Origin of the sequence: Streptomyces sp. NPDC013457, from assembly GCF_043089925.1 — a bacterium.
Taxonomy (GTDB): domain Bacteria; phylum Actinomycetota; class Actinomycetes; order Streptomycetales; family Streptomycetaceae; genus Streptomyces.
Genome location: NZ_JBICBL010000001.1, coordinates 1112700 through 1224304, shown reverse-complemented (window position 1 = coordinate 1224304; position 111605 = coordinate 1112700). Strand labels below are relative to the sequence as shown.

Sequence of the window (111605 nt, the reverse complement as noted above, 5' to 3'; positions counted from 1 at the left end):
TGGGCCGACCTCGTGGCCGAGGCCGAGCGCGGGCTGCTCGACTTCGTCACGATCGACCCGCGGGGCCGCCTGGACGCGGTGCTCGTCGCCGCCCGGGTCGCACGGCAGACCCGGCACATCGGCCTGGTGCCGACGGTGGTCGCCACCCACACCGAGCCGTTCCACGTGGCCAGGGCGATCGCCACCCTCGACCACGTGAGCGGAGGTCGCGCGGGCCTGCGCGTCCAGGTGTCGGCGCGGCGGATCGAGGCGGCGCAGGTCGGCCGCCGTACGTTCTCCGGGCTGCGGGCCGTGGACCGCGACACCCCGGGGGGCCGGGTGCTGACGGGCGAGCTCTTCGACGAGGCCGCCCACCACGTGGAGGTCGTGCGCCGGACGTGGGACAGCGGGGCGGACGACGTGGAGGTACGGGACGTCCGCACCGGGAGCCCCGGCGGTCGCCGCCGACCCCACCATCTCGGCCTCGTGGGCAGGCGCTTCGGCGTGGTGGACGCGTCGGTCACGCCCCGGCCGCCGCAAGGACAGCCCGTCGTGAGCACGTCGGCCCACGGCGGTGTGGCGTACCGGCTCGTGGGCCGCGCCGCCGACATCGGGTACGTCACCCCGCGCGACACCGACCACGTGCGCGGCGCCGTCGCCGGGATACGTACGGCCCAGGCGGCGGCCGGGCGCGCGGCGGAGCCGCTGCACGTCTTCGGCGACCTTGTCGTGTTCCTGGACGGCGACCCCGAGGAGGCCGAGGACCGCAGGGCCCGCCTCGAAGGCGGCGCGGGTGAGGCGTACACCGGCGACGCCACGGTCTTCACGGGCACCCCCGGCCGACTGGCGGATCTGCTCCTGGAGTGGCGCGCGGCCGGCCTGACCGGCTTCCGGCTGCGCCCCGGGGAGGTCACCCACGACCTGGAGCGGGTCACCCGGGACCTGGTGCCGGAGCTCCAGCGCCGCGACGCCTTCCGGCGCGCCTACGAGGCGGACACGCTGCGCGGGCTGCTCGGGCTCGGCAGCCCCGCCGGCCGCCGTACCACCGCCCGACTCGCGGGAGCGGCACGAAGGTGAACGGCACAGCGCGGAGCCGATCGCCACCACAACGCCCTTCCAGGCAGAACCACTTGGCCCCAGGTCCCACGACCACGGGCCCACGACCACGGACCCGCGACCACGGGCCCGCGACCACGGGGCCCACTGCCACGGGCCCGCGACCCCAGGTTCCACGACCCCCAATTTCCACGACCCCAGGTTCCACGACCCCAGGCCACTCGACCTCGGGCCCTACGCCCCAGGCCTCACGACCCACGCCCCCAGGTCCCCAGGCCTCACGCCCCCAGGCCTCACGCCCCCACGCCCCCGAACCCTTCGACGCAGCCACCTCCGACCGACCGCTGAGGAGCACCCGACCATGTCCCGCATCCCGCTCGGGGTCCTCGACCTCGTCCCGATCTCGTCCGGCTCGACCGCGGCCGAGGCGCTCCGCAACACCGTCGACCTCGCGCAGCAGGCCGAGCGGTTCGGCTACAGCCGGTACTGGTTCGCCGAGCATCACCTCAACCCCGGCGTGGCCGGGGCCTCGCCGGCGGTCGTCCTGGCCCTGACCGCCTCGGCGACCTCCACGATCAGGATCGGATCGGGGGCCGTACAGCTCGGTCACCGCACCGCCCTGTCCACCGTCGAGGAGTTCGGGCTGATCGACGCCCTGCACCCCGGACGCCTGGACCTGGGCCTCGGCCGCTCGGGCGGCAGGCCCCCGGGACCGGCGCAGGAGCCCCGGCCGACCACCACGCCGGTCGTCGACGGGCGGACCCCCAACGGGCTCAGGATTCCTCCGCGGTTCTCCTTCGAGAACCTGGTCGGGTCGCCGCGCTTCCTCCTCCAGCACCAGCTGCTGCACCAGCCCGGTGCCCGCCCCCAGGAGTACGGCGAGCAGGTGGAGGACATCCTCGCGCTCCTGCGCGGCGACTACCGCTCGGCGGACGGACTCGAAGCGCACGCCGTCCCCGGTGAGGGCGCCGACGTGCAGGTGTGGATCCTCGGCAGCAGCGGCGGCCCGAGCGCCGACGTCGCGGGCCGCAACGGCCTGCGCTTCGCGACCAATTACCACGTCAGCCCGGCGACCGTACTGGAGGCCGCCGAAGGCTACCGCGCCGCTTTCCAGCCCTCCGACGGCCTGGAGAAGCCGTACGTCAGCGTCTCCGCGGACGTCGTGGTCGCCGAGGACGACGAGACCGCCCGCGAGCTGGCCACCGGCTACGGCCTGTGGGTCCGCAGCATCCGTACGGGAGAGGGCGCCATCCCCTTCCCGACCCCGGACGAAGCCCTCGACCACGCCTGGACGGAGGGGGACCTGGCGCTGGTCGCCGACCGTGTCGACACCCAGTTCACCGGCTCCCCGGGGCGGGTCGCCGACCAGCTCGAACAACTTCAGGAGGCGACAGGCGCGGACGAGCTGATCATCACCACCATCACCCACTCCCATGCCGACCGGGTCCGCTCCTACCGCCTGCTCGCGGAGGAGTGGCACCGCCGCTGAACGGGGCCGGATGCTGGTGGCGAGTCTTCAGCACGTCGCCTCCATGTACGCCGGAGCGGTGTCGGTGCCGCGCGTCGTCGCCGTGGCGACGAAGATGTCGCCTGCGGACACCGCCGTCCTGATGGGCGGCAGCCTGCTGATGGCGGGCATCGCCACCCTGCTCCGGACCCTTGGCATCGGCCGCTTCGTCGGCTCGCGCCCTCCCTCTCCGACGACTTCTACGGCGGCTTCCCCGAGTGGGCGCAGATCGTGCTCGGCTCCGGCGTCTCCACCGGCCGCATCGTCGCGGCACGCTGAACCTCGTCTTCAACCACCGTCGGATCAGGGCGGGTTCGGCCGCTCCGGCGGAGGCCGCACCGTCGGCGGCGCCGACGCACTGACGCGGTCGCCGTACCGAGGAGCGCCGCTCGCCCGGGGTCGGGGCGGGCGGTGCTCTCTCGTCGTACCCCTTGACGCTCCTCCGCAGCCCTTCGATACTGGCGGCCAAATCGATTTGGCCAAATCGATTTGGCTCTCCGTCCAGGGCCGGATCGCGGCTGAAATCCGAGCGTGCAACGACGCCCGAACGGAGCCCGAACGTGTCCCGTCCCCGCACGACCCCACCGCAACCCCAGACCCACCAGTTCCATGACCAGGAAAAGGACCAGGCCGGGGCTGATCCCCAGCCCCGAGCCCAGTCACCCGCCCAGGCCGAGCCCCGGCCCCATCCCGTCGACGAGTCCCGCCCCCTCGGCCGGATTCTGCTCTTCGGGATCCAGCACGTCCTCGTCATGGCCGCCACCCCCATCTCGGCGATCTTCCTGATGAGCGCGACCCTCCGCCTCGACCCCGGCCTGACCGTCAATCTGCTCTCCGCGGCCTTCGTGCTCTCCGGAGTGGGATCGCTGATCCAGTCGCTCGGCCCCTGGAAGTTCGGCCCCCGGCTGCCGTTCGTGATGCTTCCGGGCGGCGCGCCGCTCATCCTCTTCCTCGCCATCGCCGAACAGCACGGGCTGCGCACGGCCACCGGCGCCGTGATCCTCACCGCCGCCTTCTACTTCGTCGTGCTGCCGGTCTTCTCGCGGCTGCTGGCGTTCTTCCCGGCCCTCGTCATCGGCACGATGATCGTCATCGTCGGCGTCAACCTGGTGAAGGTCGGAGCGGTCCTCGTCACCGGCCGGCCGGGCCAGCCCGGCTTCGCCGACCCGCTCAACCTCGGCCTCGGCATGGCCACCATCGGCTTCACCGTCGCCTTCTACCTGCTCTTCAGCGGCATCTTGCGCCAACTCGCCGTCATGCTCGGCCTCCTCGCCGGCACCGCTCTCGCCGCGGCTCTCGGCGCCGTCGACCTCGGCCGCGCCGCCGACGGCGGTCTGTTCACCCTGCCGGAGCTGATGCCCTTCGGCTCACCCCAGTTCAACCTCGTCGCCGCCCTGCCCCTGATGCTCTACAGCCTCGCCTCCATGGCGGAGGCCACGGGGCAGACGGTCATCAACGCCGAGGCCGTCGGCAAGGAGATCGACAAGCGCACCGACGTCCCCAAAACCGTCCGCGGCGACGCGCTCACCTCGCTCTTCGGCGGCTTCTTCGGGCTCCCGCTCATGGTCACCAGCGGCGAGAACATCGGGATCGTCCGTGTCACGGGGGTCCGCAGCCGTTACGTGACCGCCGCGGCCGGCGCCGTCCTCGTCGTCATCGGCTTCCTGGCGCCCGTGACCCGCGCGATCAGCGTCATCCCGTCCGCAGTCGTCGGCGGCACGGCGATGGTCGTGTTCGCCGTGATCACCGTGCTGGGCGTCCAGATGCTCGGCCGTTCCGACCTCGACAGGCACACGAGCACCTTCGTCTGCGCCGTCGCCCTGGCGCTCGGGCTGCTGCCGATCCTCGTCCCCGGTGTGTACGGCGGCTTCCCGCCCAACGTCCGCATCCTCCTCGAAAGCGGCGTCGCCGTCGGCGCGTTCGTGGCCGCCGTCCTCAACATCCTCTTCCACCACGTCCGGCCGAGCGTCACGGCCCGCATGACCCCCGCCACCCCGACCGCTCAAGCCCCGGAGAGCGGCACGGTCCCGGAGACCGGCACAGTCCCCGCGCCGACGTCGGCCCCGTCGACCACCACCGGCCCGACCACCACCGGCCCGACCGACACCCTCCCGACCACCGCCCACCCGAGCGACACCTTCCGTACGGAAAGCGACCGATGAACCCGCTCACGCGCGACCTCCTCCACGGCTCCGGCCACGGCCCCGGCCCGCTCCTCCTCGTACCGGACGCCGTCCTGCTGCCCGAAGGCCCGGCCGAGGGCCACGCGGCCGTCGTCGCCGACGGTGTCTTCCGGGCCGTGGGGCCCGTGGAGGAACTGGTACGCACGCACCCGCACCTCGACCCCGTGCGCCTCTCCGGCCACGTCCTCATGCCCGGCTTCGTCGACGCCCACCACCACCTCACCCAGAGCTTCGGCTCCGCGCTCGCCTTCGGCGAACCGTCGGAGATCTTCCGCCGGGTGTGGGTACCGCTCGAAGGCGCCCTCGACGAGGAATCGGCCTACGTGGCAGCGAAGTTGGCCGCGTACGAGGCCCTGCGCGGCGGGTTCACCACCGTCGCCGACGCCGGAACCCGCGCCGACGTCGACGTCGACGTGATCGCGTCCGCCGCCCGCGACGCCGGCATCCGCTGTGTGCTCGGGCTCGTCTGCAACGACGCCGACACCGAGAACCCGTCCGTCCTGGACGGTGCCGAGAAGCATCTCGCGCGCTACGACGGCGATCCGCTCGTCCACCCCTCCCTCGCCGTCTCCATCCCCGAGGCCGCCACCGAGAAGACCCTCCGCGGCACCGCGCGCCTCGCCGCCGAGTCCGGGGCCGTCGTCCAGATCCACGTCAACGAGCACCTCGCGGGCGTCGAGCGCTCTCTCGTACGACACGGACTGCGCCCCCTGGAGCACCTCCACCACATCGGTGCTCTGGGACCCCAGCTGCTCGCCGCGCACGCCACCCTCCTCACCCCGCGCGAGCTCACCCTGCTCGCCGACACCGGTACGGCGGTCAGCTACAACCCCGTCGCCAGCGCCTGGAAGGGCAACGCCGTCGCTCCCGCCACCGCCATGGCCGAACGCGGCGTCCGCTTCGGACTCGGCACGGACGGCACGCGGGGCGACGGCTTCCGCCTCGCCGAAGCGGCCGAGTTCGCCCAGCGGCTCGCGTACGGCCTGGTCACCGGCGACTCGTCCTGCGGCGCCGGCTGGACCTGGCTGGAGCACGCCACGCGCCGGGGCGCCGACGCCGTCGGGCTCGGCGCGCGGACCGGCGCGATCGCCGAGGGCCTCGCCGCCGACTTCCTCCTCGTCGACGTCACCAACCCCGAGCTCGCGCTCTCCTGGGACCTGCCCTGGGAGCTGGTACGGCGCGGCAACCGAGACCAGATCAGCGCCGTGTTCGTCGAGGGCCGCCTGCGCCTGTGGTGCGGCCGGCCCGTCGACTGGGACGGCCCCGCCCTCGTGAGCCGGGCGGCCGAACTGGCCCGCGCCGCCGTGGGAAAGGCCGCCATCACCCGCGTACACCCCACCTCCACGACGGCACGGGAACGGAGCACCGCGCGGTGAGCGCGGAGACCCTGGCGGTGCTCGCCGTCACCGTCGCCGTAGCCGCGTTCGTCCAGGGCGGCAGCGGGCTCGGCTTCGCCCTGATCGTCGCTCCGGTGGCGGGCATCCTCGACCCCGGGCTCCTCCCGGTGTTCGTCCTGGCGTCGATGATCCCGCTCAACGCGTACGTCGTCTGGCGCGAGCGGGCCTCGCTCGACCTGCGCGGCGCGCGCTGGATCACGGGCGCGCGGCTCGCCGCCACCCCCGGCGGACTGGCGCTGCTCTGGCTGATCCCGGACCGGAGCCTCGGCCTCTTCGTGGGCGTCGCCACCGTGCTCGCCGCCGTGGCCAGCCTGGCCACGCCCGCGTTCACCCCCGGCAGGGCCGCCTACGTGGGCGCGGGTGCGGTGACCGGTCTGACGGAGACCGCGACGGGGGTCGGCGGTCCGCCGCTGGCGCTGGTCTACCAGCACCGGCCGCCGGCCGAGCTGCGCTCCACCGTTGCCGCCTGCTTCCTCGTGGGTGAAGTCGCCTCGCTGACCCTGCTGTTCGCGACGGGGGAGGGGGACCCCGCCGACCTCGCGCGGGCGACGGCGATGCTGCCCGCGATCGCGGCAGGGGCGTGGCTGAGCAAGCTGGTGCACCACCGCCTGGACGCACGGCGGATGCGACTCTTCGTGCTGGTCTTCGCCCTGGTCTCGGGGGTGGTCCTCATGCTCGGTATCTGAGCCGTCGCCCGCACCGCCCTTCGAGTCGTCGCCCGCTCCGCCCTCACGTGTTCCGCAGCGACGAGGCCCGGGCGATCACCCGCGGCTCAGGCACCGTCGCCGCCCCCGCCGTCCCAGCTGTCCCAGTCGTCCCCGCCGCTCCGGTCGAGTCGCCGCGCAGCCGGGCGAGGAGCAGCTCGACGGCCTCCGCCGCCGCCCGGTCCAGGTGCAGATCGACGGCGGTCAGGGGCGGTTCGCAGGTGCGGGCGCGCAGACCGTCGTACCGGGTGACGACCATGACGTCGTCCGGGATGGCGCGCCCGCTGTCCCGGACCGCCCGCACCGCGCCCACCGCGAAGGCGTCCACCAGCGCGCAGACCGCGTCGATCCCGGGATGCTCGGCGAGCAGGGCCGCGCACCGGTCGTACCCGGCCTGTTCGCCGCCCGACTCGGGCGCCGTCGCCACGATCGGCGCCCAGCCCTCCTCCTCGGCGACCCGTGTGAAGGCGGCGCGGGCGTCGACCGCCGAGTGCCGCGAGCCGGCGCCGACGATCAGGGCGGGCTGCCGCGCACCCTGCTCGCGCAGATGGGCCAGGAGCAGTTCGGCGACGAGCCCGCCGCGCAGATCGACGTACGGCACGTCCTGGTCGGGGGAGACCGGCCTGCCGAGCGCCACGTACGGCAGTCCGCGCTCCTTCAGGGTCGCCACCGCCACGTCGTCCACGTCGGGCTCCACGACGATCGCCCCGTCGATGTCGACGGAGTAGAGGGCGGAACCGGACTGCACGGGAGGGACGAGCACGAGCGCGTAGTCGTGGACGAGGGCGCTCTCGGCGGCGGCCGCCGCGACCTCCATGTAGAAGCCGAGCCGGGACGGGCCTCCGGCCACCGCGAACGGCATGGACGAGGCGAGCGCGATGGCCTTGGCCTCGCCCCGTCTCAGCCTCTGCGCCCGCAGGTTCGGCCGGTAACCGAGCTCCGCGGCGACCTGCTTGATGCGCTCCCGGGTCCGCGGGTCGACCTTGCCGATCCCGTTGAGGGCGTGCGAGACCGTCGTACGCGACACCCCGGCGACCCGCGCGACGTCGGCGATCGTCGGCGGCCTCGGACCGGCACCGGAAGGGGGCATGTGCGGATGCGCTCCTCGCGTGATGAGGACGGGTGACCCCACCATCTTCGCCGAACGGCGATCATCGGGGGAGTGGCGGGGGCTACCGGCCTCCCTGCGCGAGGATGCGCCGGAGCCAGCGGAGGCGGGCCTCGCCCGCGTCCCGGCTGAGCGCCGCGTCCGGCGCCCAGCTGTCGAATCCGTGGAAGGCGCCCGGCCACACGTGCAGTTCGGCCCGGCCCCCGGCGCGCCAGATCGCGTCGGCGTAGGCCACGGCCTCGTCCCTGAAGGTCTCGGTCGAGCCGACGTCGATGTAGGCGGGCGGCAGCCCGGACAGATCCGTGGCGCGGGCGGGCGCCGCGTACGGCGGAACGTCGGCGGTGCCGTACAGCTCGCCGAGCAGCGCCTGCCACCCGGTGGCGTTCGAGGTCCGGTCCCAGGTGTCGACGCCGGCCATCTGGCGGCTGGAGAACGTGCCGCCACGGTCGTCGAGCATCGGCGACTGCAGCAGCTGCCCGATCGGCCGGGGCCCGCCCCGGTCGCGGTTGAGCAGGGCGAGCGCGGCGGCGAGCCCGCCTCCGGCGCTCTTGCCCCCGACGAGGAGACGGTCCGGGTCGACGCCCAGCTCGGCCGCGTGCTCGGCCACCCACACGAAGCCGGCGTAGCAGTCCTCCACCGGTCCGGGGTACGGCGTCCGCGGTGCCAGCCGGTACTCCACGGAGATGACGGCCAGCTCCAGCGTGACCGCCCACGAGTCCAGCACCCCCGGGAACACGGACGGGGCGTTGCCCATGACCATTCCGCCGCCGTGCATGTAGTACAGCAGGGGCAGCGGTCTCGTGACCCCGGCGGGCCGTGCGCTCACGAGCGTGACCTCCGGTCCGCCCGGCGGCCCCGGGACGCGCAGCTCCTCCACCTCGAAGCGGCCGTCGGCCCGGAGTTCCGAGGCCGTCGGCCTGGGCCGCGTCGCGACGTCCCGTTCCTGCGCGGCGGCGAGGTCCTCCGGAGTGAGAGGGGCGTACGCACCTTCCCCCAAAGCCGCCAGCACCGCACTCAGTTCGGGGTCGAACGGGGGAGCTCCCGCCTCGGGGCGCTCTGGTGTGAGGTCCATACGGCGCAGTCAATCACCTGGTGCCGTCGTCCACCGGCTCCAGCGTCTCCCGCGGCGGGGCGTCGCCGGAGTCGGCGAGGACCGGCCTCGACGCCGGACGCCCGCGGAGCCGGCCGGTGAGGTACGTGGCGACGGGCTCGGTGTAGCGGGCGGTGAGCGGACCGAGGACGACCAGGACGAGGACGTACGCGGTCGCGAGGGGGCCGAGGCCCGGCTCGATGCCCGCGGTCACCGCGAGACCGGCGATGACGATGGAGAACTCGCCCCGCGCGACCAGGGTCCCGCCGGCCCGCCAGCGGCCCTTCACCGAGATCCCGGCCCGCCGTGCGGCCCAGTAGCCGGTGGCGATCTTCGTCGCCGCCGTGACCAGGGCCAGGGCGAGCGCGGGCAGGATCACCGGCGGGATGCTCGCCGGGTCGGTGTGCAGACCGAAGAAGACGAAGAACACCGCCGCGAACAGGTCCCGCAGCGGGCTGAGCAGGTTGTGCGCTCCCTCCGCCACCTCCTCGGAGAGGGCGATGCCGACGAGGAAGGCGCCGACGGCGGCGGAGACCTGGAGCTGCTGGGCGATCCCGGCGACCAGCAGGGTCAGTCCGAGGACGACGAGGAGGAGCTTCTCGGGGTCGTCGCTGGAGACGAACCGCGAGATGACCCGTCCGAAACGGACGGCGAGGAAGAGGACCGTACCGGCGACACCGAGGGCGATGGCGAGGGTGAGGCTTCCGGCGGCGAAACTCACCCCGGCGAGCAGGGCGGTGAGGATCGGCAGGTAGACGGCCATGGCCAGGTCCTCCAGGACCAGGATGCTCAGCACGGCCGGGGTCTCCCGGTTGCCGAGGCGGCCCAGATCGCCCATGACCTTGGCGATGACCCCGGAGGACGAGATCCAGGTGACGCCCGCGAGCACGACGGCGGCGACCGGGCCCCACCCGAGGAGGAGGGCCGTCCCCGCGCCCGGCAGGGCGTTGAGCGCGAAGTCCACCAGGCCCGCCGGGTACTGCGTCTTGAGGTTGGTGACCAGATCGCTGGCGGTGTACTCGAGTCCCAGCATCAGGAGCAGGAGGATCACACCGATCTCGGCGCCGATCGCGACGAACTCCTCGCTGGTGCCGAGCGGCAGCAGGCCGCCTTCGCCGAAGGCGAGGCCGGCCAGGAGGTAGAGGGGTATCGGGGAGAACCGGAAGCGTCCGGCGAACCGGCCCAGGAGACCGAGCGCGAGAATGATCGCGCCGAACTCGATCAGGAAGACGGCGGAGGAGTGCACGGCGTTCACTCCTGGCCGAGGATCGCGGCGGCCGCCTCGACACCCTCGCGGGTGCCGATCACGATGAGCGTGTCCCCGCCCGCGAGACGGAAGTCCGGCGCGGGGGAGGGGATCGCACCGGCCCGGCGCAGGACGGCGACGACGGACGCCCCGGTCTCGGTGCGCATCCGGGTCTCGCCCAGGACGCGCCCGTTCCACTGGGAGTGCGCCGACAGTTCTATTCGCTCGGCGACCAGCCCCAGATCCGTGGTGGAGAGCAGATTGGGACTGTGGTGGGACGGCATCAGCGCGTCGATCAGCGCCTCCGCCTCCCCGGCGGTCAGCCTGGCCGAGAGCGCGCACTCGTCCGGGTCGTCCCTGCGGTAGGCGTTCAGCGTCCGGCTGCCGTCGCGGTGGGCGATGACCGAAAGTCGACGGTGTTCGCGGGTGGTGAGGTCGTAGCGGACCCCGATTCCGGGGAGCGGGGTGTTGCTCATTCGGGGAACGGGCATGGAAGATCTCCCTTTCTGTTCGCATTCGCCGGAAATGGGAGCGAACACGATCCGCCTCCGGAAGTCACCTTATCGACACGGGGGTTCCGCCCGATCCGGTCGCGAAGAGAGCGCCGTGGGCGCCCAGTTGCGCGAGCGGGGCCCCGGACGAACCGGCATGCCGCGTACCTCCCGACGGGGTGCATCATTCCTCAGGGCCCCGACGGAGGGGCGGTGCGTGAAGGAGGCGCTGCATGATCGAATGGATGCGGATCCGCTCCCGTACGCGCCCTGTCCCGGACCCGGCCGCGACCTCCTCGATCTGGGCCGTGTCGGCGGTCCTGGCCTTCGGCCTGGTCATCGCCTTCAACTTCCTCGACGGACACGGGGACCCGATTCTCGACCTCGTGGCGCTCTCCGTCGCCGTGGCCGCCGTCAGCACGGGAGCGCGGCTCGCCGCCGCCCCGGGCACCGCCCTGCTCTGCTGGCTCATCCTGAACGTCTTCGCCACCGCTCCCGTCGGGCAGCTCACCTGGGAGGCCGCCTACGACCTCGGGCGCATGGCCTGCCTCCTCATCGCGGCGAGCACCGGGACCGTCATCGCCCGGCTCGTCCACGCCCGCGCGGCGCATCGCCGGCTGACCCCGTGGACGGGCCCGCCCGGCCCGTGACGGCCGGTTCCGGTGTCCGGTCCCGTCCGGCCCCCTGACGGCCGGCCCCGGTGTCCGGTCCCGTCCGGCCCCCTGACGGCCGGCCCCGGTGTCCGATCCTGTCCGGCCGGTTCCGGTGTCCGGTCCCGGCCAAGTCGCCCCGGCCGGTCCGCTGGCTTCCGGGCCCGGCTCCACCGTCCGGGACCCCCGGGCCCGTCGACACCCCGGGCCCGGCTTCACGGTCCCGTCCTGGGCGTCCCCGCCGTCCGTCGACAGCCCGTGCCCGGCTTCACCGCCCCGTCCCTGCGAGCCCCCCGCCCCTGGTCGTCCGGGGCAGCCGTGGGCCGCCCGGTAGAATCGCCGGTCGTGACGGCGCACCGAACCGTCCCCGCCGAGTCCGACTTCCCGCTGGAGAGAGCGTGCGCGAGCCACTGACGCCGACCGCCGCCCTCTGCCCGCCGTGACGCTCCGCCCCGGGATCTGAGCCGTCCGGCCTCTCCGCCACGCCGGCTCCGTACCCCCTCACCGACTTCCGGTCCGCCACGCGCGGCCCGACCGCGGGGGTGCCCCGGCATTTCCGCGTCCCCCCGCACGTCACGCACGTTCCGCCCCCGTCGCGCGGGCGTGCCCGAGCACGACAGGTGTCTGTTCCCTTGTCCTCATCCGCTGTGTCCCCGGCCAGGTGGTCGCGCGCCCTGCGTCCGGCATGGCTGACCGACCCGAAGGTCTGGCGTACGGAGGTGCTGGCCGGTCTTGTCGTCGGCCTCGCGCTCATCCCCGAGGCGATCGCCTTCTCGATCATCGCCGGCGTCGACCCGGCCATCGGCCTCTTCGCCTCCTTCACGATGGCCGTGACCATCGCGATCTTCGGCGGCCGCAGGGCGATGATCTCCGCGGCGACCGGAGCCGTCGCGCTCGTCATCGCCCCGCTCAACCGCGAGCACGGCCTCGGCTACCTGATCGCCGCCGTCATCCTCGCCGGGGTGTTCCAGGTGGTCCTCGGCCTGCTCGGTGTGGCGAAGCTGATGCGGTTCATCCCGCGTTCGGTGATGGTCGGCTTCGTCAACTCGCTCTCCATCCTGGTCTTCATGGCCCAGGTGCCCGAGCTGCGTGACGTGCCCTGGGCCGTCTACCCGCTCGTCGCCGCCGGTCTGCTCATGATGGTGTTCTTCCCGAAGATCACGAAGGTGGTCCCGGCCCCGCTCGTCTCCATCGCCGTCCTGACGGCCGTCACGATCGCCGCCGGGATCGCCGTGCCGACCGTCGGCGACAAGGGAGCCCTGCCGTCCTCGCTGCCGGTCCCGGGCCTGCCCGACGTGCCGTTCACGACGGACACCCTCGTCCTCGTCGCTCCGTACGCCTTCGCCATGGCACTCGTCGGCCTGATGGAGTCGCTGATGACGGCCAAGCTCGTCGACGACATCACCGACACCCACTCCAGCAAGAAGCGCGAGTCGATCGGCCAGGGCATCGCCAACATCGTCACCGGCTTCTTCGGCGGCATGGGCGGCTGCGCCATGATCGGCCAGACGATGGTCAACGTGAAGGTCTCGGGCGCCCGTACCCGGCTCTCCACGTTCCTCGCCGGTGTGTTCCTGATGGTGCTGTGCATCGTCTTCGGCCCGGTCGTCTCCGACATCCCCATGGCGGCGCTGGTGGCCGTCATGATCATGGTCTGCTTCGCGACCTTCGACTGGCACTCCGTCGCGCCGAAGACCCTCCGGCGGATGCCGCTCGGGGAGATCGCCGTCATGGTGATCACCGGGGTGTGCGTCGTCGTCACCCACAACCTCGCCGTCGGAGTGGTCGCCGGCTCGGTCACCGCGATGGTGATCTTCGCCAGGCGGGTGGCCCACCACGCCGACGTCACCGCCGTGAAGGACCCCGACGGCACGACGGTGGTCTACCGGGTGGCGGGAGAGCTGTTCTTCGCCTCCGCCAACGAACTCGTCGGGCGCTTCGACTACGCCGGCGACCCGGACAGGATCGTCGTCGACCTCTCCGCGGCCCACGTCTGGGACGCCTCGTCCGTCGCCGTCCTCGACACGGTCGAGGCGAAGTACGCACAGCGGGGCAAGACCGTGGAGATCACGGGCCTGAACGCCCCGAGCGCGGACCTCCACAACCGACTGACCGGCGAACTCGCCGGCCACTGACACGCGGACCGGGTCCGGGGCGTTCAGGCGTCGGGAAGCGTGGAAGGCGGCGCTCCCCCGGCGCCCCGGTCAGGCGGCGGGCTTTCCGGGCTGGTCGCGGGTGGTGCAGTGGATGCCGCCACCACCGGAGGCGATGGTGTCGATCCGCACCATGACGACGTCCCGGTCGGGGAACTGCTCCTGGAGAATGGCCTTGGCGCGCGCGTCGGCCTTCCGGTCGCCGAACCTGGGCATGAAGACCGAGTCGTGGGCGATGGAGAAGTCGGCGTAGGTGGAGACGAAGTCGTCGCCCTCGCCGGTGATCCTGTCGAGGTCGGGCTGCGGCAGGTCGACGATCTCGAAGCGCCGGCCCCGGGCGTCGGTCGCCTTGCCGAGCACGGAGCGGGCCTGGTCGGCCGAGCGGGACCGGGAGTCCGGGGGGAGTTCATCAGCGCCCACTTCGGCGACACCCGCGCGGACCAGGCGGCCCGGGCGACGCTGGCACGCCTCTACCCGGACCGTGTGATCGAGCAGCTGAACATCGACCGGCTCGGGGCGGGAGGCGGCAGCATCCACTGCGTCACCCAGCAGCAGCCGGTCGCGTAGCCCCGTGTCAGGTCAGGGTGCGACGGCGTAGACGATCAGGTTGTCCACGGGGTGGCCGGCCGCGTCGAACGCGCCGTCGCACGTGATCAGCCGCAGCGCGCGCTCGCGGGTGGTGCCGTAGACCTTCCTCGTCGGAAAGGCGTCCTTGTCGACGGTCTCGGTCCCGCTGACGGTGAAGCGGACGGTGCCGCCCCGGCTGTCGCGTACGTCGACGGTCGCGCCCTCGCGTATCCGCTTGAGGTCGTGGAAGACGGCCCGGCCGAAGCGGGTGTCGTTGTGGCCGATGATCACCGCGGCACCTGTCTCTCCCGGACGGGCGTTCCCGGTGTACCAGCCGGCCGTCATCCCCTTGTCAGGCGGGGGTACTTGGACCGTGCCGTCCTGGTTGAGGCCGAGCCCCATCAGCTCGCTGTCGATGCCGAGGGACGGGACGGACACGCGGACCGGGACGGCCTTGGTCGCGGTCGTCCGGGGCGGGTCCGTCGGCTCCCTGGGCCCGGCCTCGCGGTCGGGGGCGTGTGAGGCGGTCGCCGCCGGGGAAGCACTTCGGGCGTCGTCGGTCGCGCAGGCTCCCACGGTCGAGGTCAGGACGGCGCAGAGCAGCAGCGGCCGGACGAACGTCCGCCGGGCCGGTGCTCGTCGGCCGGTGGTGCGGGTCATGGGGGCTCCCGTGGCGCCGAGCCGTGGTGCCGCCGTCGCCGACGGCACCACGACGTGTCGGTCGTCAGTCGTTGCGGTGGGCGGCGCCCCGGCGGCGCAGTACGAGAGTGGCACCGGCGCCCGCGAGGAGCACCGCACCGACGGCCGCACCGGCGACGGCGGTGGCCGGGTTCCCGGCCTCCTGGCCGGCGGGGCGCTCACCGGCGGCGACACCGCCGCGCGGCGCCGCCACCTCACCGGGGGCGCGGTCCGCGACGGGGCGCGGCCGGCCGTCCGCGCGCTCACCTGCGGCGACACCGCCGCGCGGCGCCGCCACCTCGCCCGAGGTGCGGTCCGGGACGGGGCGCGGAGTGGCGGAGCCGGAGTCGCGGGGGGTCTCCGAGGCGCTCGCCGACGGGACGGCGCCCGGCTCCGACGGCGCCGCGGACGGCCTGTCGTCGGCGAACGCCGACGTCGAGGGCAGGAGCACCCCGCCGATCACGACGGTGGTGAAGGCTGCGGCGCGCAGACTGCGACGGCGCCGGGACGGGCTGCGGTGGGACGGCATGGCTGTGGCTCCCCTTCGGTACGGAAACGGCCGGCGCCCTCGCCTCGATCCGCTCGGGCGCCCGGTGACCGCCATGCTCACCGCAACATGTCAGAAAGCTGTCAGACGCCTGTGGCTTTGCCGTCAGACCTTCGCGGCGCGGCCCGCGTCCTCCCGCACACCCGGCGGAAGACGCAGCGTGAACGTCGAGCCGACGCCCTCCGTCGAGGCGGCGGTCGCCGAACCGCCGTGGGCCTCGGTGAGTTTGCGGACGATCGCCAGGCCCAGACCGCTGCCGCCGGTACGCCGGCTGCGTGACCTCTCCGCACGCCAGAACCGGTCGAACACGTACGGCAGATCGCCGGCTGCGATCCCCCTCCCCGTGTCGGTGACCTCCACGACGACCTCCGCCACCGCCCCGTCGCGCCCCCCACGCCCGGACTCGCCGCCCGCGCCGACCGCCCCGCCCGATCCGTACGCGCGCAGATCGACGCGACCGCCGCGCGGGGTGTGGCGGACCGCGTTCGAGACCAGGTTGCCGATGACCTGCCGCAGCCGTACGGGGTCCGCGGTCAGCGCGGGCGTCGGCTCGGGCACCTCGACGGCCAGGCTGACACCCGCGCGCTCGGCCTCCGCCTGGTGGGCGGCGGCGACCTGGCCGAGGAGCTCCGCCACGTCGACCGGCTCCCGGTGCAGCCGTAGCGCACCGGCGTCCGCCTGCGCGAGATCCTGCAGGTCGTCGATGATGTGCTGAAGCTGGACGGCCTCCTCCAGGAGCGAGGCGATCAGGGCCGGATCGGTGTCGGCCACCCCGTCCTGCGCGGCTTCCAGCCAGCCCCGGATGTTGCTCAGCGGCGTACGCAGCTCATGGGCGACGTCGCTGACCATCGCCTTGCGCTGGGCTTCGAGCCGGGCCCGATGTTCCGTCAGTTCGTTGAAGGCGGCGGCGAGTCGCCCGATCTCGTGGTCGGCGGGGACCGCGATGGGGGTGGCCTCGCCGCCCTCCTTCAACCGCTGGGCCGCGCCGGTCAGCGCACGCAGCGGGCGGGCCAGCCGGCGGCCCATGACGACCGAGACGCCGATGGTGAGCGCGAGGACGAGCGCCGCGGCGCCCGCGATACGGGCCGTGCTCGCGGCGGAGAGGTCGAAGCCGGGAACGCTGCCCTTGTCGGGATCGCCGATGAAGAGCAGCGCGGGCCGGGCGACGTACGAACTCAGCTGCTCCCGCCGTGCCGTGTTCACGCACGAGCCGATCGCCTCGTCGGCCGACCGGTCGATCGCGCTCGGCGCGGGAACCGGCATCGGCACCTCCGAAGGGGCGGCCGGCCGGCGTGGTCGGTCCTGCCAGGTCAGATCCGCGTTCAGGGCGACGGCCGGACGGTCCTGGCGGCTCAGGCAGGCGTTGGCGAGCTTGGTCAGGGCTTCGAGGGCCTTGGCCTCGGTCGCCGTGGGGGTGTCGAAACCGGTGGTGGAGCACTCGTCCGGCGCCAGGAGGCCGCTGGAGGCGGCGGAGCGGGTGATACGGGGGCGCCCTGACGGGCCGTCCGTCACGACTGCGTTCTCACCGAGCCGGTGCAGACAGGCCACCAGGCGGTCCGCTCTGGCGCGCAGCTCACGGCGTTCCGAAGACGGCAGCCGGAAGGGGCCGACGGCCCGCGCGTCGATCCGGTCGGTCGACGACGTGGCATCGCCCTGCCCCGCCTTCACGGCGCCGGAGAGCGCGCTGTCCACGGAGAGCGGATCGACGACGGCCGACGGCCGGGCGGGCAGCTGCGGTCCCGCGCCCCCGGCCGAGTCGGCGAGGGGCCCGCGGTCGTGGGTGGTGACGGCGATGCGGCGCCCGAACCGCGCCGCCAGTTCCTCCACCTCCCGGTCCACTCCGTCCCAACGGGGGTGGGTCGCCGCGTACCCGAGCAGCGCGTCGTAGATACGGGCGTCGTCGGCCAGGGCCTGGCCCTGCTCCTGCTTCAGCGCCCCCGAGGTGGTCTGGGAGGCCAGCCACGCCGTCGCCGCGACCGAGCACGCCGCGACCAGGGCGAAGACCCCGAGGAAGCGCCCGAGCAGACTCTTGCGCAGGGGCAGCCGTGCGCGCGCCCCGCGGTCACGACGACGCACGCGGTGCGCCCTTCGCGGGGTCGGTCAGCTTGTAGCCGACACCGAAGACGGTGAGCAGACGGGCCGGCGTGCGAGGCTCGGTCTCCAGCTTCCTGCGCAGGTTCATGATGTGCATGTCCACGGTGCGGTCGCTGACGTACCGGTCGAAGCCGTGCAGCTCCTCCAGGAGCCGCGGCCGTGTGAAGACCCGGTCGGGCTCGGCGGCCATGGCGGCGATGATCCGGAACTCACCGGGCGTGCACTCCACGGGCGAACCGCCGACGGTCACCTCGTGCCGGTCGGGGTCGACCCGCAGCGCGCCCACGGACAGCACCCGCCCGTCGTCGGCGACGGGCACCCCGGCCCGGCCGGTGCGGCGCAGCAGGGTCCGTACCCGCGCCATCAGCTCGCGCGGGCTGTACGGCTTGGTCATGTAGTCGTCCGCGCCGAGGTCGAGCCCGAGCAGCAGGTCGTCCTCGGTGGAGCGGGCCGTGAGCATCAGCACGGGCAGCTCCCTGGCCTCGCCGCGCAGCACCCGTACGACGTCGAGGCCGTCGGTGCGCGGCATCATCACGTCGAGGACCAGCAGGTCGGGCTCCCGCTCCCGGACCCGGTCCAACGCCGCCCGCCCGTCGGCCACGACGGTGACCGAGTGCCCTTCGCGTTCGAGATAGCGCCTGACCAGCTCGGCCTGCTTCTCGTCGTCCTCTGCAACCATCACGTCAGCGCACACGCGGCCGATCGTAGGCGATCCGTTCGGGGGCCCCGGCCGACGCCTAGCGGTCGGTCAGGGACAGTACGGGAGAGGTGTGGTCCTGCCGCCGGGCGCGCCCCGGCGTCGCGCCCGCGATCCCCACGCTCGGCGATCGCCGCGCATCGGGCCACAGCATCCTCGGCCTGGCGCTGTTCGACGGGGCGACCCTGCGCGCCGAGGCCGTCGGACGCTGCTGGTCGCAGGGCCGCCTGCTGGCCTGGCTGGCGGAGTCCCAGCGGCGGCCACCGAGGCGGTCCGGGCACCGCCTGACCGCCGATCGGCGGTATCAGGTGCGGCCGCGGCCTGAACACGCCTCGGTCGAGACGCGGTTCCCTACACTTGGTCATGCGCCTGACAGCGGGGGCGCTGTACCACTCCCACGAACGGACATACCCGAAGGGGGCGATCGGCGCATGACCAGGCCTGAGAGCGCGGGACACGACTACGACGTCGTCATCAGCGGAGCCAGCCTCGCCGGCAGCGCGGCGGCGACCCTGCTGGCCCGGCGCGGCGCCCGCGTCGCGCTGCTGGAACGCCGCTCGGACCCCGAGGCGTACAAGGTGCTGTGCACCCACTCCGTCACCGCCTGCGCCTACCCGGTACTGGACGAACTCGGCCTGGTCCCCGCCCTGGAGAAGGCGGGAGCCGTCCGCAACGAGGCCCGCTGGTACACCCGCTGGGGCTGGATCCGGCCGACGGCCGCGCCCGCGGGCCCCGAGCTGCCGTACGCGTACAACATCCGGCGCAGTGTCCTCGATCCGCTGATCAGGTCGAACGCCGCCGAGACCCCCGGCGTCGACCTGCTCCTCGGCCACCGCGTGACCGGGCTCGTCATGGAGGCCGGGCGGACCGTGGGGGTGCGCGCGACGACGACGGAGGGCGAGCGCGAGATCAGGGCCCGCCTCGTCGTGGGCGCCGACGGCAAGGACTCGGCCGTGGCGAAGTTCGCCGGCGTGCCCGAACGGGAGCACGAGAACGCGCGCTTCGGCTACCTCGCGCACTTCCGCGACCTTCCGCTGCACGACGGGATCGGTCAGACGTGGTTCCTCGAACCCGACATGGCGTACGCGTTCCCGAACGACGACGGGGTGACGGTCCTGGCCGTGCTCCCGGACAAGAAGCGGCTGCCGGCCTTCCGGGAGGACCTGGAGGGCAGCTTCCTCGACTTCGTACGAGCCCTGCCCGAGGCACCGCCCATCGACTCCGCCGAGCGTGTCTCGAAGTTCATCGGCCTGGTCGACTACCCGCTCCACAGCCGGAAGCCGACCGCGCCGGGCCTCGCGCTCATCGGCGACGCCGCCCTGACCGGCGATCCGCTGTGGGGCGTGGGATGCGGCTGGGCCCTGCAGTCCGCGCAGTGGCTGGCCGAGGCGGTCGCCCTGGCCGCCGCCGGCCGGGCGGACCTCGACAAGGCGCTCGCCGTGTACGCCCGTCGGCACGGACGCCGGCTCCGCGGTCACCAGTACCTCGGTGCCGACTTCGCCAGGGCCCGACCTTTCAACCCCGTGGAGCGGCTGATGTTCGCGGCGGCGGCGCGCGACGAGTCGGTGGCGCGGCACATGCACCTGTTCGCCAACCGCCTGATCGGCCCTCTGCGGTTCCTGAATCCCTTGGCGGTGGCCAAGGCCTCGGCCGTGAACATCAGGCACCGCAGGGCGGTCGGAGCGTCCGCACGCTGAGCTGCCCGGGCCGGAGCGGTGCGGCGCCCCCTCCGGCCCGGAGCCGACGACGACCGCTACAGATCGAGTTGGAACTCGTACGCCACGTGCGTCGGCAGGTAGCCGAGCCCGTCGTTGACGTGCCGCATGTACGGGTTGTTGTCGGCGGTGTCGGTGAGCAGGCCGCCGAGTCCGGGGTGGCGCTCGCGGGCTTGGAGGATCGCGGCGGCCTTCATCCAGCGGGCCAGGCCGTGGCCCCGGTGGCCGGGCAGGACGGCCGTGCCGTAGTGCTGGGCGTCCCCGGTTCCGCTGCCGGGGACCACGAGTTCGGTGAAGCCGACGACGGAACCGTCCGACCGGTCGACGGCGGCGACGGTGTGCAGGATCTCCCCGCGCGCCGCGACGGCCGCGGCCGCCGCCCGCATCCGTTCGGCGTCCCAGACCACCGTGCCGTAGTCGACGGCGCCCATCGGCATGTCGTCCATCGCCCGGCGCGACGCCACGTAGGTGTCGGCGAGCTCGTCCGGCACCATCCCTTCCCAGGCCGTCAACCGGTAGCCCGCGTGCGGGGCTTCGGCGATCGAGGTCAGGGCGGGGAGGTCCGCGTCGGCCAGGGCGAGCCGGGCGTACGTCAGGGTCAGGGCGACCCGGAACCCACGGGCAGCCAGGAAGGCCTGGCCGGAAGTGCCGTCCTCGGCCTGGGCGACGACGCTGCGCCGGCCGTCCGCACGGGCTGCCGCCACGGCCGCCGCGAGCAGTTGGGAGCCGGCCTGCCTGCGCCGCTCGGCAGGATGGATCTGAAGGTCGAGCTCGGCGAGATGACGCTGGCCCTCCCTGGTGAACAGGCGGAGGAAGGCGGACCCGACGGGTCGGCCGTCGGCCTCCGAGGCCAGCCAGGCCAGACGGCGGCTGGAGGAGGACTCTTCGGGGTCGGTCAGGGCGGTGATCCGGACGGACAAGCTGTCTCCGTGGCTGGGTTCGGTACGGCGTGGCTGTCCGGGAAGAGTACTGACGGCACGTCACCGCGGCGACGGCGGGGCTCACTCCTGGCTATGAGTTGCGGATCTGCCGTCGGGCGTCGCGGGTCCGGGTGCGGAACGTGCGGCGGTAGGTGTCCGGCGGGACGCCGACCGTCCGGGCGAAATGGCGGCGCAGGGTGGTGGCGGTACCCATGCCGGTCGCCGTCGCGATCGTGTCGACGGTGTCGTCGGTGGTCTCCAGCAACTCCTGCGCATGCCGGATGCGTTGCGTGAGCAGCCACTGCAGGGGAGTGGTGCCGGTGACCGCTTTGAAATGGCGGCCCAGGTGCCGCGAGCTCATCCCGGCCTGACGGGCCAGGTCCTCCACGGTGAGTGCCCGGTCGAGGCGCTGCAGCACCCAGGGGAGCAGGCCGGCCAGCGGGTGGTTGCCGGGGGCGGGTACGGGAGTGGTCACGAACTGGGCCTGGCCCCCGTCACGGTGCGGAGGGACGACCAGGCGCCGGGCGATCGTGTTGGCGACGGCCGAGCCGTGGTCGAGGCGTACCAGGTGCAGACACAGGTCCATGGCGGCGGCCTTGCCTGCGGAGGTGAGCACGCTGCCGTTGTCCACGTAGAGGACGTCGGGATCCACCGTGACCTGGGGGTGGCGTCTGATCAGCTCCTCGGTGTGCGCCCAGTGCGTGGTCGCGACCCGGTCGTCCAGGAGGCCGGCGGCGGCGAGGACGAAGGCGCCCGTGCACAGTGAGGCCACACGGGCGCCCGCCTCGTGGGCCGCTCGCACGGCGTCGACCAGCTCGGCCGGCGGGTCCTGGTCGACGTCGGCCCAGCCGGGGACGATCACGGTGTCGGCTCGCGTGAGGTGGTCGAGCCCGTGGTCGGGATCCAGCCGGAACCGGCCGACCCGGACGGCGCTCGGTCCGCAGAGCGCGACGTCGTACCAGGGGTCGACGATGTGGGTCAGATCGGCACCGAAGACCTCGATCGCCAGGGACAGTTCGAAGTGGAGCATGCCGTCGGTGAGGGCCAGGGCAACGGTGGTCACGTCCGGAAGTGTACGGGTCATGTCGTTCCAGACACTCGTGTGAAGGCCCGCTCCGCGCAAGGATCCTCATGACGGAGCGCGGCGGATCACACGGATCCGCGGCACGGCACTCGGCGCGGAGGAGCGGGTTCATGGGATCGGGGCAGCTGGTGGCGGTGTTCGGCGCGTACGGGCACACAGGTCGTTTCGTGGTGGCGGAGCTGGTGGAGCGGGGCTTCGTCCCCGTGCTGTCCGGCCGTGACACGGGCAGGCTCAAGACGCTGGCGGACGAGTCCGGTCTGGACGCACGCCCCGCGACGGTGGACGACCCGGAATCGCTCGACCGCGCGCTGGCCGGTACGGCCGCCGTCGTCAACTGCGCCGGGCCCTTCGCCTCGACGACCGCCCCCGTGATCGAGGCGGCCCTCCGGGCCGGCATCCCGTACCTGGACGTGGCCGCCGAGCTGGAGGCCAACATCGACACCTTCGCCCACTACGCCGACCGGGCGCGCGACGCCGGCGCGGTGGTCGTTCCCGCGATGGCCTTCTTCGGCGGCCTCGGCGACCTGCTCGCCACCGCCGCCATGAGCGACTGGAGCGAGGCCGACGAGGTGCACATCGCCTACGGCCTGAGCAGCTGGCACCCCACCGCGGGGACGCGGCTCTCGGGCGCGGTCTCCCGGGAGCGGCGCGGTGAGCGACGCCTGCGCTACACCGGCGGTCAGTGGGAGTACCGCACCGACGCCCCGCCCACCCTCACCTGGCCCTTCCCGCAGCCGATGGGCCCCCGGCCCGTGATCGGGGAGTTCACGATGGCCGACGTCGTGACCGTGCCCACCCACCTCTCCGTCCCGGAGGTCACGACCTACATGACGGCCAACGCCGTCCAGGACATCGCGGCCCCCGGCACACCGGCGCCGGCCGCCGCCGACGAGAGCGGGCGGTCCGACCAGACCTTCCTCGTCGACGCGGTCGTACGGCTCGGCGGCGCCGAGCGCCGCGCGGTGGCCCACGGACAGGACATCTACGCCGTCACGGCGCCCCTCGTCGTCGAAGCCCTCGAACGCGTGCTCACCGGCCGCACCCGCACCGTCGGCGTCGCCGCCGCGGGCGAGATCTTCGACGCCGCCGACTTCCTGCGCGCCCTCTCCCCGCACCTGGTGTTCGAACTGCACCCGTAGCGAAGCGACTTCGACCCGTCCGGCCCTGGCGCCCGACCGACGTGAACCGACCGGAGCGGACCCACGACCACGACCGGACAGGCGACCGCGGCGCCGCGCGTCAGGACCGGCCGGGGAGCTCCGCGTCGAGCGCGGGCACGGGGCGCGGGGTCCCGTCGGCATCGATCGCGACGAAGGTGAGGAGTCCGGTGGCGACCTCGGTGGTGGGGCCGGAGCTGTTCCAGCGCTCGGCCGTGACGCGGACGCCGACGGTCATGGACGTCCGGCCCGCGCGTTCCAGTCCGGCTTCCACGCTGAGCAGGTCCCCGGCCCGTACCGGCGCGAGGAAGGTCATCCGGTCGACGGACACGGTGACGGCGGGCCCGTCGGCATGCCGCCCGGCGGCGGCCGCGGCGGCGTCGTCGATGAGCTTCATCATCACGCCGCCGTGGATGGTGCCGTACAGATTGGTGTCGTGGTCGCTCATGATGTGAGCGAGGACCACCCGGGAGTCGTCCGGGGTCTTCGTACGGGCAGGGCTGGTGACGGTGCGATCGGCCACGTCAACTCTCCTTCGCGAGTCGCGGCAGGGCAGTTCCCCGCGCCGGGGACACGGCGCGCGGGCAGCCGGCAGGTCTTCGGACTCGCGGGCACGCCCTCCTCGCGGAGGACTCCTACTGACCGTCGCTTCCCAGGCCCGTCCCGGACCCAGTGCTCATGACGGCGGTCGTTCCCGCTCACCGCTGCGGGGCAGTCCCGGATTCCCACCGGGTTCCCTCTTACGACGCATCCCGCCTGGCGGACGGGGCGAACCAGCTGCCCGGCCAGCGTACGGCAGGGACGTCACGCCCTCCGGCGAGGGCGTGGCCCCAGGCCACGCCCCCTCCTCGGCGCGTCAGGTCAACTGCGCGGTCAGGCGCGGCGTGCGCGGCGGCGCCGTGCGCCGGTCGCCGGTCTTCTCGAAGGCCGCGGCGAGGGCCAGCAGGGCGTTGTCGTCGTAGGCGCGGCCCGCGAAGGTCAGCCCGACGGGCATGCCGGTGTCCGTCATGGTGCCCATGGGCACGGTGACGGTCGGGATGCCGAGGTGGCGGGGGACCAGGTTGCCGTTGGCGACCCAGACGCCGTTGCGCCAGCCGAGGTCGGCGGACGCCGCGTCGACGTCCATGTCCGCGGGGCCCACGTCGGCCACCGCGGGGAAGACCACCGCGTCCAGGCCCAGTCCGTCCATCCACAGCTCCAGGTCGACGCGGCGCGTCTCCTCCAGTCCGCGCAGCCCCTGCTCGAGGAGCGGCATGTCGGCGAGGGACGCGTACGGGCGCTCGCGCACGAAGCGGGGGTAGTCGCCGATCGTGTCGTCGAAGCCGTCGTACCGGTCGGGCAGTTCGCCCTCCTGCTTGGGCCAGATGCGGTCGCCGTCGACGTCGGCCAGGGTGGAGAGCGCCGGGTCGCCGTTGGCGCGCAGGAAGTCGTCCCAGGCCCAGGCGGACAGGTCCTCGATCTCGAAGGTGAGGTACTCGCGGCTGACCAGTCCGCGGGTGAGCAGCGAGGGCGCCCCGGGGCGGTCGGACTCGTAGTGGGACACCACGGGGAAGTCGACCTCGACGACCTCGGCGCCGGCGGCCTCGAGGTCGCGGCGGGCGGCTTCCCACAGGGTGATCACCGAGGGGCGGGTGTCGATGCGCTGTCCGGTCTGGCCGCCGATGCCTCCGTCGGGGTTCGTTCCGGCGTCGGGGTCGGCGTTGATGTACATCCGGGGCACGCCGACCCGCTTGCCGGCGAGCGCGTCGCATGCGGCCCGGGCGTCGGCGGGGGTGAGGGCCGGGTAGGAGGCGGGGCGTATCTGGGACGGCGAGGGCAGTGCCACCCACGGCTGTGCGCGCCACAGGTCCCCGCGGGTGTGCGGGTCGTCGGCGACGACGACGTCGAGCACCTCGAGCAGGTCGGCCATGGTGCGGGTGTGCGGGACCACGACGTCCATGGTCGGCACGAGCGGCCAGTTGCCACGGACCGAGATCACGCCGCGGCTGGGGGTGTAGGCGCACAGCGCGTTGTTGGAGGCGGGGGCACGGCCCGAGGACCAGGTCTCCTCGCCGAGGCCGAACGCGCCGAAGGAGGCCGCCGTCGCCGTGCCGGAGCCGTTGGAGGAGCCGGAGCCGTAGGCGCTGGTGAGCCAGTCGGCGCTGTACGGGCTCTCCGCGCGGCCGTACACGCCGCGCTGCATCCCGCCGTTCGCCATCGGCGGCATGTTGGTCAGGCCGATCAGGATCGCGCCGCCGGCGCGCAGGCGCTCGATGGCGAAGGCGTCGTGCTGGGCGACGAGGTGCTCGAACGCCGGGGAGCCGGACGCGGCCGTGAGCCCCTCGGCGAGGTAGCTGTCCTTGGCGGTGTACGGGATGCCGTCCAGCGGGCCCAGGGTCTCGCCGCGCGCGCGGCGGGCGTCGGAGGCCTCCGCCTCCGCCCGGGCGCGCGGGTTCATCACGACCATCGCGTTCAGAGCGGTGGCCGTACCGGGCCGGTCGTACGCGTCGATCCGCGCGAGGTAGGCGTCGAGCAGTCCGACCGCGGTCGTCTCGCCCTTCTCCAGCGCTGCGCGCAGGTCGGCGATACAGGTCTCCACGACATCGAATCCGCGCGGCATGTGGATCTCTCCCGGGTGGTGAGCAGGGCAGGTGGGCCGCTGGCCGTCAGGGCGGCCAGGTACAGCCGGCCGTCACACTCCCCATCACATTGACTAGATTTTCAGTCTAGACTAACAGTCTAGATTTTCGGAACCTAGACTTGGGGCCTGGATTTCGGAACCGAAAGCGAGCTCATGCCAACGTCAGAGACCGGACCCGGGCTGCCCGACCGCCTCCTCCGGCCGCGAGGCGTGACCGGGCCGACGGGCACCAGGACCGGCGCGGCCTCGCGGCCCGAGGCCCGGGTCCCGATCGAGAGGAAACGTCAGTCCAGCGGGGACGAGGCGCGGGGGAGGGCCATGCAGGCCGCCATCAGCGTCATCGCCGAGAAGGGCACGGCGGCCCTGCGGATGTCCGACATCGCCGAGCGGGCCGGCATGAGCACCGGGCACATCCTCTACCACTTCGGCAAGAAGGACCGGCTCCTGCTCGAAGTCCTCGCCTGGAGTCAGGCGGACCTCTGGACCCGGTTCCAGCAGGCCACCGACCAGGCCGCGTCTCCCGCCGAGAAGCTGGACCTCTTCGTCCGCTTCTACCTGCCCGGCCACCAGGGCGACGAACGCTACGCGCTGTGGACGCAGGTACTGGCCCAGCGCCACGACGAAGCGGGCCGACGCATCCTCACCGAGCTGCTGGACGGCTGGGACGAGCGCCTGGAGGCCATCCTCCGCGAGGGGCGGGACCTGGGACAGTTCGCCGACGTGGATCTCCCCGAGTTCACCATCCGGGCCGTGGCCATGCTGAGCGGGCTCGCCGAGGACGTGATGTTCGGCCGGTCCCGCTGGCAGCACACCTCGGCGCATGCGTTCGCCCTCGCCGCCCTCGAACGCGAACTGCGTCCTGCCCGTCAGGGCTGACGGCGGGGGAGCCGCTGGTCCACGCGCTTGCGGGCCCGGCGGGCGGCGACCTGCGTCGGGTGGTCAGCCGAGAGCCGAGCGGGATCCCTCGCCCTGGGCAGGCAGCAGGGCCCGGACCGCGCGTCGCGGTCCGGGCCCTGCCTCGTGCGGTGCCGCCCTGCAGCGGCGGTGCGTCAGCCCTGTGCGGCGTCGTCGCCCGCCTGCCCGGCGGCCGCCTCGGCTGCGCGGGCCTTCTCGCGCATCTTGCGTACCAGCTCCGCCTTCTTGTCCGCGGCGCCCTGGCGGTCGAGGTTGCGGTGCGGACCGTTGTTCTGCCGTTCGGCGCGGGACTGCCTCTTGCGCTGGCCGCCGCCCTGGCCCACGGGGTTGTTGATGTTCTTGCTGTCGGTCACGGGTTCTCCCGGGGGTGATGTGAGTGATCTACGGATTCATCGGTGGGGCGCGCCGACGTCGGAGTGTCGCCGGCCGGGGCCCGTCCGGCTCTCGGTCGGCGACCGTTGGGTCGATCAAGGGTTTCGAGGTGCGGTCTACAGCCAGTCCTTCTTCTTGAAGACCACGTACAGGCTCGTGCAGACCACCGCCATCAGCACCACCGCGAACGGATACCCGCCCGCCCAGTGCAGCTCCGGCATGTTGTCGAAGTTCATGCCGTAGATCGTTCCCACCAGCGTGGGGGCGAAGAGGATGGCGGCCCACGAGGAGATCTTCTTGATCTCCTCGTTCTGCTCGAAGCCCGCCTCCGCCAACGCCCGCATCTCCGCGTTCTGCTGCTGTGTCACCAGCGTCGCGTTCACCGTCAGGATCTCCGTCAGGGCCTGGCGGAAGCCGTCCACGCGTTCGCTGGTGTGGGTGACGTGGTCGGCCACGTCACGGAGGTAGCGCTGGAGTTCCTCGTCCGTGCCGTACTTGGCGAAGCCCGCCATCAGGCCGTGCAGCATGCTCACCAGCGGGCGGGTCGCGCGCTGGAACTCGACCATCTCCCGCGAGAGTTCGTAGATGCGGCGCGAGACCGCCGGGTCGCCGCCGAAGACCTCGGTCTCGATCTCGTCGATGTCGTTCTGGACCCCCGCCACCACCGGCGCGTAGCCGTCCACGACCGCGTCGAGGATCGCGTACAGGACCGCCTCCGGGCCCAGAGCCAGGAGGTCCGGGTCCTCCTCCATGCGGTGGCGGACGGCCGAGAGGTCCGGGGCGGCCCCGTGGCGGACCGTGATCACGAAGTCCCGGCCCACGAAGATGTGCAGCTCGCCGAAGTCGACCTCCTCCTGGGCGTCCAGGTAGCGGGCCGCGCGCAGCACCACGAAGAGCGTGTCTCCGTAGCGCTCCAGCTTCGGCCGCTGATGCGCCTCGAGCGCGTCCTCGACCGCCAGCTCATGGAGGTCGAACTCGCCCGCCAGCGAGTGCAGTTCGGCCTCCGTCGGGCGGTGCAGGCCGATCCACGCCATGCCGTCCGGGTGCTCGCGCAGCTGGCGGAACGTCTCGGCCAGCGTCGCGGGGGAGGCGACCTTGCGGCCGTCACGGTACAGAGTCGCCTGCACCACGCTCGGCTGGTCCGCCTGCTCGGAACCGGGTCGGGACGGCTGCGGCTCCGGGCGCTGCGCCGCCGGCGGTTCCGGCTGGCGGCGCCAGGCTGCGCGGGGGCGACGATCCGACATCGTGGGGTCCATCTCCGTATGCATGATCGGGGCCGGTGGCTCTCAGGAAGGATATACGGGGCGAATTCGAGCGGCTCGGCGGCGGTAGCCCGCGAGCGCCGAGCGGGACCTCGGTATTGCGGACCATGCCTGTCCGCAAGTCCGCGTAGCGTGCCCCTATGGCCTCCACCCCCACGAACCCGGTCCTCTCCACCCGTGCCCTGGGCCGTGCCACGCTGGCCCGCCAGCTCCTCCTGGAGCCCGCCGCACTGTCCGCCGAGAACGCCGTCTCCCACCTCCTCGGCCTCCAGGCGCAGAACACCAAGCCGCCGTACCACGCCCTCGCCGCCCGTCTCGCCGGCTTCCGGCCCGAGCACCTCTCCGACCTCATGGAGTCCCGCGCGGTCGCCCGGATCGTCACCATGCGCTCCACCATCCACACCCACACCGCCGACGACGTGCTCACGCTGCGGCCCCTCGTCCAGGCCGCCCGCGACCGCGAGCTGACCATGTTCCGCAAGGGCCTCGACGGCGTCGACCTCGACCGGCTCGCCACCCTCTCCCGCGAGCTCGTCGAGGAGGCGCCCCGTACACCCAAGGAGATCCGCGAGGCACTCCTCGTCCACTGGCCCGACGCCGACCCCCAGTCGCTCTCGGTCGCCGCCCGCTGCCTCCTGCCGCTCGTCCAGGTCACCCCGCGCGGACTCTGGCGCCGCAGCGGGCAGGTCCGCCTCACCACCGCCGAGAACTGGTTCGCCCGCCCCTCCGAACCCACCCCCGCCCCCGACGCGACCGTCCTGCGCTACCTCGCCGCCTTCGGACCCGCCTCCGTCAAGGACATGCAGACCTGGTGCGGCCTCACCCGCCTCCGCGACGCCTTCGAGCGCCTGCGCCCCCAGCTCCTCACCTTCCGGGACGAGCACGGCGTCGAGCTCTTCGACCTCCCCGACGCCCCCCGCCCCGACGCCGACACCCCGGCCCCGCCGCGCTTCCTCCCCGAGTACGACAACCTCCTCCTCTCCCACGCCGACCGGACGCGCTTCGTCTCCGCCGAGGCCAGGAGCCGCACCTGGAAGGGGAACCAGGCCTTCTCCGTGTTCCTCCTCGACGGCCTCGTCGCCGGGCTGTGGCGCCTGGAGGAGACCAAGGAGCGCACGACGACGACCATCCAGCCCTTCGGCCGTACGACCAAGGCCCAGCGAGCCGCCCTGACGGAGGAGGCCGAACGCATGGCGGGTACCGGAGTGGCGGGGGTGGAGGGCGTTCCGTTCGCGGTCGAGTTCGGTGTCGTGGACGCGTAGGCGTAGACGCCCCGGCGACCGTCGGTCGCTATGGCGGCAACCCCGCCGGGTGCCGAGGGCGCATAGTCGCCCCGACCACGATCAGCCGCTACGGCGGCAACCCCGCCGGGTGCCGAGGGCGCATAGACGCCCCGACCACGATCAGCCGCTACGGCAGCAGCCCCGCCCTCCTCGCCGCCACCACCGCCTCCAGGCGCGTGTGCGCCCCCAGCTTCCGCATCGTCGAGCGCAGATAGCCCTTCACCGTCTCCGCGCGCAGCCCCAGCCGCTCCGCCGCCACCGCGTTCGTCGCCCCCGTCGCCACCGCCGCGAGGACGTCCAGCTCGCGCGGCGTCAGCGACACGCCCGCCGGACGCTCCGGGCCCGCCGAGGCCGTCTCCAGGCGGCCGCACACCGCCAGGAGCCGGGCCCGCAGCTCCGGGTCCGTGATCCGCGGGGCCAGTTCGCGCAGCTCGCCGTGCGCCTGGCGGACCTCCTCCCACGACGACGGCGACGACGCCCCGCCCGGCCCGGGCCCCGGCCCGGCCTCCGGCCCGGGACCGGGCCTCGCGACGTGACCGCCGAGCCCGGGGCCCGCCGCCCGCTCCCGCAACTCGTCCCGTACCGCCAGCGCCTGCTCCACGTCCCTGGCCGCCGACACCGCCGCGTCGAGGACGCGCTCGCCCAGCGGCAGCGCGTCCCGCAGCGCGCCGTACAGCACTCCCCGCACCTTCCGCCGTACGACCACGGGCACGGCGATCACCGAGCGGAGCCCCTCCGCCGAGACCGGACCGTCGTACTCGTGCGTGATATGCCGCGCCGACGGATAGTCGACGACCGCGCAGGGCCGCGACAGCGCCAGGCACTTCCCGCCGAGCCCGCTGCCCGTCGAGATCGCGAGCCCCCGCAGGGCGGGCGTCAGGGCTCCGTTCAGCTCCGCGATCCGCAGCCGGCGGCCGTCGTGCAGCAGACCGCCGAAGACGACGGCGAGGCCGGTGGTACGGCGCATCCGCGCCAGCGCCGCCCGCAACTCCACCGATTCGATCCGCTCGGTCACGCGACCACTCCTTCACCCCCGAACGGGGGTAGTGAGACCTGGGTCACTGATTACACGATGTCCGTGACCGGAACCGCAACGAGGAGGACACATGACGGCCACCACCGCGACGGAGAGGTTCCGGGCAGCCCGCGACTTCCTGCTCCAGCATCGGGAGGACTACGAGACGGCGTACGAGGGCTTCGCCTGGCCCCGCCCCGACCGGTTCAACTGGGCCCTCGACTGGTTCGACGTCATCGCGGCGGGCAACGACAGGACCGCGCTGCACATCGTCGAGGAGGACGGCACCGAGACGCGGCTGAGCTTCGCGGAGATGTCCGTACGCTCCCACCGGGCCGCCAACTGGCTGCGCGCACAGGGCGTTCGGGCCGGGGACCGGATCATCGTCATGCTCGGCAACCAGGCCGAGCTGTGGGAGACCGCGCTCGCCGCGATGAAGCTGCGGGCCGTCGTCATCCCCGCCACACCGCTCCTCGGCCCCGCCGATCTGCGCGACCGCGTCGAACGCGGCCGGGCCCGGCATGTGATCGTGCGCGCCGAGGACACCGCCAAGTTCGACGACGTACCGGGGGAGTACACCCGGATCGTCGTCGGGGGCGAGCGCGCGGGCTGGGCTCCGTACGAGGGCGCGTACGACGAGTCCGGGAGCTTCGAACCCGAGGGTGTCACCCGCGCCGACGACCCGCTGATGCTGTACTTCACCTCCGGCACCACCGCTCGCCCCAAGCTGGTCGAGCACACCCACACCTCGTACCCCGTCGGCCATCTGGCCACCATGTACTGGATCGGCCTCAAGCCCGGCGACGTGCACCTGAACATCTCCTCGCCGGGCTGGGCCAAGCACGCCTGGTCCAATCTGTTCGCGCCGTGGAACGCCGAGGCGACCGTCTTCATCCACAACTACACGCGTTTCGACCCGGCCCGCCTCATGGCCGAGATGGAGCGGAACGGCGTCACCAGCTTCTGTGCTCCGCCGACCGTATGGCGCATGCTCATCCAGGCCGACCTCACGCAGCTCAGGCAGCCGCCGCGCGAGGTCGTCGCGGCCGGCGAGCCGCTCAACCCCGAGGTCATCGAGTCCGTGCGCCGGGCGTGGGGCGTCACGATCCGCGACGGCTTCGGTCAGACGGAGACCGCCGTCCAGGTCTCCAACAGCCCCGGCCAGCGCCTGAAGGAGGGCTCGATGGGGCGTCCGAGCCCCGGCTTCCGGGTCACGCTCGTCGACCCGGTGAGCGGGAAGGCGGACGTGGAGGAGGGCGAGATCTGCCTCGACCTGTCGAACGACCCGGTGGGCCTGATGACCGGGTACCACGGCGACCCCGAGCGCACGGCCGAGGCGATGGCGGGCGGCTACTACCGCACCGGTGACATCGGCTCCCGCGACGCCGAGGGGTACATCACCTATGTCGGGCGGGCCGACGACGTCTTCAAGGCCAGCGACTACAAGATCAGCCCCTTCGAGCTGGAGAGCGCGCTCCTGGAGCACGAGGCGGTGGCCGAGGCGGCCGTCGTCCCGGCCCCCGATCCGCTGCGGCTCGCCGTCCCGAAGGCGTACGTCGTCCTCGCGGAGGGCTGGGAGCCGGGGGAGGAGACGGCACGGGCCCTCTTCGCCCACTCGCGCGCGGTGCTCGCCCCGTACAAGCGGCTGCGGCGCATCGAGTTCGCCGAGCTGCCGAAGACGGTCTCGGGGAAGATCCGCCGGATCGAGCTGCGCGAGCGTACGGCGAAGGGCGAGGGCACGGAGTACGCGGAAGGGGACCTCGCATGAGCCTCTCCTACGCGCACGGCGCGAGCCCCATCCCGCTCCTCGGCGACACGATCGGCGCGAACCTCGACCGGGCGGTCGCGACCTGGCCGGAGCGCGAGGCTCTCGTCGACGTGGCGACCGGACGCCGCTGGACGTACGCCCGGTTCGGCGCGGACGTCGAGCGGCTGGCGGACGCGCTGCTCGGCAGCGGGGTGGCCAAGGGCGACCGGGTGGGGATCTGGGCGGTGAACTGCGCCGAGTGGGTGCTCGTCCAGTACGCCACCGCCCGCATCGGCGCCGTCATGGTCACCATCAACCCCGCTTATCGCGCGCATGAGTTGGCGTACGTGCTCCGGCAGGCGGGGATCTCGATGCTCTTCGCCTCGCTCACACACAAGTCGAGCGACTACCGGGCGATGGTCGAGCAGGTCGAGGGCGACTGCCCGGAGCTGCGGGAGACCGTCTACTTCGGCGACGCCGGCTGGGACGACCTGCTCAGCCGTACGGCCGGAGAGCTGCGCCCGGCCGCGCTCTCCTGCGACGAACCCGTCAACATCCAGTACACCTCGGGCACGACGGGCTTCCCCAAGGGAGCGACCCTCTCCCACCACAACATCCTCAACAACGGCTACTTCGTGGGCGAGATGATCGCCTACTCGGAGCAGGACCGGATCTGCATCCCGGTGCCCTTCTACCACTGCTTCGGCATGGTGATGGGAAACCTGGCGGCGACCTCGCACGGCGCCTGCATGGTGATCCCCGCTCCGTCCTTCGACCCCGCGGCCACGCTCCGCGCGGTCCAGGAGGAGCGGTGCACCTCGCTGTACGGCGTGCCGACGATGTTCATCGCCGAGCTGGGCCTCCCCGACTTCGCCTCGTACGACCTCTCCTCCCTGCGCACGGGCATCATGGCGGGCTCGCCCTGTCCCGTGGAGGTGATGAAGCGGGTCGTCGCCGAGATGAACATGGCGGAGGTGTCCATCTGCTACGGCATGACGGAGACCTCGCCCGTCTCCACCCAGACGCGTCGCGACGACGACCTGGAGCGCCGGACGGGCACGGTCGGCCGCGTCCTGCCGCACGTGGAGGTGAAGATCGTCGATCCGGCCACCGGCCTCACCGTGGAGCGCGGGGAGGCGGGCGAGCTGTGCACCCGCGGCTACAGCGTGATGCTCGGCTACTGGAACGAGCCGGACAAGACCTCCGAGGCGATCGACCCGGGCCGCTGGATGCACACCGGCGACCTCGCGGTGATGCGCGAGGACGGCTACGTCCGGATCGCCGGCCGGATCAAGGACATGATCATCCGCGGCGGTGAGAACGTGTACCCCAGGGAGATCGAAGAGTTCCTCCACGGGTACGACAAGATCGCCGACGTCCAGGTCGTCGGTGTCCCCGACCCTCGCTACGGCGAGGAGATCCTGGCCTGCGTGATCCCGCGCGACCCCGCGGACCCGCCCAGCCTGGACGACATCGCCGCGTACTGCCGTGACCGGCTGGCGCACTACAAGATCCCGCGCCGGGTGGAGGTACTCGCCGAGTTCCCGATGACGGTGAGCGGGAAGGTGCGGAAGGTGGAGCTGCGGCAGCGGTACGGGTGAGGGCGGAGCCGCCGCGAGGGGCGCGCACCGGGCCGGAGGCGCCCCTGCGGCCTTCCCCCGGTGTCACGGGGAGGGTGCTCGCTCCGGCGCTCGCTCCGGGGCCGGCGCCCGCTGCGGCGGCGGGACGGCGTGGGACGCGGGCGCCGCCGCCAGCTCGCGGCGCATGCAGACCCGCGGCCAGGTCGCCAGACCGTGGGCGGCCTCGGCCAGCTGGATGGCGCGCAGGCCGGCGGTGAGTTCCGGGTCGGACTCGGCGAGCGGACGGAAGCCGAGACGGGTGTAGTACGGGGCGTTCCAGGGGACCTCGGTGAAGGTCGTCAGGGTCAGCGCCGTGAGACCCCACCCGGCCGCCTCCGCGGCGAGGTGCTCGATGAGGGCGCGCCCGATGCCCCGGCGGGCGGCGTCCGGGTGCACGGAGACCTGCTCGATGTGGGCGGCGCCGTCGACGGTGTCGGCCAGCAGGTAGGCGACCGGGTGGTCGGCCTCGTCGGTGGCCACCCAGGCGCGGCCGGCCAGGCGGTAGGCGTCCAGGACGTCCAGCGGCAGGGGCTCGTCGTCGGCGATGACCGCCATGCCCAGGGAACGGAAGGGTTCGCCCGCGGCGCGCTCGATGTCCTGGAGCAGCGGGAGTTCGGCCGGTGCGGCCGCTCTGATGCGCATACGACGAGTATGGCGCGCGACCTCAGTCCGAGCCCCCTCCTCCGCCGCCTCCGCCGGGCTCGCCGCCGGTGCCGCCGACCGTGTCCCCGCCGCCGAACCAGCTGCGGCCGGTCGCGTAGCCGTCCGAGCCGCCGCCCCGGCCGAGCAGCCCGCCGTCGCGGGAGAAACGGGGGAGGAACAGGGCGAGCGCGGGGTCACCGTAGAGGGCGACGTACAGCAGCACCAGGTTGCCGTCCGTCACCTCGCGCCGATGCGCGGGCAGCGGGTGCCGCTCGCGGAGCCCGGCGAGGAGCCGGCGGGCGGCGCGGGTCGTCGGCGGCAGGAAGAGCAGGGCGAGCGCGGCACCGGCCGGTACGGCTCCGAGGGTGAGCGCGAGCGCGAGCCCCGCGCCGGACGGCCCGGTGACGATCAGGCCCGCCATCACCGTGACCACCGCGCCCACGAGCAGCGTGCGCGCGACGAGCAGGCGCCCCTGCGGGCGGAGCAGCCCGTCCCGGCCCAGCTCGGCCCGTAGAGCGTCCACGGCCCGCCGGGCCCGCGGCTGCGAGGCCAGGACACGCAGCCCCAGGGCACGGCGCAGCGAACCGTGCACGCCCAGCTGCACGGGATCACGGGTGCGGCCGGGGCCGCCGTTGGCCCGAATCGTTCCCTTGCGGCCGGCCGCGACCGCCCCGCGCTGGTGCAGCGCGACGAGGGCCACGACGACCACGGCCCGCCGTCCGCCCCTGAGCAACGCCAGTGCCTGCGGGGCGAGTTCGGTCCGCTGCGGGCTGCGCGTTCGCAACAGGACGAGCGCGCAGAGCAGTTGTGCGCAGGACGCGCCGATGAACCACCACGTGTCCGCCCCCATGACGCAACACCCCCCGAGGGTGTTGTGCCCGGCGTAGGGTGATCATCACGCGTGAATGGCCGAAATCTGAGGTCAATTTGAGCAGAGGACCGGCTTCGGGGCTTCCCCCGCACGGGGGTGACTCGCGGGCCGCCGAGCGGCAGGCGCAGGGGAAGGGCGGGACACCCCCTAGGCGCCGGTGGTGATCAGTTCGTCGGCCGGGGTGTTGACGGGCTGGGGCGTGCCGGTGAGGTCCAGGACGAAGAGCGGTATGCCCAGCTCGTCGGCGCGGGACCGGGCTTCCGGGGTGTAGCCGGCGAGGGAGAAGAACACGCTCACGGCCGCGTTGCTGAGACCGTTGAGCCAGAGGCACTCGACGGCCCGCAGGGTGGCGGGGCGGGTGCTCGGGTCGACCTGGGCGACGAGCCCGGGGGCCCGGAGGTCGACGCCGGACGCGGACCGCTCCTCGGGCTGGACGACGTCCCGGAACCCCAGCCAGCGCAGATACCCGGCCGAGGTGGCGACCGCGTCCCGGGCCGTACGGATGGTCATCGGCCGGAACGACGGCCTCGGCGGGGCGGGGTGCGCGGCGGTGGGCGGCAGCGGGATGTGCGCGGGGTAGCGCTCGGCGAAGGAGCGGTGCCCGCTCGTTCCGGGTGTGGCGTGGGCGCGGCTCTCGGAGGGCCCGGCCGGCGGGTGCGGGTCGCCCCCGAGGCCGGCGTCCTCGCCGCCCGCGCGGCCCCGTGTCGTATGCCCGATCCCGCCGACGTCTCCGATCCCGCGGGTGCCGCCCGGGTCGCCGGTACCGCCCGTGCGGCTGCCGCCCGGGTCGCTGCCGGTACCGCCCGTGTCGCCTGTCGTGCTCCTCGGCGTGAACCAGCCGCCCGGCGCCGGTTCCGCGTCGCCGCGTGGCTCGGCGCCCGCCCCGTGACCCGCCCCGTGACCCGTCTCGTGATCGGTCCCGTGGCCCGTCTCGTGGTCCGTCTCGTGGTCGGTCTCCGTCCACCCGTCAAGCGCGGCCGCGTCCGTGGCCGGGCCCGCGCCCCGGCCGCGCGGCCAGGTGCTCGTGTCGGCGCCCGCGCCATGGCTCGTGGCGCCGCCCGTCGTCGTACCGGCCGTCGCGCCGGGTCCCAGGCCCGTACCGCCGCCCGCCCCGGGTCCGCCGTCCGGCGGACTCACGGGAACGCGCAGGACCGTGCCGCAGCTGCAGCCGAGCTCCGGGTGGGGCCATTCGTCCTCACGGCCGCAGGCGGCGCAGCGGACCGTGACCCACTCGTCCGTCCAGTTGCGGTGCGTGACCGGCTCGCCCGTCGCCCCCGTGAGCAGCGGCGGCACGACCGGGGTGCCGCACGCGCAGGGGAAGACGGGAGCCGCGTACGGCTGCGTACGGAGGCATTCCGGGCACCGCACCGGAACCGAGTCACCCACACCGAACCCCACGGCGAACCCCCTGTCTTCCCGACCCCATCGTCCACCAATCCGCCACGCGAGGGGAGTGAGTTCGGCCAACGTCCGACCCCACTCCCTTGACGACTCTCGACCCCCCGACCTACATTGCTTCCACATAGTAGAACAATACTTCCGCAATACGGAAACGAGCCCACGAGCCGGTGGCGCACCCGTTTCCGCCTGGCCGAAGCAGGAGCCCTCCATGCCTCGTATGACCGCCGCCGCAGCGGCCGTTGAGATCCTCAAGCGCGAAGGCGTCACCAACGCGTTCGGCGTGCCCGGCGCGGCGATCAACCCCTTCTACCGCGAGCTCAAGAACGTGGGCGGCATCGCCCACACCCTCGCCCGCCACGTCGAGGGCGCCTCCCACATGGCCGAGGGCTACACCCGCGCCAAGGCGGGCAACATCGGTGTCTGCATCGGTACCTCCGGCCCCGCCGGAACCGACATGATCACCGGCCTGTACTCCGCGATCGCGGACTCGATCCCGATCCTGTGCATCACCGGCCAGGCCCCGGTCTCGAAGCTCCACAAGGAGGACTTCCAGGCCGTCGACATCGCCACGATCGCCAAGCCCGTCACCAAGGCCGCCACCACGGTCCTGGAGGCCGCGCAGGTCCCCGGCGTCTTCCAGCAGGCGTTCCACCTGATGCGCTCCGGCCGTCCCGGCCCGGTCCTCATCGACCTGCCGATCGACGTCCAGCTGACCGAGATCGAGTTCGACCCGGAGACGTACGAGCCGCTGCCGGTCTACAGGCCGCAGGCCACCCGTGCGCAGGCCGAGAAGGCCCTGAACTTCCTCCTGGAGTCCGAGCGCCCGCTGATCGTCGCCGGTGGCGGCATCATCAACGCCGACGCCTCCGACCTGCTGGTCGAGTTCGCCGAGCTGACGAACATCCCCGTCATCTCCACCCTCATGGGCTGGGGCACCATCCCGGACGACCACGCGCTGGCCGCCGGCATGGTCGGCGTCCAGACCGCGCACCGCTACGGCAACGCCACGTTCCTGGAGTCGGACTTCGTCCTGGGCATCGGCAACCGCTGGGCCAACCGTCACACCGGTTACAACATGGAGGCCTACACCAAGGGCCGGAAGTTCGTCCACGTCGACATCGAGCCGACCCAGCTCGGCAAGATCTTCGCCCCGGACTACGGCATCGCCTCCGACGCCAAGGCCGCCCTGGAGCTCTTCGTCGCGATCGCCAAGGAGTGGAAGGCCGCGGGCAAGCTCCCCGACTTCTCCGCCTGGGCCGACTCCGCGCAGGAGCGCAAGGCCACCCTGCAGCGCCGTACGCACTTCGACAACATCCCGATGAAGCCGCAGCGCGTCTACGAGGAGATGAACAAGGCCTTCGGCCCGGACACGCGCTACGTCACCACCATCGGTCTCTCGCAGATCGCGGCCGCGCAGTTCCTGCACGTCTACAAGCCGCGCCACTGGATCAACTGCGGCCAGGCCGGCCCGCTCGGCTGGACCATCCCGGCCGCCATCGGTGCCGCCACCGCGGACCCGGAGACCCCGGTCGTCGCCCTCTCCGGCGACTACGACTTCCAGTTCATGATCGAGGAGCTGGCGGTCGCCGCCCAGCACAAGGTCCCCTACGTCCACGTCCTCGTGAACAACGCCTACCTGGGCCTGATCCGTCAGGCGCAGGGCGGTCTGGGGATCAACTTCGAGGTCAACCTCGAGTTCGAGAACATCAACACCCCGGAGATCGGCGTCTACGGCGTCGACCACGTGAAGGTCGCCGAGGGTCTGGGCGTCAAGGCGATCCGCGTCGAGGACCCGAGCAAGCTGGGCGAGGCGCTGGAGCAGGCCAAGAAGATGGCCGTCGAGTTCCAGGTCCCGGTCGTCGTCGAGGCGATCCTGGAGCGCATCACGAACATCGCGATGAGCAAGACGGTCGACATGAGCGACGTCACCGAGTTCGAGGAGCTCGCGACGGAGCCCGGCCACGCGCCGACCGCGATCAAGGCCCTCAAGGTCTGATCCGCCCCGTCACCGGACGGCCCCCGCCCCGAGAGCACCGGAGCGGGGGCCGCTCCGTGCGTCCTGCGCCCGGACCAGCGTCGCCCCGGCCTCCGTCCAGTCGTAGAGGACCGAGCGGCCCGCCCTTCTCCGCCGTACCAGCCGGGCGTCCAGCAGCACCTTCAGATGCCGCCCCACCGACCCCAGACCCTGTCCCGTCAGCGCCACCAACTGGCTCGTGGACAGAGGGGATTCCAGGCGTAGGAGCACCCCGGCCCGTGCGTTCCCGAGCAGTGCGCCGAGCGCCTCGGGCACGGCCGGGCCGTCGGTCCCTGCCAGGGCTCCGGCGCACGGGTAGACGATCGCGAACCGCTCCGTACCCTCCCAGGACACCCATCCCCGGCTCGGGGTGACCGGCACGAGGACCAGCTGCCCGCCCGCCACCGAACGCGGCGGGTAGTCACGGGAGTTGACCTGGAGACGGCCGTCACCCAGCCAGCGCGTCCGGCCCGGGTTCAGCTCGTCCAGGGCGGTCGCCCAGCCCTCCCGGGTCAGCCGCGCGGTGCGCGCCAGCACATCGGCCTCAAGGATCCGACGGCGCCGCGGCCAGGTCGGCAGGACCGTCTCCCGCCACACCCAGGTGAGCAACTCCGCCATCCGGTGCGGGAGATCGGTCGCCGAGGCCAGCGGCTCGGGGACCGGCCCGCCGAGCGACACCGCCAGGTCCGCCACGGCTGCCGCGGGCGGTGTCTCGCGTATACGGGACAGCTCCTCCTCGAAGCTCCGCTCGCCGTCGCCCACCGGTGTGGGGGTCACGAAGTCGGCGTTCCACGTGGTGCCGAGCGCGGCCGGGACCAGCAGAGCCTCGACCGGGTCGGCGGCCAACCGGGCCCGATAGGCGGGCAGATGGGCCTCCAGCCACGCCCGCTCGCCGGGATGGGCGGCCGACCTCAGATCCAGCGTCTGGAGCGCGGCGGTCGTCTCGGCCAGCGGCGAGAGCAGGAACCTGCTCCCCGCGAGCGCGTCCGCGTCGATCTGCCACCAGCCCATGCTCCGCCCCCACCCCTTGTTTCGCCCCCATGCGAAACAATAACGGCCCTCCCGCCGGCCCCCGCAGACTCCGCCGCATGCGCACCTACCGCGAGCTCTTCCGTATCCCCGAGTTCACCCCGCTCTTCCTCACCGGCTCCGTCCAGGTCGCCGCCCAGACGGTGGCCGGCCTCGGACTGGCCACGCTCGTCTACAGCCGGACCGGTTCCCCGCTCCTCTCCTCCCTCGCCCTCTTCGGGCCCGCGCTCGCCCAGCTTCTCGGCGCCGCCACGCTCCTCTCCGCCGCCGACCGGCTCCCACCGCGCGCCGCGCTCGCCGGGACGGCGCTCTTCCACGCCGTGGGCAGCGCGGCGACGGCCGTCCCGGGGCTGCCGGTCGCGGCGGTCTTCGCGATCCTGCTCGCGCAGGGCCTCGTCGGCTCCGTCGGCGGGGGTGTGCGGTACGGGCTCCTCGGCGAGGTCCTGCCCCGCGGGGGCTATCTGCTGGGACGCTCCGTGCTGAACATGGCGTCCGGCGCCTGCCAGATCGCCGGGTTCGCGGCCGGCGGCCTGCTCGTCGCCGTCCTCTCGCCGCACGGCACCGTCCTGACCGGGGCCGCCCTCTACCTCGCCGCGGCCCTCCTGGCCCGCCTCGGCCTCTCCCGGCGCGCCCCGCGTGCCGGCGGCCGGCCCTCGCCGGCCCAGACCTGGCGGAACAACCGACGGCTGTGGTCCTCGCGCGCCCGCCGTCGGGTGTACCTCGCGCTGTGGGTGCCCAACGGGCTGATCGTGGGCTGCGAGTCGCTCTTCGTGCCGTACGCCCCCGAGCGCGCCGGGCTGCTCTTCGCCTGCGGCGCGCTCGGGATGCTGGCGGGGGACACGATCGTGGGCCGGTTCGTCCCGAAGGGCCTCCGCGCCCGGCTCGCCGCCCCGCTCCAGGCGCTCCTCGCCGCTCCGTTCCTGTGCTTCGCGCTGGACCCGGGCCTGCCCTGGGCGCTCGCGGCCGTGACCGTCTCCGCGATCGGCTACGGCGCGAGCCTGCTGTACCAGGAGCGGTTGACGGCCCTCGTTCCGGACGAGCTGAGCGGTCACGCCCTCGGGCTGCACTCCTCGGGGATGCTCGCCCTCCAGGGGCTGAGCGCGGCGCTGGCCGGCGCCGTCGCCCAGTTCACCTCGCCGCGGACGGCGATGGTGGTGCTCGCCCTGGCCTCGCTCGCGGTCACGCTGACGCTCGTCCTCACCGAGGGGCCTTCGAGCGGACCACGACGGTCTCCTCGCAGGGCCCGTCAGCGAACAGCTTGAGCGCCTCCACCTCGTCCTTGTCGGCGCTCAGCTCCCAGCGCAGCTTGGTGCCCACCCACTCGGCGACGTAGCGGCAGTACTGGGTGGAGGCCGACGGCACCCAGTCGGCCGGGTCACGGCCCGCCTTGTCCTTCTGGCTGCGGGCGGTGACGGCGACGAGCGTGCCGGGCGCGCCCTGGTCGTTGGCGTACTTCTCACGCCGGGCCGCGGTCCAGGCCGAGGCGCCCGACTCCCAGGCCTCGTCGAGCGGGACGACATGGTCGACACGGAGCGCGGCGGGGTCGGTGACGGTCTGGCCGTCGTAGTACGAGGTCCACCTGCCGCCCGTCAGGACGCAGCCGGTGCCGGCCTTCGGGGCGTCGACGGCCTCCTCCAGGAGGACCTCCGCGCGGGTGTCGCAGCCGTCCGCCGGGTCGAGGCCGGCGTTCCAGTGCGGGAAGGCGGAGACCTTGTAGCCGGCGGGGTCCTCGGCGGCCTCGGTGAGGTCGGCGAGGGCGTCGGGGAAGAGGACGACGTTCGCCGAGAGCGCCGGGGAGGGGACGGCGAGCGGGGACAGGATGAGCGCCAGCGGGGCCAGGCCCCGCACCAAGTTCTTGATCATGTGCGACTGGATAGCGGCGGGGGAGGGCGCACGGAGGGCGAATCGCGGTGCGCTCGCCCGAGCGGGTGTGGATCTTCACCGCAGAAACGATGCGCTGGGCGCGGCCCCGGCAGGGACGCGAAAGAGCGCGGAACCAGGGACCGTAAACCTGGTTCCGCGCTCTCGTTGTGCCCGCCCGACGGTGCGAGGCTGGCGCGACAGGACGTTCGCGCCGCCGGGCGGAGTCTTGGGGGGAGGTGGGGCGTTGGGACCGCGGCGACGGCGACGGATGGACCGGGAACCCTTCCTTCAGGTCAAGAAGGGGCCTGGTCCGCCCTTACCACCGCACTGGCTCGTCGCCGCCGCGGTCCTCACGCTGTCCGTACCGCCGGCCACCCCTCATCCGGGCCGTCGGTCCGGACGGCGTACGGCATCTGACCTCCCGTCATCTGCCGTACGCGGTCTGGATGCCGCCGTGGATCAGTCCTCGCGCAGGGCGCGGACCGCCTCGGCCACGCGCTTGCCGTAGTCCGCGTCGGCGGCGGCGAAGTGCGCGATGTTCTTCTCGATGACGTCCTCGCGGGACACCTGGGACAGACCGCCGGCGATGTTGGCGATCAGACGGCCCTTCTCGGCCTCGGACATCAGGCGGTAGAGCTCGCCGGCCTGGAAGAAGTGGTCGTCCTTGGCGTGCTCGGGCGCCGCGTGGGTGCCGGTCCAGCCGTGGATCGCCAGCGGGGCGGCGAGCGCCTCGTCGGTCTGCGCGGGGCCGGAGTACGAGTTGGGCTCGTAGTTCTTGTCGTGGCGCGAGCCCTGGCGGGTGGCCATCAAGCCGTCGCGGCCGTAGTTGTCGGCGACGGTCGCCTTCGGGGCGTTCACCGGCAGCTGGGTGTGGTTGACACCGAGGCGGTAGCGGTGGGCGTCCGCGTAGGCGAAGAGGCGGCCCTGGAGCATCTTGTCCGGCGAGGGACCGATGCCCGGGACGAAGTTGTTCGGGGAGAACGCGGCCTGCTCGACCTCGGCGAAGACGTTGTCCGGGTTGCGGTCGAGGACCAGTCGGCCCACGCGCTGCAGCGGGTAGTCGGCGTGCGGCCACACCTTGGTGAGGTCGAACGGGTTGAAGCGGTACTCGGCGGCCTCGGCGGCCGGCATGACCTGGACGTACAGGGTCCACGAGGGGCTCACGCCGCGCTCGATGGCCTGCAGCAGGTCGGTCTGGTGCGAGTTCGCGTCCTTGCCGACGGTCTCGGCGGCCTGCTCGGCGGAGAGCGAGCGGATGCCCTGGTTCGTCTTGAAGTGGTACTTGACGAAGAAGGCCTCACCCTTCTCGTTCGTCCACTGGTACGTGTGCGAGCCGTAGCCGTTCATGTGACGGTACGAGGCGGGGATGCCGCGGTCGCCCATGAGCCAGGTGATCTGGTGCGTCGCCTCGGGGGAGTGCGCCCAGAAGTCCCAGACGTTGTCCGGCTCCTGCTTGCCCGTGAAGGGGTCGCGCTTCTGGGAGTGGATGAAGTCGGGGAACTTGATCGGGTCCTTGATGAAGAACACCGGGGTGTTGTTGCCGACGAGGTCGTAGTTGCCCTCTTCGGTGTAGAACTTCAGGGCGAAGCCGCGCGGGTCACGGACGGCGTCCGCGCCGCCGAGCGAGTCGGCCACGGTGGAGAAGCGGATGAACGTCTCGGTCCGCTTGCCGACCTCGGAGAGGAAGGCGGCCTTGGTGAAGCCGGTGACGTCGTCGGTGACCTCGAAGTACCCGTACGCGCCGGAGCCGCGGGCGTGGACCACGCGCTCCGGGATCCGCTCACGGTTGAAGCGCGCGAGCTTCTCCAGGAGGTGCTGGTCCTGGAGGAGGATGGGGCCACCGACGCCGGCGGTGGCGGAGTTCTGGTTGTCGGCGACGGGGGCGCCGGACTCGGTCGTAAGCACGCGCTTCGACATCGTGACCTTCCGTACGGGAGCTGCACTGGTGACGGTGTCAGGAGCGTAAGGAGCAGCTGAAGCGAACGTCAACAGTTTGTTGAAAACGAAGGAGGGTGTTCCGGGCGGCGGCGGCGCCTGGGCGCGACAGGACAGGTTGTCAGCGCCGCCGCCGACCGGAAGTCTGGGCCCCGTGTCCGGGGCGCGGGATCAGACCTGCTGGCCGGAGAGGCGCTCGACGGCGCGCAGCAGGGCCGAGTGGTCCAGGCCGCCGTCACCCTGCGCACGCAGGGAGGCGACGAGCTGGGCGACTACGGCGCCGACCGGGAGAGCGGCGCCGACGTTGCGGGCGGCGTCGGTGACGATGCCCATGTCCTTGTGGTGCAGGTCGATCCGGAAGCCGGGCTTGAAGTCCCGGTTCAGGAAGTTGTCCTTCTTGCGGGTCAGGACCGTGGAGCCGGCCAGACCGCCGTTGAGGACGTCCAGGGCGGCCTGGAGGTTCACGCCGGACTTCTCCAGGAAGACCACGGCCTCGGCGCACGCCTGGATGTTGACGGCGACGATGAGCTGGTTGGCCGCCTTCACGGTCTGGCCGGAGCCGTGCGGACCGCAGAGCACGATGACCTTGCCGAGGGCCTCCAGGATCGGCAGGGCCTCGTCGAAGTCGGCCTGCTCGCCGCCCACCATGATCGAGAGCACGGCCTCGATCGCGCCGGCCTCGCCGCCGGAGACAGGGGCGTCGATGACGCGGATGCCCTTCTCCTTGGCGTTCTTGGCCAGGTCCACGGAGGTCTGCGGGGTGATCGACGACATGTCGACGATCAGCGCGCCCGACTTGGCGTTCTCCAGGATGCCCTCGGGGCCGTAGGAGATGGCCTCGACCTGCGGGGAGGCGGGCACCATCGTGACGATGACGTCGGCGTCCTTGACGGCCTCGGCGATCGACGCGGCGACCGTGCCGCCGGCCGCGGCGAGGCGGTCCAGCTTGTCCTGCTCGAGGGTGTAGCCGGTGACGGAGTAGCCGGCCTTGATCAGGTTCTCGGACATGGGGGAGCCCATGATGCCGAGACCGATCCACGCGATCTTGGGGAGGTTGCTCATTGGGGTACCTCTCGGGGTTGTGCGATGTCAGAGGGAGCTGACGCCCGCGCCGTGGCGCCGGTCCGCGGCCGGCGAGGCCGGGCCGGAGCCACGAGGGGCTCGTGCGGACGGGGGTGTCGGCCCCCGTCCGGCGTCAGCGGGCCGCGCGGGCCTCGGCGGGGAGCCACGCGAAGGACGCGGCGGCGTCGGCGGCCTTGTACTCCAGGCCGACCCAGCCGTCGTAACCGGCCTTCTTGAGCTCGTCGAGCAGCTGCTCCAGGGGGAGCTCACCGGTGCCCGGCGCGCCGCGGCCCGGGTTGTCGGCGATCTGGACGTGGCCGGTCTTGTCGGCGTACTCCGCGATGACCTGGCTGACGTTCTCGCCGTTCATCGACAGGTGGTAGATGTCGAGGAGGAACTTGGCGTTGCCGAGCCCGGTGGCCGCGTTGACCTTGTCGACGACCTCGATGGCGGCGGGGGCGCTCACCAGCGGGTAGAGCGGCGACTCCGGCTTGTTCAGGGTCTCGACCAGCAGGATCGCGCCGATCCGGTCGGCCGCGCGGGCCGCCAGGACCAGGTTCTCCAGGGCGAGGGCGTCCTGGACCTGTGGGTCGACGCCCTCGACGCGGTTGCCGTAGAGCGCGTTGAGCGCCGTGCAGCCGACCGAGGCGGCGAAGTCGGCCGCCACCTCGATGTTGGCGCGGAAGCGGTCCGACTCCTCGCCGGGCACGGAGAGCGCGCCGCGGTCGGGACCCGGCAGCTGCCCGGCGTAGAAGTTGAGGCCCACCAGCTGGGTGCCGGCGTCGTCCAGAGCCTTCTTGAGAGCGTCGAGCTCACTCTGGGCGGGGGTGGCGGTGTCGATCCAGGGCCACCACAGCTCGACCGCCGTGAAGCCCGCCGCGGCGGCGGCCGCGGGGCGCTCCAGGAGCGGGAGTTCCGTGAAGAGGATCGACAGGTTCACATCGAAGCGCTGGTCCGTGTATCCCATGAGGGGCGGCGCTCCTTCCGTATTGCGGAAGTAACTTTCTGTCTGACGGAATGTTGCAAGGGGAGCCGCGCACTTGTCAAGAGGGTCCGGCAGCTCAGGGCTGCCGTCGGTGCCGTTCCGGCCAGTAGCGTGGGGCCATGGTGCGTTTGAGAGTGGAGTTCACGACCGAGCCGTTCGACCTGGACGAGGCGCCGGAGCACGCGGTCGTGGCCCGTGAGGTCATCCAGGCCGCCGACCTGGACGCGGTGGACGTCGGTCCGTTCGGCAACACCGCGGAAGGCGGCTCCGACGAGGTCCTGACCGCCGTCGACGCGCTGCTGCGCAAGTCCCTGGCGGCCGGCGCGACCCGCGTCTCCCTCCAGGTCAACGTGATCGGGGAGGAGTCGTGACCGAGCACCCCCTGGTGGCGGCGGTCAAGCCGCTGGTCGACGCGATGGGCGCCGAGATACTCGGTCCCGAGCAGGCCGGTGCCGACGACGTGGTGCTCGCCTGGGAGGGTGAGGACGTGATCGCCGTACGGCTTCCCCAGCTCTCGGACTCGCTGGACCACATCCTGGCGGCCATGGAGCGCCGGCACGGGATGCCGCTCGCCTCGCTCGACCGCAAGGCGAAGCAGGAGGCGGTCCGGATGCTGGAGGCGCGTGGCGCCTTCTCCGTACGTCATGGAGTGGAGACGGTGGCCGGGGCACTGGGTGTCAGCCGCTTCACCGTGTACAACTACCTGAACCGGGAGACCGCCCTGAACAGGGAAAAGGCCGCCGGGAACGGTTAGTTGATCATGCATGGCCGGAGGCCGTCGTCCAGATGTCGGGACGACGGCCTTTGTGTCACCGAGTTTTCAACAAAGTGTTGACGTGGTGTTGCGGGAGGGCGTTAGCTATCCGCAGCCCGTCCGACGCACAGCGAAAAACAGCCACGGAGGCTTCCCGTGACTTCAGGTACGACACCGGGTCTGACCCGGTTCAACACCTCGGCGGACAGCGACGCTGTCGCCGCGCTCCACGAGGTGTGCTCCAGCTCGGCGTGGGGGAGCAAGCTTCTCGCCCAGCGCCCGTACGCCACCGTCGAAGCCCTCTTCCTCGCCAGCGACGCCGCCATGGCCGAACTGACCGCGGAGGATCTGGCCGAGGCGATGGCGGGCCACCCGCCGATCGGTCGTCCGAAGGCAGGGGACCCGACCTCCTCCCGCGAGCAGAGCGGGATGGCCGGTGCCTCCGAGGAGCTCAAGGCCGAGATGCTCGAACTCAACCTGGCGTACCAGGACAGGTTCGGTCATGTCTTTCTGATCTGCGCGACCGGCAGGACCGGTGAGCAGATGCGTGACGCGGTCCGCGAGCGGATCGAGAACTCGCCCGAGCAGGAGCGGGAGATCGTCCGCACCGAACTGGGCAAGATCAACCGCATCAGGCTGACCCGTCTCGTAGAGCGCGCAGGGAACGAGGAAGAGAACGCATGAGCACCGACACCACGGCTTCGGTGTCCACCCACATCCTGGACACCAGCATCGGCCGCCCCGCCGAGGGCGTGGCCATCACGCTCGCGGCCCGCAGCGGCTCCGACGCGCAGTGGGTCCCGCTCGGTGGCTCCGCCACCGACGCGGACGGGCGCTGCAAGGACCTGCCGGCCCTGCCGGAGGGCACCACCCACGTACGTCTCGACTTCGAGACCGAGACGTACTTCTTCAACAAGAAGCAAGCCGAGGCGCAGCAGGACGCCCCCCGCGTAAGGGACAGCGGCGCGTTCTTCCCGGAAGTGACCATCACCTTCGCGGTGACTCCGGGCGAGCACTACCACGTACCGCTGCTGCTCAACCCGTTCGGCTACTCCGTTTACCGAGGGAGCTAGCAGACATGCCCACGATTCTCGGCCAGAACCAGTACGGCAAAGCAGAGAACCGCGTCGTCAAGATCACGCGGGATGGCGCCACCCACCACATCAAGGACCTGAACGTCTCCGTCGCCCTCTCCGGCGACCTCGACGACGTCCACCTCACGGGCTCCAACGCCCACTGCCTGCCCACCGACACGACCAAGAACACCGTGTACGCCTTCGCCAAGGAGTACGGGATCGAGTCGGCCGAGCAGTTCGGCATCCACCTGGCCCGCCACTTCGTGACGAGCCAGGAGCCGATCAAGCGGGCGCGCATCCGGATCGAGGAGTACTCGTGGGAGCGGATCGCCAGCTCCGACGCCAACTCCAAGTTCATCGGCTCGGACGAGGTGAACCACTCCTTCGCCCGCAAGGGCCAGGAGACCCGCGTCACCCAGATCACGTACGACGGTGAGAAGTGGGAGGTCATCTCCGGCCTCAAGGACCTCATCGTCATGAACTCCACCAACTCGGAGTTCTGGGGCTACATCAAGGACAAGTACACGACGCTCCAGGAGGCGTACGACCGCATCCTGGCCACGCAGGTGTCCGGTCGCTGGCGGTTCAACTGGACCGACGACGACCAGCGGATGCCCAACTGGGAGAAGTCCTACGCGCAGACCAGGCGCCACATGCTCGAGGCCTTCTCGGAGACGTACTCGTACTCGCTGCAGCAGACGCTCTACCAGATGGCCACGCGCATCATCAACCACCGTTCGGAGATCGACGAGGTCCGCTTCTCGCTCCCGAACAAGCACCACTTCCTGGTGGACCTGGAGCCCTTCGGGCTCAAGAACGACAACGAGGTCTACTACGCCGCCGACCGCCCCTACGGCCTCATCGAGGCCACGGTGCTGCGTGACGGAGCCACGGCGCAGATCCCGGTCGACATGACCAACCTCTAGGCGGCACCGCGTGGCCGCCCCCGCCCGCCCGCAGTCGGGCGGGGGCAGCCACCACCGGAGGGACGTACCCATGGCACAGCCCGCAACGGGGCCGGCACCTGCCGAAGGCCCTTGTTCCACCCCATCGGACACCTCGCAGGTCGGCTCGGCCCTCACTCCGCCGGTCGCCACGGCGGTCACTCCGCCCGCCGGCTCGGCGGTCACCTCGCCGGTCGTCACGGCGCTCACCGCGGCCGAGGTCCACCCGGTGGACGAGAAGCTCCCCGCCTCGCGGCTCGTTCCCGCCGCGCTCCAGCACATCGCCGCGATGTACGCGGGCGTGGTCACCCCTCCACTGATCATCGGTCAGGCGGTCGGCCTGGACGCCGCGGGAATGACCCGGCTCATCGCCGCGAGCCTGCTCATCGCCGGCTGCGCCACCGTCCTCCAGACCCTCGGGGCCGGCCGCTTCGCCGGAAACCGGCTCCCCTTCGTCAACGCCGCCTCCTCGGCCGGCATCGCCCCGATGCTCGCGATCGCCGAGACCAGCGCCCCCGGCCACCAACTCCCCGCCATCTACGGCGCGGTGATGGTCGCCGGAGTCTTCTGCCTCGCCGTCGGCCCCTTCTTCGGGCGCCTGCTCCGCTTCTTCCCGCCGCTCGTCACCGGCGTCGTGATCACCCTGATCGGCGTCACCCTGATGCCCGTGCCCGTGACCTGGGCCCAGGGCGGGAACAAGGAGGCCGCCGACTTCGGCGCCATGAAGTACCTGGCGCTCGCCGGATTCACGCTCGTCGTGATCCTGCTCTTCCAGCGCTTCGGCAAGGGCTTCGTCAAGCAGATCGCCCTGCTGCTCGGCCTCTTCATCGGCACCGTGGCGGCGATCCCGTTCGGGATGGCCGACTTCACCGCGCTGCGCGAGGCGCCCGTCGCCGCGCTGCCCGCCCCCTTCGCCTTCGGCGCACCGGAGTTCCAGCCCGCCGCGATCCTCTCCCTGTGCATCGTGATGCTGGTCCTGATGACCGAGTCCAGTGCCGGGATGCTCGCCCTCGGCGAGATCTGCGGGCGCAGGAGCGACGGAGGCACGATCACCCGGGGCCTGCGGACCGACGGCATCGCCACGCTCCTCGGCCCCGTCTTCGGCGGATTCCCCACCTCGGCCTTCGCCCAGAACGTCGGAGTGGTCTCCCTGACCCGGGTCCGCTCCCGCTACGTCGTCGCCGTCGCCGGTGGCGCCCTGCTCGTCCTCGGCGCCTTCCCGGTCCTCGGAGCGGTCGTGTCGATGGTCCCGATGCCCGTCCTCGGGGGTGCTGGCATCGTCCTCTTCGGCTCGATCGCCGTCTCCGGAATCCGTACCCTGTCGGAAGCCGGACTCGACGACAGCTCCAACATCATCCTGGTGGCCGTCGCGCTCGGAGCGGGCATCATCCCGCTCGCCGCGCCCGCCTTCTACGCCGACTTCCCGGCCTGGGCACAGACCGTGCTCGGCTCCGGCATCAGCGCCGGAGCGCTCGTCGCGGTCACGCTCAACCTGTTCTTCCACCATCTCGGCACCCGGACCCGTCACGCGGCTCCGGCACTCAAATCCTCCTAGGGTCCTGCCGTGCCCTCCCCCCACGACTCCTTCGTGGAGGGAACCCCAACCCCCGAGGAATGAAGGAAGCACCGCCATGGCAGCACCTTCGGCAGCAGTCGAGCGCATCGTCATCGAGAACTGTGCGATCGCGACCGTGGACGCCAACGACACCGAGTACGCCACCGGCCACCTCGTCGTCGCCGGCAACAAGATCGAGTCCATCGGCGCCGGCAAGGCGCCCGAGGGCCTGGAGAACGTGGTCCGCCGGATCGACGCCACCGGTCATCTGGTGACGCCCGGTCTGGTCAACACGCACCACCACTTCTACCAGTGGATCACCCGGGGCCTGGCCACCGACCACAACCTCTTCAACTGGCTGGTCGCGCTCTACCCGACCTGGGCCCGCATCGACGAGGCCATGGTCCGCGTCGCCGCCCAGGGTTCGCTGGCCATGATGGCCCGCGGCGGTGTCACCACCGCCATGGACCACCACTACGTCTACCCGAAGGGCTCCGGCGACCTGTCCGGCGCCATCATCGGTGCCGCCCAGGACATGGGCGTCCGCTTCACCCTCGCCCGCGGTTCGATGGACCGCAGCGAGAAGGACGGCGGCCTGCCGCCGGACTTCGCCGTCGAGACCACCGAGGGCGCCCTCGCGGCGACCGAGGAGACGGTGAAGAAGTACCACGACGCCTCCTTCGACGCGATGACCCAGGTCGCCGTCGCCCCCTGCTCCCCCTTCTCCATCTCCACCGAACTGCTCCGCGAGGGCGCCGCGCTCGGCCGCCGCCTCGGTGTGCGCATGCACACGCACGGCTCGGAGACCGTGGAGGAGGAGAAGTTCTGCCACGAGCTCTTCGGCATGGGCCCGACGGACTACTTCGAGTCCACCGGCTTCCTCGGCGAGGACGTGTGGATGGCGCACTGCGTCCACATGAACGACTCCGACATCGAGGCCTTCGCCCGTACGAAGACCGGTGTCGCCCACTGCCCGTCCTCCAACGCGCGCCTGGCCGCCGGCATCGCCCGGGTACCGGACATGCTGCGGGCCGGCGTCCCGGTCGGCCTCGGTGTCGACGGCACCGCCTCCAACGAGTCGGGCGAGCTCCACACCGAGCTGCGCAACGCGCTTCTCATCAACCGCCTCGGCGCCCACCGCGAGGCCGCGCTCAACGCCCGCCAGGCCCTGCGCCTCGGTACGTTCGGCGGAGCCCAGGTCCTCGGCCGCGCCGACTCGATCGGCTCGCTGGAGGCCGGCAAGCTCGCCGACTTCGTCCTCTGGAAGATCGACGGCCTCGGCCACTCCTCGATCGCCGACCCGGTCACCGCGATCGTGTTCGGCGCCGCGGCCCCGGTGACGGCCTCGTTCGTCAACGGCAAGCAGATCGTCGAGAACAACCGCCTGCTCTTCGCGGACGAAGAGGCGATCGCGCGCGACGCGCGTGCGGAGGCGCAGCGCCTGGCCCGGATCACGGCCCAGGGCTGACCTCCCCAAGGAGTCCGACCGAGGGGGACGGCCCTCGGTCGGTCGCCGCGGACCCGAGCGGGGTCCGTGGCCGGCCGGACGGGGGGTGCCCGTACGAAAAGAGGTACGGCACCCTCCGGACGGTCGACGTGTCCCCCCTCCCGGGGCACGACCGGGCGGTACCCCCACAGCCGCTCGACCGTATGTCCCCGCAGCACCCGAAGACCCCGTGGCACCCCGCCACATCCTCATGAGCCGCACACCGTGAGGCGCACGACTGCACCCCTTTGCACCACCTCCCTGACATCCGCGTCACCGCCGACGTGTAACCGACCGGAGGAACCGCCGTGGCCGCCAAGCCCAGGTTTCGCAATGATGCACACGACGCCAGCGCCGACACCGAAGACCAGAAGCATCCGGTCGACGAGACGTTGCCGCCCCTGAGAATGTTCACCAGCGGCCTCCAGCACGTGGCCGCCATGTACGCCGGGGTCGTGGCCCCGCCCCTGATCGTCGGCGCGGCCGTCGGACTCTCCGGCACCGAGCTGACCTTCCTCACCGGAGCCAGCCTCTTCACCGCGGGGCTCGCCACCTTCCTCCAGACGCTCGGCATCTGGAAGATCGGCGCCCGGCTGCCGTTCGTCAACGGCGTCACCTTCGCCGGTGTCGCGCCCATGCTGGCGATCGTCGACACCACGGACGACAAGGCCGACGCGCTCCCGATCATCTTCGGCGCGATCATCGTCGCCGGTGTGCTGGGCTTCATAGCCGCCCCGTACTTCTCCAAGCTCGTCCGCTTCTTCCCGCCGGTCGTCACCGGCACCGTGATCACCCTCATCGGTGTCTCGCTGCTGCCGGTCGCCTTCGGCTGGGCCCAAGGGCCCAACCCGACGGCGAAGGACTACGGTTCGACGACCTATCTCACGCTCGCCGCGATCACACTCGTGGTCGTCCTCGTCCTGCGCCGCTTCACCCGCGGCTTCCTGAAGCAGATCGCGGTCCTGGTCGGCCTGGTCATCGGCACGGTCATCGCGATCCCGTTCGGGGTGACGGACTTCAGCCCGGTGGCGGAGGCGTCCGTCGTCGGCTTCCCGTCGCCGTTCCACTTCGGCGCCCCGCAGTTCGCGGTCGCCGCGATCATCTCGATGTGCGTGGTCATGCTGGTCTCGATGACCGAGTCGACCGCCGACATGCTGGCGCTCGGTGAGATCGTCGAGCGGCCGGCCGACGAGAAGACCATCGCGGCCGGACTGCGCGCCGACACGCTCGGCTCGGCCATCAGCCCGTTCTTCAACGGCTTCATGTGCAGCGCCTTCGCCCAGAACATCGGGCTCGTGGCGATGACGAAGATCCGCAGCCGGTTCGTGGTCGCCTGTGGCGGCGGCTTCCTGGTCCTGATGGGCCTCTCGCCCGTCGCCGCCTCGCTGATCTCGGTCGTCCCGCGGCCGGTGCTCGGCGGCGCGGGCGTCGTCCTCTTCGGATCGGTCGCGGCGAGCGGTATCCAGACGCTGGTCAAGGCCGGTCTGGAGAAGGACAACAACGTGCTGATCGTCGCGGTCTCGCTGGCCGTCGGCATCATCCCGATCACGGAGCCGGAGTTCTACCACGCCTTCCCGGAGACGGCGAAGATCATCCTGGACTCGGGCATCTCGACCGGCTGTGTCGCGGCGGTCCTGCTGAACCTGGTCTTCAACCACCTGGGCAGGCGCGGCGACGAGGACACGGTCACCGCGCCCATGGAGCCGGGCGAGGAGATCTCCGAGACCCGCACGGCCAAGGCGGCGCACGTCCACTGAGCGCCTCCACCCCGCCCGACAAGCCGGTTCCCGCGTGTGACGCGGGGGCCGGCGTCGTGCGTGGGGCGGCCGGCTCCGGCCCCCGTTCGGAGGTGGCCCCCGCCGCCGAACTCGCCGTGCCGGCGGTCGTCCTCGTCAACCCCAACACCTCGGCGGCGACGACCGCGATGATGACGGGGATCGCCCGCCGGGCCCTCGGGCCGGCGGTCCGCGTCCGCGGGGTGACCGCGGCGCGCGGTCCCCGGATGCTCACGGACCCGGCCGCCCTGCGGGCCGCGGCCCCCGAGGTCGTGGCCGCCGGCCGCCGGGCCCTCGCCTCCGGCGACTGCGCGGCGCTGCTGGTGGCCGCGTTCGGCGACCCGGGCGTGGCGGAGCTGCGGGCCTTCGCCCCGGTCCCGGTCGTGGGCATCGGGGAGGCCGCGATCCTGGAGGCGTCCGCCGGGGGCACTCGCTTCGGCATCGCGACGACGACCCCGCGCCTGGCGGGTCCCATCGCCGACGCGGTGACGGCGCTGGGCCTCCGCGACCGCTTCACCGGCCTCCGCCTCACCGGAGGAGACCCCCACGCCCTGTCCGCCGACCCGGCCGCGCTCACCGAAGCCCTGGCCCGCGCGGTCCGTGAGTGCGTCGTACGGGACGGCGCCCGGGCCGTGGTCGTCGGCGGCGGCCCACTCGGCGAAGCCGCAGAGGCCCTGCGCCCCCGCTTCACCGTCCCGGTGATCGCCCCGATCCGAGCGGCCTGCCACCGCGTGACGAGGCTGCTGTAGGCAGGCGCGCCGGTTCCACGAGCCGCATGACGGGTTCTCGCCCGCCGCCCCGGCCCACGCTGCCGCGGCCGCCCCTGCGGCCGCGCGCAGTCGGGCGTTCGCGCCGGGCCGCCCCCTAGGGGGCGTCTCGCCGGTCATGCCGGGCTCGCGGGGTCTGGCACGCACTCCCCCGTAGCCCTTCGGGCACGGGAGGTGCCCCCACGCCGCGTGGTCGTCGGTCGCCGACGCTCCGCGCCGGCTCCCTCCTCCGCCTTGCGATCGCGCGCACCGGATCCCGCTCCCTGATCCGGCCTGATCGACGAGACGCCCTCAGGCCCCGACCGTCCTACTCCGGGCGTTCCGGGGTCCAGTCCGGCCGGCGGCCGCTCAGGCCCACCACGCGGTCGAGCAGGGGCGCGTCGTCCGGGACCGTGACGACAGGGCCGAAGAAGCCGTCCTCGGGCGGGGCGTCGTCCGCCGGGGTCAACAGCGCCTCGGACACGGCCAGATCCTCCGCCGCCACCTCGTACGGCTGGTCCGTCGCCCGCGCGAGGTCCCAGCCGTGGATCACCAGTTCGTTCAGCGCGACCTGCCCCATGACCGCCGCCGGCATCTCGACACCGCCCGCCTGGGTGTCGCCCTCCCACGCCCCCGGCTCGCGCCAGGCCGCCGCCAGCTCGTCCAGGGCCTTCGGCAGCGCCGTGCGCCAGTCCTCGGCCAGGACCGGGCGGACCGAGCCGGGCGGCGTCCCGGTCGTCTCCCCGACGTGCTTGCGGGCGGCGTCGCGGAAGGCCACGCTCAGCCCCGTGAGATGCGCGAGGATCTCCCGTACCGCGTACTCGGGACACGGCGTCGGGTCCCCGAGCCGCTCGTCGCCGATGCCCTCGGCGAGTCGTGCCACCCGCGCCGCGGCCGATCCCAGATCGATGTGCTCCATGTTCTCCATGCAGATGCAGACCGCCGGGGGCGCCGGAACTCATCGCTCGGTCCCGATGCGACGCCCGCACTCCTGCGCCAGCGCGGGATAGGCCGCCGCGATCGCCTCGTAGACCCTCCGCCGCAGGAGCCGTTCGGCCTCGGCCCGGCCCGTCGAGCCGTACAGCCCGTCGAGCAGGTACTCGTACCGCGACAGGGCGTGCCGGAGGTAGTTCACCTGCCACCGCACCAGCGCCCCGGCCCCCACCCCGCCGGGGCTGCGCGCCCCGAGGAGATGCCGGTGCCGCACCGCGCGCCGCTCCAGCTCCACCGCCGGAAGCCGGGGCACCTCGATCGGCTGTGCCCGGATCGCGGCGAGGACCGCGCGCCGCCGCCGCTCCGCCCCCGCCTCCGCCGCCGAGGAGCGGCTGCCCGAGACCGCCGCGCACCGGGTGAACTCCGGCGTCCTCTCCACCGCTTCCACCCGCGCCATCAGATACAGCCGCACGGGCGCGACGGACCACCGCCGCGGATCCCGTCCCTGCACATCGGGCGCGCCCAGCAGGTCGCGCACCATCGCGTCGCTCCAGCCCCGCCCGCGCAGCCCGGCCAGTGTCGTGTAGATCGTACGGTCCGTCATGATCCCCCCTCGTTCGGTCACTGAGAGTGACGAAGCCAGTGAAGCGCACCCCACTGACAACGACCCCTTGCCGGGCGCCTCCACGTCATGGGATACAGGTCTGGACCTTTTCGACGGACGGAGGCATTCCTGTGCAACGCCCGCTGGCCGCAAGCTTGTTGACCGTCGCCCTCCTCGCCGTGGCAGCCTGCTCCGGCGGCCCCGAGAAGGACACTCACGCCCCCGGCGCCCCCACCGGAGTCACCGCCTCCGCCGGCAGCGCGAGCACCGTCCACGTCATGTGGAGCGCGGCCGCCGACGACCGGGCCGTCACCGGGTACGAGGTCTACCGGCAGGGCCGCAAGGTCAAGGACCTCCCCGCGACGACCCTCATGACCGACATCGTGAACCTCACGCCCTCGACCCCGTACGCCTTCACCGTCCGCGCCCGCGACGCCGCCGGAAACCGCTCCCCCCACAGCGCGGCGGTCCCGGCCACCACGCTCGCCGCCACCGCCCGGGACCGCACCGCGCCCACCACGCCCCGGGCCCTGCGCGTGACCCCCGACGGCAGCCACGCGGCCACCCTGACCTGGACCGCTGCCCGCGACGACACCAAGGTCACCGCGTACGACGTCTACCAGGCCGACGCCCGTGTCCACACCGTCCCCGGCACGGCCACCACCGCCCGGCTCACCGGCCTGCGCCCCGGAACGGTCTACTCCTTCACGGTCCGCGCCCGCGACGCCGCCGAGAACTCCTCCCCGGACAGCGCCCCCGCCGACCTCACCACCGCCCCGGCCCCCGGAGCGGCCCCCAACACCGCCCCCACGGACCTGACGGCCAAGGCCGTGAAGGGCGAGATCACCCTGACCTGGACCCCGCCCCGCACCGGCGCCCCGGTCACGGAGCACCAGCTCTACCTGAACGAGGCCTTCGCCACCACGATCATCTGGGGCACCGACCCCCCGCCCGCCGAGGCCACCTACACCTTCACGGTCCCCACCACCCGGGGCACCCGCTACAGCGTCAAACTCCGCGCCCGCCTCCCCGACGGCACCTGGGGTGACTTCTCGGCCCAACGCACCGTTGTCGTCCCATGACGGCGCCGCCACGCGCCTCGTCGTCCGGCGCGTGCCGGAACTACCCTGGGAAAGGTGGCAGGGACCGTGCTCACCAACACCGGGCTCGACGCGTTCCTCGACGGAACACCGCAGCTCCGTGATCCATCGTCCGTACGCGCCGCCGACGCGGTGCTCGCGCTGCTGGCCCTGCGCGGGGCCGACCGGCGCAGCGGGCTGCCCGAGCCCAGCGTGGAGCTGGTGCGGCGGCTGCTCGTCGAGGACGCGCCGGCGTTCGTCTACGCGACGCCCGAGGAGCTGGCGGCCTACCCCGCCGTGCTCGTCGCGCTCACCGAACGGGTGCGGGAGGCCGGGCGGCTGAACGCCAAGCGGCAGGCGCGGATCGTGGCCGCCGTCGAGGACATCGTGCCCGACTTCGAACGGGCGATGACGGACCCCGCCAACTACACCTGGCAGCGCTGGTACGCCTCGCTGCTGCGGGCCGACGGCGCCGACCCCGGAGACCCCGCCGCCGTACGGGCCTGGCTCGCCGGACACGACGGGGTACGGCCGCCCGACGGGCTCAACCGGGCGGACCTGATGAACCGGAGCGACTTCGCGGACATGCTCCTCGCGGACGCCCTCACCGGGGCGTACGTACGGGAGGCGGAGCGGCCCTCACCCGCCGGGCCGCTGCTGACCGACGCGGACGTCTCGCACGGCGTGGCCGAACTCGGCGGCCGGCTGGTCGACCGGTGGACCGCCGCAGGGCTCGCGGGCGCGCTATCGGGCCCGTACGCCCATCTCGCCCCGGGCCCGGACGCCTTCCCGCATCTCGTCCTCGCCGACATGCTCCTGGACGAGCACCTGAACTACTACGGCGACTCCTCCATCCCGCTGCCGCCCCCGCCCATGGAGGCCCACGAGCCGCAGCGGTCCGTCGAGGCCGGCGCGGACCTGCTCGCCGCGGCCGTCGAGCAGATGAAAGGCGAGGACGGCGGTCTGTACGACGGCGAGGCCGCGCATCTGCTGTACGCGCTCTACCAGCGTGGCTCCTGCGCCGAGTCGGTGGCTCGCCGCGCCGCCGAGTTCGAGGACTGGCCGGTCGATCCCCGGCTGGAGGACGCGCCCGTCCTCGTACCGGCGACGGCCCCCGAGGAGTACCGGGTCCCGCCCGCCGACGAGCTCACCCGGCTCGTCGGATCGCCCGTCACCGACGAGGACCGGACCCGCCTCGAACCGGCCGCGCGCTCCATGGCGGATGCCGTCGACCGGCTGACCGGCACCGGCATGGTTTTCCGTACCGGTGACGCCTTCGGCCTCACCCCCTGGGGCGTCGAGGTCCTGCACTACCTGCTGCGGGTGCGCTGGGTCGCGGCGCCCGACGCCAAGGAGGCCGCGGCCTGGGACGCGCCGACCGTGATCGCCGCCGCCGAAGGCTGGTCGGCCTCCGCCGCCACCCGCGTCCTCGCCGAATGGCTGCACGCGCACGGCGACACCGTCGAGGCCTGGTCCGCGCTGATCGACGCCCTCGGCACCGTCAACGCGGGCACGTTCGAGGCGGCCTACACCCGCGCCCTGTTCGGCTTCCTCGACCCCGAAGCCGCCCCCGTCGAGGCGCTGCGCGAGGCCCTGGACGACCCGGTGATGGGTGCGTACGCCTGCGGGGTCCTGCGGGCCCGGGGCGAGCCGGCGGACGAGGCCCGCGTGCCGCTCTCCGCCCGCGCCGTGCTGATCCTGGACCGGCTCCACCGCCGCACCGCCGCCGGGCGGGCGCTCCTCGACTCCGCCGCCGAGGGCTGGCCGGGCGGCGTCGACGCCCTCGTCAAGGAGATGGCCGCCGCGGACCCGTACCGCGCGGAACGGACCCTCGGAGCGCTGGGCGTCGCGCTGCCCCGTACGCACGGACGGATCGGTATCGGTACCAGGAGGACGGGCGAGCGGGCGCGGCGTCGCGGTCGGCGCGGACGCCACGCCCGCTGATCCCCGTGGGGGGCTTGCGCGGCCGTCAGGAGACGGCCGTCAGGAGACGCCCGGACGGACGTCAGGAGACGGTCCTCAGGAGACGGCCGTCAGGTACATGCCGGAGGCGCCGGTCCCCGCCGTGTTGCGGCAGGAGAAGTTGCCGCTCGGCCGCGCGTGGATCAGCGCGAGACAGCGGCCGAGCGCCAACTGGCCGTAGTGGTTGGGGTGGACGTTCTCCTGGATCGGCCCCTGGGTCTCGTTCGGGTCGATCCACCTCGCCCACTCGCTCGTCGAGGCCGAGGCCGGCACCGTGGCGCTGACCAGCTTGCTGGTCTTCGCGCACACCTCACGCCCCTGCAGCATGTCGCGCAGATCCATGAACTGCACGCCCTTGCTCGCCGCGACGCCCTTCAGCCGCTGGGCGACCTGGGGGACCAGGGTGTCCCGTGCCCAGTCGGAGTCCAGGTTCCAGAAGGGGCAGCCGCCCGTGTTGGTGCGGCTCCAGCCGCTCTCCCCGTACCGGTTCTCCGACGCGCGGGGGATGGGGGAGGGATACGACTGGAGCACGATCCGATAGTCGGAGGCCGCGTAACCGGCGCCCGCCATGACCGCGCGGATCTCGTCGACGGACTTGCCGACGTTCGCCATCACCGTGTCGATCTTCGCGTCGACCTCGGCCTGCTGGTCGTCGTGGCAGTACGAGTACCAGACGATGTAGTCGGTCGCGCAGCTCCTGATGATGTCGGCGAAGCCCAGGTCGTTGCCGCCGATCGAGAGCACGATCGCCTCGACGTCGTGGGATCCGGCGACGGCAGCCAGCTGGTCGGCCTGCGGGGCCTCGCCCTTGTACGCGACGCCGCCGTTCGACGCGCGGAAGACGTTCCGGGTCGTCGCGCCCGAACAGGCCAGATTGATCAGGGCCGAGGCGATTCCGCCCGCGCTCTTCACCTCGGCAGAGTCGGACCGGTGGCAGCCGTTGGCCGCCGTCGCGCCGTACACCCGGGAGGGGTCGTAGGCGCTCCCCGTCCACGCCCGGTCGGTGCCGTTCCGGCTGCCGGTGGTGGTGAGGCTGTTGCCCTGCCAGCGCCCGGCCTCCCCGGAGATGTAGCTGTCGCCCATCGACACGACGGCGGTCGGGCCCGAGCCCTGGGCGGCGCCGGCGGGGGTCACTCCGGCGGCGAGCAGGCCGATCAGCGACACGGCGGCGGCGAGGGATCTTCGGACCGTGCGGTGGGGGGTTCTGGGCATGGCTGTGTTCTCCTGCGTCGGTGCAGAGGAGTGGGGGACAGCCGCCGGCCGGTGGCATGCGGAATCTGGCACGCCGTGGCTTGTTACCGCTAGGTAGGTGCGGGTCTCGGTTGCGTCACGTGCCCTGTGAAACACACCGGATCGAAAATCTCCGGAGCAGGGGATCGCCGAGCGGCGAATCTCCGGAGCGAGCACGGCTCCGCCCCTGGTGCTGTGCGTTCACCAGGGGCGGAGCCGTTGTTTTCCGCGGCTGTGCCGCGTGTTGTCCGGCCGCTGTGCGGGTCGGCCGAAGCGGGGGGACTCAGCCGATCAGCTGGTCGTACGCCGGGAGCGTCAGGAAGTCGGCGTAGTCGGCGTCGAGGGAGACGTGGAGCAGGAGGTCGTGCGCCTGCTGCCACTTTCCGGCCGCGAAGGCCTCCTCGCCGATCTCCTCGCGGATCGCGGCCAGTTCCTCCGCGGCGACCTGGCGGGCCAGCTCGGGGGTGGCCTTCACAGTCTTTCCGTCGTGCTCGAACACGACGCCGGCGTTGATCCACTGCCAGATCTGCGAGCGCGAGATCTCGGCCGTGGCCGCGTCCTCCATCAGGTTGAAGATGGCGACCGCGCCGAGGCCGCGGAGCCAGGCCTCGATGTAACGGGTGCCGACCTGGACGGCGTTGCGCAGGCCCTCGTACGTCGGCTTCGCGTCGAGCGAGTCGATCGCGATGAGGTCGCCCGGGGCCACCGAGACGTCCTCGCGCAGCCGGTCCTTCTGGTTCGGCCGGTCCCCGAGGACGGCGTCGAAGGAGGCCATGGCGATCGGGACCAGGTCCGGGTGGGCGACCCAGGAGCCGTCGAAGCCGTCGCCCGCCTCGCGGTCCTTGTCCGCCTTGACCTTCTCGAACGCGACCTTGTTGACCTCGGCGTCCTTGCGGGACGGAATGAAGGCCGCCATGCCGCCGATCGCGTGCGCGCCGCGCTTGTGGCAGGTGCGGACGAGGAGTTCGGTGTACGCCCGCATGAACGGGGCCGTCATCGTGACCGCGTTGCGGTCCGGGAGGACGAACTTCTGTCCGCCGTCACGGAAGTTCTTGACGATGGAGAAGAGGTAGTCCCAGCGGCCCGCGTTGAGGCCCGCCGCGTGGTCGCGGAGCTCGTAGAGGATCTCCTCCATCTCGTACGCGGCCGTGATCGTCTCGATCAGGACGGTGGCGCGGACGGTGCCCTGCGGGATGCCGACGTACTCCTGGGCGTAGACGAAGATGTCGTTCCAGAGGCGGGCCTCCAGGTGTGACTCCGTCTTCGGCAGGTAGAAGTACGGGCCCTTGCCGAGCTCGATGAGGCGCTTGGCGTTGTGGAAGAAGTACAGGCCGAAGTCGACGAGCGCGCCGGGGACCGGACGGCCCTCGAAGGTGAGGTGGCGTTCCTCCAGGTGCCAGCCGCGCGGCCGCATCACGACCGTGGCCAGCTCGCCGGCCGGCTTGAGGGCGTAGGACTTGCCCGACTTCGGGTCCGTGAAGTCGATGTTCCGCGCGTACGCGTCGATCAGGTTGACCTGACCCAGGATCACGTTCTCCCAGGTCGGGGCGGAGGCGTCCTCGAAGTCCGCGAGCCAGACCTTGGCACCCGAGTTCAGGGCGTTGATCGTCATCTTGCGGTCGGTCGGACCGGTGATCTCGACACGGCGGTCGTTCAGGGCCGCCGGGGCCGGCGCGACGCGCCACGAGTCGTCCGCGCGGATCGCGGCGGTCTCCGGCAGGAAGTCGAGGGTCGAGGTACGGGCGATCTCGGCGCGGCGCTCCGCCCGGCGGGCAAGGAGCTCGTCCCGGCGTGGCGTGAACCGCCGGTGCAGCTCAGCCACGAAGGCGAGGGCCGCGTCGGTCAGCACCTCCTCCTGCCTCGGCAGGGGCTCGGCTTCGACGACGGCCAGGGGGGACGGCGCTGGTGCGGACATGAACGGTCACTTCCTTCAGCGGACTTCACGGGCGGTGCCTTGCGGCCGCCGGGCGTCAGGGGTCGGCACGGAGTGCCGCAGGCGCCGAGATACGGCCGCGGAGCGCCGTCAGGAATCAGGCGCTTCTGAACAGTGGATACTAGTTTCCTCATGGTGGAAGTTCAATGGTTTGTTGATGTCGAGATTCTCCGGATCGACAGAACATGGCGCTCAGTGCCACACCCTTTACTCAAGGTGCGCCAGATCGGCCTCCGTGTCGATGTCGTAGGGCTCGGCCACATCCGAACAGTCCACCAGGGTGATCGCATCCCGGTGGGTCTTCAGGTAGTCGCGCGCTCCCTGGTCGCCGAGCGCCCCCGCCGCGATCCCGGCCCAGCGGTCCGCGCCGAACAGCACCGGATGGCCGCGCTTCCCGTCGTACGAGGCCGCCGCCAGCGAGTCGCGCGAGCCGTACGCCGACAGGACCCGTGACACCGCCTCCGCGCCGATCCCCGGCTGGTCGACCAGCGAGACGACCGCCGCGTCCACCGGCAGCGCCTCGGCGGACAGCGAGGCGAGCCCGGCCCGCAGCGACGACCCCATGCCCTCCGCCCACTCCGGGTTGTCGACCAGGACGCAGCCGGGCAGCTGGGCCCGCTCCCGTACGACCTCGGCCGAGGCGCCGAGGACGACGTGGATCACCTCGCAGCCGCCCTCGCGCAGCACCCGCACCGCGTGCTCGACCAGCGGGCGCCCGCGGTGGGTCAGGAGGGCCTTCGGGCGTCCGCCGAGCCGCCGCCCGCCGCCCGCGGCGAGGACCAGACCGGCCACGAGCGGCGGGGAATGCCGTGTGTTCGTCATGCTCACTGCATACCGCATGACACGGACGCCTGAATTGTGTCCGCACAGTGGCGCGCCGGGCGCGCGATGGCGTTAACTTGCTCGCGACTCCGGGCGCCCGACCACCGATCCACGGCTCGGGCCGGTGATCCCCCAGGGCACGAGGGGGGACGGCGGAGTCCGGCGCACAGTGGGGTGCGAGGGGGAGAGACTTGTTGCGTAGCGTTGGGCAGAGGCGTGTGACAACCGGCAGCGGCGTGGACCCGAGGGTGGTGGAGCTGCGTGCTGCCGTGTCCCGGCTCCGCCGCGAACTGGCGGGCCACCCGGCCGAGTTCACCGACCGGGGCATCGCCGAGGACGAGCTGGCCGCACTGGACGCGATGGCCGTCAGCGGAGTCCCCGAGGTCCGGCGGCTGCGCCGCTCCCTGCTCCTGATCGCCGGCTCGATCGGCTCGGTCAGCGCGCTGTCGAACGCACTGACGAGCGTCCGCCAGGCCGTCGAACTCTTCGGGGAGCCTCCGAGCGACCGGCCGTAGGTGTCGGTCGCCCCGATGCGTGGAGGCGCGCGGGTCGGCGGGCGGCGGGCGGCGGCTTGCGGGCCGGCTGAGACTGTCCCATAGTCCGAGGTATGGACGCGCGCGAGGCGGCGCTCCGCCAGGCGTACGACCATGCCGTCCGCTGGCTGGCCAGCCTGTCCGACCGCCCGGTCCCCGCCCGCGCTTCGGTCGACGAGATCGTACGCGCGCTCGGCACCGCACTGCCCGACGACCCCAGCCCGCCCGCCGACGTCGTCGACCTGCTGGCCGCGGCCTGCGAACCCGGGCTCACCGCCTTCCCCAGCGGCCGCTTCTACGGTTTCGTCGTCGGCGGTGGCGAACCGGCCGCGCTGGCCGCGGACTGGCTGGTCAGCGCCTGGGACCAGAACTGCGTGATGCGCACCGTCACCCCCGCGTACGCGGCGGCCGAGGAGATCGCGGGCGCCTGGCTGCTCGACCTGCTCGGGCTGCCCGACGGCAGCGCCGTCGGCTTCACCACGGGCGCCACGATGGCGAACTTCACCTGCCTGGCCGCCGCGCGCGACGAGGTGGTGCGGCGGGTCGGCGGCGACGTCGCCCGCGAAGGGCTCGCGGGCGGGCCGGCCGTCCGCGTCGTCGCGGGCGAGCACCGTCACATGGCCATCGACCTGGCCCTGCGCTACCTGGGCCTGGGGCGGCCCGAACTGGTGGCGGCGGACGATCAGGGACGCATGCGCCCCGAGGCCCTCCGGGACGCCCTGGCGGGCGGCGGGCGGACCCCCACCCTGGTGATCCTGCAGGCCGGGGACATCCACTCCGGGGCCTTCGACCCCTTCCCCGAGACGATCCGAGCCGCTCGCGAGGCGGACGCCTGGGTGCACGTCGACGGCGCCTTCGGCCTCTGGGCCGCCGCTGCACCGCCGTACGCGCAGCTGTCGGCCGGCTGCGAGCAGGCCGACTCCTGGGCGACCGACGCCCACAAGACCCTGAACGTCCCCTACGACTGCGGCCTCGCCATCGTCCGCGACCCGTCCGCACTCCGGGCGGCCATGGGCCTGCGGGGCGACTACCTCATCCAGCACGAGCTCGGCGACCCCATCGACAAGGTCCCCGAACTCTCCCGCCGCGGCAGGGCCTTCCCCGTGTGGGCGGCCCTCAGGTCCCTCGGCCGGTCGGGCGTGGCCGACCTCGTCGAGCGGCTCTGCCGGCACGCCACCGCCTTCGCCGACGGCATCGCCGGGATCGGCGGCGCCACCGTCCTCAACGACGTGGTGTTCACCCAGGTCTGCGCCGAGTTCGGTGACGACGACCGTACGGAGCGGGTGCTCGCCCGGCTCCTCGACGACGGCACGACGTGGATCAGCGGCTCCACCTGGCACGGCCGGCGCGTCATGCGCATCTCGGTCAGCAACTGGTCCACCACCGAGGACGACGTGGCGCGCGCGCTCGACGCGATCCGGCGCGCCGCCGACGGCTCCTGACGCCTGACGCCTGACGCCTGACGCCTGAGGCCTCAGGCGCGCGGGGCCGGCCGGCTACCGGCGGATCAGGCGGCGCGCCGTCGCCGTCGCCACCGCCGCCGTACGGGAGTCCACACCCAGCTTGGCGAAGATGTGCACCAGGTGGGACTTCACCGTCGCCTGGCTCAGGAACAGCGCCTTGCTGATCTGCTGGTTGGACAGTCCCTCGCCCACCAGCTGCAGCACCTCCAGCTCCCGCTTCGTCAGCGCCGCCGCCGGGGTCCGCATCCGGTCCATCAGCCGGTGCGCCACCGCCGGGGCCAGCGCCGACTGGCCGGCCGCCGCCGTCCGGACCGCCGCCGCCAGCTCCTCCGGCGGGGCGTCCTTCAGCAGATAGCCCGAGGCCCCCGCCTCGACCGCCGCCAGGATGTCCGCGTCCGTGTCGTACGTGGTGAGGACCAGCACCCTCGGCCCGCCGGTACGCGCCGTGATCGCCGCCGTGGCCTCCGAGCCGTGCATCCCGGGCCCGAACTGCAGGTCCATCAGGACCACGTCCACCCCGCCCGCCCCGGCCAGCTCCGTCGACAGCTCGACCGCGCGCTCGGCCGTCGCCGCCTCGCCGACCACGGCGAAGTCGGGCTCCGTGTCCAGCACGGCGCGCAGCCCGGCCCGTACCACCGGATGGTCGTCGGCGAGCAGGAGTCGGATCGTCATGTCGACACTCCAGTGGGAAGGGGGAGGGACACGGCGACGGCCGTGCCCTGACCGGGCGCGGACTCCACCGTGAACACCCCGCCCAGCGACTCCGCCCGCGAGCGCATCGCGGGCAACCCGAAGCCGCCCTCCGGTGAGGACGAGAGCAGCGCGGGGTCGAAGCCCTCGCCGTCGTCGACGACGTCCAGCGTCACCGAGGCGTCCATGTACGACAGCGTGACCTCCGCCCGGGCCGCCGAGGCGTGCCGCACCGTGTTCGCGAACGCCGACTGCGCGATCCGGAGCAGCGCCACCTCGTAGGGCGTCGGCAGCTCCACCGGCGTCCCGCTCACCGTGAAGCGCGCCCGCAGCGACCCCTCCGGGCCGGGGCCCGGCTCGCAGAGCCGCTCCAGGGCGGCGGCCAGTGAACCGTGCTCCAGGTCCGGCGGCGACAGCGCCCGTACGAAGCGCCGCGCCTCCGCCAGGTCGTCCTGTGCGGCCCGCCGCGCCGCCTCGATGTGCCCGGCCGCCGGCGAGCCCTCGGGCAGCGCCCGCTCGGCGGCCCGCAGCAGCAGCTGGATCGAGGAGAGCCCCTGCGCCAGCGTGTCGTGGATCTCCCGCGCCAGGCGCTCGCGCTCCGCCAGCGTTCCGGCGTGCCGCTCGGCCGCCGCCAGCTCCGCCCGGGTCGCGATCAGCTCCTCCACCATCCGCCTGCGCCGCTCGCTCTCCCGGTAGAGCGCCTGATAGCCGAGGACCGTCGCCACGGCCACCGCCCCGCCGAGCAGCGGCCCGATGAAGACCCCGGGATTGAGTGTCGCGCCATGGCGTACGTACGACAGGATCGCCGCGCCCGCGGTCAGGGCCACGGCCGGCAGCGCCCAGCGCACGGGCAGCAGGTGCAACTGGAGGAAGTAGAGCGGGAACGCCACCCACAGCCCGTCGGGCGTGGCCCAGAGAAGCCCCAGCCAGGACGCACAGAGGAGGGCCAGCCAGAGCGCCGCCGCACGCGGGGAGTCCCGTACGGCGGGAAGGACGGACCCGGTCGCGTAGACCGCGCCCGTCACCACTGCGAGCGCGACACCGGCGACGGAGTCCGCCCGGACGGCCGCGAGGGCCAGCAGCCCCGCCATCAGCAGATGCAGACAGAGGCGCAGCGCGCGCAGGGCGGGGGTGAGGGAACGCGGATCCATGATCTGTCCAGCGTAGGCGGGGGCAGACAATCCGGACTCAACCGAAAGTTTGATTGCGGAGCCATCCGTGGCGCGATGCCGCGAGGGGCCGGAGGCCGGAAGGCTGGGCCGCATGTTCGTGGCATGGAGAGACCTGAGATTCGCCAAGGGGCGATTCACCCTGATGGGCACGGTGATCGTGCTCATCACCCTGCTCGTCGGGCTGCTGTCCGGGCTGACCGCCGGACTCGCGCGCGAGAACATCTCGGCGATCACCGGCCTCCCGGCCGACCGGCTCGCCTTCGCCGCGCCGCCCGCCGGCCAGTCGGTCTCCTTCACCAACTCGACCGTGACCGAGAGCCAGTGGCGGCGGTGGGCGGAGCGGCCCGGCGTCGCGAGCGCGCGGCCGCTGGGCATCCGTACGCTCAACGGCGCCGCCGGGGACCGCACGGCCGCCGTCTCCGCGTTCGGCACGGAGCCGTCGGCGGGCCTGGCGCCGGAGAGCGGGCGGCTCGGGCCCGGCCGGGTCGTCCTCTCGGCCTCCGCGGCCGGGGAACTGGGCGTCGGCGTGGGCGGTGCCGTGCGCCTCGGCCCGCTGGAGGCCACGGTGGCGGCCGTCGCGGGCGACGCCTCGTACAGTCACACGCCCGTCGTCTGGACCTCTCTCGACGACTGGCAGAAGCTCGGGCACGACGGCACGACCCCGCAGGAGCAGGCGACGGTCGTCGCGCTGGACGTCGCGGACGACGCCGGCCTCGGAGCGGGTGACGCGGCGCTCGGCACCGAGTCGCGGACGATCGACGAGGCGCTCACCGCCATAGGGTCGTACCAGGCCGAGAACGGCTCGCTGCAGCTGATGCGCGGCTTCCTCTTCGCCATCTCGGCGCTCGTCATAGGGGCCTTCTTCACCGTCTGGACGATCCAGCGGAGCGGTGACGTCGCCGTGCTGAAGGCGCTCGGCGCCTCGACTCCGTACCTGCTGAGGGACGCGCTCGGGCAGGCCGTCCTGATGCTGACGGCGGGCACCCTGCTCGGCACCGCCCTGGCGGTAGGAGCGGGCGTGCTGATCAGCGGCGGGAACGTGCCCTTCGTGCTCGAACCGCTGACCGTGCTCGGGCCGGCGGCCGTGATCATCGTCCTCGGTGTCCTCGGCGCCGCCCTGTCCATCCGGCGGATCACCGCCGTCGACCCTCTGACCGCGCTCGGGAGCGCCCGATGACTCTGCTGCTGGACGACGTGACCCTGACGTACCCCGACGGCGACGGGCGCCTGACGGCTCTCGACGCGGTCTCCCTGGCGGTCCCGGCCGGCCGCGTGACGGCGGTCGTCGGACCCTCCGGTTCCGGCAAGTCCAGCCTGCTGGCGGTCGCCGCGACGCTCGTGACCCCGGACCGGGGACGGGTCGTCGTGGCCGGTACGGAGACGGGGGCGCTGGACCGGTCGGAGCGGGCGGCGCTGCGGCGGGAGCGGATCGGGATCGTGTTCCAGCAGCCGAACCTGCTGCCGTCGCTGACGGCCGTGGAGCAGCTGCAGGTGATGGCTCACCTGTCGGGAGCGAAGCCGCAGGCGGTACGGGAGCGGGCCCTGGCACTCCTGGACGCCGTCGGCCTGGCGGACCTGGCGGCCCGCCGTCCGCACCAGCTGTCCGGAGGGCAGCGGCAGCGGGTCAACATCGCACGGGCGCTGATGAACGAGCCGTCGGTGCTGCTGGTGGACGAGCCGACGAGCGCGCTGGACCACGAGCGGGGCGGGGCGGTGATGGACCTGCTGGTCGCGCTGACGCGGGAGCGGGGGACGGCGACGGTCCTGGTGACGCACGACGAGGGGCACGCGGGGCGAGCGGACGACGTGGTGCGGGTGGAGGACGGCCGCGTCTAGTTCCGCTGGGGCTGGGGTCCCCCCCGGACGGTCCTGGGGGAGGGCGGGCACAACCCGACGACGGGGGCCGCACGTGGGTACCGCGGGCACGCGAGCCCGGGCCCGGCAAGGGCGCCGTCCGTCGTGCCCGCCCGCCCCGGCGGAACGAATGCCCACAACGGGGCTTACGCCGTGCCGTTGCCTGCGGTGTTCGCGAGCGCCGTCGAGAGTTCCTGCGCCACCTCCTGGAGGATCGGCACGATCTTCTCCGTCGCCGCCTCCGTCACCCGTCCCGCCGGTCCCGAGATCGAGATCGCCGCCGCGGTCGGGGAGTCGGGGACCGAGACCGCGAGGCAGCGGACTCCTATCTCCTGCTCGTTGTCGTCGACCGCGTACCCCGCGTCCCGCACCACCGCGAGCGCGTCCAGGAAGCCCTCGGGCGTGGTGATCGTCTTCTCCGTCGCCGCCGGCATTCCCGTACGGGCCAGCAGCGCCCGTACCTCGTCCGCCGGCGTGTACGCCAGCAGCGCCTTGCCCACGCCCGTGGAGTGCGGCAGCACGCGCCTGCCGACCTCGGTGAACATGCGCATCGAGTGCTTGGACGGCACCTGCGCGACGTACACGATCTCGTCGCCGTCGAGCAGCGCCATGTTCGCGGTCTCGCCCGTCTCCTCGACGAGCCGCGCGAGGTACGGCCGGGCCCAGGTGCCGAGCAGCCGGGAGGCCGACTCGCCGAGGCGGATGAGACGGGGGCCGAGCGCGTACCGGCGGTTGGGCTGCTGGCGTACGTAGCCGCAGGCCACCAGCGTGCGCATCAGTCGGTGGATGGTCGGCAGCGGCAGTCCGCTGCTGGCGGAGAGCTCGCTCAGCCCGACCTCGCCCCCGGCGTCGGCCATCCGCTCCAGGAGATCGAAGGCACGCTCGAGGGACTGGACGCCACCGCTCGCGGCGGCGGGCTTGGCGGCGTCGGTGGTGCTGGCGCTGGACGTCGGCACGTCAAGGTCCTTTCGGGGCAGGCGGGCAAGGCAGCAGCCTACCGGGCCGTCCGGTCGGACACACGGTCCCGGTCCCGGTGTACGGGCCGGTCAGGGGGGTGTTTGTCCGGTGTCGGCGGCTGCCCGACGGCGTCCGCCTCCACCCAGCCTGTACGGAGCTACGTTCTACTGTACGAAATTCTCATTCCACTTCATGGAAACATCCAAGTGGGGTGCGGCGCGAGTCGGGGCGACGGGGTCATGCTGGAAGTGCACCCTTGACGCCATGTCGTCCCGAGTGAAGACTCCTTCAACAGTTCGTTGAAATTCTGCTGGAAAGGGGTACGGGTGGACGTCAACCTGGTACTGCGCTCGACTCGCGTCATCACCCCCGAGGGGACGCGGCCCGCGTCGATCGCCGTCTCCGGCGGGACCATCGCCGCGGTACTGCCGTACGACGCCGAGGTACCGGCCGGTGCCCGGCTGGAGGACGTCGGCGACGACGTCGTGCTCCCCGGGCTCGTCGACACCCACGTCCATGTGAACGACCCCGGCCGCACCGAGTGGGAGGGCTTCTGGACCGCCACCCGCGCCGCGGCCGCCGGTGGCATCACCACGCTCCTCGACATGCCGCTGAACTCGCTCCCGCCGACCACCACGGTCGACCACCTGCGCGTCAAGCAGGACGTCGCCCGCGCCAAGGCGCACATCGACGTCGGCTTCTGGGGCGGAGCGCTGCCCGACAACGTCAAGGACCTCCGCCCGCTGCACGACGCCGGTGTCTTCGGCTTCAAGTGCTTCCTGTCGCCCTCGGGCGTGGAGGAGTTCCCCGAGCTCGACCAGGAGCAGCTGGCGAACTCGCTCGCGGAGATCGCCGGCTTCGACGGCCTGATGATCGTGCACGCCGAGGACCCGCACCACCTGGCCGCGGCGCCGCAGAGGGCCGGCGGCAAGTACGCCGACTTCCTCGCCTCCAGGCCGCGCGACGCCGAGAACACGGCGATCCAGAACCTGGTCGACCAGGCCCGCCGGCTCAACGCCCGCGTCCACGTCCTGCACCTCTCCTCCTCCGACGCGCTTCCGCTGATCCGCGCGGCGAAGGCCGAGGGCGTCAAGATCACGGTCGAGTCCTGCCCGCACTTCCTCACGCTCACCGCCGAGGAGGTCCCGGACGGGGCGACCGAGTTCAAGTGCTGCCCGCCGATCCGCGAGGCCGCCAACCAGGACGCGCTGTGGGAGGGGCTCGCGGACGGGACGATCGACTGCATCGTCTCCGACCACTCGCCCTCCACCGCCGACCTCAAGACCCCGGACTTCGCCTCCGCCTGGGGCGGCATCTCCTCCCTCCAGCTCGGCCTGCCCGCCATCTGGACCGAGGCCCGCCGCCGCGGCCACGACCTGACCGACGTCGCCCGCTGGATGTCAGAGGGCCCCGCCCGGCTCGCCGGCCTGGAGCGCAAGGGCGCCATCGAGGCCGGCCGCGACGCCGACTTCGCCGTCCTCGACCCCGAGGCGACGTTCACCGTCGACCCGGCCGAGCTGGAGCACCGCAACCGGGTCACCGCCTACGCGGGCCGGACCCTGCACGGTGTCGTGACGTCCACCTGGCTGCGCGGAGAGCGCATCGCCGACCGCGGCACCCTGGCCGAACCCTCCGGCCGCCTCCTCGAAAGGACCAACTGAACCGTGACCGGCATACCCTCCTTCACCGGCGACGCCAGCCCCTTCGGCGGCGGTGACCCGTACGCCGACTACCGCACCGCGGACTTCCCGTTCACGCAGTACGCGGACCTGGCCGACCGCCGCCTCGGCGCCGGTGTGATCGCCGCCAACGACGAGTTCTTCGCCGAGCGCGAGAACATGCTCAAGCCCGAGGCCGCCGAGTTCGACCCCGAGCACTTCGGGCACAAGGGCAAGATCATGGACGGCTGGGAGACCCGCCGCCGCCGTGGCGTCTCGGCCCAGGAGCCCCACCCGACCGCCGAGGACCACGACTGGGCGCTCGTACGCCTCGGCGCCCCCGGCGTCGTCCGCGGCATCGTCGTCGACACCGCGCACTTCCGCGGCAACTACCCGCAGGCCGTCTCGGTCGAGGCCACGTCCGTCGCCGGCTCGCCGTCGCCCGAGGAGCTCCTCGCGGACGACGTGAAGTGGACGACCCTCGTCCCGCGCACCGCCATCGGCGGCCACGCCGCCAACGGCTTCGCCGTCGATGTCGAGCAGCGCTTCACCCACCTGCGCGTCAACCAGCACCCCGACGGCGGCATCGCACGCCTTCGCGTGTACGGAGAGGTCGCCCCGGACCCGCGCTGGCTCGGCGTCCTCGGCACCTTCGACCTCGCGGCGCTGGAGAACGGCGGCCAGGTCGAGGACGCCTCCGACCGCTTCTACTCCCCGGCGACCAACACCATCCAGCCGGGCCGCTCCCGCAAGATGGACGACGGCTGGGAGACGCGGCGCCGCCGCGACAAGGGCAACGACTGGATCCGATACAGCCTGGCCGCCGAGTCCGAGATCCGCGCCGTCGAGATCGACACCGCGTACCTCAAGGGCAACAGCGCGGGCTGGGCGGCGCTGTCCGTCGCCGCCGAGGGCTCCGAGGACTGGACCGAGATCCTGCCCCGGACGCGCCTCCAGCCCGACACCAACCACCGCTTCGTGCTGGACACGCCGGCGGTCGGCTCCCGGGTCCGGATCGACATCTACCCCGACGGCGGCATCTCCCGCCTCCGCCTCTTCGGTTCGCTCACCGAGGAGGGCGCGGCGCGCCTGACGGCACGCCACCAGGAACTGGGCGGGTAACGACACCCCGCCCGGCCCGCGAGGGCGCACCGGCCGACAGCACCGGCGCGCCCTCGCGAACCCCCTTGTCTTCTGGGCTCGGTTCTCCTCCGGGCGCCTGAGCCGGGCTCACGACCCCGACCGTGCTCGCCTCCCTCGTTCCCCGGGAGGCTCCGCGCGCTCGGAGTCGTTCCCCCGGCGCGCCCTTCGGCTCACTCGCCGGCTCCCGGGGGGCGCGGGCGTCTCCATCACCACGTACGAACTGGCGGGCCGCCCCGAGTACGGCAGCTACGTCTGAGGCCCGTGGAAAGGTGTAGCGACCACCCGTCTTCCCGGGTACGGTGATCGTCCCGCGTGCGAGCCGCCGAAGTCTCCACACCGTCCGACGTGTTGGAGCAGGCCCACGATGTCCTCGATCGCCGCCTCCGTACCCTTCCGCGCCCCGCGCCGCGCCTGGCTCACCGACCTTCCGGTCCTTCTCGTCGCCGTGGTCTGGGGCGCCAGCTACCTCGCGGCCAAGGGCATCACCACCACCCACACGGTCGTCGCCGTTCTCGTCCTGCGGTTCGCCGTCGTCCTGCCCGCCCTCGCCGTCGCCGGATGGCGGGGGCTGCGAGCCCTGGACGCGGCCCAGTGGCGGGGCGCGGGCCTCCTCGGGCTGATCCTCAGCGGAGTCTTCCTTCTGGAGACCTACGGCGTCGTCCACACCTCCGCCACCAACGCCGGCCTGATCATCAGCCTCACCATGATCCTCACGCCGCTCGCCGAGGCCGCCGTCACCGGAGTCCGGCCGCCCCGCGCCTTCCTGGGCGCCGCCGCGCTCTCCGTCGCCGGCGTGGTGCTCCTGACCCAGGGCGGCGGCTTCACCGCCCCGTCCCTCGGTGATCTGCTCATGCTCCTCGCCGCGCTCGCGCGGACCGCGCACGTCCTGGCGATGTCCCGGATAGGGTCCGTCCGGAGCGCCGACGCGCTCTCGCTCACGACCGTCCAACTCGGCTCCGCCGTCGCCGTCTTCGCCCTGCTCGCCACCCTCCCCGGCACCGGCGCGTCCCCCTGGTCCGTGGCGCTCGGCTTCGGCCCGCGCGAATGGGCCGGGCTGCTCTTCCTCTCCGTCTTCTGCACGCTCTTCGCCTTCTTCGTGCAGATGTGGGCCGTCCGCCGCACCTCCCCTTCCCGGGTCAGCCTTCTGCTCGGAACGGAACCGCTGTGGGCCGCCGCCGCGGGCATCGCGATCGCCGGCGACCGCCCCGGCGTCCTCGGCCTCGCGGGCGCCATCCTCGTTCTGGCCGGGACCAGTTGGGGCCGACGCGCGGCCGACGTGGGCGCCCGGTAGGTTCTTGCCCCATGCGCTCACTGCCGTACGACATAGAATTCCGGAGCCGCGCCCGGCGTACCCAGGGGTGGGGACTCGGGCTGCTGGCCCTCGCCGGACTGATGTGGATCTGGTTCGCGGTGCTGCTCTTCACGCCGTACTCGCCCGAGGAGTCCAACCACGAGTGCATGTCCCGCTTCAGCAGCGAGAACCTCCACAACGGATCCAGCGGCTGTGTGGCGGAACGCGACTGGCCCGAGTTGCTCGCCGTGCTCGGTGGATCGATCCCCTTCGCGGTGATCGGCGGCGTCCTCTACACCAGCGGCTCCGTCTCGCACCGGATGGCCGAGCACCTCGCCGAGGTCACCCGACTCAACGAGGCCTCCCGCTGACCCTCGTCACGTGCGGCGGGTCGTGTCCGCGATCATCACGATCACGAAGCCGACGACCGCGATCACGACGTTCGCGAACAGCGCCTTGTCCTCCAGGAACCACACGTTCTCCGTCAGGGCCCGGGTGAACCCCATGAACGGGAACCAGCCCGTCAGCTCGCGCACCACCCCCGCGATGCCGCCGACCAGCACCACACCGCCCACGAACTCCAGAATCTTCTTCATGGGACCGATCATGGTCCCGGGCGCCCGCCGCCCGCGTCGGTCCACGGGACAGAGTGGGTGCTACCGAAGTCTCGGACCGTGCGACTTTGGTAGCTTCCGGCCCTCAGTGACCGGCCGCGCGCCTCTGACGTGCGTACTTTGGTGCTTATGACACGTACGGACCCCAACGCCTGGCTGCTGCCCTCGGCCATGGCCGACCCCGCGGCCTCCGGTGAGCCCGGACGCAGGCCGCGGCGGACCGTACGGGACTGGGTCGTCGACAGCGTTCTCTTCCTCTGCGCCGCCTTCGTCGGGCTCCTCGCCGCCGAGACCAGCGACCAGTACAACAGCGAGGCCGTCGCCTTCGCCGACCAGCTCGTCGGCGCCGCGGCCTGCTGCGCCCTGTGGCTCCGCCGCCGGTGGCCGGTCGGCCTCGCCGTCGCGCTCTCCCTCGTCAGCGTCGTCGCGCCCGTCGCCGGGGGCGCCTTCCTCGTGAGCCTGTTCAGCGTCGCCGTCCGACGGCCCTTCCGCGAGATCGCCTGGATCGGCGCGCTGGCCGCCGCCTGCAACGTCGCCCAGGTCTTCGTACGCCCGGACCCCGCCACCGGGACCCTCCTCGGGATCGCCATCGGCCTCATCCTGATCCTGCTGATGACCGCCTGGGGCATGCTCGTACGCTCCCGGCGCCAGCTCGTCGAGGCCCTGCGCGAGCGCGCCCGGCGCGCCGAGGCCGAGGCGGAGCTGCGCGCCGAGCAGGCGCAGCGGCTCGCCCGCGAGGCCATCGCCCGCGAGATGCACGACGTGCTCGCCCACCGCCTCACCCTGCTCAGCGTGCACGCAGGAGCGCTGGAGTTCCGCCCCGGCGCCCCGCCCGAACAGGTCGCGCGCGCCGCGGGCGTCATCCGCGACAGCGCCCACGAGGCGCTCCAGGACCTCCGGCAGATCATCGGCGTGCTGCGCACCCCCGGCGAAGCCGCGGACGGCGACCGGCCCCAGCCCACGCTCGCCACCCTCGACGCGCTGGTCGCCGAGTCCCGCGAGGCCGGGGCGAAGGTCGTCCTCGACTCCACGATCGACGATCCGGACGCGGTCCCCGCCGCCACCGGCCGCACCGTCTACCGCATCGCCCAGGAGGGCCTCACCAACGCCCGCAAGCACGCACCGGGCGCCGAGGTCACGCTCACCGTGCGCGGCCGTCCCGGCGACGGGCTGACCGTCGAGGTCCGCAACCCGGCCCCCGCCGGCCCCGTCCCGCACGTCCCCGGCTCCGGCCAGGGCCTCATCGGCCTCACCGAGCGCGCCACCCTCGCCGGCGGGCGGCTGGACCACGGTCCGGCCCCCGACGGCGGGTTCGCCGTGCACGCCTGGCTACCGTGGCCCTCATGACCATCCGGCTGCTCATCGTCGACGACGACCCCCTGGTCCGCGCGGGCCTCACCCTGATGCTCGGCGGCGCCGAGGACATCGAGATCGTGGGGGAGGGCACCGACGGGCGGGGCGTACCGGAACTCGTCGCCCGACTCGCCCCGGACGTCGTCCTCATGGACATCCGGATGCCGCACGTCGACGGCCTCACCGCCACCGAACTCCTGCGGGCCCGCCCCGAGGCACCCGAGGTCGTCGTCCTCACCACCTTCCACGCCGACGAACAGGTCGTACGGGCCCTGCGGGCCGGCGCGGCCGGATTCGTCCTCAAGGACACGCCTCCCGCCGAGATCGTCGCCGCCGTGCGCCGCGTCGCGTCCGGTGACCCCGTGCTCTCCCCGGCCGTCACCCGCCAGCTGATGAGCCATGTCGCGGAGCGGCCCGAGCAGTCCCGGAGCGCGACGGCCGCGGGCCGGATCGCCGAACTCGCCCAGCGCGAACGCGAGGTGGCCGTCGCCGTCGGCCAGGGCCGGTCCAACGCGGAGATCGCCGCCGCGCTCTACATGAGCGTGCCGACGGTCAAGACCCACGTCTCGCGGATTCTCGCCAAGCTCGACCTCAACAACCGTGTCCAGATCGCCCTCCTGGTCCACGACGCGGGGCTCCTCGACGACGGGGAGGCTTAGGGCACCGGAACGGGGCCGCCTAGGCTGAGGCGATGTCCACCATCGAACTGGGGGAGTGGGGCGCGGACTTCACCGCGAATCCGTATCCCTACTACGCGAAGCTCCGTGAGAGCGGTCCCGTCCACCACGTCCGCATGCCCGACGGCTGGGAGTTCTGGCTCGTCGTCGGACACGAGGAGGGGCGCGCGGCCCTCGCCGATCCCCGCCTGGTGAAGTCGCCCTCCATCGTCGGCGTCACTCCGGTCGACGAGGAGGTCATCGGCCCCAATCTGCTCGCCGTCGACGCACCGGACCACACCCGGCTGCGCAAGCTCGTGACCCGCGAGTTCACCGGCCGGCGGGTGGAGGCGCTGCGCCCCCGCGTCCAGGAGCTCGCCGACGAGCTGGCCGACGCGATGGCGCCGGCCGGGCGGGCCGACCTCGTGGACTCCTTCGCGTTCCCGCTGCCCATCACCGTCATCTGCGAGCTCCTCGGCGTCCCGGCGGCCGACCGCGACTCGTTCCGCCGCTGGTCGAACGAGCTGGTGGCGCCGACCGGGGGGACGCCCGAGCGGGAGGTCGTCGAGGGCTTCGGCGCCTACCTCGACGAGCTCATCGAGGACAAGCGCGCCTCCCGGCCCACGGACGACCTGCTCTCCGCCCTGATCACCACCCGCGCCGAGGACGGCGACGCGCTGTCCCTCCCCGAACTGCGGGGAATGGCCTATCTGTTGCTCATCGCGGGGCACGAGACCACCGTCGGTCTGATCACCAACACCGTGCGGGCACTGTTCGCCCACCCCGATCAACTCGCCGACCTCCGTGCCGATTTCGGGCTCATCGACGGGGCGGTCGAGGAGGGGCTGCGCTACGACGGCCCCGTCGAGTCCTCCACCTTCCGGATCGCCAAGGAGGCGATCACCGTGGGCGACACCGCCATCCCGGCGCTCTCGCCCGTCTTCGTCTCCCTCGCGGCGACGGACCGCGACCCGACGCGCTTCCCCGAACCGGACCGCTTCGACATCCGCCGCGAACCGCGCGGCCATCTGGCCTTCGGACACGGCCTCCACTACTGTCTCGGCGCGCCGCTCGCCCGCCTGGAGGGCGGCATCGCGATCCGGACACTCCTGGAGCGCTTCCCGCGGCTGGAACTCGACCCCGAGGGCGCCCCCTGGGAGTGGATGCCAGGCCTCCTCGTCCGCGGTGTCCGCCGCCTTCCCGTCCGGTGGTGACCCGATGACCGATCCGTCGAACCGACTCGACCTCGACCTCGCGCGGAAGGTCCTGGACGCCCAGCCGTTCAGCCGCCTCGTCGGAGCCCGGATCACCGCCTTCGGCGACGGCGGAACCACCCTGGAGGTGGACCTCCGCGAGGAGCTCCGGCAGCAGAACGGTTTCGCCCATGGCGGGGTGCTCTCGTACGCCGCCGACAACGCGCTCACCTTCGCGGCCGGCACGGCGCTCGGCCCCGCCGTCCTGACCGCCGGCTTCTCCATCCAGTACGTCCGTCCCGCCCGCGGCCGGACGCTCGTCGCCCGCGCGAGCGTGGTCCACGCGGGCCGACGACAGGCGGTGGTGCGGTGCGATCTGCTGACCGTGGACGAGGAGGGTGGCGAGACGCTGTGCGCGGTGGCGCAGGGGACGGTGCTCTCCGCGACCGGCTGACGGCCGGCGGGGCCGTCGGGACGGCGGGGCCCGGCCGCCCGCCGCACCCCTCCGCCCCGCCGGACAGCCCTCGGACGGTCCCTACGACGGGATCTCGTCCAGCGCCACCGGCCGGTGTTCGCGCCGGGAGCGCTCGCACGCCTCGGCGACCCGGAGCGCCTGAAGCGCCTCCCGGCCGTCGCAGGGGTTGGCCGCCTCGCCGCGCACCAGCCGTACGAACGCGTCCAGCTCGGCCTCGTACGCGGGGGCGAACCGGTCGAGGAACCCGGGCCAGGGCTTGACCGGCGCGGGCGGCCCCGCCGCCTCCACCGAGGTCAGCGGGGTCCGGTCGTCCAGCCCCACCGCGATCTGGTCCCGCTCGCCGGCCAGCTCCATGCGTACGTCGTAGCCGGCGCCGTTGCACCGGGTCGCCGTCGCCGTCGCCAGCGTGCCGTCGTCCAGGGTGAGCAGCGCGGCCGCCGTGTCGACGTCGTCCGCGACGCGGAACATCGCCGGGCCGGCGTCCGAACCGGTGGCGTACACCTCGACGACCTCGCGCCCTGTCACCCAGCGCAGTATGTCGAAGTCGTGCACCAGGCAGTCCCGGTAGAGGCCGCCGGAGAGCGGCAGATACGAGGCGGGCGGCGGGGCGGGGTCCGAGGTCGCCGCCCTCACGGTGTGCAGGCGGCCGAGGCGCCCGGACCGTACGGCCTCACGGGCCGCCCCGTACCCGGCGTCGAAGCGGCGCATGAATCCGAGCTGGAGCTCCGTGCCCGCGGACTCGACCGCCCGCAGCGCGCCGAGCGTCCCCGGCACGTCCAGGGCGATGGGCTTCTCGCAGAAGGCCGGGAGCCCGGCGCCGGCCGCGCGGACGATCAGCTCGGCGTGGGCCGCGGTGGCGGAGGTGATGACGACCGCGTCGAGAGCGTGGCCGAGGAGCGCGTCCACGGTGGGTGCCACGGTGGCGCCGAGCGCCCCGCCGACCCGGGCCGCCCGGGTGGTGTCCGCGTCCGCCACGACCAGCGACTCGACCTCCGGGTGGCGGGCGAGCACGCCCGCGTGGAAGGCCCCGATACGACCCGTTCCGATCAGTCCGATACGCATGGCCCCAAGGTGGTGCCGGACGGTCACCCTGTCAAGGATTTGTCAGGACAATCGGACTTCACCACTTCCTGTCATCATCTCCTGGGGCTACGCTCCCGAGCGTGTCCAAGCCGTCGTCGTCCGCCGCCTCGCCACCCCTCTCCGTGGACCGCACCAGTCCGGTACCGCTCTACTACCAGCTCGCCCGGCAGCTGGAAGCGGCCATCGAGAACGGGGCCCTGGCCCCCGGCAGCCTGCTCGGCAACGAGATCGACCTCGCCACCCGGCTCGGTCTGTCCCGCCCCACGGTCCGGCAGGCCATCCAGTCCCTCGTCGACAAGGGCCTCCTGGTTCGCCGACGGGGGGTCGGCACCCAGGTCGTGCACAGCCAGGTCCGGCGCCCGCTCGAGCTCAGCAGCCTCTACGACGACCTGGAGGCCGCGGGCCAGCGCCCCGCCACCCGGGTCCTCGTCGACCGCGTCGAACCCGCCGCCGCCCGGGTCGCCGCCGCCCTCGGCGTACCGGAGGGCACCGACGTCCGCTACGTGGAGCGGCTCCGTACGGCGCACGACGAGCCCATGGCGTACCTGCGCAACCACCTCCCGGCCGGACTGCTCGACCTGGACGCCGGCAGTCTGGCGACGACCGGCCTCTACCGGCTGATGCGCGGCGCCGGTATCACTCTGCACAGCGCCCGGCAGACCGTCGGCGCCCGCTCCGCCACGGCCGCCGAGGCGGAGCTGCTCACCGAGGCCGAGGGAGCGCCGCTGCTCACGATGGAACGCACCACCTTCGACGACACGGGGCGGGCGGTCGAGTTCGGCTCCCACCTCTACCGGGCCTCGCGGTACTCCTTCGAGTTCCAGCTGCTGGTCCGCCCCTGACCCACTGACGTCCGCGCGATCCCCATGACCGATACTGCAATGCACGCAGAAGGACACAAAGGAGGGCACGGCCTCGTGACCAGGCTTCGGACAGGAGGGGTACGCGCCGCAGTCGGCGCCGTGCTCGCGGTGGCGCTCACCGCCGCACTCGCGGGGTGCAGCAGCACCGGCGGGAAGCGCGCGGAGGACGCCCGCAAGGCGGCCGCGGCCCAGGGGAAGGCGGCCGTGAACACCCCCCGGTGGACCTTCGCCATGGTGACCCACTCGGGAGACGGCGACACCTTCTGGGACATCGTCCAGAACGGCGCCGAGCAGGCCGCCGTCAAGGACAACATCAACTTCCTCTACGCCCACAGCGACGAGGCGCAGCAGCAGGCCCAGCTCGTCGACTCGTACATCGCCAAGGACGTCGACGGACTCATCGTCACCCTCGCGAAGCCCGACGCGATGAAGGCCGCCGTGGAGAAGGCCGTCAAGGCCGGCATCCCGGTGATCACCGTCAACTCCGGCTCCGAGCAGTCCAAGGCCTTCGGCGCGCTCACGCACATCGGCCAGGACGAGACCGTCGCCGGCGAGGCCGTCGGTGAGGAGCTCGACAAGCGCGGGAAGAAGAAGGCCCTGTGCGTCCTGCACGAGCAGGGCAACGTCGGACACGAGCAGCGCTGCGCCGGAGCGAAGAAGACGTTCGGCGGCGACCTGCAGAACCTCTACGTCGACGGCACCAACATGCCCGACGTCCAGGCTTCCATCGAGGCCAAGCTCCAGGCCGACCCGGCCATCGACTCCGTGGTCACCCTCGGGGCGCCCTTCGCGGACGCCGCCGTCCAGGCGAAGAAGACCGCGGGCTCCGAGGCCGAGGTCGACACCTTCGACCTCAACGCGAAGGTCGCCTCCGCGCTCGCCGCCGGCACCCTCGGCTTCGCCGTGGACCAGCAGCCCTACCTCCAGGGGTACGAGGCCGTCGACCTGCTCTGGCTGTACCGGTACAACGCCGACGTCCTGGGCGGCGGCAAGCCGGTCCTGACCGGCCCCCAGATCATCACCAGGGACGACGCCGAGGCGCTGAAGGGCTACACGGAACGGGGCACCCGGTGAGCGCGACCGCCCCCACCGGCGACGGCCTCGACCACGTCGACGAGCGGCTGCTGCGCACCTCCCCGCTGAGGAAGCTCCTGGCCCGCCCCGAGCTCGGCTCCGTCGTCGGCGCCGCCGCCGTCTTCGTCTTCTTCTCGCTGGTCGCCGACGGCTTCCTGCGCGCCTCCAGCCTCGGCACGGTCTTCTACGCGGCCTCCACCATCGGTATCATGGCGGTGCCCGTCGCGCTGCTGATGATCGGCGGCGAGTTCGACCTGTCGGCCGGCGTGATGGTCACCACCTCGGCGCTGGTCTCGTCGATGTTCAGCTACCAGATGACCGCCAACGTCTGGGTCGGCGTCGGCGTCTCGCTGCTGGTCACCCTCGCCATCGGCGTCTTCAACGGCGTCATGCTGACGCGGACGAAGCTGCCGAGCTTCATCATCACCCTCGGCACGTTCCTGATGCTGACCGGCCTGAACCTCGGCTTCACCAAGCTGATCAGCGGCACGGTCTCCACCAAGTCGATCGCCGACATGGAGGGCTTCCCCTCCGCCAGGAAGCTCTTCGCCTCCCAGCTGACCATCGGCGGCGTCGACCTCAAGGTCACCATCCTGTGGTGGATCGGCCTGGTCGCCGTCGCCACCTGGATCCTGCTGCGCACCCGCTTCGGCAACTGGATCTTCGCCGTCGGCGGCAACGCCGACGCGGCCCGCGCGGTCGGCGTCCCGGTCGTCAGGACGAAGATCGGCCTCTACATGGGCGTGGCCTTCTGCGCCTGGATCTCCGGCCAGCACCTGCTCTTCTCCTTCGACGTCGTCCAGTCCGGAGAGGGCGTCGGGAACGAGCTGATCTACATCATCGCGGCCGTCATCGGCGGCTGCCTGATCACCGGCGGATACGGCTCCGCCATCGGCTCGGCGGTCGGCGCGTTCATCTTCGGCATGACCAGCAAGGGGATTGTCTACGCGGAGTGGAACCCGGACTGGTTCAAGTTCTTCCTGGGAGCGATGCTCCTCCTCGCGACCCTGCTGAACGCCTGGATCCGCCGGCGTGTGGAGGCAACGAAGTGACCACCCCCGAGACCACCGCCCCGGCCGCGTCCCCGGACCCGGGCTCCGCGCTCGTCGAGCTCGACGACGTCAGCAAGTACTACGGCAACATCCGCGCCCTCGAAGGGGTCTCCCTGGAGGTCCACGCGGGGGAGATCACCTGCGTCCTCGGCGACAACGGAGCCGGCAAGTCCACCCTCATCAAGATCATCGCGGGGCTGCACCGGCACGACGCCGGAACGTTCCGCATCGAGGGCGAGGAGGTCTCCCTCGCCAACCCGCGCGCGGCCCTGGACCTCGGCATCGCCACCGTCTACCAGGACCTGGCCGTCGTCCCCCTCATGCCGGTCTGGCGGAACTTCTTCCTCGGTTCCGAGCCCACCAAGGGCGCCGGCCCCTTCAAGCGCCTCGACGTCGAGCTGATGCGCGAGACCACCCGCACCGAGCTGCTGCGCATGGGCATCGACCTGCGCGACGTCGACCAGCCCATCGGCACCCTCTCCGGCGGTGAGCGCCAGTGCGTGGCCATCGCCCGCGCCGTGTACTTCGGCGCCAAGGTCCTCGTCCTGGACGAGCCGACCGCCGCCCTCGGCGTCAAGCAGTCCGGAGTGGTCCTGAAGTATGTGGCCGCGGCCCGTGACCAGGGCCTCGGAGTGGTCCTCATCACCCACAACCCGCACCACGCCTATCTCGTAGGCGACCGATTCGTCCTGCTCAAGCGCGGTGTCATGGCGGGCAGCCACACCAAGGATTCGGTCACCCTGGACGAGTTGACCCGGCAGATGGCGGGCGGCAGCGAGCTGGAGGACCTCCGCCACGAGCTGGAGCGCCCCGCCTCTTCGTAACGGCCCCCCGACACCGCACCTGGCAGAATCGAGCCGATGAGTACCTACCGCGACTTCGCCAACCGGGGCTCCGCACGGGCCACGGTGCTGCGGACCGTCGGTACCCGGGAGCGGCGCTCGCACCTCACCGCGCCCCGGGTGCCCACCGTCGGCATCGACATCGGCGGTACGAAGGTGATGGCGGGGGTCGTCGACGCGGACGGCGTGATCCTGGAGAAGATCCGCACCGAGACGCCGGACAAGTCCAAGAGCCCCAAGGTCGTCGAGGACACCATCGTCGAACTGGTCCTCGACCTCTCCGACCGGCACGACGTGCACGCCGTCGGCATCGGCGCGGCCGGCTGGGTCGACGCCGACCGCGCCACCGTCCTCTTCGCCCCGCACCTCGCCTGGCGCAACGAGCCCCTGCGCGATGCGCTGCAGTCCCGGCTCGCCGTCCCCGTGATGGTCGACAACGACGCCAACACGGCCGCCTGGGCCGAGTGGCGCTTCGGCGCCGGACGCGGCGAGGACCACCTCGTCATGATCACGCTCGGCACCGGCATCGGCGGCGCGATCCTGGAGGGCGGGCAGGTCAAGCGCGGCAAGTACGGGGTGGCCGGCGAGTTCGGCCATATGCAGGTCGTCCCCGGCGGACATCGCTGCCCCTGCGGCAACCGCGGCTGCTGGGAGCAGTACAGCTCCGGCAACGCCCTGGTCCGCGAGGCCCGTGAGCTGGCCGCCGCCGACTCCCCGGTCGCGTACAACATCATCGAGCGGGTCAAGGGCAACGTCCCGGAGATCACCGGCCCGCTCATCACCGAGCTGGCCCGCGAGGGCGACGCCATGTGCGTCGAGCTGCTCCAGGACATCGGCCAGTGGCTCGGCGTCGGCATCGCCAACCTCGCCGCCGCCCTGGACCCCTCCTGCTTCGTCATCGGCGGAGGCGTCAGCGCCGCCGACGACCTGCTGATCGGCCCGGCCCGGGACGCCTTCCGGCGTCATCTCACCGGCCGCGGCTACCGCCCCGAGGCCCGGATCGCCAAGGCCCAGCTCGGCCCCGAGGCCGGCATGGTCGGCGCCGCCGACCTGGCCCGGCTCGTCGCCCGCCGCTTCCGCCGCGCCAACCGGCGCCGGGTCGAGCGCTACGAACGGTACGAGCGCTACGCGCAGGCCCTGCGCAACGGCACCGTCCCACGCACCTCCTCCCGCACCACCCAGGACCCGCCGTCATGACCGTCCCCTCCCCGACCACCTCTCCCGAACAGAGCCCGAAGATGCCGGAGGACCGACGCCACATGATCCGCCGCCGCTGGCTGACGGCGATCATCATCGTGCTGCTCGTCGGCATCCCCGCCGGATACCTCGTGATCTCCGCCGGACAGAGCCGCGACAGCGGCCGCGACAAGGAGCGCGAGTCCTCCGCCACCGGTCTGCGCGAGAACTGGCCCTCGCTGATGAAGCGCCGCGTCTTCGAGGTCCCGATCCCGCAGGGCAGCACGGGCGTCGCCTACTACGAGACCAGCAACTGGAAGACGAGCCGGCTGTACGTCCAGTTCACGACGAGCGCGGGACGGCTCGACGCCTTCCTGAACGAGATCGGCTCCAGCCGCTCCGCACTGGCCCCGGGCGAGGTCACCGTCAGCGACCGTGACGCCGACATCGTCGGCTGGGACTTCTCCGGGGACGGCACCTGGTCGGGCACGACCGTCAGCCGGGACAAGCCGCGCCCCCACGAGGCCGTCACCGTCGACCTCAGCGACCCCGCGGCCCCCACGGTGTACGTGGTCTCCACGACGACCCCCTGACGCACGCGGCACCACGAGGCACCCGTACGCCAGGGATGCCGACGACGCACAGGCCGGCCCGACGGATGTCCCGTCGGGCCGTTCTGCTCGGCGGCCCGTGCCGCCCGCCATGGCTACGGGGCGGGGGAGGAACCCGGCTCCGTCGCGGTGACGGCCGAGGCGGGGCAGACACCGGCGGCGACGCGGACGGCGGCGTGGTGCTCCCGCGGCGGCCGGGCGTCCAGCAGTGTGACCAGACCCTCGTCCTCGTCCTGGTCGAAGACCTCAGGGGCGGTCAGGGCGCACATCCCGGCCCCGAGGCAGCGGTCGCGATCGATGCGGACGTCCATGGGATCAGCTCTCGTCCCACGTGACCGGCAGCCGGTGCACGCCGTAGATGTTCATGTCCGTCCGCAGCGGCACCTCCGCGGCCGGCACGTCGAGGCGCAGCGTGGGGAACCGCCTCAGCAGCGCGGGCAGCGCCACGGTCATCTCGACGCGGGCCAGTTGCTGGCCGAGGCACTGGTGGATGCCGTGTCCGAAACCCAGGTGCCCGGTGGCCTTGCGGTGCACGTCGAGCCGGTCGGGGTCGGGGAACCGCTCAGGGTCCCGGTTGGCGGCCTCCAGCGACAGCGTGACGCTCTCGCCGGCCTTGATGAGCCGGCCCTCCAGCTCGACGTCCTCGAGCGCCGACTTCATGGTGGTGTGGGCGACGGTCAGGTAGCGCATCAGCTCCTCGACCGCCTGCGGGGCGAGTTCCGGATCCGTACGCACCGCCTCGGCCTGGGCCGGGTTGCCGAGCAGCGCGAACGTCCCGTGGGCGATCATGTTGGCGGTGGTGTCGAGCCCGGCGGCGAGCAGGAAGCCGCCGACGCCGACGAGTTCCTCGTCGGTGAGGTCGGAGTCCTGGGCGAGGTCGCCGAGCAGGTCGTCGGAGGGCTCGGCGCGCTTGGCGGCGACCAGCTGGGCCATGTACTCCTCGAGTCCGGTGAACGCGGCGTACTGCTCCTCGGGCGTCACGTCCCTGGACATGAGCGTGTGGGCGTGGTTCTGGAAGCGCTCGCGGTCGGCGTAGGGGACACCGAGCAGCTCGCAGATCATCAGCGCGGGCAGCGGGCGGGCGAACGCCTCGACCAGGTCGGTCCCGGGGCCGCTCCGCTCCATGGCGTCCAGATGCTCGGCGGTGATCTCCGCGACCCGGTCGGAGAGCTGCCGCATCCTCCGGACGGTGAACTTGCCGGTCAGGAGCCGCCGGAGGCGGGTGTGCCCGGGCGCGTCCATCCCGGTCATGTCACCGACCGGGGCAGGCGGCAGCGGGGCCTCGGGGCCGCCGGGGAAGGGGTAGTGCAACAGCTCGTACCGTGAACTGAAGCGGGGGTCGCCCATGATGGCGCGGACCGTGGCGTGGCCGGTCGCCAGCCAGCCGACGTGCCCGTCGGGGTACGTCATCCGGGCCAGCGGGCTCGCCTCGCGCAGCTCCGCCAGTCCGGCGGGCGGGTCGAAGGGGCAGCCCGCGCTGCGCTGCGTGGGGAGGGTGACGGGCTCGGTGTGGGCGAGAGGTTCGTGCGGCAAGGTGTCCTCCGGTAAGGGTGGTGAACGGTGTTTCATCGATGCAGTGGTGACGGGTGATCAGGCGCGGCGGACCACGATGTCGCCGACGCCGGTACGGGCGTGGATCTCGACGGTCTCGTCGGTCGTGGCGGGACCCTCGGCCGCGTCGAGCGCGTTGCGGACGGTTCCGATCCGGGAGTTGACGTCCAGCCAGGCGGCGGTGGACCGGCGGATGCCGATCTCGACGTTGCCGGCGGAGGTCCGGAGCTGGACGACACCCCGGGCCACCTCGCCCACCCGGATGCTTCCGTTGGCGGCCTTGGCCTCGACGGAGGCGTGGGCGACGCCGACGGTGAGGCCGCCGTTGGAGGACCGGGCTGTCAGATCACCGGTGATCTCGCCGATCGCGGTGTCGCCGTTGCTGTTCGCGATCGCGGCAGCGCCCGTGATCTCCCCGATCGCGATCCGGCCCGCCCCCTGGATCTCGGCCTTGCCGACGGCCCGCTCGACGGTGATGCTGCCGTGACCGGTGCGCAGGTCCGTGTCGCCCGCCTCGGCGAGCCGGATGTCGCCGAGTGAGGTCGTGACCCGGCAGGCCCCGAGCGGGCCTTCGCAGGTGTAGTTCCCCATGGGAGAGGTGCTCCGCAGGTGCGAGCCCGCGGGCAGTTCGACGGTCACGTCGATCGATCCGTGTCTCCCGAACAGGGACCTGTTCCTGGGCCCCTTCACGGTCAGGACACCGTCCGCGTATGTGACTTCGGTCTGTTGGGCCGCTCTGACGTCGGCCTCCGCGGAGTCGTTGCTCGGCCGGACCTCGACGACCGTGCTCGCGCGCTTGCCGGCGGCGATCCGCACGTCCCCGACCTCGAACCGGAGGGACGCGGTGATCGGCTGGGGCGTGTCGTAAGAAGGCATGACTGTCTCTTTTCTCCGGGCTCTGTCGGGTGGTTCCGCGCGGGCGGGGTGGCGCCATCGGTGCCACTCATGGCGTCATGGTCGGTCTGCGTAACGGCGAGCGCCGGTGACGCCCGTGAGCGCACGGCGGTGCCGGTGTCCCTGACGGCTCAGGTCCATGGAGAAAGAGTGGCACCAGATTGGCGCCATTGCAAGTTCAATGTTGGCGCGTGATGGCGCCAGATCGGGCCGTGTGGCGTCATGCGGGGTCGAGTCACCGCTGCCGCTCCTGAAATGCCTGGTCGGAGCGGGGTTCAAGATCATATGGTCGGGTCGTGACCCAGGAACCACTCACCAACTCCCCGTCTGCCGCGCCGTTTCCGCCGGTACTGACCCGTCATGCCGAGGCCGAGACCAGTGCGGACCCCAGCAGCGTGATGACGCTGCTCGCCGACTCGGACCACACCGCCGACGGCTTCACCAGCTACCGGTCCACCTTCGCCAAGGGCACCGTCGGCGCGCCCGCCCACTTCCACGCCAAGGCGACGGAGCTGTTCTTCGTCATCAGCGGGGCCCTCCAGGTGCTGGTGGGCGAGGAGGTCACCGTGCTGGAGGCGGGCGACTTCCTGGCGGTGCCGCCCCACACCCCGCACGCCTTCGCCGCGGCGCCCGGCCGTGAGGCCGACGTCCTGTTCGTGTTCACTCCGGGCATGGCCAGGTTCGACTACCTGCGCCTCCTCGGCCGCGTCATGCGGGGAGAGGCCGACTTCAAGGAGATCGCCGACTCCGCCGAGCGGTTCGACAACCACTATGTCGACAGCCCCGCCTGGCGGGCCGCCCTGGAGGCGTCGGCGTGATCGACTCCACCGTGAAGATCCGTGTGGCCCGGCCCTCGCGGGACCTCGCCGCCGCCGAACGCTTCTACGTGGACGGCCTCGGCCTGGACGTCCTCTGGCGCACGACCGAGCGCCGTCCGGGCGAGCACGACCTGCTGATGGTCGGCCCGCCCGACGGCGCCTGGCACTTCGAGCTGACGCACGATCCCGAGCGGCCCCTGGAGCCGACCCCGACGGTGGACGACCTGTTCGTCGTCTACCTCGGCGAGCCGGTGGAGGCGTCGCGTATCGACCGTCTGGTGGCGGCCGGCGGGACCCGCGTCGCGGCGCACAACCCGTACTGGGACGAGTACGGCGTCACGATCGCCGACCCGGACGGCTACCGCCTGGTGCTGTGCTCCCGTACCTGGGGCTGACGGTGTCAACCGGTCCGCGAGCCGGAGCCCGCATGACGCTTCTCGGCGTCGGCGTCGGACCCGGCGCCGGCCTCGCCGCCGGGTGAGGGGAGTTCCGCGCCGAACACCTCGGCGGCGCGCTCCAACCGGATGGCGTCCAGTGCGCGGGACTGTTCTTCGGCACGGGTGAGGAGCCGGTCGAGCTGTGCGCCGTCGGGACCGGAACCGGTCTCGGCGAGCGCGCGCAGAGCCCGCCAGCACGCCGCCTTGCCCTCGACGCCGATGAGCATCGCCTCGAGCTCCAGCACGTCGCTGAGCGGGGAGCGGGAGAACAGCCTGCCGTTCAGCTTGAGCCGTCCCGCCTTCTCCCCGATCCGGCCCACGATCTCGCGCAGCGGCCTCACGGGAACGTCGAGGTCGCGCATGATGCGGCGCAGGCTCCGCTGGTCCTCCTCGATCTGGCGGGCCAGTGCGTCGAGCACCGGACCCGATCCCGTACGGCGCTGACGGTCGGCGATGCGGTGGATCAGCCGTACGCCGGCGGCCGAGCCTGTGAGGTGATCGTTCAAGTACACGGTGAGGAGAGGTTCCGACCGGGTCTCGGGCTTCTCGCGCATGGCACTGCCTCCGTTCCGGGCCCTTCACGCGCTTCGTGCCCCAGCGACTCTCCGCTTTCCGTCAGGCGAAACCAACGCGGTCCCCGTACGGCCGCGTTTGCGGACGGCAGGAGAGGACAGGCGCGATGAGCAGCGCTTTGACCCGTTCGAGAGAGGCGATCATGACCGCGTTCACCACCCTCACAGCGACACCCGCTCTCGCATCGGCAGGATCCAACGCCGTGCTCTTCGCCGTCGTCCTCGGCGTGGTGGTCGTCGCACTTCTCATCGGCGCGTTCTGGTGGGGCAGCCGCCGCGTCGCGCGCCGGCGCCGGCCGGTCGGCGACCCCGCGCAGGCGCACCCCGAAGCCGCCCGCGACGACTCGTGGACCACCCCCGACGCCGACCCGGACCTCGGCGACTCCCGCCGCTGACGTCGGCCGTCGCGCCCGGCGCCGTACCGCCGCCGGATGGGTCCGGCGCCGAGGGGCGACGGGTCGCCTCGCTACCGGCGGCGGTAGAGCTCCCGGGCGCGCGCGGAGACTCCGGGCCCGTCCTCGTCCAGAGCGAGGAAGTGGTCCAGCTGCCAGGCCTGGGCCCGGCCGGCCTGGCTGTTCGTGGTGGTCACCCACGGCGGGTAGACGCGGAAGGCCCGCTTCCCGCCGGAGCCGTCGACCGACACGACGCCGCGCCCGCGGAGCACGTCCTTCGGGAAGACGAACTGGCCGAAGTGGCGCCCGTCGCGGCAGCTGATGACGAAGAGGTCGACGGCGTCCGCACTGTCGAAGGGCTGGATCGGCCTGCCGGGAGACCTCTTCCAGACGGTGACGAACTGGCCGATCTTGGTGGGGGTCGTCCGGGCGGCACGGAACCGGACGGAGAGCCCGTCGAGGGTGAAGGTGTGGGCGGCGTAGTCGGCGCTTTCGGGCTCGGGAACCGGCTGCGAGCAGGTGAACCCGCAAGGGTCGTAGACGAGTTCCTTCGCCGCGAGGAGATCACCGTGCGCCGGGGCCGTGTCCGACCACGGGTCGGAGGAGCAGGTGCGGTTCGCCGTCATTCGTCCACCCTGTCACAGCGAGGGTGAGGCCTCAGGCAGGGGGCCAGTCCCTCCCCGCGGTCGCCTCGCGTGCGCGGCGATGCCACTCCTCCTCCCCACCCGGCAGGGGCCAGGCCCAGGTGGGCTGCGTGGCCGTGTCCAGGGCGTGAAGACGGCGGACGAGCTCGGGGCCGGCGGTGGCGGCGCCGTCCGGGACGGTGGGCCCGTGGACGGCGCGGAGCCCGGCGAAGCGGGCCAGTTCGTCCGCGTAGGAGCCCACGGCCTCGTCGACCCGCACCGACCGGTCGTCGGGCGCCACCGTGCGGTGCAGCTGGAGCAGCGGGGGCTCCACGGACTCGGCGATCGCCGCGGCGAGCCTCGCATGACCGTCCAGGATCAGATGGCAGTCCAGACCGCTGACCCACCACAGCAGGACGGGCGGGACCGTCCCTTGACGGACCTGCTTGCGGTACGCCTTGACCCGGCTGTCGTCGGCGTCCGGCATCGGCCGCAGCGGAAAGACCTCCCACGCGATGGAGTGGACGTGCCAGTCGATGTATCCGTCCGGATGGCCCTCGACGAGCATCGAGCTCCAGTGCTCGGCGTGCGAGGTGCCGGGGTGGCGCCACTTCGGGAGCGGGCTCTCGGGCGAGAGCAGCCATCGGCCGTCGTGCAGCGGGCTGTCCGGCGCGTCGACGAGGTACCGCGCGAAGCGATGGGCCCACCGCTCGGGGCTGTCCGCCATCGCCCGCCCCGCATCGGCCCGGAGCGGCGGTACGCAGGAGCGGTACGCGTCGGTCCGCCAGAAGTCCACCCCCTGGAGGTGCTCGTCCACGTCGGCGAGCAGCACGGTCCGATCCTCCTGCGAGACCACCAGCCGCGACCGGGCACTCCACACCCCCAGCCCCGGCCGCGCACGCTCCCGCACGTCAAGCGCCAGCCCCACCCACGTACCGTCGCTCCGCGTGACCTCGCTGCGCTGCATGATCCGAGAGCGTACTCACCGGGCGGAGCCGACCCCCGGGCCCGAGCGAAATCGGATGGCGGGCCGCCGATGGCCGCTGCTACGTTCTCGGAGGCCGTGCGAGAGAACGAGGAGGTGGGACCCGTGGACGCAGTTTCGACGTGGGTGCTCTCCTTCGGGGTCACGGTCGGGCGGTAGGTCGTCCGGGAGCGCCGTTCCAGCGCATTCCCGAAAGGCACGACCATGCAGTTCACTTCCGAGCGGCGCCTCGATGACGGCGTCCTCCAGCGCGAGTTCACCCTCGGCGAGATCCCCGGCACCCTCTGGACGCCCGCATCAGCCGCGCCCGTGCCGCTGATCCTGATGGCCCACAACAACGGCCTGCCCAGGTCGGCCGACCGGCTGGTGGCCCGGGCGCGGCACTCCGCGGCGTGCGGATACGCGGTCGCCGCCATCGACGCACCCGGGTGCGGTGACCGGCCCCGATCCGCCGCCGACGAGCAGGCCCGCGCCGACATCCGCCGGGTGATGCGGGCCGGTGAGCCGGTCGACGACATCTTCGAGTCCTTCATCGGCCCGTTGGTCGAGAAGGCTGTCCCGGAATGGCGGACCACTCTGGACGCCCTCCTCGCCCTGCCCGGGATCGGCGGCCGGGTCGGTTACTCGGGGTGGGCCGCCGTCGGCATCCGCCTCGCGGCGGTCGAGCCGCGCATCGCGGCCGCCGGTCTCTTCGCCGGGGGTTACGTGCCCCGCGCCCAGCGCGAGGAGGCCCGGCAGGTCACCGTTCCGCTGCTGTTCCTGCTGCAGTGGGACGACGAGGGCAACCCGCGGCAGCGCGCCCTGGACCTCTTCGACGCCTTCGGCAGCAAGGAGAAGACGCTGCACGCCAACATGGGCGGACACGTCGGCACGCCGTGGTTCGAGGTGGAGGACGGGAACCGCTTCTACGACCGGCATCTGAGGTGAGGTCCGGCCGTCGGGCCGGCCACAACCACTGAGAGGGAAGCGCCGGTGCGGCCCATGCCGCCCGGCGTCCCGCCCGTTGCGTTCTGCCCCGATGGCCCTCGACGTCCTCGTCCGTCGCTTCTCCATGCCTCAACTCGACTGGTCTGACCACTAGACCATCTGTCCGGCGACCCCTATGGTCTCCGCATGCCCCTGCAACCAGTCAACCGGCGCTCGGTTCCTGACGAAGTGTTCGACCAGCTCTTCGGGGAACTCGTGAGCGGCGGCCTCGCTCCGGGCGAGAGCCTTCCCAGTGAGCGGCGGCTTGCCGAAGTCCTCGGCGTCTCACGCCCCGCGGTACGGGAAGCCCTGCAACGACTCGCGCATGCCGGCCTGGTCGAAGTCCGTCAGGGGGACGCCACCACCGTGCGCGACATCCGCAGAGCGGGCGGCCTCGATCTGCTGCCCCGCCTCCTGTTCGCCGGGGGCGAGCTCGACCTGGGGGTCGCCCGCAGCATTCTGGAGGCCCGGCTCCACGTGGGCCCGAAGATCGCCGAACTCGCGGCGCGGCGCAAGGGACCGGAACTCGCCGCCCCGCTCCATGCCGCCGTCCGGGCGCTCGAGGACGACGCCGATCCCGTCAACAGGCAACGGCTCGCCCTGACTTTCTGGGAGCACGTCACGGACGCGGCCGAGTCCGTGACCTTCCGCCTGATGTTCAACAGCCTCCGAGCCGCCTACGAACCCGCCCTGGATGCCCTGGCCCACGTCATGGCCGCGGAGGTGGACCGCACCGACGCGTACGCCGTCCTCGCGGAGGCGATCGTCCAGGGCGACGCGCCCGCCGCCCGCACGCGCGCGGAGGATCTGCTCGGACCGGCGACCACGGCCCTGATCGACGTCATCGATCTGCTCGACGAGGAGTAGCCATGAACCTGCGCAGGACGATCACGCGCATACGGACGTCCGCCGACGGAGCCTCGGACGAGGCCGCCCGGGCCCGCGTCCGGGCGGACGAGGCCGCACAGTCGGTGCCGCGCCGCACCGACGTCACGCTGGGCAGCGTGTTCCGGGCCTTCTGGCGCTACCCCTCGCCCTGGATGATCAGCGGCACGCTGGTGACCGTGCTCGTCTGCCGGACCGTGCTGGGCGACTGGCGCGCCACGGACGCGTACGCCCCGGTGATCCTGCTCCTGCTGTTTCCGTTCCTGGAGTGGCTGATACACGTCTTCGTGCTGCACTGGCGGCCCCGGAAGGTCGCCGGAGTCGTCCTCGACACCCTCCTTGCGAGGAAGCACCGCGAGCACCATGTCGACCCGCGTGACGTCCCGCTCGTCTTCATACCCTGGAGGGCGCTCGTCTGGGTCGTCGTCGGCTACAACGCCATCGCCCTGATCGCCTTCCCGCGGCTGGGCCAGGCCCTGACGTTCATGCTGAGCGTGGCGGTGACGGGTCTGGTCTACGAGTGGACGCACTACCTGATCCACAGCGACTACCGGCCTCGGAGCAGGGCCTACAAGGCGGTCTGGCGCAACCACCGGCTTCACCACTACAAGAACGAGCACTACTGGTTCACCGTCACCACGACCGCCAGCGCCGACCGGCTCTTCGGGACCTACCCCGATCCGGCCACCGTGCAGACCTCGCCGACCGCCAAGAACCTGCACGGCGCCGCCTGACGCACCGACCGGGCCGTACGTGGCCCTTCTCGTCCTCGGACCTGATCAGCGCTCCGTACTGCTGCGGACTGAGCAGGCCGTCGGCGGCGGGGTCCGGCAGGGTGACCTCGCTCGGCCATCCGTCGCCGTACGGGTCGGTGTCCCGCCCCAGGTCCGACCCGGCGCCGTGGGATCCCGTGCGGGATGAGAGGGTCTGGCGGGTGAGTGAGACACCGACGAACACCCTGCAATACCGCATCGACGGCCCCGACGACGCCCCCGTGCTGGTGATCGGACCCTCCCTCGGCACCACCTGGCACATGTGGGATCGGCAGATACCCGAGCTCACCCGGCAGTGGCGCATCGTCCGCTTCGACCTGCCGGGGCACGGCGGGGCACCCGCCCGGCCCTTCACCTCCGTCGCCGAGCTCGGCGACCGGCTGCTGGCCACCCTCGACGACCTGGGCGTGCAGCGCTTCGGCTATGCCGGCTGCTCCATCGGCGGCGCCGTCGGCCTGGACCTCGCGCTGCGGGCGCCTCACCGAGTCGCCTCCCTCGCCCTGGTCGCCGCCTCGCCCCGGTTCGGCAGCGCCGACGAGTTCCGCCAGCGCGGAGTGATCGTCCGCACCCACGGCCTCGAACCCATGGCCCGTACGGCACCCGAGCAGTGGTTCACGCCCGCCTTCCGCGCCGCGCAGCCGGCGATCGTCGAGTGGGCCGTACAGATGGTCCGCACCACCGACCCCGGCTGCTACATCGGCGCCTGCGAGGCGCTCGCCGTCTTCGACGTACGGGAGGCCCTCGGCCGGATCGGCGTCCCGGCGCTCGTGCTCGTCGGCTCCGACGACCAGGTCACCGGCCCCGCCGAGGCCCGCACCCTCGTCGCCGGGATCGCCGACGCCCGGCTCGCCGTCGTCCCCGGCGCCTCCCACCTCGCGCCGGTCGAGCAGCCCGCCGCCGTCACGGAGCTGCTCACCGGCCACTTCGCCGGTGTCGTCCACGACACGCAGAGTGCCGTGCCCGCCCTGGCGATGCCGCCCGTCTCCTCCCCCGTCGTGCCCGTCGCCGAGATCGCGCCCGCCGAGCCCGCGGGCGAGCCCGCGCACGCCGTGCGGACCGACCCGTACGGCCAGGGCCTCAAGCTCCGCCGCGAGATCCTGGGCGACGCCCACGTGGACGAGGCGCTGACCGACGAGTACGGCGCCGACCTCCAGGCCCTCCTCACCCGGTACGCCTGGGGTGAGGTGTGGAGCCGGGAAGGCCTCGACCGCCGCACGCGCAGCTGTGTCACCCTCACCGCGCTGATCGCCGGCGGCCACCTGGACGCGCTCGCCGACCACACCAGGGCCGCCCTGCGCAACGGGCTGACGCCCGACGAGCTCCGCGAGGTCGTGCTGCAGACCGCCGTCTACTGCGGGCTGCCCGCCGCGGAGAGCGCCCTGCGCGTCATCGGCAGGGTGATCAAGGAGGAGACGACGCCCCAGGCGTAGGCTGAGCGGGCCGGTACGGCCCGTCGCGAGGTGGAGTCCTGTGAAGCTGACGAAGATGTCCCACGCCTGCGTCCGTCTGGAGAAGGACGGGCGGACGCTCGTCATCGACCCGGGCGCGTTCAGCGAACAGGACTCCGCCGTCGGCGCCGACGTCCTGCTCGTCACCCACGAACACCCGGACCACTTCGCCGAGGACCGGCTGCGCGCCGGTCTGGAGTCCAATCCGGCTGCCGAGATCTGGACGCTGCGGAGCGTCGCGGAGAAGCTCTCCGCCGCGTTCCCCGGCCGCGTCCACACCGTCGGCCACGGCGACACCTTCACCGCGGCCGGTTTCGACGTCCAGGTCCACGGCGAGCTGCACGCCGTGATCCATCCCGACATCCCCCGGATCACCAACGTCGGCTACCTCGTGGACGGCGCCGTCTTCCACCCGGGCGACGCGCTGACCGTGCCCGAGCACCCGGTGGACACGCTGATGCTCCCGGTCATGGCCCCCTGGAACAAGATCGCCGAGGTCATCGACTACGTCCGGGAGGTCAAGCCGCGCCGCGCCTTCGACATCCACGACGCCCTGCTCACGGACCTCGCCCGGCCCATCTACGACCGGCAGATCGGGGAGCTCGGCGGCACGGACCACGGCCGTCTGACCCCGGGGGACTCCACCGAACTGTGATCCACCGGCGGCGCGGGACGGGCGCGGGACCGGTGACTGTCACACCCCGCCGTTAGGCTTGCGCACATGCGCATCGCGACCTGGAACGTCAATTCGATCACCGCCCGCCTGCCCCGACTCCTGGCCTGGCTGGAGAGCACCGGCACGGACGTGCTGTGCGTCCAGGAGACCAAGTGCACCGCCGAGCAGTTCCCCTCCGAGGCGCTGCGCGAGCTCGGGTACGAGTCGGTGGTCAACGCCACCGGCCGCTGGAACGGCGTGGCGCTGATCTCGAAGGTCGGCCTGGAGGACGTCGTCACAGGACTGACCGACGGCCCCGACTACGAGACGCTGCAGGAGCCGCGGGCCATCTCCGCCACCTGCGGCCCGGTCCGCGTCTGGTCGGTGTACGTGCCGAACGGCCGCGAGGTCGCCCACGAGCACTACGCGTACAAGCTCCGCTGGCTGGAGGCGCTCCGGGCGGCCGTCGCGGAGGACGCGGCGGGCGAGCGGCCCTTCGCCGTCCTCGGCGACTACAACATCGCGCCGACCGACGACGACGTCTGGGACCGGGCGGCCTTCGAGGGCCTCACGCACGTCACCGAACCGGAGCGGGCCGCCCTGGCCGGCCTCCGCGAGACGGGCCTCACGGACGTGGTGCCGCGCCCCCTGAAGTACGACCACCCCTTCACGTACTGGGACTACCGCCAGCTCTGCTTCCCGAAGAACCGCGGCATGCGCATCGACCTGGTGTACGGCAACAAGCCGTTCGCCGACGCGGTCAAGGACAGTTACGTCGACCGCGAGGAGCGCAAGGGCAAGGGCGCGTCCGACCACGCCCCGGTCGTCGTCGACCTGGACGTCTAGCCTTCCGGGACCCGCCCCCGTAGACGATCTCCGCGCGCCGGGTGGTGCCACGAGAGGGTGAAATGCGACGCTGTTCGGATGAACATCCCGTTCCTGGACAACTGGCGAAAGCGGCATGAGGCCGAGCATTCCCTGGCCGCGGCCTTCGACCGCGACCCCGAGGGGGTGGGTGAGCTGCTCGCCGAGTGCGAGCTGCTCCGCGCCAGGGTCCAGGATGCCGGGGTGGTGCTCGACGACACTCCGCGCTCGCTCGCAGCCCTCGACCAGCTTCCGCCGCGCTGGCGTGACGATCCGGAGGAGCTGCCCTGGCTGGGCAACGACGCCGGGCTCTATCTGGGCACCGTCATCGTGCGGAACGTGCCGGGCGCGAGCTGGCAGGTGTGGCCCGGCGGGCAGCCGGTGGTGCGACTGGCCTCGGGACGTGAGATCAACGTCGTCGAGGCGGGGCTCGACTGGGCCATGAGCGGATCGCCCGAACTCTCCCAGGTGTACGGGGAAGCCGCCGAGTTCTGACCCGGCGCACAGGCCCTCACCGGCCGCGCGCCGCCTCCCTGCAGTAAATACGGCTTATACCGGTTTTTTGCGTGTCGACCGTGAAGCCCCTTTTGGGGTGGATAGTTTGCGCTGACCTCGACAGTGCCGAAAAGGGGGCAGGGGAGCGTATGGCGGTCGCCGATCTGTTGATCGAGCTACGTGACGTCACCAAGTACCGCGGCGCGTCGCACGTGCTGCGGGGGACCACTCTCACCGCCGACGTATCGCTGGCGCAGACCGGAGTCCGCGAGCGCACGCAGGCCGTCGAGCTCGCTCCGGCCGAACCAGGGACGCTGCTGCCGGGCGGGGGCCCCGCCAAGGGGACCTAGCCGCCGCGCAGCAGCGCGCAGGGAGCCATGCCCGCCCGGCAGCAGCCGGTGATCACTCCGCCCGCAGGGGAACCGCCACGTACGAGGGGTCGGACTCCGGGGAGGAGAAGGTCAGCTGTGCGCCGGTCGGGTTGTGCTCGATGTAGAGCGGGTCGACGGTGTCGACGACCAGGGCGAGACGGTGTCCGGCGGGCACGTCGTAGGCCGTGGAGAACAGCTCCAGGTCGACGCCGAACGGTGTGCCGGGCGTCTTGCCGTGGAAGGTGTACGGGGCATTGGTGACCAGCTTGCCGAGGCCGAGCGGGCCCACGTCGTAGAGGTACGCGACGAGGGTGCCGCTCTCCTTCGTGGAGGTGACCGTGGTGTGCACCTTCACCGTGCCGCGCACCTTCTGGGACGTGCCGTGGCGCTCGGACTGCCATACGCCGGCGAAGGCGCGGGGGAGCAGGGGGACGGAGGCCACGGGTGGGGTCCTGAACAGCTGGTCCAGGAGGTTGGTGAGCATCACGACTCCGCCGTTGGCGCCGGAGTCGACGTTCGCCCGGATCCGCTGGGTGGAGCCGAGCGCGAACTTCCGCTCGTTCGCCCCGACCGACTTCCAGTCCGGGTAGCCCTCGTAGCCCCCGGTGGAACGGGACTTGAGCTGGACGGGCTGTTCGCGGTCGATGCCGTTGTCGGCGCCCTTGAGATGGTGGTCGAACCAGCGGTGGGCGCTCGTCCAGGTGTCGTTGGGCAGCCCGAGCAGGCCGGTGGCCTCGGCGGTGGCGTGGTCGCCGGGGCGGAACTCCAGGCGCTTGGGACCCTGGAGCCTCTCGTAGAAGGAGGCGTACTGGTTGGGCGGGAAGATCGTGTCGCCCCAGGCGTTGCCGAGCATGATCGCCGCGCCGTTGGCGTTGATCCGGTCGAGGTAGGTGACCGCGGAGCGCTTCCTGCCCCATTCGATCATCTCCCCCTCCTTGGCGAGGTTGGAGGAGAGGAAGTCGCCCAGGATCTGCTGGAGTTCGGGTCCCGGGCGGCCGGTGAGGTAGCCCGCGCCGCCGAGCAGCCCGGCGGCCTGGCGGTGCTGGGTGCGACCGCTGTAGATGGACTCGATGAGGTCGGCCCAGCCGCTGAGGGCCGTGACGGCCTTGATCCGGTCGTCGTGCGCGGCGGCGAGGAGGCTGATCCCGGCGCCGTAACTGACGCCCGCCATACCGACCTTCGCGGGGTCGGCGGGGGTGTGGGCCAGGGCCCAGTCGATGACCTTGGACGCGTCGGCCACGTCCTTGGGCCCCGCGGTCTCGATCTGGCCACCGGACTGCCAGAAGCCGCGCGAGTTGTAACTCACCACGACGTAGCCGGAGTCGGCGAGCTTCTGAGCCTGTGCCAGGTACTCGATCTGGGGCATGGCCCAGCTGGTGGGGAGCACGATCACGGGGTAGCGGGCCGAACCGTCGGCACCGGCGGGGGTGACGACGTTGGCCTTGAGGACGGTGCCGCCGTCGCCGGCGATGTCGACGAAGCGTACGGACGTGCCGGACTCCGCGGCGTGGGCGGCGGGGGCGAGCCCGAGGGCCGTCCCGGCCACCAGGGCGGCCGAGACGGCGAAGACGAGAGATGTACGCACGGGTCACTCCTCACTCGTGTCACTGGTGGGGACAGTGCAAAGTGACCCGACGGTAACCGGCCAGACTTACCTGGGGTAACTGGTCGGTAAGTTACGCGAGGGTAACGATTGTTGAACGCGAGATCAGCGCAGCGCGCTCTTGGCCTGCCACTCGGCCCAGGAGAGGTTCCACTCGCCGTAGCCGTTGTTCAGGGCCTGAGTCCCCTTGGCGTCCGAGCCGGTGATCTCGAAGGGGTCGCCGACCTGCACCGCGTCGTACACACTCCGCGCGTTCGCGTCGCTCATGCCGATGCAGCCGGAGCTCCTGTTGGCGCTGCCGAAGTACGCGGCGTTCCAGGGGGCCGCGTGGGCGTACATCCCCGACCAGGTCAGGCGCATCGAGTAGTCGACCATCTTGTCGTACGCGTCACCGAGGCCGACGGTCTCGGAACGCATGTTGATGGTGCCCTCCTTCGACATCAGGACGGTCTTCCCGCGCCAGGACGCCTTCTCGCCGCCCGGTGTGCCGGCCGACATCGGCACGTCCTTGACCGTCTGCCCGTCCCGCAGCAGCCTGAGCCGGTGGCTGTCGAGATCCACCTTGACCAGCTGGCTCCGGCCGATCGTGAACGTGGTGGTGTAGTCGCGTACGAACCAGCCGCCGACGCCGGAGTCGATCCCGCTCAGCGTGGCGTCGAGCGTCACCTTCGTCCCGGACTTCCAGTACTCCTTCGGCCGCCAGTCGACCCGGTCCTTGCCGGACCAGTCCTGCATCCAGCCCCACGAGCCCTCGGTGTCGTTCGAGGTGGTGACCCTGAGGTGCTTCTCGACGTCCGCCTTGTTCTTCACCGGGTGGTCGAACACGATCGACAGCGGCTGGGCGATGCCGACGGTGGTGTTCTTCCCGGGGGCCAGGGTCAGCTTGTTGACCTTGTCGGGGGCGGCGGTGGTGAAATCCGCCTTCGCGCTGCCCCCGGCGGCGTCCCGCGCCTCGATCGCGTACGCCGTCCCGGGTGCCGCCCGCCGCGCGGACGTCCAGCTCTTCCCGTCGGCCGCCACCTTCCCCTCCAGCCGGGCACCCTTGGAGTCGGTGACGTTCACCTCCGTGAGCCGCTCGCCCTCGGCCAGCGTCACGGTGACGGGCTCGCCGGCCCGGGCCTTGTCCCCGGTCAGGTTCACCGAGATCCGCGTCTTCGGCGGAGCCTGCTTGTCGTCACCCCCTGGGCCGCCCGCTCCACCCGATCCGCCGGAACACGCACAGAGCCCCAGGGTCAGGGCGGCGGTGACGAGCAGGGCGGGCACGGGTATGCGGTTCACGAGGACGACCTCCGGTGGTGATCTCTTACGCGGGGTGAGAGTGCCGGTGACCGTGATCGGTTCCGAATAGGTGGACTATTTCGCCGATGTCGGATGTGAGATGGGCGATACGCGTCGGGATCGGGTTCGGGGGGATCCGGAACGTGGGGGAGACCTCGTGATGGTCGTCTCCCACGCCGGGCGCGGGGTGTTCGACGCCACCACCGGGGAGCGGATCGCTCGTGACCAGGACCCCGAGGGCGAGATCCCCGAGGGACCGGACCTCACCTGCCCGGGGCTCGGGCCGCTCGCCGGGACGCGGGTGCGGATCGCCGGGCTGTACGGAGGAGGGCTGCACTCCACTGCCTCCGGCGGGTGGCACGTCGAGGTCGTCGGCCCCGACTGGCCGAACGAACGGGTCCTGCTGAGCGCCGACGGAGGCATGCCCCACTCCGGCCCGCACGGCGAGAAGTGGTGGCACGTCTTCCACTCCACCTGGTCGGAACTGCGCGCCGTCGGCTTCTCGCTCTCCGGGCGGACCCTGGCCGTCGCGACCAGCAGTGACCTGACTCTGTGGAGCCGCTCCGAGGCGTGACGCCCCGGGGATCTGGAATTCCGGCGGCGGCCGCCCCAAGCTATGGGGCGTGGACAGCGACAGCGGCGTACCCGACGTCTTCGACCCGCGGATCTACGCCGGCGGGATCCCGCACAAGGTCTTCCGGGTGCTGCGTGAGCGGTGGCCCGTCGCCTGGCAGGAGGAGTACGAAGTCCTCGGCTGGCCCGCCGGACCCGGGTTCTGGGCCGTGACGCGCCACGCCGACGTCGTACGGGTGCTCAAGGACTCCGCCGACTACTCCTCACATCTCGGCGCCACCCAGATCCGCGACCCCGACCCGGCCGATCTGCCGTTCATCCGGCGGATGATGCTCAACCAGGACCCCCCGCGACACGGCCGGCTGCGGCGGCTGGTCAGCCGCGCCTTCACGCCCGGGCGGATCGAACGGTTCGCCGCGACCGCGCGGGCGCGCGCCCGCGAGCTGCTGACGGCAGCCGTCGACGCCGGCCCCGAGGTCGACCTCGTCCACGCCGTCACCGACGACTACGCGCTCCTCAACCTCACCGACCTGCTCGGCGTACCGGCGAGCGACCGCGGTCTGCTGCTCGGCTGGACCGAGCGGGTCATCGCCTACCAGGACCCCGACGAGCCGCCCGTCCTCGACGAACGGGGCCTGCCCGTCAATCCCCGGTCGCCCACCATGCTCGCCGAGATGTTCGACTACGCCCAGGAGCTCGCCGCCCACAAGCGGAAGAACCCCGCCGACGACATCATGACCACGCTCGCCACCTCCGAACTCCTCCCCGCCGAACTGGAGATGTTCTTCTTCCTGCTGACCGTCGCCGGCAACGACACGGTCCGCAGCGCCGCCCCCGGCGGGCTGCTCGCCCTCGCCGAGCACCCGGACGAACGGCGGCGCCTCTGGAGCGGCGAGACCGGCGTCGGACGGGCCGTCGACGAGCTGCTGCGGTGGCACCCGCCCGTGCTCTCGTTCCGCCGCACCGCCGTCCGCGACACCGAACTCGCCGGCCGGCCCGTCGCCGCAGGTGACAAGGTCGTCGTCTTCCACGCCTCCGCCAACCACGACGAACGCGTCTTCACCGACCCCCACCGCCTCGACCTGGACCGGACCCCGAATCCGCACGTCTCCTTCGGAGAGGGCCCGCACGTCTGCCTCGGCGCCCACTTCGCCCGGCTCCAGCTCCGCGTCCTTCACGAGGAGGTACGCGACACCCTGGACGACCTCACGCTCACCGCGCCGCCCCGGCGCCTCGTCTCCAACTTCATCAACGGCGTCAAGACCCTGCCGGTTCGGGTGCGGTAGCAGGGGCCTCGGCCTGCTCGGCCGGCCGGGGCGGCTCCGTCCGCGCCGCCCGCGTGACATCGGCGACCAGCTCCACCACATCGGGGCCGTACGCGTCGGAGTTGACCACCTTGAGGAGCAGCACGAAAGGCCCGGCGCCGTACTTGCGCGCCAACTTCTCGTGATGCCGTGCCAGATGACGGGCCGCCGCCTGATTGGTCACCGCGGTCTGGCCGCAGAAGAGGAAGACCGGCCGTCCCCCGTCCCCTCCGGTGAGGCGTGCGAGGACCACGTACTCGGTCACCCCCTTCGTGAGCCGGTACGTCTCGCCCCCGACCGTGACCTTCCCGCGGTGCGCGACCGGGTCCGGCTCCACGGTCATCGTCAGGCCCGGCAGCAGGGACGAGAGATGCGCCGCCATCCGGCGGTTCGACGACGGTCCGCCGACGCAGAACTCCGCGCGATCCCCGAGACCCTGGCGTGCCTCGTCGTGCTGGACGATCGCAGGCCGCGCCCCGCAGTCCTTGATCAGGGCCGAGAGTTCGAGCAGGGCGGAGACGTCGATGCTGTGCACCGTCCGCTCGCCGCCCGCCTTGCGGTTCATCACCAGCAGGCACTCGGAACCGTCGGTCAGCCCGAAGAACGCCTGCTTGCGCCGGAGCTTCCGGCGCCAGAGATAGGTCCGGGCCAGCCAGCCCAGTGAGGCGCTGACCCCGGTCGCCAGGACCCCCAGCACGACATTGCGCAGGTCTTCATTCATGGGGGCGCATGCTAGCGGCCCGGCGCACCGGTGTTCGAGGCGGTCCTGACGCGAGGGCGGGACGGAAGTTACGCTGCGCGGACGGTCGTCGACTGGAGGTACAAGTGGGACGCTCCACCGCTCGGAAGGTCTCTCTGCTCGCCGTCGCCGTGACGGTGCTCTCCGTGGGGGCCGCGGCGCCACCGGCCGGCCCCACACCGCCGGCGCCCCCCGTGAAGGAACCCGTCGCCGTCGGGTACGGCGGAGCCGTCGCCAGTGTCGACGCCGACGCCTCCGCCGCCGGAATCGAGGTGCTCCGCAGGGGCGGCAACGCCGTCGACGCGGCCGTCGCCGTGGCCGCGGCCCTCGGCGTCACCGAGCCGTACTCGGCGGGCATCGGCGGTGGCGGGTTCTTCGTCCACTACGACGCCAGGACCCGGACCGTCCGCACGATCGACGGCCGCGAGACCGCGCCCGCCTCCGCGGACGCGAACCTCTTCGTGGAGAACGGCGCTCCCATCCCCTTCGAGGAGGGCATGACCAGCGGCCGGGGCGTCGGGACCCCCGGCACGCCCGCCACCTGGGAGGCCGCGCTCGACGCCTGGGGCACCAAGCCGCTGCGTACCCTGCTCGAACCGGCCGAGCGCCTGGCGCGCGACGGCTTCACCGTCGACGCGACCTTCCGCGCCCAGACGGCCGCGAACGAGGCCCGCTTCCGGGACTTCCCCGCCTCCTCCGAGCTCTTCCTGCCGGGCGGGCAACTCCCGGCCGTCGGCTCCGTCTTCAAGAACGCCGACCTGGCCCGTACGTACGACAAGCTGGGCCGCGAAGGCGTCGGCGCCCTCTACCGGGGCCCGCTGGCCCGGGACATCGTCAACACCGTTCGGAAGCCTCCGGTACGGGAGGGGGCCACGCGTGTCGTCCGCTCCGGCGATCTGACGGAACGTGACCTCGCGGCGTACGAGACCGAACGGCGCCGGCCCACCAAGGTCTCCTACCGCGGCCTCGACGTCTACGGCATGGCCCCCTCCTCGTCCGGCGGCACGAGCGTCGGCGAGGCGCTCAACATCCTGGAGCGCACCGACCTCTCCGCCGCCTCGCAGACCGCCTATCTCCACCGCTTCATCGAGGCGAGCCGGATCGCCTTCGCCGACCGGGGCCGCTGGGTCGGCGACCCGGCCTTCGAGGACGTGCCGACGCGGGAACTGCTCTCACAGCGGTACGCCGACTCCCGGGAGTGCCTGATCCGGGACGACGCCGTGCTCACCAGCCCCCTCGCGCCGGGTGACCCGCGCGACCCGGCGGCCTGCGCGAGCGGAGGGACGGCCGCGCCGACCACGTACGAGGGCGAGAACACCACGCACCTCACGGTGGCCGACAAGTGGGGCAACGTCGTCGCGTACACGCTGACCATCGAGTCGACCGGCGGCAGCGGGATCACGGTCCCGGGCCGCGGCTTCCTGCTCAACAACGAGCTGACCGACTTCTCCTTCGCCCCGGCGAACCCGGCCGTCCACGACCCGAACCTCCCCGGTCCCGGAAAGCGCCCCCGCTCCTCGATCTCCCCGACGATCGTCCTCGACCGCCACGACCGGCCGGTGCTCGCGCTCGGCTCCCCGGGCGGGGCGACCATCATCACCACCGTGCTCCAGACGCTGACCGGCGTCGTGGACCGGGACCTGCCCCTCGTCGAGGCCATCGCGGCCCCGCGCGCCAGTCAGCGGAACCAGACGACGACGGAGCTGGAACCGGCCCTGTGGAACAGCCCGTTGCGCGCCGATCTTGAGGCCATCGGCCACGGCTTCCGGCAGAACCCGGAGATCGGCGCGGCCACCGGCGTCCAGCGGCTGCCGGACGGCCGCTGGATCGCCGCGGCGGAGAAGGTGCGGCGCGGCGGCGGCTCGGCGATGGTGGTGCGGCCGGCGGGGTAGGCCGCGTACGGGCCCTCGGGCCCGCCTGGCATCCGTCCCGTACGAGGGCGGGACTCGGTGCGCGAGGTCCCGCCCCCGCCCTACAGCGCCGTCAGGATCCGCGGGCCGTCGTCCGTGATGGCCACCGTGTGCTCGGCGTGGGCGGCGCGGGAGCCGTCCATCGTGCGGATCGTCCAGCCGTCCCGCGCCGTGTAGTGGTCGTCCCCGCCGCCGCCGATCAGCATCGGCTCGATCGCGAGGACCATGCCGTGCCGCAGCGGCATGCCCCGGCCCGGGCGTCCCTCGTTGGGCACGCCCGGGTCCTCGTGCATGGCCCGGCCGATGCCGTGGCCGCCGAAACCGTCGGGGATGCCGTATCCCGCGCCCCGGCAGACCCGGCCGATCGCGTGCGCGATATCGCCGATCCGGTTGCCGACGACGGCCGCGCCGATGCCCGCCTCCAGCGCGGCGTCGGCCGTGTCGATCAGCCGGGTGTCCTCGGGGCGCGCCCGGCCCACGGTGAAACTGACGGCGGAGTCGCCCGCCCAGCCACCGAGGAGCGCCCCGCAGTCCAGGGAGACCAGGTCCCCGTCCGCGAGACGGTGGTCGCCCGGGATGCCGTGCACGATCGCGTCGTTCACCGAGACGCAGACGACCGCCGGGAACGGCACGGGCGCCCAGTCGGGGTGATAGTCCAGGAACGGCGAGCCGGCCCCGGCCGTCGCGAGGACCTCCCGCGCCGCCAGGTCCAGCTCCTTCGCCGTCACGCCGGGCGCCGCCTTCTTCCGTGCGGCCGCCAGCGCCTCGGCGACCACCCGCCCGGCGGCGCGCATGGCCCGCAGGGATTCGTCCGTCTTGATCTCCACCATGCCCATTACTATACCGGTATTACAATGGTGGGCATGGTGCGCACACCCCTGACCCCCGAAGAGCGCGAACGTGGCGAGCGGCTCGGCCGCATCCTGCGCGAGGCGCGTGGAGGCCGCTCGATGGTCGAGATCGCCGCGGCCGCGGGACTCTCCGCCGAGACCCTCCGCAAGATCGAGACCGGGCGGGCCCCGACCCCCGCCTTCTTCACCGTCGCGGCCCTCGCCGGAGTCCTCGGCCTCTCGATGGACGACCTCGTCACCCGGTGCGCGCTGGTGCCGGTCTGACGCCACTAGGCTCGGCGGCATGATTCCCGAGGAGCTGCGACGCGGCCGCTACGTCAGTCTGACCACCTTCCGCCGGAACGGCACCGGTGTCGCCACGCCGGTCTGGTACGCGGTCGAGGGCGACGAGCTGTACGCCTGGACCCGTACCGACTCCTGGAAGGTCAAGCGGCTGCGGAACGACCCGCGGACCGTCGTCGCCGTATGCGACGTGCGCGGGAACGTCGCGGAGGATGCGGTGCGCCTGGAGGGCTCCGGCCGGCTCCTGGAGGGCGAGGAGCTGCGACGGGTGCGGAAGCTCCTCTCGCGCAAGTACACCTGGCAGTTCTGGCTCGTCGACTGGCCCGCGACGATCGCCCGGCTGGGCAAGCGGCCGCACACCGGGATAGCGGTGAGCTTCTGACCCGTTCGCCACCGGAGCGGGCGACGGACGAAAACAGTCCGTAGCCGTCCCGTAACACGACTGGGGTCGAATACCCCCGGACCGGAAGGGCCCAGTCGAGTGCGCGGGCGGTGCAGACGATATGACGGTGTATCAACTCCCGGCGGAGGTAGGCGTGTTCGCGCGCTACCTCAGAGGCCTTGCGGCGAGCCTGGTGCCGGGCGAAGGCTGGTACGGCGTCTTCGCCGGCCGTGACCCGGAAGGTCTGCGGGCCTGCTTCGACGGTACGGAGATCCCGCCCTGGGACGTCGTCGAGTCGCTGCTCCACGATCTGGGAGAGTCGGCGTCCGGGCCGCAGGCCACCCGGGCGCGGGTCCTGCACCGCGCGGCCGCGGCGGCGCACGACCGGCGGCCGGGCGGGGCGGAGGCGCTGCGCGGGCGCCTGGAGGCGATGGAGCGCGAGCGGCGGTACGCCGAGGCCCGCGCCCAGGAGCTGGACGCCGCGCTGAGGGAGGCGCGGGGCACCCCGGACGCCGACCGGATCGACGGCGAACTGGCCTGGAGCCGGGACGACCACGCCCGCGCGACCGCCCGCATCGCGGACCTCACGTCCCGCCTGGCGGCGCTCAGGCCCGAAGGGGCCCCCGGCTCCGTCTCCGGGCCCGGCACGGACCATGGGTCCGGCTCCGTCTCCGGTCCCGCCTCCGGCTTCCCGTCCGCTTCCGGGCCGGCGCACGCTTCCGGCCCGGCATCCGCCTCCGGCGCCCGGCGATCCGGCGCGGGCCCGGCGCCTGACACCACCCCTGAGGCCGCCGCCTCCCCGCCCCCGCCCCCGCGTCACGGCGGAAGGCGGGGGGCGCGCGGTACGCGTGGCTCGGTGGGGTCGAGTCGGGCGGGGAGGGCGTACCGGTGCCCGCGACCGTGCCCGACCTGCCGGCGGCCGGCACGGCGCCGCGCGGGGCCAGGTTCGGGGTAGTCGAGGAGCCCGTCGCCCCCGACCCCGTTCCCGCCGCCGAGGCGGCCCGCGCGGCCGGGAACGCGGTCTACGCGCTCCAGCGACTGCGCTCCCAGGGGCGGAGCGGCGAGGCGCACGCACTGCTCTGCGAGGCCGTCTCCGGGCCGCCCGCCTGGCTCCCCGCGCTCGCCGCGGAGCTGCACCGGGCCGGCCTCGGCGCCGACTGGTCCACGCTCCTGTGGGAGGCGGCGCTGCTGCCGCCCGAGCGGCTCGCCGCCGTCGCCGGGGCGCTCGCCGACGCGGGCCGCTCCGAGGACTGCGAGCAGCTGCTGCGGCAGGGAGTCGCCCGCCCGGTCGGCGAACTCGCGGGCGCGTGCGCCGCGCTGCACGCCGAAGGGCACCACCGCGAGGCCCAGGCCCTGCTCACCGCCTTCCTTCGGGTCCGTACGCCCGTGGACGCCGCCCACCTCGCCGCCGCCGACCCGCAGACGTTGATCCCCCAACTCCGCACCGCCGCCGCCGCGATCTCCCCGGCCCTCGGGCGCGACCTGGCCCACGCCCTGCGCGTGGCGGGCCTCGCGGGCGCCTGACCCCGGATCCGGGCCCGGTGTCGAGCCCGGCCCCGAGCCCGGCCCCGAGCCCGGCCCCGAGCCCGGCCCCGAGCCCGGTCCGTGCCCGCCCCGAGCCGATTCGTAGGCGCCGCGTGACCGGTGGCAACCGCTCGTACGTCAACCCGATCGTGTCGGTGCGTGTCCGACATGGACCAGTCGGGTATGAAACATGATCGACTCCGGCGGTTCACGGCGGTGGTCTTGCTCCGGGGTGTGACGGGGCTTACGTTCTCCTCCTACGCACCGTGTCTACGTGCGTAGAGGCTCTCTGACGCCGCGCCGAAGGAGCAGCTCATGACCGACGTCGTACGCGCCGCACTCGTCCAGGCGACCTGGACCGGCGACACCGAATCCATGATCGCCAAGCATGAGGAGCACGCCCGTGAGGCGGCCCGGCAGGGCGCCAAGGTCATCGGGTTCCAGGAGGTCTTCAACGCCCCCTACTTCTGCCAGGTCCAGGAACCCGAGCACTACCGCTGGGCCGAGCCCGTCCCCGACGGCCCGACCGTCACGCGGATGAAGGAGCTGGCCCGCGAGACCGGCATGGTGATCGTCGTCCCGGTCTTCGAGGTCGAAGGCGCCGGTTTCTACTACAACACCGCCGCCGTCATCGACGCCGACGGCTCCTACCTCGGCAAGTACCGCAAGCACCACATTCCCCAGGTCAAGGGGTTCTGGGAGAAGTACTACTTCCGCCCCGGCAACCTCGGCTGGCCGGTCTTCGACACCGCCGTGGGCAAGGTCGGCGTCTACATCTGCTACGACCGCCACTTCCCCGAGGGCTGGCGGCAACTGGGCCTCAACGGAGCCCAGTTGGTGTACAACCCGTCGGCCACCCACCGGGGGCTCTCCTCCTACCTCTGGCAACTCGAGCAGCCGGCCGCCGCGGTCGCCAACGAGTACTTCGTCGCCGCCATCAACCGTGTCGGGATCGAGGAGTACGGCGACAACGACTTCTACGGCACCAGCTACTTCGTCGACCCCCGCGGCCGGTTCGTCGGCGACACCGCCTCGGACAAGACGGAGGAACTCGTCGTCCGCGACCTCGACTTCGGGGTCATCGAGGAGGTCCGCCAGCAGTGGGCCTTCTACCGGGACCGGCGCCCGGACGCCTACGACGGGCTGGTGCAGCCGTGACCGGCCTCTACGACCGCCATCGCGCGGTGATCCCCGACTGGGTCGCCCTCTACTACAAGGACCCCATCGAGATCACCCACGGCGAGGGCCGCCACGTCTGGGACGCCGAGGGCACCCGCTACCTCGACTTCTTCGGCGGCATCCTCACCACCATGACCGCCCATGCCGTGCCCGAGGTCACCAAGGCCGTCGCCGAGCAGGCCGGCCGGATCATCCACTCCTCCACGCTCTACCTCAACCGGCCCATGGTGGAGCTCGCCGAGCGCATCGCGGCCCTCTCCGGCATCCCGGACGCCCGCGTCTTCTTCACCACCTCCGGAACCGAGGCCAACGACACGGCCCTGCTGCTCGCCACCGCGTACCGCCGCTCCAACCAGATCCTGGCGATGCGCAACAGCTACCACGGCCGCTCGTTCTCCACCGTCGGCATCACCGGCAACCGCGCCTGGTCGCCGACAGGCCTCTCCCCGCTCCAGACCCTGTACGTGCACGGCGGCGTCCGCACCCGCGGACCGTACGCGCAGTACAGCGACGAGCGGTTCGTCGACGCCTGCGTCGCCGACCTCGAAGACCTCCTCGGACACACCCGTGACGTCGCCGCGCTCATCGCCGAACCCATCCAGGGCGTCGGCGGCTTCACCTCCCCGCCCGACGGGCTCTACGCCGCGTTCCGGCGCGTCCTCGACCGGCACGGCATCCTCTGGGTCTCCGACGAGGTGCAGACCGGCTGGGGCCGCACCGGCGACCACTTCTGGGGCTGGCAGGCTCACGACCAGGCGGGTCCGCCGGACATCCTCACCTTCGCCAAGGGCATCGGCAACGGCATGTCGGTCGGCGGGGTCGTCGCCCGCGCCGAGATCATGAACTGTCTCGACGCCAACTCCATCTCCACCTTCGGCGGTTCGCCGGTCACCATGGCCGCGGGTCTCGCCAACCTCGGCTACCTCCTCGAACACGACCTGCAGGGCAACGCCCGGCGCGTCGGGGGGCTGCTGATCGAGCGGCTGCGGGCCGTCGGCGCCTCCGTCGACGCCGTACGCGAGGTACGCGGCCGCGGCCTGATGATCGGCATCGAGCTCACCCGGCCGGGCACCGACGAGGCCGACCCGGCGGCGGCCGCCGCCGTCCTCGAGTCCGCCCGCGAGAACGGGCTGCTCATCGGCAAGGGCGGCGGTCACAACACCAGCTCGCTGCGGATCGCGCCACCGCTCTCGCTCACCGCAGCCGAGGCAGAGGAGGGCGCGGACATCCTCGAACAGGCCCTCCGCTCCCTGTAGTTCACCGCATCCAGCCAGGGGGACACCCGTGACCACCCGCACCCTCATCCGCGGCGGCCTCGTCGTCACCGCCGCCGACGAGATCCACGCAGACGTCCTGATCGAGGACGGCCGGATCGCCGCGCTCGCCGCGCACGGTTCCGACGCGGCCGCCGGATGGACCGCCGACCGCACCATCGACGCCACCGACCGCTACGTCATCCCGGGCGGCGTCGACGCGCACACCCACATGGAGCTGCCGTTCGGCGGCACCTTCGCCGCCGACACCTTCGAGACCGGCACCAGGGCCGCCGCCTGGGGCGGCACGACCACCATCGTCGACTTCGCCGTCCAGAGCGTAGGCCGCTCCCTGCGCGAAGGGCTCGACGCCTGGTACGCCAAGGCCGACGGGCAGTGCGCCATCGACTACGGCTTCCACATGATCATGTCGGACGTCAACGAGTCGACGCTCAAGGAGATGGACCGGCTCGTCCAGGAGGGCGTCAGCTCGTTCAAGCTGTTCATGGCGTATCCGGGGGTCTTCTACTCGGACGACGGCCAGATCCTGCGGGCGATGCAGCAGGCCGCCGACGACGGCGGGCTCATCATGATGCACGCCGAGAACGGCATCGCCATCGACGTCCTGGTCGAGCAGGCCCTTGCCCGCGGCGAGACCGACCCCCGCTACCACGGCGAGGTCCGCAAGGTCCTCCTGGAGGCCGAGGCCACCCACCGGGCGATCCAGCTCGCACGGGTCGCCGGAGCGCCGCTGTACGTGGTCCACGTCTCGGCGGAGGAGGCGGTCGCGGAGCTGGCGGCGGCCCGGGACAAGGGGCTGCCGGTCTTCGGCGAGACCTGCCCGCAGTACCTCTTCCTCTCCACCGACAACCTCGCCGAGCCGGGCTTCGAGGGCGCCAAGTACGTCTGCTCGACCCCGCTCAGGCCGAAGGAGCACCAGGCGGCCCTCTGGCGCGGGCTGCGGACCAACGACCTCCAGGTCGTCTCCACCGACCACTGCCCCTTCTGCTTCGTCGGCCAGAAGGAGCTGGGCCGGGGCGACTTCTCCAAGATCCCCAACGGCCTTCCGGGGGTGGAGAACCGGATGGACCTGCTCCACCAGGCCGTCGTCGACGGGCACATCAGCCGCCGCCGCTGGATCGAGATCGCCTGCGCCACGCCGGCCCGGATGTTCGGCCTGTACCCGCAGAAGGGCACGATCGCGCCGGGCGCGGACGCGGACGTCGTGATCTACGACCCGCACACCGTCCAGACGCTGTCGGCGGAGACCCACCACATGAACGTCGACTACTCGGCGTACGAGGGGAAGACTGTCACCGGCCAGGTCGAGACCGTCCTCTCGCGCGGCGAACTCGTCATCGACCAGAGGAAGTTCACCGGGCGCGCCGGGCACGGAGCCTTCACGCCGCGATCCACCTGTCAGTACCTGAACTAGGAGAACCACGACGTGGACTTCGGACTCGTCCTGCAGACCGACCCGCCCGCCTCCGAAGTCGTCGGCCTGATGCGCCGCGCGGAGCGCAACGGCTTCCGCTACGGCTGGACCTTCGACTCCGCCGTGCTCTGGCAGGAGCCCTTCGTCATCTACAGCCGCATCCTCGAACACACCACCAAGCTCCACGTCGGCCCGATGGTGACGAATCCGGGGACGCGGACGTGGGAGGTGACGGCCTCCACCTTCGCCACGC

At 72.4% G+C, this 111605-nt stretch carries 110 protein-coding genes, 2 pseudogenes and 1 riboswitch (2 of these 113 cut by a window edge); of the genes and pseudogenes, 68 read left to right on the top strand and 44 right to left on the bottom strand.

Annotated features, from left to right (window positions below):
- From ACF1G2_RS05560 to ACF1G2_RS05535, 6 genes are all read left to right on the top strand, one after another.
- Window positions 1–1056, top strand: the 3' portion of a protein-coding gene (locus tag ACF1G2_RS05560) for an LLM class flavin-dependent oxidoreductase (protein WP_391796988.1). 117 nt of this gene lie to the left of the window's left edge; only the last 1056 of its 1173 coding nucleotides appear in the window; its start codon lies off the left edge, out of view; it ends in the stop codon at window positions 1054–1056.
- Window positions 1057–1396: 340 nt separating this feature from the next.
- The gene (locus tag ACF1G2_RS05555) at window positions 1397–2524 is read left to right on the top strand and encodes an LLM class flavin-dependent oxidoreductase (RefSeq protein WP_391796987.1); all 1128 of its coding nucleotides are present in this window, start codon (window positions 1397–1399) and stop codon (window positions 2522–2524) included.
- Entirely contained in the window at window positions 2469–3155 is a 687-nt protein-coding gene (locus ACF1G2_RS05550; protein ID WP_391796986.1) for a solute carrier family 23 protein, read from the top strand. The genes ACF1G2_RS05555 and ACF1G2_RS05550 overlap by 56 nt, the downstream gene beginning before the upstream one ends.
- The gene (locus ACF1G2_RS05545) at window positions 3103–4704 is read left to right on the top strand and encodes a uracil-xanthine permease family protein (RefSeq protein ID WP_391796985.1); all 1602 of its coding nucleotides are present in this window, start codon (window positions 3103–3105) and stop codon (window positions 4702–4704) included. Before ACF1G2_RS05550 ends, ACF1G2_RS05545 begins: the two co-directional genes overlap by 53 nt.
- On the top strand, window positions 4701–6101 hold the full coding sequence (locus ACF1G2_RS05540) for an amidohydrolase family protein (protein WP_391796984.1): 1401 nt from the start codon (window positions 4701–4703) through the stop codon (window positions 6099–6101). Before ACF1G2_RS05545 ends, ACF1G2_RS05540 begins: the two co-directional genes overlap by 4 nt.
- A complete protein-coding gene (locus ACF1G2_RS05535) occupies window positions 6098–6808 on the top strand; it encodes a sulfite exporter TauE/SafE family protein (RefSeq protein WP_391796983.1) in 711 nt (236 codons plus the stop codon). The genes ACF1G2_RS05540 and ACF1G2_RS05535 overlap by 4 nt, the downstream gene beginning before the upstream one ends.
- A gap of 43 nt (window positions 6809–6851) precedes the next feature.
- Here the strand turns inward: ACF1G2_RS05535 and ACF1G2_RS05530 are convergent, their stop codons facing one another.
- The 4 genes from ACF1G2_RS05530 to ACF1G2_RS05515 form a co-directional block, all read right to left on the bottom strand.
- The gene (locus ACF1G2_RS05530) at window positions 6852–7916 is read right to left on the bottom strand and encodes a LacI family DNA-binding transcriptional regulator (RefSeq protein WP_391796982.1); all 1065 of its coding nucleotides are present in this window, start codon (window positions 7914–7916) and stop codon (window positions 6852–6854) included.
- Between the two features lie 82 nt (window positions 7917–7998).
- Entirely contained in the window at window positions 7999–9006 is a 1008-nt protein-coding gene (locus ACF1G2_RS05525; RefSeq protein ID WP_391796981.1) for an alpha/beta hydrolase, read from the bottom strand.
- Window positions 9007–9019: 13 nt separating this feature from the next.
- Entirely contained in the window at window positions 9020–10270 is a 1251-nt protein-coding gene (locus ACF1G2_RS05520; RefSeq protein WP_391796980.1) for a cation:proton antiporter, read from the bottom strand.
- A 5-nt stretch (window positions 10271–10275) separates the two neighbouring features.
- Window positions 10276–10761: a cation:proton antiporter regulatory subunit gene (locus tag ACF1G2_RS05515; RefSeq protein WP_391796979.1), complete on the bottom strand. Its 486-nt coding sequence runs from the start codon at window positions 10759–10761 to the stop codon at window positions 10276–10278.
- 233 nt (window positions 10762–10994) lie between these two features.
- On the opposite strand from ACF1G2_RS05515, the gene ACF1G2_RS05510 reads away from it, so the two are divergent.
- Together ACF1G2_RS05510 and ACF1G2_RS05505 are read left to right on the top strand one after the other, a co-directional pair.
- On the top strand, window positions 10995–11411 hold the full coding sequence (locus ACF1G2_RS05510; protein WP_391796978.1) for a hypothetical protein: 417 nt from the start codon (window positions 10995–10997) through the stop codon (window positions 11409–11411).
- Window positions 11412–12058: 647 nt separating this feature from the next.
- Window positions 12059–13546 carry a SulP family inorganic anion transporter gene (locus ACF1G2_RS05505; RefSeq protein WP_391796977.1) on the top strand — a complete coding sequence of 496 codons (1488 nt, stop codon included), beginning with the start codon at window positions 12059–12061 and terminating at the stop codon, window positions 13544–13546.
- Between the two features lie 69 nt (window positions 13547–13615).
- Here the strand turns inward: ACF1G2_RS05505 and ACF1G2_RS05500 are convergent.
- Window positions 13616–13966, bottom strand: a pseudogene (locus ACF1G2_RS05500) (agmatine deiminase family protein); the annotation flags it as partial.
- Here ACF1G2_RS05500 and ACF1G2_RS05495 point away from each other — a divergent pair.
- On the top strand, window positions 13865–14131 hold the full coding sequence (locus ACF1G2_RS05495; RefSeq protein ID WP_391797050.1) for an agmatine deiminase family protein: 267 nt from the start codon (window positions 13865–13867) through the stop codon (window positions 14129–14131). The pseudogene ACF1G2_RS05500 and the gene ACF1G2_RS05495 sit on opposite strands and share 102 nt — an antisense overlap.
- 12 nt (window positions 14132–14143) lie before the next feature.
- Here ACF1G2_RS05495 and ACF1G2_RS05490 read toward each other — a convergent pair whose 3' ends face one another.
- The 4 genes from ACF1G2_RS05490 to ACF1G2_RS05475 all read right to left on the bottom strand — a co-directional run bounded on the left by ACF1G2_RS05490 (window position 14144) and on the right by ACF1G2_RS05475 (window position 18129).
- On the bottom strand, window positions 14144–14791 hold the full coding sequence (locus ACF1G2_RS05490) for a class F sortase (RefSeq protein WP_391796976.1): 648 nt from the start codon (window positions 14789–14791) through the stop codon (window positions 14144–14146).
- Window positions 14792–14855: 64 nt separating this feature from the next.
- Window positions 14856–15338: a hypothetical protein gene (locus tag ACF1G2_RS05485; RefSeq protein ID WP_391796975.1), complete on the bottom strand. Its 483-nt coding sequence runs from the start codon at window positions 15336–15338 to the stop codon at window positions 14856–14858.
- 123 nt (window positions 15339–15461) lie between these two features.
- Window positions 15462–17432, bottom strand: a complete 1971-nt coding sequence (locus ACF1G2_RS05480; protein WP_391796974.1) for a sensor histidine kinase — start codon at window positions 17430–17432, stop codon at window positions 15462–15464.
- On the bottom strand, window positions 17419–18129 hold the full coding sequence (locus ACF1G2_RS05475) for a response regulator transcription factor (protein ID WP_391797049.1): 711 nt from the start codon (window positions 18127–18129) through the stop codon (window positions 17419–17421). The genes ACF1G2_RS05480 and ACF1G2_RS05475 overlap by 14 nt, the downstream gene beginning before the upstream one ends.
- Window positions 18130–18578: 449 nt before the next feature.
- On the opposite strand from ACF1G2_RS05475, the gene ACF1G2_RS05470 reads away from it, so the two are divergent.
- Window positions 18579–19844 carry an NAD(P)/FAD-dependent oxidoreductase gene (locus ACF1G2_RS05470; RefSeq protein ID WP_391796973.1) on the top strand — a complete coding sequence of 422 codons (1266 nt, stop codon included), beginning with the start codon at window positions 18579–18581 and terminating at the stop codon, window positions 19842–19844.
- Between the two features lie 56 nt (window positions 19845–19900).
- Here ACF1G2_RS05470 and ACF1G2_RS05465 read toward each other — a convergent pair whose 3' ends face one another.
- Window positions 19901–20782, bottom strand: a complete 882-nt coding sequence (locus ACF1G2_RS05465) for a GNAT family N-acetyltransferase (protein WP_391796972.1) — start codon at window positions 20780–20782, stop codon at window positions 19901–19903.
- Window positions 20783–20873: 91 nt separating this feature from the next.
- Window positions 20874–21845 carry a helix-turn-helix domain-containing protein gene (locus ACF1G2_RS05460; RefSeq protein ID WP_391796971.1) on the bottom strand — a complete coding sequence of 324 codons (972 nt, stop codon included), beginning with the start codon at window positions 21843–21845 and terminating at the stop codon, window positions 20874–20876.
- 131 nt (window positions 21846–21976) lie between these two features.
- Here ACF1G2_RS05460 and ACF1G2_RS05455 point away from each other — a divergent pair, with 131 nt between their 5' ends.
- A complete protein-coding gene (locus ACF1G2_RS05455; RefSeq protein WP_391796970.1) occupies window positions 21977–23005 on the top strand; it encodes a saccharopine dehydrogenase family protein in 1029 nt (342 codons plus the stop codon).
- Window positions 23006–23105: 100 nt separating this feature from the next.
- Here the strand turns inward: ACF1G2_RS05455 and ACF1G2_RS05450 are convergent, their stop codons facing one another.
- Both ACF1G2_RS05450 and ACF1G2_RS05445 read right to left on the bottom strand, forming a co-directional pair.
- A complete protein-coding gene (locus tag ACF1G2_RS05450) occupies window positions 23106–23546 on the bottom strand; it encodes an acyl-CoA thioesterase (RefSeq protein ID WP_391796969.1) in 441 nt (146 codons plus the stop codon).
- Window positions 23547–23595: 49 nt separating this feature from the next.
- Window positions 23596–23816, bottom strand: a riboswitch (cobalamin riboswitch).
- Between the two features lie 63 nt (window positions 23817–23879).
- Entirely contained in the window at window positions 23880–25622 is a 1743-nt protein-coding gene (locus ACF1G2_RS05445) for an amidase (RefSeq protein WP_391796968.1), read from the bottom strand.
- Between the two features lie 339 nt (window positions 25623–25961).
- Here ACF1G2_RS05445 and ACF1G2_RS05440 point away from each other — a divergent pair, with 339 nt between their 5' ends.
- A complete protein-coding gene (locus ACF1G2_RS05440; RefSeq protein ID WP_391796967.1) occupies window positions 25962–26519 on the top strand; it encodes a TetR/AcrR family transcriptional regulator in 558 nt (185 codons plus the stop codon).
- 173 nt (window positions 26520–26692) lie between these two features.
- Here ACF1G2_RS05440 and ACF1G2_RS05435 read toward each other — a convergent pair whose 3' ends face one another.
- Both ACF1G2_RS05435 and ACF1G2_RS05430 read right to left on the bottom strand, forming a co-directional pair.
- Window positions 26693–26911, bottom strand: a complete 219-nt coding sequence (locus tag ACF1G2_RS05435) for a DUF6243 family protein (RefSeq protein ID WP_391796966.1) — start codon at window positions 26909–26911, stop codon at window positions 26693–26695.
- Between the two features lie 135 nt (window positions 26912–27046).
- Window positions 27047–28174, bottom strand: coding sequence for a magnesium and cobalt transport protein CorA (locus ACF1G2_RS05430; RefSeq protein WP_391796965.1), 1128 nt, complete (start codon window positions 28172–28174; stop codon window positions 27047–27049).
- Between the two features lie 158 nt (window positions 28175–28332).
- Between ACF1G2_RS05430 and ACF1G2_RS05425 the strand changes: the two genes are divergently transcribed.
- On the top strand, window positions 28333–29454 hold the full coding sequence (locus ACF1G2_RS05425; protein WP_391796964.1) for a winged helix DNA-binding domain-containing protein: 1122 nt from the start codon (window positions 28333–28335) through the stop codon (window positions 29452–29454).
- Between the two features lie 148 nt (window positions 29455–29602).
- Here the strand turns inward: ACF1G2_RS05425 and ACF1G2_RS05420 are convergent, their stop codons facing one another.
- Complete coding sequence (locus ACF1G2_RS05420; RefSeq protein ID WP_391796963.1) at window positions 29603–30490, bottom strand: LuxR C-terminal-related transcriptional regulator; 888 nt, start codon at window positions 30488–30490, stop codon at window positions 29603–29605.
- Between the two features lie 91 nt (window positions 30491–30581).
- On the opposite strand from ACF1G2_RS05420, the gene ACF1G2_RS05415 reads away from it, so the two are divergent.
- Together ACF1G2_RS05415 and ACF1G2_RS05410 are read left to right on the top strand one after the other, a co-directional pair.
- Window positions 30582–32258 (top strand): AMP-binding protein, encoded by a 1677-nt coding sequence (locus ACF1G2_RS05415; protein WP_391796962.1) that lies wholly within the window; start codon window positions 30582–30584, stop codon window positions 32256–32258.
- Window positions 32255–33838: an AMP-binding protein gene (locus tag ACF1G2_RS05410; RefSeq protein WP_391796961.1), complete on the top strand. Its 1584-nt coding sequence runs from the start codon at window positions 32255–32257 to the stop codon at window positions 33836–33838. Before ACF1G2_RS05415 ends, ACF1G2_RS05410 begins: the two co-directional genes overlap by 4 nt.
- A gap of 63 nt (window positions 33839–33901) precedes the next feature.
- On the opposite strand, the gene ACF1G2_RS05405 is transcribed toward ACF1G2_RS05410, so the two are convergent.
- From ACF1G2_RS05405 to ACF1G2_RS05395, 3 genes and pseudogenes are all read right to left on the bottom strand, one after another.
- Window positions 33902–34498, bottom strand: a complete 597-nt coding sequence (locus ACF1G2_RS05405; RefSeq protein WP_391796960.1) for a GNAT family N-acetyltransferase — start codon at window positions 34496–34498, stop codon at window positions 33902–33904.
- A gap of 22 nt (window positions 34499–34520) precedes the next feature.
- Entirely contained in the window at window positions 34521–35348 is an 828-nt protein-coding gene (locus ACF1G2_RS05400) for a TIGR04222 domain-containing membrane protein (protein ID WP_391796959.1), read from the bottom strand.
- Window positions 35349–35516: 168 nt separating this feature from the next.
- Window positions 35517–36035 (bottom strand): annotated as a pseudogene (locus ACF1G2_RS05395) (hypothetical protein); the annotation flags it as partial.
- Window positions 36036–36978: 943 nt separating this feature from the next.
- Here ACF1G2_RS05395 and gcl point away from each other — a divergent pair.
- Window positions 36979–38766, top strand: a complete 1788-nt coding sequence (gcl, locus tag ACF1G2_RS05390) for a glyoxylate carboligase (protein WP_391796958.1) — start codon at window positions 36979–36981, stop codon at window positions 38764–38766.
- 9 nt (window positions 38767–38775) lie between these two features.
- Here gcl and ACF1G2_RS05385 read toward each other — a convergent pair whose 3' ends face one another.
- Window positions 38776–39795: an ArsR family transcriptional regulator gene (locus ACF1G2_RS05385; RefSeq protein WP_391796957.1), complete on the bottom strand. Its 1020-nt coding sequence runs from the start codon at window positions 39793–39795 to the stop codon at window positions 38776–38778.
- A 77-nt stretch (window positions 39796–39872) separates the two neighbouring features.
- Here ACF1G2_RS05385 and ACF1G2_RS05380 point away from each other — a divergent pair, with 77 nt between their 5' ends.
- Window positions 39873–41075, top strand: coding sequence for an MFS transporter (locus tag ACF1G2_RS05380; RefSeq protein ID WP_391796956.1), 1203 nt, complete (start codon window positions 39873–39875; stop codon window positions 41073–41075).
- Here ACF1G2_RS05380 and ACF1G2_RS05375 read toward each other — a convergent pair.
- The 4 genes from ACF1G2_RS05375 to ACF1G2_RS05360 form a co-directional block, all read right to left on the bottom strand.
- On the bottom strand, window positions 41011–41676 hold the full coding sequence (locus ACF1G2_RS05375) for a DUF1524 domain-containing protein (RefSeq protein ID WP_391796955.1): 666 nt from the start codon (window positions 41674–41676) through the stop codon (window positions 41011–41013). The two genes, ACF1G2_RS05380 and ACF1G2_RS05375, sit on opposite strands and share 65 nt — an antisense overlap.
- Before the next feature lie 459 nt (window positions 41677–42135).
- Window positions 42136–43593, bottom strand: a complete 1458-nt coding sequence (locus ACF1G2_RS05370; protein WP_391796954.1) for a catalase — start codon at window positions 43591–43593, stop codon at window positions 42136–42138.
- Between the two features lie 189 nt (window positions 43594–43782).
- The gene (locus ACF1G2_RS05365; RefSeq protein WP_391796953.1) at window positions 43783–44673 is read right to left on the bottom strand and encodes a 2-hydroxy-3-oxopropionate reductase; all 891 of its coding nucleotides are present in this window, start codon (window positions 44671–44673) and stop codon (window positions 43783–43785) included.
- Between the two features lie 133 nt (window positions 44674–44806).
- Window positions 44807–45640, bottom strand: a complete 834-nt coding sequence (locus tag ACF1G2_RS05360) for a TIM barrel protein (protein WP_391796952.1) — start codon at window positions 45638–45640, stop codon at window positions 44807–44809.
- A 140-nt stretch (window positions 45641–45780) separates the two neighbouring features.
- Between ACF1G2_RS05360 and ACF1G2_RS05355 the strand changes: the two genes are divergently transcribed.
- The 9 genes from ACF1G2_RS05355 to ACF1G2_RS05315 all read left to right on the top strand — a co-directional run bounded on the left by ACF1G2_RS05355 (window position 45781) and on the right by ACF1G2_RS05315 (window position 53997).
- Complete coding sequence (locus ACF1G2_RS05355) at window positions 45781–46029, top strand: hypothetical protein (protein ID WP_352189185.1); 249 nt, start codon at window positions 45781–45783, stop codon at window positions 46027–46029.
- Window positions 46030–46073: 44 nt separating this feature from the next.
- A complete protein-coding gene (locus ACF1G2_RS05350) occupies window positions 46074–46412 on the top strand; it encodes a helix-turn-helix domain-containing protein (RefSeq protein WP_391797048.1) in 339 nt (112 codons plus the stop codon).
- Window positions 46413–46568: 156 nt separating this feature from the next.
- Window positions 46569–47096, top strand: a complete 528-nt coding sequence (uraD, locus tag ACF1G2_RS05345; RefSeq protein ID WP_391796951.1) for a 2-oxo-4-hydroxy-4-carboxy-5-ureidoimidazoline decarboxylase — start codon at window positions 46569–46571, stop codon at window positions 47094–47096.
- Window positions 47093–47485, top strand: a complete 393-nt coding sequence (gene uraH / locus ACF1G2_RS05340) for a hydroxyisourate hydrolase (protein WP_361443398.1) — start codon at window positions 47093–47095, stop codon at window positions 47483–47485. Before uraD ends, uraH begins: the two co-directional genes overlap by 4 nt.
- A gap of 5 nt (window positions 47486–47490) precedes the next feature.
- On the top strand, window positions 47491–48414 hold the full coding sequence (pucL, locus tag ACF1G2_RS05335; protein ID WP_391796950.1) for a factor-independent urate hydroxylase: 924 nt from the start codon (window positions 47491–47493) through the stop codon (window positions 48412–48414).
- A gap of 70 nt (window positions 48415–48484) precedes the next feature.
- A complete protein-coding gene (locus ACF1G2_RS05330; protein ID WP_391796949.1) occupies window positions 48485–49987 on the top strand; it encodes a nucleobase:cation symporter-2 family protein in 1503 nt (500 codons plus the stop codon).
- Window positions 49988–50063: 76 nt separating this feature from the next.
- Window positions 50064–51455, top strand: coding sequence for an 8-oxoguanine deaminase (locus ACF1G2_RS05325; RefSeq protein WP_391796948.1), 1392 nt, complete (start codon window positions 50064–50066; stop codon window positions 51453–51455).
- A gap of 326 nt (window positions 51456–51781) precedes the next feature.
- The gene (locus ACF1G2_RS05320) at window positions 51782–53230 is read left to right on the top strand and encodes a nucleobase:cation symporter-2 family protein (protein WP_391796947.1); all 1449 of its coding nucleotides are present in this window, start codon (window positions 51782–51784) and stop codon (window positions 53228–53230) included.
- Between the two features lie 56 nt (window positions 53231–53286).
- A complete protein-coding gene (locus ACF1G2_RS05315; protein ID WP_391796946.1) occupies window positions 53287–53997 on the top strand; it encodes an aspartate/glutamate racemase family protein in 711 nt (236 codons plus the stop codon).
- Between the two features lie 325 nt (window positions 53998–54322).
- On the opposite strand, the gene ACF1G2_RS05310 is transcribed toward ACF1G2_RS05315, so the two are convergent.
- Both ACF1G2_RS05310 and ACF1G2_RS05305 read right to left on the bottom strand, forming a co-directional pair.
- Window positions 54323–54913: a TIGR03086 family metal-binding protein gene (locus ACF1G2_RS05310; RefSeq protein ID WP_391796945.1), complete on the bottom strand. Its 591-nt coding sequence runs from the start codon at window positions 54911–54913 to the stop codon at window positions 54323–54325.
- A 39-nt stretch (window positions 54914–54952) separates the two neighbouring features.
- Window positions 54953–55531 carry a hypothetical protein gene (locus ACF1G2_RS05305; protein ID WP_391796944.1) on the bottom strand — a complete coding sequence of 193 codons (579 nt, stop codon included), beginning with the start codon at window positions 55529–55531 and terminating at the stop codon, window positions 54953–54955.
- Between the two features lie 131 nt (window positions 55532–55662).
- Here ACF1G2_RS05305 and ACF1G2_RS05300 point away from each other — a divergent pair, with 131 nt between their 5' ends.
- On the top strand, window positions 55663–56613 hold the full coding sequence (locus tag ACF1G2_RS05300; RefSeq protein WP_391796943.1) for a fibronectin type III domain-containing protein: 951 nt from the start codon (window positions 55663–55665) through the stop codon (window positions 56611–56613).
- A gap of 54 nt (window positions 56614–56667) precedes the next feature.
- A complete protein-coding gene (locus tag ACF1G2_RS05295; RefSeq protein WP_391796942.1) occupies window positions 56668–58554 on the top strand; it encodes a hypothetical protein in 1887 nt (628 codons plus the stop codon).
- A 75-nt stretch (window positions 58555–58629) separates the two neighbouring features.
- Here the strand turns inward: ACF1G2_RS05295 and ACF1G2_RS05290 are convergent, their stop codons facing one another.
- The 3 genes from ACF1G2_RS05290 to ACF1G2_RS05280 all read right to left on the bottom strand — a co-directional run bounded on the left by ACF1G2_RS05290 (window position 58630) and on the right by ACF1G2_RS05280 (window position 62557).
- Window positions 58630–59784 (bottom strand): GDSL-type esterase/lipase family protein, encoded by a 1155-nt coding sequence (locus ACF1G2_RS05290; protein ID WP_391796941.1) that lies wholly within the window; start codon window positions 59782–59784, stop codon window positions 58630–58632.
- A 301-nt stretch (window positions 59785–60085) separates the two neighbouring features.
- Window positions 60086–61717 (bottom strand): malate synthase A, encoded by a 1632-nt coding sequence (gene aceB / locus ACF1G2_RS05285; RefSeq protein WP_391796940.1) that lies wholly within the window; start codon window positions 61715–61717, stop codon window positions 60086–60088.
- Between the two features lie 225 nt (window positions 61718–61942).
- Complete coding sequence (locus ACF1G2_RS05280; protein ID WP_391796939.1) at window positions 61943–62557, bottom strand: NTP transferase domain-containing protein; 615 nt, start codon at window positions 62555–62557, stop codon at window positions 61943–61945.
- A gap of 191 nt (window positions 62558–62748) precedes the next feature.
- Between ACF1G2_RS05280 and ACF1G2_RS05275 the strand changes: the two genes are divergently transcribed.
- Both ACF1G2_RS05275 and ACF1G2_RS05270 read left to right on the top strand, forming a co-directional pair.
- On the top strand, window positions 62749–63072 hold the full coding sequence (locus tag ACF1G2_RS05275; RefSeq protein ID WP_391796938.1) for a DUF5955 family protein: 324 nt from the start codon (window positions 62749–62751) through the stop codon (window positions 63070–63072).
- A 92-nt stretch (window positions 63073–63164) separates the two neighbouring features.
- Complete coding sequence (locus ACF1G2_RS05270) at window positions 63165–64532, top strand: pyridoxal phosphate-dependent decarboxylase family protein (protein WP_391796937.1); 1368 nt, start codon at window positions 63165–63167, stop codon at window positions 64530–64532.
- Window positions 64533–64586: 54 nt separating this feature from the next.
- Here the strand turns inward: ACF1G2_RS05270 and ACF1G2_RS05265 are convergent, their stop codons facing one another.
- Together ACF1G2_RS05265 and ACF1G2_RS05260 are read right to left on the bottom strand one after the other, a co-directional pair.
- A complete protein-coding gene (locus ACF1G2_RS05265; protein WP_391796936.1) occupies window positions 64587–65225 on the bottom strand; it encodes a response regulator in 639 nt (212 codons plus the stop codon).
- On the bottom strand, window positions 65222–66394 hold the full coding sequence (locus tag ACF1G2_RS05260; protein ID WP_391796935.1) for a sensor histidine kinase: 1173 nt from the start codon (window positions 66392–66394) through the stop codon (window positions 65222–65224). The genes ACF1G2_RS05265 and ACF1G2_RS05260 overlap by 4 nt, the downstream gene beginning before the upstream one ends.
- Before the next feature lie 112 nt (window positions 66395–66506).
- Here ACF1G2_RS05260 and ACF1G2_RS05255 point away from each other — a divergent pair, with 112 nt between their 5' ends.
- The gene (locus tag ACF1G2_RS05255) at window positions 66507–67592 is read left to right on the top strand and encodes an ABC transporter permease (RefSeq protein WP_391796934.1); all 1086 of its coding nucleotides are present in this window, start codon (window positions 66507–66509) and stop codon (window positions 67590–67592) included.
- On the top strand, window positions 67589–68251 hold the full coding sequence (locus tag ACF1G2_RS05250; protein ID WP_391796933.1) for an ABC transporter ATP-binding protein: 663 nt from the start codon (window positions 67589–67591) through the stop codon (window positions 68249–68251). Before ACF1G2_RS05255 ends, ACF1G2_RS05250 begins: the two co-directional genes overlap by 4 nt.
- Window positions 68252–68415: 164 nt before the next feature.
- Here the strand turns inward: ACF1G2_RS05250 and ACF1G2_RS05245 are convergent, their stop codons facing one another.
- Window positions 68416–69225, bottom strand: coding sequence for an IclR family transcriptional regulator (locus tag ACF1G2_RS05245; RefSeq protein ID WP_391796932.1), 810 nt, complete (start codon window positions 69223–69225; stop codon window positions 68416–68418).
- A 327-nt stretch (window positions 69226–69552) separates the two neighbouring features.
- Between ACF1G2_RS05245 and allB the strand changes: the two genes are divergently transcribed.
- From allB to ACF1G2_RS05225, 4 genes are all read left to right on the top strand, one after another.
- A complete protein-coding gene (gene allB / locus ACF1G2_RS05240) occupies window positions 69553–70887 on the top strand; it encodes an allantoinase AllB (RefSeq protein WP_391796931.1) in 1335 nt (444 codons plus the stop codon).
- 3 nt (window positions 70888–70890) lie between these two features.
- Window positions 70891–72006, top strand: a complete 1116-nt coding sequence (alc, locus tag ACF1G2_RS05235) for an allantoicase (protein ID WP_391796930.1) — start codon at window positions 70891–70893, stop codon at window positions 72004–72006.
- Window positions 72007–72391: 385 nt separating this feature from the next.
- Complete coding sequence (locus tag ACF1G2_RS05230; protein ID WP_391796929.1) at window positions 72392–73318, top strand: DMT family transporter; 927 nt, start codon at window positions 72392–72394, stop codon at window positions 73316–73318.
- Window positions 73319–73329: 11 nt separating this feature from the next.
- Window positions 73330–73689, top strand: coding sequence for a hypothetical protein (locus tag ACF1G2_RS05225; protein WP_391796928.1), 360 nt, complete (start codon window positions 73330–73332; stop codon window positions 73687–73689).
- A 6-nt stretch (window positions 73690–73695) separates the two neighbouring features.
- Here ACF1G2_RS05225 and ACF1G2_RS05220 read toward each other — a convergent pair whose 3' ends face one another.
- A complete protein-coding gene (locus tag ACF1G2_RS05220) occupies window positions 73696–73914 on the bottom strand; it encodes a hypothetical protein (RefSeq protein WP_391796927.1) in 219 nt (72 codons plus the stop codon).
- A gap of 147 nt (window positions 73915–74061) precedes the next feature.
- On the opposite strand from ACF1G2_RS05220, the gene ACF1G2_RS05215 reads away from it, so the two are divergent.
- The 4 genes from ACF1G2_RS05215 to ACF1G2_RS05200 are packed head-to-tail and all read left to right on the top strand — an operon-like array spanning window position 74062 to window position 77588.
- Window positions 74062–75279: a sensor histidine kinase gene (locus ACF1G2_RS05215; RefSeq protein WP_391796926.1), complete on the top strand. Its 1218-nt coding sequence runs from the start codon at window positions 74062–74064 to the stop codon at window positions 75277–75279.
- Window positions 75276–75944, top strand: coding sequence for a response regulator (locus ACF1G2_RS05210; protein WP_391796925.1), 669 nt, complete (start codon window positions 75276–75278; stop codon window positions 75942–75944). Before ACF1G2_RS05215 ends, ACF1G2_RS05210 begins: the two co-directional genes overlap by 4 nt.
- A 32-nt stretch (window positions 75945–75976) precedes the next feature.
- A complete protein-coding gene (locus ACF1G2_RS05205; protein ID WP_391796924.1) occupies window positions 75977–77155 on the top strand; it encodes a cytochrome P450 in 1179 nt (392 codons plus the stop codon).
- 4 nt (window positions 77156–77159) lie between these two features.
- Entirely contained in the window at window positions 77160–77588 is a 429-nt protein-coding gene (locus tag ACF1G2_RS05200) for a PaaI family thioesterase (protein WP_391796923.1), read from the top strand.
- Window positions 77589–77669: 81 nt separating this feature from the next.
- Here ACF1G2_RS05200 and ACF1G2_RS05195 read toward each other — a convergent pair whose 3' ends face one another.
- Complete coding sequence (locus tag ACF1G2_RS05195) at window positions 77670–78671, bottom strand: Gfo/Idh/MocA family oxidoreductase (protein WP_391796922.1); 1002 nt, start codon at window positions 78669–78671, stop codon at window positions 77670–77672.
- Between the two features lie 143 nt (window positions 78672–78814).
- Between ACF1G2_RS05195 and ACF1G2_RS05190 the strand changes: the two genes are divergently transcribed.
- The 6 genes from ACF1G2_RS05190 to ACF1G2_RS05165 all read left to right on the top strand — a co-directional run bounded on the left by ACF1G2_RS05190 (window position 78815) and on the right by ACF1G2_RS05165 (window position 84292).
- Window positions 78815–79534 (top strand): GntR family transcriptional regulator, encoded by a 720-nt coding sequence (locus tag ACF1G2_RS05190; RefSeq protein WP_391797047.1) that lies wholly within the window; start codon window positions 78815–78817, stop codon window positions 79532–79534.
- Between the two features lie 75 nt (window positions 79535–79609).
- The gene (locus tag ACF1G2_RS05185) at window positions 79610–80629 is read left to right on the top strand and encodes a sugar ABC transporter substrate-binding protein (RefSeq protein ID WP_391796921.1); all 1020 of its coding nucleotides are present in this window, start codon (window positions 79610–79612) and stop codon (window positions 80627–80629) included.
- Window positions 80626–81681, top strand: coding sequence for an ABC transporter permease (locus tag ACF1G2_RS05180; RefSeq protein WP_391796920.1), 1056 nt, complete (start codon window positions 80626–80628; stop codon window positions 81679–81681). The genes ACF1G2_RS05185 and ACF1G2_RS05180 overlap by 4 nt, the downstream gene beginning before the upstream one ends.
- A complete protein-coding gene (locus ACF1G2_RS05175) occupies window positions 81678–82505 on the top strand; it encodes an ATP-binding cassette domain-containing protein (RefSeq protein ID WP_391796919.1) in 828 nt (275 codons plus the stop codon). Before ACF1G2_RS05180 ends, ACF1G2_RS05175 begins: the two co-directional genes overlap by 4 nt.
- A 36-nt stretch (window positions 82506–82541) precedes the next feature.
- Window positions 82542–83720, top strand: coding sequence for an ROK family glucokinase (locus tag ACF1G2_RS05170; protein ID WP_391796918.1), 1179 nt, complete (start codon window positions 82542–82544; stop codon window positions 83718–83720).
- Window positions 83717–84292: a hypothetical protein gene (locus ACF1G2_RS05165; protein WP_391796917.1), complete on the top strand. Its 576-nt coding sequence runs from the start codon at window positions 83717–83719 to the stop codon at window positions 84290–84292. The genes ACF1G2_RS05170 and ACF1G2_RS05165 overlap by 4 nt, the downstream gene beginning before the upstream one ends.
- 113 nt (window positions 84293–84405) lie before the next feature.
- Here ACF1G2_RS05165 and ACF1G2_RS05160 read toward each other — a convergent pair whose 3' ends face one another.
- Genes ACF1G2_RS05160 through ACF1G2_RS05150 form a run of 3 tightly spaced genes read right to left on the bottom strand, consistent with a single transcriptional unit; the run spans window position 84406 to window position 86737 of the window.
- On the bottom strand, window positions 84406–84621 hold the full coding sequence (locus tag ACF1G2_RS05160; protein WP_391796916.1) for a ferredoxin: 216 nt from the start codon (window positions 84619–84621) through the stop codon (window positions 84406–84408).
- A 4-nt stretch (window positions 84622–84625) separates the two neighbouring features.
- Complete coding sequence (locus ACF1G2_RS05155; protein ID WP_391796915.1) at window positions 84626–85843, bottom strand: cytochrome P450; 1218 nt, start codon at window positions 85841–85843, stop codon at window positions 84626–84628.
- A 57-nt stretch (window positions 85844–85900) separates the two neighbouring features.
- Entirely contained in the window at window positions 85901–86737 is an 837-nt protein-coding gene (locus tag ACF1G2_RS05150; RefSeq protein ID WP_391796914.1) for a DUF4097 domain-containing protein, read from the bottom strand.
- 314 nt (window positions 86738–87051) lie between these two features.
- Here ACF1G2_RS05150 and ACF1G2_RS05145 point away from each other — a divergent pair, with 314 nt between their 5' ends.
- On the top strand, window positions 87052–87573 hold the full coding sequence (locus tag ACF1G2_RS05145; RefSeq protein ID WP_391796913.1) for a cupin domain-containing protein: 522 nt from the start codon (window positions 87052–87054) through the stop codon (window positions 87571–87573).
- Complete coding sequence (locus ACF1G2_RS05140) at window positions 87570–87968, top strand: VOC family protein (protein ID WP_391796912.1); 399 nt, start codon at window positions 87570–87572, stop codon at window positions 87966–87968. The genes ACF1G2_RS05145 and ACF1G2_RS05140 overlap by 4 nt, the downstream gene beginning before the upstream one ends.
- A gap of 5 nt (window positions 87969–87973) precedes the next feature.
- Here ACF1G2_RS05140 and ACF1G2_RS05135 read toward each other — a convergent pair whose 3' ends face one another.
- Window positions 87974–88564: a hypothetical protein gene (locus tag ACF1G2_RS05135; RefSeq protein WP_391796911.1), complete on the bottom strand. Its 591-nt coding sequence runs from the start codon at window positions 88562–88564 to the stop codon at window positions 87974–87976.
- A gap of 125 nt (window positions 88565–88689) precedes the next feature.
- Between ACF1G2_RS05135 and ACF1G2_RS05130 the strand changes: the two genes are divergently transcribed.
- Complete coding sequence (locus ACF1G2_RS05130) at window positions 88690–88977, top strand: DUF6479 family protein (RefSeq protein ID WP_391796910.1); 288 nt, start codon at window positions 88690–88692, stop codon at window positions 88975–88977.
- Between the two features lie 71 nt (window positions 88978–89048).
- Here the strand turns inward: ACF1G2_RS05130 and ACF1G2_RS05125 are convergent, their stop codons facing one another.
- Window positions 89049–89600, bottom strand: coding sequence for a MepB family protein (locus ACF1G2_RS05125; RefSeq protein WP_391796909.1), 552 nt, complete (start codon window positions 89598–89600; stop codon window positions 89049–89051).
- Between the two features lie 31 nt (window positions 89601–89631).
- On the bottom strand, window positions 89632–90564 hold the full coding sequence (locus ACF1G2_RS05120) for a hypothetical protein (RefSeq protein ID WP_391796908.1): 933 nt from the start codon (window positions 90562–90564) through the stop codon (window positions 89632–89634).
- 222 nt (window positions 90565–90786) lie between these two features.
- Between ACF1G2_RS05120 and ACF1G2_RS05115 the strand changes: the two genes are divergently transcribed.
- From ACF1G2_RS05115 to ACF1G2_RS05080, 8 genes are all read left to right on the top strand, one after another.
- On the top strand, window positions 90787–91509 hold the full coding sequence (locus ACF1G2_RS05115; RefSeq protein WP_391796907.1) for a dienelactone hydrolase family protein: 723 nt from the start codon (window positions 90787–90789) through the stop codon (window positions 91507–91509).
- Window positions 91510–91695: 186 nt separating this feature from the next.
- On the top strand, window positions 91696–92415 hold the full coding sequence (locus tag ACF1G2_RS05110) for a FadR/GntR family transcriptional regulator (RefSeq protein WP_391796906.1): 720 nt from the start codon (window positions 91696–91698) through the stop codon (window positions 92413–92415).
- A gap of 2 nt (window positions 92416–92417) precedes the next feature.
- Window positions 92418–93167: a sterol desaturase family protein gene (locus ACF1G2_RS05105; protein ID WP_391796905.1), complete on the top strand. Its 750-nt coding sequence runs from the start codon at window positions 92418–92420 to the stop codon at window positions 93165–93167.
- A gap of 200 nt (window positions 93168–93367) precedes the next feature.
- On the top strand, window positions 93368–94636 hold the full coding sequence (locus tag ACF1G2_RS05100) for an alpha/beta fold hydrolase (RefSeq protein WP_391796904.1): 1269 nt from the start codon (window positions 93368–93370) through the stop codon (window positions 94634–94636).
- Window positions 94637–94676: 40 nt separating this feature from the next.
- Window positions 94677–95309 (top strand): MBL fold metallo-hydrolase, encoded by a 633-nt coding sequence (locus tag ACF1G2_RS05095; protein WP_391796903.1) that lies wholly within the window; start codon window positions 94677–94679, stop codon window positions 95307–95309.
- Window positions 95310–95375: 66 nt separating this feature from the next.
- Window positions 95376–96155: an exodeoxyribonuclease III gene (locus tag ACF1G2_RS05090; protein ID WP_391796902.1), complete on the top strand. Its 780-nt coding sequence runs from the start codon at window positions 95376–95378 to the stop codon at window positions 96153–96155.
- Window positions 96156–96233: 78 nt separating this feature from the next.
- Window positions 96234–96668: a DUF6278 family protein gene (locus tag ACF1G2_RS05085; RefSeq protein WP_391796901.1), complete on the top strand. Its 435-nt coding sequence runs from the start codon at window positions 96234–96236 to the stop codon at window positions 96666–96668.
- Between the two features lie 149 nt (window positions 96669–96817).
- Window positions 96818–97018 carry a hypothetical protein gene (locus ACF1G2_RS05080; protein WP_391796900.1) on the top strand — a complete coding sequence of 67 codons (201 nt, stop codon included), beginning with the start codon at window positions 96818–96820 and terminating at the stop codon, window positions 97016–97018.
- A gap of 52 nt (window positions 97019–97070) precedes the next feature.
- On the opposite strand, the gene ACF1G2_RS05075 is transcribed toward ACF1G2_RS05080, so the two are convergent.
- Together ACF1G2_RS05075 and ACF1G2_RS05070 are read right to left on the bottom strand one after the other, a co-directional pair.
- On the bottom strand, window positions 97071–98624 hold the full coding sequence (locus tag ACF1G2_RS05075; protein ID WP_391796899.1) for a CocE/NonD family hydrolase: 1554 nt from the start codon (window positions 98622–98624) through the stop codon (window positions 97071–97073).
- Window positions 98625–98747: 123 nt separating this feature from the next.
- Complete coding sequence (locus tag ACF1G2_RS05070) at window positions 98748–99920, bottom strand: Ig-like domain-containing protein (RefSeq protein WP_391796898.1); 1173 nt, start codon at window positions 99918–99920, stop codon at window positions 98748–98750.
- Window positions 99921–100080: 160 nt separating this feature from the next.
- On the opposite strand from ACF1G2_RS05070, the gene ACF1G2_RS05065 reads away from it, so the two are divergent.
- A complete protein-coding gene (locus ACF1G2_RS05065; RefSeq protein ID WP_391796897.1) occupies window positions 100081–100494 on the top strand; it encodes a hypothetical protein in 414 nt (137 codons plus the stop codon).
- A gap of 49 nt (window positions 100495–100543) precedes the next feature.
- A complete protein-coding gene (locus tag ACF1G2_RS05060) occupies window positions 100544–101779 on the top strand; it encodes a cytochrome P450 (protein WP_391796896.1) in 1236 nt (411 codons plus the stop codon).
- On the opposite strand, the gene ACF1G2_RS05055 is transcribed toward ACF1G2_RS05060, so the two are convergent.
- On the bottom strand, window positions 101751–102518 hold the full coding sequence (locus tag ACF1G2_RS05055) for a hypothetical protein (protein ID WP_391796895.1): 768 nt from the start codon (window positions 102516–102518) through the stop codon (window positions 101751–101753). The two genes, ACF1G2_RS05060 and ACF1G2_RS05055, sit on opposite strands and share 29 nt — an antisense overlap.
- Window positions 102519–102622: 104 nt before the next feature.
- Here ACF1G2_RS05055 and ggt point away from each other — a divergent pair, with 104 nt between their 5' ends.
- Window positions 102623–104428, top strand: coding sequence for a gamma-glutamyltransferase (gene ggt, locus ACF1G2_RS05050; protein WP_391796894.1), 1806 nt, complete (start codon window positions 102623–102625; stop codon window positions 104426–104428).
- Window positions 104429–104508: 80 nt separating this feature from the next.
- Here the strand turns inward: ggt and map are convergent, their stop codons facing one another.
- Window positions 104509–105276: a type I methionyl aminopeptidase gene (gene map / locus ACF1G2_RS05045; protein WP_391796893.1), complete on the bottom strand. Its 768-nt coding sequence runs from the start codon at window positions 105274–105276 to the stop codon at window positions 104509–104511.
- A 33-nt stretch (window positions 105277–105309) separates the two neighbouring features.
- Between map and ACF1G2_RS05040 the strand changes: the two genes are divergently transcribed.
- The 8 genes from ACF1G2_RS05040 to ACF1G2_RS05005 all read left to right on the top strand — a co-directional run.
- Window positions 105310–105561, top strand: a complete 252-nt coding sequence (locus ACF1G2_RS05040) for a helix-turn-helix domain-containing protein (RefSeq protein ID WP_391796892.1) — start codon at window positions 105310–105312, stop codon at window positions 105559–105561.
- A gap of 19 nt (window positions 105562–105580) precedes the next feature.
- The gene (locus ACF1G2_RS05035) at window positions 105581–105961 is read left to right on the top strand and encodes a PPOX class F420-dependent oxidoreductase (protein WP_391796891.1); all 381 of its coding nucleotides are present in this window, start codon (window positions 105581–105583) and stop codon (window positions 105959–105961) included.
- A 154-nt stretch (window positions 105962–106115) separates the two neighbouring features.
- Complete coding sequence (locus tag ACF1G2_RS05030) at window positions 106116–106916, top strand: hypothetical protein (protein WP_391796890.1); 801 nt, start codon at window positions 106116–106118, stop codon at window positions 106914–106916.
- The gene (locus ACF1G2_RS05025; protein WP_391796889.1) at window positions 106850–107485 is read left to right on the top strand and encodes a hypothetical protein; all 636 of its coding nucleotides are present in this window, start codon (window positions 106850–106852) and stop codon (window positions 107483–107485) included. The genes ACF1G2_RS05030 and ACF1G2_RS05025 overlap by 67 nt, the downstream gene beginning before the upstream one ends.
- Before the next feature lie 315 nt (window positions 107486–107800).
- Window positions 107801–108643, top strand: a complete 843-nt coding sequence (locus ACF1G2_RS05020; RefSeq protein WP_391796888.1) for a nitrilase-related carbon-nitrogen hydrolase — start codon at window positions 107801–107803, stop codon at window positions 108641–108643.
- The gene (locus ACF1G2_RS05015; protein ID WP_391796887.1) at window positions 108640–109920 is read left to right on the top strand and encodes an aspartate aminotransferase family protein; all 1281 of its coding nucleotides are present in this window, start codon (window positions 108640–108642) and stop codon (window positions 109918–109920) included. Before ACF1G2_RS05020 ends, ACF1G2_RS05015 begins: the two co-directional genes overlap by 4 nt.
- 28 nt (window positions 109921–109948) lie before the next feature.
- Window positions 109949–111352, top strand: a complete 1404-nt coding sequence (hydA, locus tag ACF1G2_RS05010) for a dihydropyrimidinase (protein ID WP_391796886.1) — start codon at window positions 109949–109951, stop codon at window positions 111350–111352.
- A 12-nt stretch (window positions 111353–111364) separates the two neighbouring features.
- Window positions 111365–111605, top strand: partial view of a TIGR03842 family LLM class F420-dependent oxidoreductase gene (locus ACF1G2_RS05005; RefSeq protein WP_391796885.1) — the 5' portion only. Its footprint extends 776 nt past the window's final position; only the first 241 of its 1017 coding nucleotides appear in the window; the start codon lies at window positions 111365–111367; the stop codon falls past the right edge of the window.

Coding starts and splice junctions, on each gene's coding strand:
- ACF1G2_RS05555 (WP_391796987.1), top strand. CDS start 1,397: ATGTCCCGCATCCCGCTCGGGGTCCTCGACCTCGTCCCGATCTCGTCC.
- ACF1G2_RS05550 (WP_391796986.1), top strand. CDS start 2,469: ATGCCGACCGGGTCCGCTCCTACCGCCTGCTCGCGGAGGAGTGGCACC.
- ACF1G2_RS05540 (WP_391796984.1), top strand. CDS start 4,701: ATGAACCCGCTCACGCGCGACCTCCTCCACGGCTCCGGCCACGGCCCC.
- ACF1G2_RS05530 (WP_391796982.1), bottom strand. CDS start 7,916: ATGCCCCCTTCCGGTGCCGGTCCGAGGCCGCCGACGATCGCCGACGTC.
- ACF1G2_RS05525 (WP_391796981.1), bottom strand. CDS start 9,006: ATGGACCTCACACCAGAGCGCCCCGAGGCGGGAGCTCCCCCGTTCGAC.
- ACF1G2_RS05515 (WP_391796979.1), bottom strand. CDS start 10,761: ATGCCCGTTCCCCGAATGAGCAACACCCCGCTCCCCGGAATCGGGGTC.
- ACF1G2_RS05510 (WP_391796978.1), top strand. CDS start 10,995: ATGATCGAATGGATGCGGATCCGCTCCCGTACGCGCCCTGTCCCGGAC.
- ACF1G2_RS05490 (WP_391796976.1), bottom strand. CDS start 14,791: ATGACCCGCACCACCGGCCGACGAGCACCGGCCCGGCGGACGTTCGTC.
- ACF1G2_RS05485 (WP_391796975.1), bottom strand. CDS start 15,338: ATGCCGTCCCACCGCAGCCCGTCCCGGCGCCGTCGCAGTCTGCGCGCC.
- ACF1G2_RS05475 (WP_391797049.1), bottom strand. CDS start 18,129: ATGGTTGCAGAGGACGACGAGAAGCAGGCCGAGCTGGTCAGGCGCTAT.
- ACF1G2_RS05470 (WP_391796973.1), top strand. CDS start 18,579: ATGACCAGGCCTGAGAGCGCGGGACACGACTACGACGTCGTCATCAGC.
- ACF1G2_RS05455 (WP_391796970.1), top strand. CDS start 21,977: ATGGGATCGGGGCAGCTGGTGGCGGTGTTCGGCGCGTACGGGCACACA.
- ACF1G2_RS05445 (WP_391796968.1), bottom strand. CDS start 25,622: ATGCCGCGCGGATTCGATGTCGTGGAGACCTGTATCGCCGACCTGCGC.
- ACF1G2_RS05440 (WP_391796967.1), top strand. CDS start 25,962: ATGCAGGCCGCCATCAGCGTCATCGCCGAGAAGGGCACGGCGGCCCTG.
- ACF1G2_RS05430 (WP_391796965.1), bottom strand. CDS start 28,174: ATGTCGGATCGTCGCCCCCGCGCAGCCTGGCGCCGCCAGCCGGAACCG.
- ACF1G2_RS05425 (WP_391796964.1), top strand. CDS start 28,333: ATGGCCTCCACCCCCACGAACCCGGTCCTCTCCACCCGTGCCCTGGGC.
- ACF1G2_RS05415 (WP_391796962.1), top strand. CDS start 30,582: ATGACGGCCACCACCGCGACGGAGAGGTTCCGGGCAGCCCGCGACTTC.
- ACF1G2_RS05410 (WP_391796961.1), top strand. CDS start 32,255: ATGAGCCTCTCCTACGCGCACGGCGCGAGCCCCATCCCGCTCCTCGGC.
- ACF1G2_RS05405 (WP_391796960.1), bottom strand. CDS start 34,498: ATGCGCATCAGAGCGGCCGCACCGGCCGAACTCCCGCTGCTCCAGGAC.
- ACF1G2_RS05400 (WP_391796959.1), bottom strand. CDS start 35,348: ATGGGGGCGGACACGTGGTGGTTCATCGGCGCGTCCTGCGCACAACTG.
- gcl (WP_391796958.1), top strand. CDS start 36,979: ATGCCTCGTATGACCGCCGCCGCAGCGGCCGTTGAGATCCTCAAGCGC.
- ACF1G2_RS05385 (WP_391796957.1), bottom strand. CDS start 39,795: ATGGGCTGGTGGCAGATCGACGCGGACGCGCTCGCGGGGAGCAGGTTC.
- ACF1G2_RS05380 (WP_391796956.1), top strand. CDS start 39,873: ATGCGCACCTACCGCGAGCTCTTCCGTATCCCCGAGTTCACCCCGCTC.
- ACF1G2_RS05375 (WP_391796955.1), bottom strand. CDS start 41,676: ATGATCAAGAACTTGGTGCGGGGCCTGGCCCCGCTGGCGCTCATCCTG.
- ACF1G2_RS05370 (WP_391796954.1), bottom strand. CDS start 43,593: ATGTCGAAGCGCGTGCTTACGACCGAGTCCGGCGCCCCCGTCGCCGAC.
- ACF1G2_RS05365 (WP_391796953.1), bottom strand. CDS start 44,673: ATGAGCAACCTCCCCAAGATCGCGTGGATCGGTCTCGGCATCATGGGC.
- ACF1G2_RS05360 (WP_391796952.1), bottom strand. CDS start 45,640: ATGGGATACACGGACCAGCGCTTCGATGTGAACCTGTCGATCCTCTTC.
- ACF1G2_RS05350 (WP_391797048.1), top strand. CDS start 46,074: ATGGGCGCCGAGATACTCGGTCCCGAGCAGGCCGGTGCCGACGACGTG.
- uraH (WP_361443398.1), top strand. CDS start 47,093: ATGAGCACCGACACCACGGCTTCGGTGTCCACCCACATCCTGGACACC.
- pucL (WP_391796950.1), top strand. CDS start 47,491: ATGCCCACGATTCTCGGCCAGAACCAGTACGGCAAAGCAGAGAACCGC.
- ACF1G2_RS05330 (WP_391796949.1), top strand. CDS start 48,485: ATGGCACAGCCCGCAACGGGGCCGGCACCTGCCGAAGGCCCTTGTTCC.
- ACF1G2_RS05325 (WP_391796948.1), top strand. CDS start 50,064: ATGGCAGCACCTTCGGCAGCAGTCGAGCGCATCGTCATCGAGAACTGT.
- ACF1G2_RS05310 (WP_391796945.1), bottom strand. CDS start 54,913: ATGGAGCACATCGATCTGGGATCGGCCGCGGCGCGGGTGGCACGACTC.
- ACF1G2_RS05305 (WP_391796944.1), bottom strand. CDS start 55,531: ATGACGGACCGTACGATCTACACGACACTGGCCGGGCTGCGCGGGCGG.
- ACF1G2_RS05290 (WP_391796941.1), bottom strand. CDS start 59,784: ATGCCCAGAACCCCCCACCGCACGGTCCGAAGATCCCTCGCCGCCGCC.
- aceB (WP_391796940.1), bottom strand. CDS start 61,717: ATGTCCGCACCAGCGCCGTCCCCCCTGGCCGTCGTCGAAGCCGAGCCC.
- ACF1G2_RS05280 (WP_391796939.1), bottom strand. CDS start 62,557: ATGACGAACACACGGCATTCCCCGCCGCTCGTGGCCGGTCTGGTCCTC.
- ACF1G2_RS05270 (WP_391796937.1), top strand. CDS start 63,165: ATGGACGCGCGCGAGGCGGCGCTCCGCCAGGCGTACGACCATGCCGTC.
- ACF1G2_RS05265 (WP_391796936.1), bottom strand. CDS start 65,225: ATGACGATCCGACTCCTGCTCGCCGACGACCATCCGGTGGTACGGGCC.
- ACF1G2_RS05260 (WP_391796935.1), bottom strand. CDS start 66,394: ATGGATCCGCGTTCCCTCACCCCCGCCCTGCGCGCGCTGCGCCTCTGT.
- ACF1G2_RS05255 (WP_391796934.1), top strand. CDS start 66,507: ATGTTCGTGGCATGGAGAGACCTGAGATTCGCCAAGGGGCGATTCACC.
- ACF1G2_RS05250 (WP_391796933.1), top strand. CDS start 67,589: ATGACTCTGCTGCTGGACGACGTGACCCTGACGTACCCCGACGGCGAC.
- ACF1G2_RS05230 (WP_391796929.1), top strand. CDS start 72,392: ATGTCCTCGATCGCCGCCTCCGTACCCTTCCGCGCCCCGCGCCGCGCC.
- ACF1G2_RS05225 (WP_391796928.1), top strand. CDS start 73,330: ATGCGCTCACTGCCGTACGACATAGAATTCCGGAGCCGCGCCCGGCGT.
- ACF1G2_RS05220 (WP_391796927.1), bottom strand. CDS start 73,914: ATGAAGAAGATTCTGGAGTTCGTGGGCGGTGTGGTGCTGGTCGGCGGC.
- ACF1G2_RS05215 (WP_391796926.1), top strand. CDS start 74,062: ATGACACGTACGGACCCCAACGCCTGGCTGCTGCCCTCGGCCATGGCC.
- ACF1G2_RS05210 (WP_391796925.1), top strand. CDS start 75,276: ATGACCATCCGGCTGCTCATCGTCGACGACGACCCCCTGGTCCGCGCG.
- ACF1G2_RS05205 (WP_391796924.1), top strand. CDS start 75,977: ATGTCCACCATCGAACTGGGGGAGTGGGGCGCGGACTTCACCGCGAAT.
- ACF1G2_RS05200 (WP_391796923.1), top strand. CDS start 77,160: ATGACCGATCCGTCGAACCGACTCGACCTCGACCTCGCGCGGAAGGTC.
- ACF1G2_RS05195 (WP_391796922.1), bottom strand. CDS start 78,671: ATGCGTATCGGACTGATCGGAACGGGTCGTATCGGGGCCTTCCACGCG.
- ACF1G2_RS05170 (WP_391796918.1), top strand. CDS start 82,542: ATGAGTACCTACCGCGACTTCGCCAACCGGGGCTCCGCACGGGCCACG.
- ACF1G2_RS05165 (WP_391796917.1), top strand. CDS start 83,717: ATGACCGTCCCCTCCCCGACCACCTCTCCCGAACAGAGCCCGAAGATG.
- ACF1G2_RS05160 (WP_391796916.1), bottom strand. CDS start 84,621: ATGGACGTCCGCATCGATCGCGACCGCTGCCTCGGGGCCGGGATGTGC.
- ACF1G2_RS05150 (WP_391796914.1), bottom strand. CDS start 86,737: ATGCCTTCTTACGACACGCCCCAGCCGATCACCGCGTCCCTCCGGTTC.
- ACF1G2_RS05135 (WP_391796911.1), bottom strand. CDS start 88,564: ATGCGCGAGAAGCCCGAGACCCGGTCGGAACCTCTCCTCACCGTGTAC.
- ACF1G2_RS05130 (WP_391796910.1), top strand. CDS start 88,690: ATGAGCAGCGCTTTGACCCGTTCGAGAGAGGCGATCATGACCGCGTTC.
- ACF1G2_RS05125 (WP_391796909.1), bottom strand. CDS start 89,600: ATGACGGCGAACCGCACCTGCTCCTCCGACCCGTGGTCGGACACGGCC.
- ACF1G2_RS05120 (WP_391796908.1), bottom strand. CDS start 90,564: ATGCAGCGCAGCGAGGTCACGCGGAGCGACGGTACGTGGGTGGGGCTG.
- ACF1G2_RS05115 (WP_391796907.1), top strand. CDS start 90,787: ATGCAGTTCACTTCCGAGCGGCGCCTCGATGACGGCGTCCTCCAGCGC.
- ACF1G2_RS05110 (WP_391796906.1), top strand. CDS start 91,696: ATGCCCCTGCAACCAGTCAACCGGCGCTCGGTTCCTGACGAAGTGTTC.
- ACF1G2_RS05105 (WP_391796905.1), top strand. CDS start 92,418: ATGAACCTGCGCAGGACGATCACGCGCATACGGACGTCCGCCGACGGA.
- ACF1G2_RS05090 (WP_391796902.1), top strand. CDS start 95,376: ATGCGCATCGCGACCTGGAACGTCAATTCGATCACCGCCCGCCTGCCC.
- ACF1G2_RS05085 (WP_391796901.1), top strand. CDS start 96,234: ATGAACATCCCGTTCCTGGACAACTGGCGAAAGCGGCATGAGGCCGAG.
- ACF1G2_RS05080 (WP_391796900.1), top strand. CDS start 96,818: ATGGCGGTCGCCGATCTGTTGATCGAGCTACGTGACGTCACCAAGTAC.
- ACF1G2_RS05065 (WP_391796897.1), top strand. CDS start 100,081: ATGGTCGTCTCCCACGCCGGGCGCGGGGTGTTCGACGCCACCACCGGG.
- ACF1G2_RS05055 (WP_391796895.1), bottom strand. CDS start 102,518: ATGAATGAAGACCTGCGCAATGTCGTGCTGGGGGTCCTGGCGACCGGG.
- map (WP_391796893.1), bottom strand. CDS start 105,276: ATGGTGGAGATCAAGACGGACGAATCCCTGCGGGCCATGCGCGCCGCC.
- ACF1G2_RS05040 (WP_391796892.1), top strand. CDS start 105,310: ATGGTGCGCACACCCCTGACCCCCGAAGAGCGCGAACGTGGCGAGCGG.
- ACF1G2_RS05035 (WP_391796891.1), top strand. CDS start 105,581: ATGATTCCCGAGGAGCTGCGACGCGGCCGCTACGTCAGTCTGACCACC.
- ACF1G2_RS05020 (WP_391796888.1), top strand. CDS start 107,801: ATGACCGACGTCGTACGCGCCGCACTCGTCCAGGCGACCTGGACCGGC.